Origin of the sequence: Paenibacillus sp. FSL M7-0802 (genome assembly GCF_038004945.1) — a bacterium.
Taxonomy (GTDB): domain Bacteria; phylum Bacillota; class Bacilli; order Paenibacillales; family Paenibacillaceae; genus Paenibacillus; species Paenibacillus polymyxa_B.
Genome location: NZ_JBBOSD010000001.1, coordinates 3,763,014 through 3,878,356, shown reverse-complemented (window position 1 = coordinate 3,878,356; position 115,343 = coordinate 3,763,014). Strand labels below are relative to the sequence as shown.

At 46.1% G+C, this 115,343-nt stretch carries 97 protein-coding genes, 1 pseudogene and 1 riboswitch (1 of these 99 only partly in view); of the genes and pseudogenes, 27 read left to right on the top strand and 71 right to left on the bottom strand.

Annotation, left to right across the window (positions count from 1 at the left end; genetic code table 11):
* Nucleotides 1-51: 51 nt before the first annotated feature.
* Nucleotides 52-921: a cation diffusion facilitator family transporter gene (locus tag MHB54_RS17740; RefSeq protein WP_028541844.1), complete on the bottom strand. Its 870-nt coding sequence runs from the start codon at nucleotides 919-921 to the stop codon at nucleotides 52-54.
* Nucleotides 922-1,331: 410 nt separating this feature from the next.
* On the opposite strand from MHB54_RS17740, the gene MHB54_RS17735 reads away from it, so the two are divergent.
* Nucleotides 1,332-1,517: a hypothetical protein gene (locus MHB54_RS17735; protein WP_013311941.1), complete on the top strand. Its 186-nt coding sequence runs from the start codon at nucleotides 1,332-1,334 to the stop codon at nucleotides 1,515-1,517.
* A gap of 182 nt (nucleotides 1,518-1,699) precedes the next feature.
* On the opposite strand, the gene MHB54_RS17730 is transcribed toward MHB54_RS17735, so the two are convergent.
* The 8 genes from MHB54_RS17730 to isdC all read right to left on the bottom strand — a co-directional run bounded on the left by MHB54_RS17730 (nucleotide 1,700) and on the right by isdC (nucleotide 12,671).
* Nucleotides 1,700-3,328, bottom strand: coding sequence for an ABC-F family ATP-binding cassette domain-containing protein (locus MHB54_RS17730; protein WP_023990284.1), 1,629 nt, complete (start codon nucleotides 3,326-3,328; stop codon nucleotides 1,700-1,702).
* 282 nt (nucleotides 3,329-3,610) lie between these two features.
* On the bottom strand, nucleotides 3,611-4,390 hold the full coding sequence (locus MHB54_RS17725; protein ID WP_023990285.1) for an ABC transporter ATP-binding protein: 780 nt from the start codon (nucleotides 4,388-4,390) through the stop codon (nucleotides 3,611-3,613).
* A complete protein-coding gene (locus MHB54_RS17720) occupies nucleotides 4,380-5,363 on the bottom strand; it encodes a FecCD family ABC transporter permease (protein WP_028541843.1) in 984 nt (327 codons plus the stop codon). Before MHB54_RS17720 ends, MHB54_RS17725 begins: the two co-directional genes overlap by 11 nt.
* 14 nt (nucleotides 5,364-5,377) lie before the next feature.
* Complete coding sequence (isdE, locus tag MHB54_RS17715) at nucleotides 5,378-6,337, bottom strand: heme ABC transporter substrate-binding protein IsdE (protein ID WP_053326090.1); 960 nt, start codon at nucleotides 6,335-6,337, stop codon at nucleotides 5,378-5,380.
* Between the two features lie 282 nt (nucleotides 6,338-6,619).
* Complete coding sequence (locus tag MHB54_RS17710) at nucleotides 6,620-10,987, bottom strand: NEAT domain-containing protein (protein WP_340981755.1); 4,368 nt, start codon at nucleotides 10,985-10,987, stop codon at nucleotides 6,620-6,622.
* Between the two features lie 98 nt (nucleotides 10,988-11,085).
* Nucleotides 11,086-11,583 (bottom strand): NEAT domain-containing protein, encoded by a 498-nt coding sequence (locus MHB54_RS17705; RefSeq protein ID WP_053326092.1) that lies wholly within the window; start codon nucleotides 11,581-11,583, stop codon nucleotides 11,086-11,088.
* A 32-nt stretch (nucleotides 11,584-11,615) separates the two neighbouring features.
* Nucleotides 11,616-12,083: an NEAT domain-containing protein gene (locus MHB54_RS17700; protein WP_029519187.1), complete on the bottom strand. Its 468-nt coding sequence runs from the start codon at nucleotides 12,081-12,083 to the stop codon at nucleotides 11,616-11,618.
* A gap of 72 nt (nucleotides 12,084-12,155) precedes the next feature.
* On the bottom strand, nucleotides 12,156-12,671 hold the full coding sequence (gene isdC / locus MHB54_RS17695; protein ID WP_023990293.1) for a heme uptake protein IsdC: 516 nt from the start codon (nucleotides 12,669-12,671) through the stop codon (nucleotides 12,156-12,158).
* A 399-nt stretch (nucleotides 12,672-13,070) separates the two neighbouring features.
* Between isdC and MHB54_RS17690 the strand changes: the two genes are divergently transcribed.
* Genes MHB54_RS17690 through isdG form a run of 4 tightly spaced genes read left to right on the top strand, consistent with a single transcriptional unit; the run spans nucleotide 13,071 to nucleotide 16,199 of the window.
* Nucleotides 13,071-14,051, top strand: a complete 981-nt coding sequence (locus tag MHB54_RS17690) for an ABC transporter substrate-binding protein (protein ID WP_340981754.1) — start codon at nucleotides 13,071-13,073, stop codon at nucleotides 14,049-14,051.
* 9 nt (nucleotides 14,052-14,060) lie between these two features.
* Nucleotides 14,061-15,059, top strand: coding sequence for a FecCD family ABC transporter permease (locus tag MHB54_RS17685; protein WP_250245294.1), 999 nt, complete (start codon nucleotides 14,061-14,063; stop codon nucleotides 15,057-15,059).
* Nucleotides 15,056-15,847, top strand: coding sequence for an ABC transporter ATP-binding protein (locus tag MHB54_RS17680; protein ID WP_340981752.1), 792 nt, complete (start codon nucleotides 15,056-15,058; stop codon nucleotides 15,845-15,847). The genes MHB54_RS17685 and MHB54_RS17680 overlap by 4 nt, the downstream gene beginning before the upstream one ends.
* A 1-nt stretch (nucleotide 15,848) precedes the next feature.
* Nucleotides 15,849-16,199 carry a heme oxygenase gene (isdG, locus tag MHB54_RS17675; protein WP_023990297.1) on the top strand — a complete coding sequence of 117 codons (351 nt, stop codon included), beginning with the start codon at nucleotides 15,849-15,851 and terminating at the stop codon, nucleotides 16,197-16,199.
* A 95-nt stretch (nucleotides 16,200-16,294) separates the two neighbouring features.
* Here the strand turns inward: isdG and MHB54_RS17670 are convergent, their stop codons facing one another.
* The 4 genes from MHB54_RS17670 to MHB54_RS17660 form a co-directional block, all read right to left on the bottom strand.
* On the bottom strand, nucleotides 16,295-17,305 hold the full coding sequence (locus MHB54_RS17670; protein WP_028541835.1) for an MBL fold metallo-hydrolase: 1,011 nt from the start codon (nucleotides 17,303-17,305) through the stop codon (nucleotides 16,295-16,297).
* Between the two features lie 211 nt (nucleotides 17,306-17,516).
* Nucleotides 17,517-17,627, bottom strand: coding sequence for a cytochrome bd oxidase small subunit CydS (gene cydS / locus MHB54_RS28750; RefSeq protein ID WP_007432143.1), 111 nt, complete (start codon nucleotides 17,625-17,627; stop codon nucleotides 17,517-17,519).
* Nucleotides 17,628-17,633: 6 nt separating this feature from the next.
* Complete coding sequence (locus tag MHB54_RS17665; protein WP_023990300.1) at nucleotides 17,634-18,665, bottom strand: cytochrome d ubiquinol oxidase subunit II; 1,032 nt, start codon at nucleotides 18,663-18,665, stop codon at nucleotides 17,634-17,636.
* Entirely contained in the window at nucleotides 18,662-20,008 is a 1,347-nt protein-coding gene (locus MHB54_RS17660; protein ID WP_258297508.1) for a cytochrome ubiquinol oxidase subunit I, read from the bottom strand. The genes MHB54_RS17665 and MHB54_RS17660 overlap by 4 nt, the downstream gene beginning before the upstream one ends.
* A 351-nt stretch (nucleotides 20,009-20,359) precedes the next feature.
* Here MHB54_RS17660 and MHB54_RS17655 point away from each other — a divergent pair, with 351 nt between their 5' ends.
* The 4 genes from MHB54_RS17655 (at nucleotide 20,360) to MHB54_RS17640 (ending at nucleotide 25,625) form a co-directional block, all read left to right on the top strand.
* Complete coding sequence (locus tag MHB54_RS17655) at nucleotides 20,360-20,914, top strand: MarR family winged helix-turn-helix transcriptional regulator (protein WP_023990302.1); 555 nt, start codon at nucleotides 20,360-20,362, stop codon at nucleotides 20,912-20,914.
* 90 nt (nucleotides 20,915-21,004) lie between these two features.
* The gene (locus MHB54_RS17650; protein WP_340981748.1) at nucleotides 21,005-22,237 is read left to right on the top strand and encodes an MFS transporter; all 1,233 of its coding nucleotides are present in this window, start codon (nucleotides 21,005-21,007) and stop codon (nucleotides 22,235-22,237) included.
* 329 nt (nucleotides 22,238-22,566) lie between these two features.
* A complete protein-coding gene (locus MHB54_RS17645) occupies nucleotides 22,567-23,700 on the top strand; it encodes a virulence factor (protein WP_264454534.1) in 1,134 nt (377 codons plus the stop codon).
* 121 nt (nucleotides 23,701-23,821) lie between these two features.
* Nucleotides 23,822-24,024: riboswitch (Lysine riboswitch) on the top strand.
* A gap of 134 nt (nucleotides 24,025-24,158) precedes the next feature.
* Nucleotides 24,159-25,625 carry an amino acid permease gene (locus MHB54_RS17640; protein ID WP_068938245.1) on the top strand — a complete coding sequence of 489 codons (1,467 nt, stop codon included), beginning with the start codon at nucleotides 24,159-24,161 and terminating at the stop codon, nucleotides 25,623-25,625.
* A 118-nt stretch (nucleotides 25,626-25,743) separates the two neighbouring features.
* Here MHB54_RS17640 and MHB54_RS17635 read toward each other — a convergent pair whose 3' ends face one another.
* Both MHB54_RS17635 and MHB54_RS17630 read right to left on the bottom strand, forming a co-directional pair.
* Nucleotides 25,744-27,120 carry an MFS transporter gene (locus MHB54_RS17635; RefSeq protein ID WP_068938246.1) on the bottom strand — a complete coding sequence of 459 codons (1,377 nt, stop codon included), beginning with the start codon at nucleotides 27,118-27,120 and terminating at the stop codon, nucleotides 25,744-25,746.
* A gap of 47 nt (nucleotides 27,121-27,167) precedes the next feature.
* Entirely contained in the window at nucleotides 27,168-28,295 is a 1,128-nt protein-coding gene (locus MHB54_RS17630; protein WP_053326096.1) for a transglutaminase domain-containing protein, read from the bottom strand.
* Between the two features lie 217 nt (nucleotides 28,296-28,512).
* On the opposite strand from MHB54_RS17630, the gene MHB54_RS17625 reads away from it, so the two are divergent.
* The 3 genes from MHB54_RS17625 to MHB54_RS17615 are packed head-to-tail and all read left to right on the top strand — an operon-like array spanning nucleotide 28,513 to nucleotide 31,034.
* Complete coding sequence (locus tag MHB54_RS17625) at nucleotides 28,513-28,821, top strand: FeoA family protein (protein WP_231887529.1); 309 nt, start codon at nucleotides 28,513-28,515, stop codon at nucleotides 28,819-28,821.
* On the top strand, nucleotides 28,812-30,821 hold the full coding sequence (gene feoB / locus MHB54_RS17620; protein ID WP_068938247.1) for a ferrous iron transport protein B: 2,010 nt from the start codon (nucleotides 28,812-28,814) through the stop codon (nucleotides 30,819-30,821). The genes MHB54_RS17625 and feoB overlap by 10 nt, the downstream gene beginning before the upstream one ends.
* A 36-nt stretch (nucleotides 30,822-30,857) precedes the next feature.
* Nucleotides 30,858-31,034 (top strand): FeoB-associated Cys-rich membrane protein, encoded by a 177-nt coding sequence (locus MHB54_RS17615; protein WP_023990309.1) that lies wholly within the window; start codon nucleotides 30,858-30,860, stop codon nucleotides 31,032-31,034.
* A gap of 90 nt (nucleotides 31,035-31,124) precedes the next feature.
* Here the strand turns inward: MHB54_RS17615 and xylB are convergent, their stop codons facing one another.
* Entirely contained in the window at nucleotides 31,125-32,648 is a 1,524-nt protein-coding gene (gene xylB, locus MHB54_RS17610; RefSeq protein ID WP_264454533.1) for a xylulokinase, read from the bottom strand.
* Between the two features lie 178 nt (nucleotides 32,649-32,826).
* Nucleotides 32,827-34,143, bottom strand: a complete 1,317-nt coding sequence (gene xylA, locus MHB54_RS17605) for a xylose isomerase (RefSeq protein ID WP_068938249.1) — start codon at nucleotides 34,141-34,143, stop codon at nucleotides 32,827-32,829.
* Nucleotides 34,144-34,276: 133 nt separating this feature from the next.
* Between xylA and MHB54_RS17600 the strand changes: the two genes are divergently transcribed.
* Complete coding sequence (locus MHB54_RS17600; protein WP_076264987.1) at nucleotides 34,277-35,449, top strand: ROK family transcriptional regulator; 1,173 nt, start codon at nucleotides 34,277-34,279, stop codon at nucleotides 35,447-35,449.
* Nucleotides 35,450-35,521: 72 nt separating this feature from the next.
* On the opposite strand, the gene MHB54_RS17595 is transcribed toward MHB54_RS17600, so the two are convergent.
* The 5 genes from MHB54_RS17595 to trxB all read right to left on the bottom strand — a co-directional run bounded on the left by MHB54_RS17595 (nucleotide 35,522) and on the right by trxB (nucleotide 41,366).
* A complete protein-coding gene (locus tag MHB54_RS17595) occupies nucleotides 35,522-36,979 on the bottom strand; it encodes a glycoside hydrolase family 1 protein (RefSeq protein WP_053326100.1) in 1,458 nt (485 codons plus the stop codon).
* A gap of 16 nt (nucleotides 36,980-36,995) precedes the next feature.
* Nucleotides 36,996-37,832, bottom strand: a complete 837-nt coding sequence (licT, locus tag MHB54_RS17590) for a BglG family transcription antiterminator LicT (RefSeq protein WP_028541828.1) — start codon at nucleotides 37,830-37,832, stop codon at nucleotides 36,996-36,998.
* A gap of 50 nt (nucleotides 37,833-37,882) precedes the next feature.
* Complete coding sequence (locus MHB54_RS17585) at nucleotides 37,883-39,772, bottom strand: beta-glucoside-specific PTS transporter subunit IIABC (protein WP_264454532.1); 1,890 nt, start codon at nucleotides 39,770-39,772, stop codon at nucleotides 37,883-37,885.
* A 364-nt stretch (nucleotides 39,773-40,136) separates the two neighbouring features.
* Nucleotides 40,137-40,367 carry a glutaredoxin family protein gene (locus MHB54_RS17580; RefSeq protein WP_007432162.1) on the bottom strand — a complete coding sequence of 77 codons (231 nt, stop codon included), beginning with the start codon at nucleotides 40,365-40,367 and terminating at the stop codon, nucleotides 40,137-40,139.
* 57 nt (nucleotides 40,368-40,424) lie between these two features.
* The gene (gene trxB / locus MHB54_RS17575; RefSeq protein WP_023990316.1) at nucleotides 40,425-41,366 is read right to left on the bottom strand and encodes a thioredoxin-disulfide reductase; all 942 of its coding nucleotides are present in this window, start codon (nucleotides 41,364-41,366) and stop codon (nucleotides 40,425-40,427) included.
* A gap of 281 nt (nucleotides 41,367-41,647) precedes the next feature.
* Between trxB and MHB54_RS17570 the strand changes: the two genes are divergently transcribed.
* Nucleotides 41,648-42,379: a ZIP family metal transporter gene (locus MHB54_RS17570; RefSeq protein WP_053326102.1), complete on the top strand. Its 732-nt coding sequence runs from the start codon at nucleotides 41,648-41,650 to the stop codon at nucleotides 42,377-42,379.
* 81 nt (nucleotides 42,380-42,460) lie between these two features.
* Here the strand turns inward: MHB54_RS17570 and MHB54_RS17565 are convergent, their stop codons facing one another.
* Nucleotides 42,461-42,922 carry a hypothetical protein gene (locus tag MHB54_RS17565; RefSeq protein WP_264454531.1) on the bottom strand — a complete coding sequence of 154 codons (462 nt, stop codon included), beginning with the start codon at nucleotides 42,920-42,922 and terminating at the stop codon, nucleotides 42,461-42,463.
* Nucleotides 42,923-42,932: 10 nt separating this feature from the next.
* Nucleotides 42,933-43,487, bottom strand: coding sequence for an NAD(P)H-dependent oxidoreductase (locus tag MHB54_RS17560; protein ID WP_028541824.1), 555 nt, complete (start codon nucleotides 43,485-43,487; stop codon nucleotides 42,933-42,935).
* A 133-nt stretch (nucleotides 43,488-43,620) separates the two neighbouring features.
* Between MHB54_RS17560 and MHB54_RS17555 the strand changes: the two genes are divergently transcribed.
* Nucleotides 43,621-44,256 carry an HlyD family efflux transporter periplasmic adaptor subunit gene (locus MHB54_RS17555; protein WP_028541823.1) on the top strand — a complete coding sequence of 212 codons (636 nt, stop codon included), beginning with the start codon at nucleotides 43,621-43,623 and terminating at the stop codon, nucleotides 44,254-44,256.
* 9 nt (nucleotides 44,257-44,265) lie between these two features.
* Entirely contained in the window at nucleotides 44,266-45,789 is a 1,524-nt protein-coding gene (locus MHB54_RS17550; RefSeq protein WP_023990320.1) for a DHA2 family efflux MFS transporter permease subunit, read from the top strand.
* Between the two features lie 146 nt (nucleotides 45,790-45,935).
* Here the strand turns inward: MHB54_RS17550 and MHB54_RS17545 are convergent, their stop codons facing one another.
* The 25 genes from MHB54_RS17545 to MHB54_RS17425 form a co-directional block, all read right to left on the bottom strand.
* Nucleotides 45,936-47,918 (bottom strand): heavy metal translocating P-type ATPase, encoded by a 1,983-nt coding sequence (locus MHB54_RS17545; protein WP_264454803.1) that lies wholly within the window; start codon nucleotides 47,916-47,918, stop codon nucleotides 45,936-45,938.
* Complete coding sequence (locus MHB54_RS17540) at nucleotides 47,918-48,190, bottom strand: hypothetical protein (protein WP_340981743.1); 273 nt, start codon at nucleotides 48,188-48,190, stop codon at nucleotides 47,918-47,920. Before MHB54_RS17540 ends, MHB54_RS17545 begins: the two co-directional genes overlap by 1 nt.
* A 157-nt stretch (nucleotides 48,191-48,347) precedes the next feature.
* Nucleotides 48,348-49,799 (bottom strand): PEP-utilizing protein, encoded by a 1,452-nt coding sequence (locus MHB54_RS17535; protein WP_264454530.1) that lies wholly within the window; start codon nucleotides 49,797-49,799, stop codon nucleotides 48,348-48,350.
* A gap of 306 nt (nucleotides 49,800-50,105) precedes the next feature.
* Complete coding sequence (locus tag MHB54_RS17530) at nucleotides 50,106-52,547, bottom strand: heavy metal translocating P-type ATPase (protein WP_053326109.1); 2,442 nt, start codon at nucleotides 52,545-52,547, stop codon at nucleotides 50,106-50,108.
* A gap of 190 nt (nucleotides 52,548-52,737) precedes the next feature.
* A complete protein-coding gene (locus tag MHB54_RS17525; protein WP_007432172.1) occupies nucleotides 52,738-53,106 on the bottom strand; it encodes an ArsR/SmtB family transcription factor in 369 nt (122 codons plus the stop codon).
* A gap of 148 nt (nucleotides 53,107-53,254) precedes the next feature.
* Nucleotides 53,255-54,379 carry an NADH:flavin oxidoreductase gene (locus MHB54_RS17520; protein ID WP_023990325.1) on the bottom strand — a complete coding sequence of 375 codons (1,125 nt, stop codon included), beginning with the start codon at nucleotides 54,377-54,379 and terminating at the stop codon, nucleotides 53,255-53,257.
* A gap of 203 nt (nucleotides 54,380-54,582) precedes the next feature.
* A complete protein-coding gene (gene cyoD, locus MHB54_RS17515) occupies nucleotides 54,583-54,918 on the bottom strand; it encodes a cytochrome o ubiquinol oxidase subunit IV (RefSeq protein WP_023990326.1) in 336 nt (111 codons plus the stop codon).
* Entirely contained in the window at nucleotides 54,919-55,527 is a 609-nt protein-coding gene (gene cyoC, locus MHB54_RS17510; protein ID WP_023990327.1) for a cytochrome o ubiquinol oxidase subunit III, read from the bottom strand.
* Nucleotides 55,527-57,503 carry a cbb3-type cytochrome c oxidase subunit I gene (locus MHB54_RS17505; protein ID WP_023990328.1) on the bottom strand — a complete coding sequence of 659 codons (1,977 nt, stop codon included), beginning with the start codon at nucleotides 57,501-57,503 and terminating at the stop codon, nucleotides 55,527-55,529. The genes cyoC and MHB54_RS17505 overlap by 1 nt, the downstream gene beginning before the upstream one ends.
* Nucleotides 57,504-57,528: 25 nt before the next feature.
* Nucleotides 57,529-58,512 carry a ubiquinol oxidase subunit II gene (gene cyoA / locus MHB54_RS17500; RefSeq protein ID WP_023990329.1) on the bottom strand — a complete coding sequence of 328 codons (984 nt, stop codon included), beginning with the start codon at nucleotides 58,510-58,512 and terminating at the stop codon, nucleotides 57,529-57,531.
* A 343-nt stretch (nucleotides 58,513-58,855) separates the two neighbouring features.
* Entirely contained in the window at nucleotides 58,856-59,104 is a 249-nt protein-coding gene (locus tag MHB54_RS17495; RefSeq protein ID WP_013311984.1) for a hypothetical protein, read from the bottom strand.
* Between the two features lie 215 nt (nucleotides 59,105-59,319).
* Nucleotides 59,320-60,666, bottom strand: a complete 1,347-nt coding sequence (locus MHB54_RS17490; RefSeq protein ID WP_053326110.1) for a GH1 family beta-glucosidase — start codon at nucleotides 60,664-60,666, stop codon at nucleotides 59,320-59,322.
* Nucleotides 60,663-63,143: a glycoside hydrolase family 95 protein gene (locus tag MHB54_RS17485; RefSeq protein ID WP_053326111.1), complete on the bottom strand. Its 2,481-nt coding sequence runs from the start codon at nucleotides 63,141-63,143 to the stop codon at nucleotides 60,663-60,665. Before MHB54_RS17485 ends, MHB54_RS17490 begins: the two co-directional genes overlap by 4 nt.
* A gap of 106 nt (nucleotides 63,144-63,249) precedes the next feature.
* The gene (locus MHB54_RS17480) at nucleotides 63,250-64,944 is read right to left on the bottom strand and encodes an ABC transporter substrate-binding protein (protein WP_023990332.1); all 1,695 of its coding nucleotides are present in this window, start codon (nucleotides 64,942-64,944) and stop codon (nucleotides 63,250-63,252) included.
* A gap of 74 nt (nucleotides 64,945-65,018) precedes the next feature.
* Nucleotides 65,019-65,921, bottom strand: coding sequence for a carbohydrate ABC transporter permease (locus tag MHB54_RS17475; RefSeq protein WP_340981741.1), 903 nt, complete (start codon nucleotides 65,919-65,921; stop codon nucleotides 65,019-65,021).
* A gap of 15 nt (nucleotides 65,922-65,936) precedes the next feature.
* Nucleotides 65,937-66,950: an ABC transporter permease gene (locus tag MHB54_RS17470; RefSeq protein WP_023990334.1), complete on the bottom strand. Its 1,014-nt coding sequence runs from the start codon at nucleotides 66,948-66,950 to the stop codon at nucleotides 65,937-65,939.
* A 447-nt stretch (nucleotides 66,951-67,397) separates the two neighbouring features.
* Nucleotides 67,398-67,814: a cupredoxin domain-containing protein gene (locus tag MHB54_RS17465; protein WP_053326112.1), complete on the bottom strand. Its 417-nt coding sequence runs from the start codon at nucleotides 67,812-67,814 to the stop codon at nucleotides 67,398-67,400.
* Nucleotides 67,815-67,904: 90 nt separating this feature from the next.
* Nucleotides 67,905-69,671 (bottom strand): thiol reductant ABC exporter subunit CydC, encoded by a 1,767-nt coding sequence (cydC, locus tag MHB54_RS17460; RefSeq protein ID WP_053326113.1) that lies wholly within the window; start codon nucleotides 69,669-69,671, stop codon nucleotides 67,905-67,907.
* Nucleotides 69,652-71,412: a thiol reductant ABC exporter subunit CydD gene (cydD, locus tag MHB54_RS17455; RefSeq protein ID WP_053326114.1), complete on the bottom strand. Its 1,761-nt coding sequence runs from the start codon at nucleotides 71,410-71,412 to the stop codon at nucleotides 69,652-69,654. The genes cydC and cydD overlap by 20 nt, the downstream gene beginning before the upstream one ends.
* Nucleotides 71,412-72,425 carry a cytochrome d ubiquinol oxidase subunit II gene (gene cydB / locus MHB54_RS17450; protein WP_053326115.1) on the bottom strand — a complete coding sequence of 338 codons (1,014 nt, stop codon included), beginning with the start codon at nucleotides 72,423-72,425 and terminating at the stop codon, nucleotides 71,412-71,414. The genes cydD and cydB overlap by 1 nt, the downstream gene beginning before the upstream one ends.
* Nucleotides 72,412-73,818, bottom strand: coding sequence for a cytochrome ubiquinol oxidase subunit I (locus MHB54_RS17445; protein ID WP_028541817.1), 1,407 nt, complete (start codon nucleotides 73,816-73,818; stop codon nucleotides 72,412-72,414). The genes cydB and MHB54_RS17445 overlap by 14 nt, the downstream gene beginning before the upstream one ends.
* 405 nt (nucleotides 73,819-74,223) lie before the next feature.
* Complete coding sequence (locus tag MHB54_RS17440; RefSeq protein WP_053326116.1) at nucleotides 74,224-75,882, bottom strand: response regulator transcription factor; 1,659 nt, start codon at nucleotides 75,880-75,882, stop codon at nucleotides 74,224-74,226.
* Nucleotides 75,875-77,665: a sensor histidine kinase gene (locus tag MHB54_RS17435; RefSeq protein WP_023990341.1), complete on the bottom strand. Its 1,791-nt coding sequence runs from the start codon at nucleotides 77,663-77,665 to the stop codon at nucleotides 75,875-75,877. Before MHB54_RS17435 ends, MHB54_RS17440 begins: the two co-directional genes overlap by 8 nt.
* Before the next feature lie 165 nt (nucleotides 77,666-77,830).
* Entirely contained in the window at nucleotides 77,831-78,412 is a 582-nt protein-coding gene (def, locus tag MHB54_RS17430) for a peptide deformylase (RefSeq protein ID WP_023990342.1), read from the bottom strand.
* Nucleotides 78,413-78,630: 218 nt separating this feature from the next.
* Nucleotides 78,631-79,686: a YrpD family protein gene (locus MHB54_RS17425; RefSeq protein WP_028541814.1), complete on the bottom strand. Its 1,056-nt coding sequence runs from the start codon at nucleotides 79,684-79,686 to the stop codon at nucleotides 78,631-78,633.
* A gap of 219 nt (nucleotides 79,687-79,905) precedes the next feature.
* On the opposite strand from MHB54_RS17425, the gene MHB54_RS17420 reads away from it, so the two are divergent.
* Nucleotides 79,906-81,315: an RCC1 domain-containing protein gene (locus MHB54_RS17420; protein WP_028541813.1), complete on the top strand. Its 1,410-nt coding sequence runs from the start codon at nucleotides 79,906-79,908 to the stop codon at nucleotides 81,313-81,315.
* Between the two features lie 184 nt (nucleotides 81,316-81,499).
* On the opposite strand, the gene MHB54_RS17415 is transcribed toward MHB54_RS17420, so the two are convergent.
* The 5 genes from MHB54_RS17415 to MHB54_RS17395 form a co-directional block, all read right to left on the bottom strand.
* Nucleotides 81,500-82,474, bottom strand: coding sequence for a polysaccharide pyruvyl transferase family protein (locus MHB54_RS17415; RefSeq protein WP_023990345.1), 975 nt, complete (start codon nucleotides 82,472-82,474; stop codon nucleotides 81,500-81,502).
* Nucleotides 82,449-83,828 carry a lipopolysaccharide biosynthesis protein gene (locus MHB54_RS17410; protein ID WP_069080663.1) on the bottom strand — a complete coding sequence of 460 codons (1,380 nt, stop codon included), beginning with the start codon at nucleotides 83,826-83,828 and terminating at the stop codon, nucleotides 82,449-82,451. The genes MHB54_RS17415 and MHB54_RS17410 overlap by 26 nt, the downstream gene beginning before the upstream one ends.
* A gap of 73 nt (nucleotides 83,829-83,901) precedes the next feature.
* Nucleotides 83,902-84,855 carry a glycosyltransferase family 2 protein gene (locus tag MHB54_RS17405; RefSeq protein ID WP_319640943.1) on the bottom strand — a complete coding sequence of 318 codons (954 nt, stop codon included), beginning with the start codon at nucleotides 84,853-84,855 and terminating at the stop codon, nucleotides 83,902-83,904.
* Nucleotides 84,856-84,896: 41 nt separating this feature from the next.
* A complete protein-coding gene (locus MHB54_RS17400; RefSeq protein ID WP_264454523.1) occupies nucleotides 84,897-85,838 on the bottom strand; it encodes a glycosyltransferase family 2 protein in 942 nt (313 codons plus the stop codon).
* Between the two features lie 204 nt (nucleotides 85,839-86,042).
* Entirely contained in the window at nucleotides 86,043-86,843 is an 801-nt protein-coding gene (locus tag MHB54_RS17395; protein WP_068938264.1) for a DUF1836 domain-containing protein, read from the bottom strand.
* 224 nt (nucleotides 86,844-87,067) lie between these two features.
* On the opposite strand from MHB54_RS17395, the gene MHB54_RS17390 reads away from it, so the two are divergent.
* The gene (locus MHB54_RS17390; protein WP_028541809.1) at nucleotides 87,068-88,438 is read left to right on the top strand and encodes a hemolysin family protein; all 1,371 of its coding nucleotides are present in this window, start codon (nucleotides 87,068-87,070) and stop codon (nucleotides 88,436-88,438) included.
* A 125-nt stretch (nucleotides 88,439-88,563) separates the two neighbouring features.
* Nucleotides 88,564-89,361: an undecaprenyl-diphosphate phosphatase gene (gene bacA / locus MHB54_RS17385; RefSeq protein ID WP_028541808.1), complete on the top strand. Its 798-nt coding sequence runs from the start codon at nucleotides 88,564-88,566 to the stop codon at nucleotides 89,359-89,361.
* 129 nt (nucleotides 89,362-89,490) lie between these two features.
* Here the strand turns inward: bacA and MHB54_RS17380 are convergent, their stop codons facing one another.
* From MHB54_RS17380 to MHB54_RS17350, 7 genes are all read right to left on the bottom strand, one after another.
* A complete protein-coding gene (locus MHB54_RS17380) occupies nucleotides 89,491-89,817 on the bottom strand; it encodes a thioredoxin family protein (protein ID WP_013312008.1) in 327 nt (108 codons plus the stop codon).
* Between the two features lie 148 nt (nucleotides 89,818-89,965).
* The gene (locus MHB54_RS17375) at nucleotides 89,966-90,877 is read right to left on the bottom strand and encodes an aldo/keto reductase (protein WP_071558229.1); all 912 of its coding nucleotides are present in this window, start codon (nucleotides 90,875-90,877) and stop codon (nucleotides 89,966-89,968) included.
* Between the two features lie 280 nt (nucleotides 90,878-91,157).
* Nucleotides 91,158-91,901, bottom strand: a complete 744-nt coding sequence (locus MHB54_RS17370; RefSeq protein ID WP_264454522.1) for an alpha/beta hydrolase — start codon at nucleotides 91,899-91,901, stop codon at nucleotides 91,158-91,160.
* A gap of 33 nt (nucleotides 91,902-91,934) precedes the next feature.
* A complete protein-coding gene (locus tag MHB54_RS17365; RefSeq protein ID WP_068938267.1) occupies nucleotides 91,935-92,915 on the bottom strand; it encodes a siderophore ABC transporter substrate-binding protein in 981 nt (326 codons plus the stop codon).
* A 12-nt stretch (nucleotides 92,916-92,927) separates the two neighbouring features.
* Nucleotides 92,928-93,686, bottom strand: coding sequence for an iron ABC transporter ATP-binding protein (locus MHB54_RS17360; RefSeq protein WP_023990355.1), 759 nt, complete (start codon nucleotides 93,684-93,686; stop codon nucleotides 92,928-92,930).
* Complete coding sequence (locus tag MHB54_RS17355; RefSeq protein ID WP_028541803.1) at nucleotides 93,680-94,630, bottom strand: iron chelate uptake ABC transporter family permease subunit; 951 nt, start codon at nucleotides 94,628-94,630, stop codon at nucleotides 93,680-93,682. Before MHB54_RS17355 ends, MHB54_RS17360 begins: the two co-directional genes overlap by 7 nt.
* Nucleotides 94,620-95,573, bottom strand: a complete 954-nt coding sequence (locus MHB54_RS17350; protein ID WP_023990357.1) for an ABC transporter permease — start codon at nucleotides 95,571-95,573, stop codon at nucleotides 94,620-94,622. The genes MHB54_RS17355 and MHB54_RS17350 overlap by 11 nt, the downstream gene beginning before the upstream one ends.
* Nucleotides 95,574-95,901: 328 nt before the next feature.
* On the opposite strand from MHB54_RS17350, the gene MHB54_RS17345 reads away from it, so the two are divergent.
* The 4 genes from MHB54_RS17345 (at nucleotide 95,902) to MHB54_RS17330 (ending at nucleotide 100,819) form a co-directional block, all read left to right on the top strand.
* The gene (locus MHB54_RS17345; RefSeq protein ID WP_160789156.1) at nucleotides 95,902-96,579 is read left to right on the top strand and encodes a response regulator transcription factor; all 678 of its coding nucleotides are present in this window, start codon (nucleotides 95,902-95,904) and stop codon (nucleotides 96,577-96,579) included.
* Entirely contained in the window at nucleotides 96,576-97,493 is a 918-nt protein-coding gene (locus MHB54_RS17340) for a sensor histidine kinase (protein WP_264454802.1), read from the top strand. The genes MHB54_RS17345 and MHB54_RS17340 overlap by 4 nt, the downstream gene beginning before the upstream one ends.
* A 108-nt stretch (nucleotides 97,494-97,601) precedes the next feature.
* Complete coding sequence (locus MHB54_RS17335) at nucleotides 97,602-98,279, top strand: ABC transporter ATP-binding protein (RefSeq protein ID WP_068938268.1); 678 nt, start codon at nucleotides 97,602-97,604, stop codon at nucleotides 98,277-98,279.
* Entirely contained in the window at nucleotides 98,276-100,819 is a 2,544-nt protein-coding gene (locus tag MHB54_RS17330) for an ABC transporter permease (RefSeq protein ID WP_264454521.1), read from the top strand. Before MHB54_RS17335 ends, MHB54_RS17330 begins: the two co-directional genes overlap by 4 nt.
* A 189-nt stretch (nucleotides 100,820-101,008) precedes the next feature.
* Here MHB54_RS17330 and MHB54_RS17325 read toward each other — a convergent pair.
* Both MHB54_RS17325 and MHB54_RS17320 read right to left on the bottom strand, forming a co-directional pair.
* Nucleotides 101,009-101,324 (bottom strand): annotated as a pseudogene (locus MHB54_RS17325) (transposase); the annotation flags it as partial.
* Nucleotides 101,325-101,614: 290 nt separating this feature from the next.
* A complete protein-coding gene (locus tag MHB54_RS17320) occupies nucleotides 101,615-102,082 on the bottom strand; it encodes an Lrp/AsnC family transcriptional regulator (RefSeq protein ID WP_264454520.1) in 468 nt (155 codons plus the stop codon).
* Between the two features lie 172 nt (nucleotides 102,083-102,254).
* On the opposite strand from MHB54_RS17320, the gene MHB54_RS17315 reads away from it, so the two are divergent.
* Together MHB54_RS17315 and MHB54_RS17310 are read left to right on the top strand one after the other, a co-directional pair.
* A complete protein-coding gene (locus MHB54_RS17315) occupies nucleotides 102,255-102,452 on the top strand; it encodes a hypothetical protein (RefSeq protein ID WP_264454519.1) in 198 nt (65 codons plus the stop codon).
* Nucleotides 102,449-103,969 carry an MFS transporter gene (locus MHB54_RS17310; RefSeq protein ID WP_053326123.1) on the top strand — a complete coding sequence of 507 codons (1,521 nt, stop codon included), beginning with the start codon at nucleotides 102,449-102,451 and terminating at the stop codon, nucleotides 103,967-103,969. The genes MHB54_RS17315 and MHB54_RS17310 overlap by 4 nt, the downstream gene beginning before the upstream one ends.
* Nucleotides 103,970-104,200: 231 nt before the next feature.
* Here the strand turns inward: MHB54_RS17310 and MHB54_RS17305 are convergent, their stop codons facing one another.
* Nucleotides 104,201-104,731: a GNAT family N-acetyltransferase gene (locus MHB54_RS17305; protein WP_264454518.1), complete on the bottom strand. Its 531-nt coding sequence runs from the start codon at nucleotides 104,729-104,731 to the stop codon at nucleotides 104,201-104,203.
* 249 nt (nucleotides 104,732-104,980) lie between these two features.
* On the opposite strand from MHB54_RS17305, the gene MHB54_RS17300 reads away from it, so the two are divergent.
* Nucleotides 104,981-105,952, top strand: a complete 972-nt coding sequence (locus MHB54_RS17300; protein ID WP_264454517.1) for a ring-cleaving dioxygenase — start codon at nucleotides 104,981-104,983, stop codon at nucleotides 105,950-105,952.
* A gap of 261 nt (nucleotides 105,953-106,213) precedes the next feature.
* Here the strand turns inward: MHB54_RS17300 and MHB54_RS17295 are convergent, their stop codons facing one another.
* The 7 genes from MHB54_RS17295 to MHB54_RS17265 form a co-directional block, all read right to left on the bottom strand.
* Nucleotides 106,214-106,891 carry a hypothetical protein gene (locus tag MHB54_RS17295; RefSeq protein WP_028541794.1) on the bottom strand — a complete coding sequence of 226 codons (678 nt, stop codon included), beginning with the start codon at nucleotides 106,889-106,891 and terminating at the stop codon, nucleotides 106,214-106,216.
* Between the two features lie 518 nt (nucleotides 106,892-107,409).
* Nucleotides 107,410-107,544, bottom strand: coding sequence for a hypothetical protein (locus MHB54_RS17290; RefSeq protein WP_256026502.1), 135 nt, complete (start codon nucleotides 107,542-107,544; stop codon nucleotides 107,410-107,412).
* A gap of 21 nt (nucleotides 107,545-107,565) precedes the next feature.
* The gene (locus tag MHB54_RS17285) at nucleotides 107,566-107,907 is read right to left on the bottom strand and encodes a hypothetical protein (protein WP_264454516.1); all 342 of its coding nucleotides are present in this window, start codon (nucleotides 107,905-107,907) and stop codon (nucleotides 107,566-107,568) included.
* Nucleotides 107,908-107,983: 76 nt separating this feature from the next.
* Nucleotides 107,984-109,681, bottom strand: a complete 1,698-nt coding sequence (locus tag MHB54_RS17280) for a M3 family oligoendopeptidase (RefSeq protein ID WP_264454515.1) — start codon at nucleotides 109,679-109,681, stop codon at nucleotides 107,984-107,986.
* A 237-nt stretch (nucleotides 109,682-109,918) separates the two neighbouring features.
* The gene (thiD, locus tag MHB54_RS17275; RefSeq protein ID WP_013312022.1) at nucleotides 109,919-110,728 is read right to left on the bottom strand and encodes a bifunctional hydroxymethylpyrimidine kinase/phosphomethylpyrimidine kinase; all 810 of its coding nucleotides are present in this window, start codon (nucleotides 110,726-110,728) and stop codon (nucleotides 109,919-109,921) included.
* Nucleotides 110,729-110,925: 197 nt separating this feature from the next.
* Nucleotides 110,926-112,332, bottom strand: coding sequence for a hypothetical protein (locus tag MHB54_RS17270; protein WP_023990369.1), 1,407 nt, complete (start codon nucleotides 112,330-112,332; stop codon nucleotides 110,926-110,928).
* Between the two features lie 246 nt (nucleotides 112,333-112,578).
* Entirely contained in the window at nucleotides 112,579-114,489 is a 1,911-nt protein-coding gene (locus MHB54_RS17265) for a bifunctional 2',3'-cyclic-nucleotide 2'-phosphodiesterase/3'-nucleotidase (protein ID WP_264454514.1), read from the bottom strand.
* 252 nt (nucleotides 114,490-114,741) lie between these two features.
* Here MHB54_RS17265 and MHB54_RS17260 point away from each other — a divergent pair, with 252 nt between their 5' ends.
* Nucleotides 114,742-115,343 carry the 5' portion of a phosphate/phosphite/phosphonate ABC transporter substrate-binding protein gene (locus tag MHB54_RS17260; protein WP_025722520.1) on the top strand. 367 nt of this gene lie beyond the right edge of the window, so only the first 602 of its 969 coding nucleotides appear in the window; its start codon is at nucleotides 114,742-114,744; its stop codon lies beyond the right edge, outside the window.

Below are 115,343 nucleotides of genomic sequence, written 5' to 3'. Positions count from 1 at the left end.
TTTTCATATAGGTCTAAAGTCACTTTTAACACTAAATATTCAATAAATAATCTATAATTTGGGTTCTACATGGACATGGACATGCATCGTATTATGAACCTCTTGCAGACGTTCCTCAATCCGGTCGCTGATCCGATGCCCTTCAATCAGGCTGAGTTGCGGATTGACCTCAATGACCACATCCACCAGCGCATGATTGCCGTGTACACGTGCCTTAACGTCCCGAATCCCCTCTACTCCAGGTATACAGGCAATCGTACTCCGTAAGTCAGACAGCTCTTGCTCATCAAATCCATCGGTCAAGCTGTGCGTGGAATCCTTAAAAATATCCCACGCTGTTTTACAAATGATAAATCCTACCGCGATCGCAGCTACAGTATCCAGCCAGGGTAGGCCGAACTGTGCGCCGATAATGCCAACTGCTGCCCCAACACTGACAAGTGCATCCGATAGATTATCCTTGGCCGCTGCCAGCAAAGCCTTATTGTTAATTTGCCGTGCCAGTCTGTTATTGTAAAGGTACACTCCCAGCATAATCACTGCACAAATCACAGCTACACCCGCGGAGGTGATATCCGGTATTTGCTTTCCGCCCTTGAAAATGCTCCCGATCCCATCAATAAGCACCTGCAAACCGACGACAGCCATAATAAAGGACGCCAGCAGCGCCGCGATCGTTTCTGCCCGAAAATGTCCATAGGCATGGTCAGAGTCCGGTGGCTTTTGGGAAATTCTCAGTCCAACCAGTACAGCAACCGACACTACAATATCGGTGACATTATTGAAGCCATCCGCCCGCAACGCGCTAGAAGCAAATATATATCCGCTAATCAGCTTAAAGGCGGACAACAAGAGATAAGCAGCAATGCTCACCCACGCCCCACGCTCACCTTTTCGTATCTCTTCATAGACATTTACCACAACGTAGGACACTCCTTCAAATATATAGTTCCCAGCAGAACGATCTCACCGGGCCCAAAAATAAAAATAGCAGCGTTGCTGCCCTGAATAATATCAATTTTCTTTGGTTAACTGTTATTTTCAGGATAGCAGACGAACTTTGTGTGGGTCTAGAGAAACAGTCTTTCCGCTCTGCATCGCTGTAGTAACAACGAAAAAGTATTGCCAGGCCCCATTCCTGTAGGTTATACAAAACATTTTTTCCTTCACGCAAAAAACAGAGGTTTTCTCTTCCAACCCACCCCAGATGTGTGTTATCATTGTTGCCCTTGTCCCTTCTTTTAAAAACGTATAAAATGAGGACACAGCCGCGTTTTTATTCAATCCAGCATGATTGACATGAATTTGGCGGCAACAGGAGGAATTTATTCATGAGCGATGCTAATGAACCACGTAAAGTTAATCTCGCAGATGCCATTCGGGAAAAGCTGGCACAAAAAAAACAGCAGTCCGGCGCTTCACAGCAGGGCGGCTTTCAAGGCGGTTCCGCCAAAACACTGAAAAGCCAAAATACGAAGAAGCCGAACAACCAACGCCGTCGTACAGGCGGATCATAAGCCACCCCATAGTATATATATTGTACGCAAAATCGGACGAGGTCTATCTTACCTCACTCCGGAACCGAGTAAGCTATGGGCATGACACAAAAACGAAAAAGAGGAGTCCCCCCGCCATCTTAATGGCCTGAAGGAGCTCCTCTTTCGTTTATCTAATTGTTGAAGTTAGCCGGTTTGGATATTTAGCCGATTTCTACCGGATACATACGTTCACGCAATTTTGTGATTTCTTCATTTTCCAAGTATTCATCATAGCTCATCGTACGGTCGATTACGCCGTTTGGTGTAATTTCCACGATGCGGTTCGCGATCGTTTGAATAAACTGGTGGTCATGGGATGTGAACAATATAGTACCGTCAAAATCAATCAGACCATTGTTCAGCGCTGTAATGGATTCCAGATCCAAGTGATTGGTCGGTTCTTCCAGCAACAGCACATTGGCACCGTTCAGCATCATTTTCGCCAGCATACAGCGAACCTTTTCGCCCCCGGACAGCACACTTGCTTTTTTAAGCGCTTCTTCACCAGAGAAAAGCATACGTCCCAAGAAGCCACGCAGGAACGTTTCGTCCTGATCCTTGGAATATTGACGCAGCCACTCCACAAGATTCATATCCACACCTTCAAAATAGGTGGAATTATCTTTCGGGAAATAAGCCTGGCTAGTTGTAATCCCCCAAGAGAATTCTCCGCTATCCGCTTCGATCTCGTTCATCAACACCTGGAAGAGCGTCGATTTAGGCATGCCGTTCGGGCCAACAAACGCGATTTTATCGCCTTTGTTCACAACCAGACTGAACTCATTCAGCACTTGCTCGCCTTCAACAGTTTTACTGAGGCGGTCTACTGTCAGGAGTTGTTTGCCTGCTTCGCGTTCAGGCTTGAAGTTCAGGAAAGGATATTTACGGTTCGATGGACGGATGTCATCCAACGTAATTTTATCCAGTTGTTTTTTACGTGAAGTAGCCTGTTTGGACTTGGAAGCATTCGCGGAAAAGCGCTGAATAAAGGCTTGCAGTTCCTTGATCTTCTCTTCCTTCTTCTTGTTGGCATCACGAGTCAAGGCAAGCGCAAGCTGGCTAGACTCATACCAGAAGTCGTAGTTTCCGACGTACATCTGGATTTTGCCAAAATCAATATCCGCAATATGCGTACATACCTTGTTCAGGAAGTGACGATCATGGGATACAACGATGACGGTGCCTTCATAGTCCATCAAGAAATTTTCCAGCCATTGAATGGATTCGAGGTCCAAATGGTTGGTAGGCTCATCGAGCAGCAAATTGTTCGGACGACCAAACAACGCTTGAGCCAGGAGAACACGTACCTTGTCATTACCACTCAGCTCAGACATGTTCTTGTCATGCAGGTCGCGGGGAATACCAAGACCGATCAGCAAGGAAGCTGCATCTGGCTCGGCATCCCATCCGTTCAGCTCCGCAAATTCACCTTCAAGCTCACCGGCACGTAGACCGTCCGCTTCGGTAAATTCCGTTTTGGCATACAGCGCATCCTTTTCCTTCATGATTTCATACAGACGCGTGTGGCCCATAATAACGGTTTCCAGAACCGGGAATTCATCGTATTCATAATGGTTCTGCTTGAGGACTGCCATCCGTTCACCCGGTGTCATGTGAACCTCGCCAGAATTGGCTTCAATTTCACCGGAAAGAATTTTCAAAAAGGTGGATTTACCCGCGCCATTCGCCCCAATCAGGCCGTAGCAGTTCCCAGGAGTAAATTTGATATTTACGTCTTCAAAAAGTGGGCGTTTACCATAACGAAGCGTTACGCCGCTTGTACTGATCATATAAGCATACCATCCTTATCATTAGTAAAGTGCTAAACACAAAATTACCGACGGCAATAGTATAACACACAAAAGATCGGATTCGAACCGTAGTATAAGTATAACCGCCCCTGAATCTCATCCAATATCTTATAAATAAAATAAAAAATGCTTCTGTCTCCACCATTGTCGCCTGACAAACACATGGACCAGAACCATTTTCATGTTCTAAATTCGTTGAGATGCCGTTAGGACAGACGCGTTATTCAGTCGCGGCATTGATGTTCCATGCGCTTGTAATTGTCAGGAAACCCCGACACCTAACGGAATGAGGTACATGCCGACTTCATCATCCTGTTTGATTACGACCTCCACGTCATAGACCGTCTGGATCAGTTCAGATGTAACGACCTCTGTAGGTGGGCCGTTCGCTATAATACGCCCTTCCTTCATGGCAATCATCACATCGCTATACCGAATAGCCTGATTGATATCATGCAGCACCATCACGATTGTCAGTCCATGTTCCTGGTTTAACTGCCGAATGAGCTCTAAAATTTCAAGCTGGTAGTACATATCCAAATAGGTGGTCGGCTCATCCAAAAATAAAATTGGCGTCCGCTGTGCCAAGGCCATTGCAATCCATACACGCTGCCGTTCTCCTCCTGAGAGCTGATCCAATGTGCGAGTTCTACGTTCGTTCAGGTTAGTGCAGGCTATTGCCCACTCAATCGCCTCCTCATCCTCGTCACGCCTCGCTGTGAACATGTTCTTATGCGGCAACCTGCCGAAGCTTACGAGCTTTTCTACAGTCAAGTCGGAAGGTGCCTCGTTCTGCTGATGGACTACCGCCAGTTGACGGGCCAGCTCCTTGGGCTTGTAGTGGGCTATCTCCTTGCCGTCCAGAATCACCTGGCCCAAGCGGGGAACAGCATTGTTGGACATCACGCTGAGCAGCGTTGATTTGCCGCATCCGTTGGGACCGATAATGGTAGTGATCCGTCCCGACTCAATAACAGCATTAATAGCATGCAGACGATCTGTTTTCCGATCATAAGAGAAGGTTATATCCTTAATGTCCATAGGTGCGATCCGCCTTTCTGATCAGGAATATCAGGAACGGCCCGCCAATGACGGCCATAATAATAGAAGCCGGGATTTCATTGGGAGCAAGCACTGTCCGCCCCAGTGTATCCGCGAGCAGCAGCAGCAAGCCGCCGCATAAGGCGGAAAATGGAATCAACCACTTATGATCCGAGCCAACTAGGTAGCGGGCACAATGCGGAACGAGCAGACCGATAAAGGCAATCACTCCCGCGATGGCTGTAGCCGTTGCTGCAAGCAGCACTGCAATCACAGAAATCAAAAGTCGTGCACGCGTTACATTGAATCCCAGATTTTTAGCTGTTTTATCTTGAAGGGACAAGAAATTGCACCAAGAGAACACGAGCATGGCTAAAATTAGTCCAATCCCGCCATAGGTCACAATAACCTCGACATCTACCCATTTTTTCATAGACAAGGTTGAAGTGGTAACCTGATTAATGCTAGTGACTGCATAACTGCCTCGATAGTTAAACGACTGACCTAGGCCGGAAAAAATGGCGTTCACAGCCACCCCGATCAGAATGAGACGAATCGGATGCAAGCCAGATTTCCATGAAAAACCATAAACCATTAGACAGGCTAACGCACCGCCAATAAATGAAAAGAACGGCATCCAGAAATAAAGCGCAGGAAAGACCGTCACCGCAATCAGCGAGATCAATGCCGCTCCCGAAGAAATGCCGATAACCCCTGCATCCGCCAGTGGGTTTTTCATGACGGCTTGCAGCAAAACACCCGCTACTGCAAGTGCTGCACCTGCCATCACGGACACGAAAATTCTCGGTAGTCTCAGGTCCTTGACCACATTCACCTGATCATCTGTACCTGTCCACAATCCGGTCATCAACTGACTCAAATCCACCTTGAGACTGCCTGTCATCGCTGAATACAGCATGACGCCGACGAGCAAGACAATTACAACAATAAGGCTCCATACTTTTTTGGACATGTCATCAGCTTCCTTTAATTCGAAGGATACAGCATTTTCATCAGCTCATCCAGCGCCGAGTTTGCCGCTAAATTCCCTGTTGTGCCAAACAACGGTTCAGGCAGATCATAGACATGCCCATTTTTCACAGCGTTGAAATGCTTCCAGATATCGTTAGTTTTGAACTCTTCATCGAACATTTTCACTACTTCATCCGGCATCCCGTGTGCAGCGCGCAAAATGATATCGGGGTTGGATTGCTGCAAGGCTTCGGTATTGTGGGCAATGAACTCCACCTTCTCGCCCTGAACCACATTGGTTCCGCCTGCAATTTTAACCAGATCCCCAATATAGGAATGCTCGGTAGCCACCAGATAGCTTCCTGGTACTCCCAGCAAAATCAATACTTTAGGGGATTTCTTCCCTTTGATCTTTTGTTGAATCTGGGCAACTTTCGCATCCAAAGCTCCATTAATCTCTTTGGCCTTATCGGCTTTGCCAAACGTGTCTCCCAGCTTTTGAATTTCTTTTTGCATATTCGCGAGACTTTCAAAATTTAAAAATTCGGCATTGATTTTCAAATCTTTAAATTTAGGCTCCAGATCATATTTCAGTGTCGTCACCGACAGTACGTCCGTCGGCTTCAATGACATCACTTTTTCCATATCAGGACTCATCGGATTACCCACATCAGGCACATCCTTGTAACGGTCAGGCAGCACTTTCGTGCTTGTCGGCTTGCCTGCCAAATCCAGGCCCAGTGCATCCGTGATTTCCGCAATGGCTACCGTAGTCGCCACAATACGAGGAGCTTGAGCTTTACCGTCAGACGACTTTCCGGTTGCATTAGATGTTGCCGCTGATTTCGAACCATCGCTCTGGTTCTGCCCGGCCTGTGCCCCTCCCGAACATCCAGCCAGCAACAAGATCACGATGCCGATTAACATATACAAACAAAACGATCTTCCTTGAGCCAATGCTATATACCGTTTCATGAAAATCCAGTCACCTCAATTCAAAATATAGAACAACATTAGGAACCCCAACTTTTCGGGTATCCGGATTTTGCAAAATTCGATTCCAGTCGCTCCAAAGTGCAATATATAGACGAATTAGACCATTTCGATCTACATATTGTTCATTAGAAGTCGCTTATTGGATTTTTGCAAATTCCTCGGGTATGTAAATGCTGACAAGTCTTGATGCCGGGGCACCAAGACTTGCTCGCATACAAACTTTGCTGTTATTCAGACTACATTGATTATCACAACCTGAGGCTACTTCGCTTTTAGGCTTTCTTCATCAAATTGGAACTGAACTGTATACCAGTGATCATACGGCACTCCGCCAAGAACCAAACCAGGCACAATGACGTGTGTGTAAGCACCAATTTTCTGAGACAAGTCCCCTACCTCGAATTGAACGACACGTGTATCGTCGGATGTCGAGATTACTTCCACATCTTTCAGGGTACCGTTTTGCTCTACTTGGAGAGCTGGCATCCAGGAACTATTTTTCAAAGTAATTTGAATATAGCGCTTGTCTCCCTTTTCAATCAGTGTAGCTGGCTTGTCGAGATAACCGTCCATAACGGAAGCTTCACTCGTTTTGTCTTTAAATACGTTGTAATTAATCGTGTATTGCTTCTCAGGAGCCATTTGAACCGGTTGCTCAACTACTGGTTTTGTTTCAGCCACAGGTGTGGTCGTTTCTGCTGCCTTGTCCGTAGAGGCCGCTGTCGGTTCAGTAGCGGTTGCGGTTGCAGTTGTAGCTGCATTGACTCCCTCACCTTTAAGCGATGCACGGTCAAATTGAATCTGTCCGCCGAATTTCTCATTTAGAATGTATTTCTCAGGCAGATATACCTGTGTGTACACACTCAACTTTTTATCCAGATCAGGCACTTCGAACGCAATAGTGTGCGTATCACCTTTGGTGTCCGAACCCATAATCGTCGGATTGGCATAACGGCCTTCAAAATCCGTTTGGAATAGCTTCAAAGCCTGGTTGTCCGTAACGGTTACATGGGCCTGAACCTTACCATTTTTCACAATCAATTTCGCTAGATTTTGTACAAAAGGAGCCGCTAGAGAATCCTTGTCCGTTCCGTTCGCAAGCACACGGAAGTTCGCACTGTACTCTCCATCCGCTAAGTTGTTTTTCCCTTGCTCTACTTCGTCTGCTTTAGTTTCGTTGTAGTAAGAAACATCACTGGTGTTAAATTTAAATTCAAAATCGTATACCTTCTCTACCCGATCCTCAGTCTTAAAGACCATCGGAGTGGAACTTGCCACTTTAGGGGCTTCATAGACAACCAGTTGGCCTTTTACATTGTTTTTAAAGTCATTCACGCTAAAACGAACGTGCTTCGTATTGCTTGCTGCATCTTCCTGTGTCACTTCTGCGTCTCGGTAGTCCCCGCTTGCGTTGTCCCAAATGCGCAGCGCCTTCACTTCATTACTGTTTTGCAGCTTCAGACCTACAAACCGTTTGTCGCCTTCCACGACCAATTGCGCCGATTCGTCAGTGATGAAGCGTTGAGCCGGAGAATCCACTCCTGTGGAAAAATCAGACAAAACGATACTGAATTTCAAAGCATATTTACCATTGGCAAGCTTGTCGAAATCCAATTTAACAATGGGATCAGCTGCACCCGAAGAGGAAGGCTCGACAAAGCTGCGAATGGTAGCAGGCTCGAATTGAAATTGCACATCATATACGTGGTCATAAGGGATGCCACCCAAATCCAATCCAGGTACGATGACATGCGTATTCACTGTCACTTTATCCGACAGATTGGGTACTTCGAATTGTACTGTTCTTGTATCTGCGGAGCTCGATTGATCGACAACCTGAGCCTCTGCACCATTTACTTTGAACGTTTTAATCCAACTGCTCTTGTCCATTTTGATCTGAATCACATTTTTACCGGACTGTCTTAACAGCGTGGCTGGTTTCTGCATATAGCCATCCATCACAGATATTTCATTGCTTCCATTTTTGAGTACGGAGAAATCAATGCTGTATCTGCCGTTTTCAGTCACGGGAGTTGTGCCGCCGTCTGTTCCTTTTACCGCAATGCTGCTGCGGTCAAATTGAAGACGAAGCTTATGATCCATCTCATAAACCCCACCTGGATAGGTCGTGCTCACATGTACCTGTGCATTCATAATAGCGTCCAAATCGGCCACTTTGAATTTCACAACACGTGTGTCCGCTTTCTTGTCCACGCTTACGATATCTGCATCTGTTAACGTTCCGTTTTGTTCTGTTTTGAACTCCGTCACTGTGGCGCTGTCTTTGATCGTGAAGGAAGCTTCATACTTGCCTTTTGATACCGTCAGTGTTGCCGGAGATAATAAATATTGCGCCATTGCCGATTTTTGATCTTTTGTTGCGTGCAATGCATTGAACTGGATCGAATACGTTCCATCAGCTAAAACTTTTCCAGGCGTACCTGGCGTCCCAGGATCAACCGGGGATGTTGCATTAGTGATGCTACTCTTATCAAATTGCAGACGAAGTTTATGATCCATCTCATAAACCCCACCTGGATAGGTCGTGCTCACATGTACTTGTGCATTCAAAATAGCGTCCAAATCCGCTACTTTGAATTTCACAACACGTGTATTAGCATTCTTGTCCTCACTTACAATATCCGCATCCGTTAACGTTCCGTTTTGTTCTGTTTTGAACTCCGTTACTGTGGTGCTGTCTTTAATGGTGAAGGAAACTTCTTTTTGCCCTTTCGATACCGTCAAAGTCGCTGGAGACAACAGATATTGTGCCATGGCTGACGCTTGATCTTTTGTGGCATGCAGTGCGTTAAAGTTAATCGAGTACGTTCCATCCGCCAAATCTGATGGTGCGGGTACAGAAGCCAGCTGAAGATCTACATTATAAGTATGCACGTAGCCCAGCTCAGGCCAGTTGATGCTTACCCATGCGCTTAACTTAGCAGGTATTTCTTTAACCTCGAATTCAATAACTCGTGTATTCGCAGTTTTGTCTTCACTTACTGTAGCAACATTAGTTAATAGTCCATTTTGTTCTACCTTAAAGCCATCAATTTGCTTACTGTTTTTCAATGTAAAACGTACATACTTCTTGCCATTACGTTCAATCAAAGCGCCTGGTTTCTCTGTATAACCATCCATCATTGACTTTTCACTTGAACCGTCTTTTAACAGCGTGAAGTCCAGATTTGACGTTACTGGAGATGAACCGTTGTCCGTTCCCGAGATACTGTTTTTATCGAACTGAAGACGAAGTTTATGATCCATTTCATAAACCCCACCTGGATAGGTCGTGCTCACATGTACTTGTGCATTTAAAATCGCGTCCAAATCCGCTACTTTGAATTTCACAACACGCGTATTGGCTGTCTTGTCCTCACTTACAATATCCGCATCTGTTAACGTTCCGTTTTGTTCTGTTTTGAACTCCGTTACTGTGGTGCTGTCTTTAATGGTAAAGGAAACTTCTTTTTGCCCCTTCGATACCGTCAAAGTCGCTGGAGACAACAGATATTGTGCCATGGCTGACGATTGATCTTTTGTGGCATGCAGCGCGTTAAAGTTAATCGAGTACGTTCCATCCGCCAAATCTGATGGTACGGGTACAGAGGCCAGCTGAAGATCTACATTATAAGTATTCACGTAACCCAGCTCAGGCCAGTTGATGCTCACCCATGCGTTGAGCTTGGCAGGCAGATCTTTTACTTCAAACTCGATCATTCGTGTATTCGCAGTTTGATCTTCACTTACAACAGAGGTGTCGGTTAACACTCCATTTTGCTCTACCTTGAAACCATCAATCTGCTTACTGTTCTTTAATGTAAATTGGACATATCGTTTACCACCACGCTCAATTAGAGAGCCTGGTTTCTCCGTATACCCATCCATCATTGACTTTTCATTGCTTTCATCTTTCAAAAGGGTAAAGTCCAAATCAGCGAGTTTCTCTCCTGTATTAGGAGGCGTTACCGGTGGTGTTACAGGTGGAACCGTTGGATTCTCCGTTGAGTTTTTAAGTCTCAAACTGGAAGGATCAAACTCAATCCATTCCTTCACTGAACGGTCTGGATCGGTATCTACATACCATGGAGAACTGCTATTAAATCCAAACTCCGTATTTACATTTTGATGAAAATCATAAACATCGAAGCTTACAGTCCCGGAAGTTTTCCCAGAATCCACCTCTATTTTTGCGGGAACTGTTTCCCCGTTTTGTTCAACTAAAAATTTCGAAAGACCTTGAGATTCCACAAACTTAAATGAAAAATGGTATTTTCCATCCTTAATGATCAAATCTCCAGGATAGGTATAGTTTGTTTTGAAGCTTGAATCCCTAGTGCTACCGCTGACTGTCTTTCTTAAAGGTTTGTAATCAATCAGGTATTCTCCATCTGCATAGGTCGCATCAGTAGTGGTCACAGCATTGGTAGGCTCAGCATATGTGCTGGGCACTTCTACCGGAATCTCATAAGTAGCATAAGTAGCACTAGTGACTGTAGTGCTTAAATCGGGCAAATTCGACGAAGTGGACTCATCCTCAGGTGTTGCTCCTACGTACGGTGAAAATAAAGAAAACAACATTAAAACAGCAGCAAATGTCGTTATAAATTTGTTAAATCGGCTTTTCAAGGTGATGTATCCCCCTACTTAAAATATACTCATTTGGAGCTTTGAAACTAAGCTCCAAATGAGTATTCAATTCAAAATTATATTTTCAAAAAGAAGTCTTAGATATCGCTGTCGTCGAATTGGAATTGAACCACATAGTCGTGATCGTACGGAATACCACCAGTGTATTCTGCAGGCACACTTACATGCAGTTTAACGTTCAATTTTTGAGACGGGCTAGTTACAGGGAATTCGACTATTCTTGTATCCCCTGATGTGCTTACTACAGTCGCATTCACATACTGACCGCTTTGTTGAGTTTTGAATTCAGTAACCCAAGCACTTTTGGTAATAGCTACTCTCACTTTATATTGACCATTCGTAACAATCAGTGTGGCTGGTTTTTTCACATAACCATTTGTATCCATGTAGGATGGCTGAGTGGTTCCATCTTTATAAACGGTATAAGGCAATTGATACGTTCCATTAGGCAAAGCCGCATTCGCTTTATTGGCAGAAAATGGAGCTAGTACCACAAAAACAAGCGCTGCCATCAGTACAGTAAGCATTACTTTTTTCAAAGACAATTTTTCCATACGATTCATAATCATGTTCATGTTTTTAATCTCCTTTTACGTTTTATTTTGGATTAGATTTCGTCGAACTGCAGTTGTACATCGTACTTGCCTGTGTAGCCGATTACTGGAATTGTGATCTCAGCGTAAGCATTCACTTTTGCATTCAGATCAGCAACTTCGAATTCCACTACACGAGTGTTGCTAGCAGTATCTGTGCTTACTACAGTCGCATCTTGCAGTACGCCATTTTGCTCTACTTTGAACGTTGTAATCAGATTGCTGCTTTTCACAGTCAGACGAACGACATTTTTGCCATTAGCTACCGTAACCTGAGCAGGCTTCGTCAGGTAGCTATCCAATCGAGAAGTTTCATTGGTTTGATCCTTCAAAACAGTATAGTCTACGTTATACGTGCCGTCGGCTGCTGCCGCTTTAGCTGAGAATGGAGCAACGAGTGCAAAAACAAGCGCTGTCATGATCAATGCTACAAATACCTTCTTAAAAGAAAATTGCTCAAAGCGATTCATTACCATATTCATATCTACACACACTCCTCAATTTTTTATGCTTCAATTTGTGTTGATTTTATGAACGATAAAGATGGCTTGAATTTACTTCTTGGAAGATTTAGTTGATTTTGCTGACTGGACGGCTGCTATTTTTTTGACGCTTTTGGAATCAAAAGCGAAGCGGATCGTATAGTCATGATCGTAGTTATACGCAGGGACAGTAACATGAATTTTAGAGATTAGCGGGCTGTTCACACTCGTAATTGGAAATTGTACGATGCGGGTATCGGTTTTGGCATCCTTATGGATGACCTTTGTATCGATGATTTTGCCTTTGTAATCTACTTTAAACCCAGTTGTCCATTCGCTATGATTCAGCTTAATTTGCATGGTCATTTGACCTTTTTTTACATACAACTTAGCTGGTTTTTCAAAATAATCATTAGCCATGGACACCGAATCATTTTCTGCCTTGAGGATATTGTATTTGAGCGTGTATGTACCATCCGCCAATTTTGGAGAAGCCGCAGCGGCTACTACAGATGACGAAGTTGGCCAAAAGCTCAGCACACTCACCAGCAGAAACACAGCAATAATTGCAGAATACCCCTTCTTCATTATGACAGCAGTCCCTCCCCACGAGAATTTAAGTAATTGATTATCATTCTCAATTGATAATTAAAAAAAATAGCTCTTTTTGAGCCGTGTCTTCCCACCTTTCTATTCCAGAATTTCGCAAAATAAAGTAAACCCATCACCAATATATCTTACACTTTTCGAAAATGTCAATATGTATTTGCATGTACATAACCCCTTGATATATGCTATTTTTTAAGAAAAATTTGTAGTTCCTTCTTCTTTAATTCGTATATATCCCTTTTATTTTTAGTTCAAAATTTATTTAAAAATTTTCTTTTTTCAATTGACATTCCCCAGTGATATTCATTATCATTCTCTTATACATAAATGAAAATGATTATCATTATTGTTTAACTCGAAAATTGCAGGAGGAATAACATGAAATCTTATGTGTTGTGGTCGTCCGCAGCGCTTTTATTGGCAGTTACCGGATGTAGTAATGGTGCCTCGACCGCAGATCACAAACCAACCAGTGCATCCGTATCTGCCACTTCTGGCACGACAAGCAGTGCGGCGATTCAAGTTACTGATTTTTCAAAACGGACGTTAGCGTTTCAAAAGGTCCCTCAACATATCATTGCGCTCAGCAATGGCGATCTGGATATCATATACGCATTGGGTGGAAGTGCCGTGGGCAGGCCCAACTCCAATGGACCTGCCGTCGTACCTGCTGCTGAGAACGTCCAGCAAATAGGCTCCACTCATGAAGTCGATCTGGAGAAAATTACGATGCTCAAACCGGATGTCGTGCTAGGCAATTATCCTATGAATGAAAAAGACATTCCAGCCATTGAAGGAGTCGGTTCACAGCTGCTGCTGACAGGAGCCAATTCAGTTCACGATATTCAGTCGCAAATTACGCTGTTCGGGCAATTACTGCAAAAGCAGGCTCAGGCCGTGAAGCTGAACCAGCGAATTGACCAACAAGTAGCTAAGCTGCAAAAGGAAACCGCTTCTGCCTCCAAACCGAAGGTGTTGCTCGTCTACGGAGCCCCGGCTACGTATATGGCGGCACTGCCGAATTCACTGAGTGGAAACATTCTGGAAGCTGCAGGTGGCTCTAACATCGCCGCTGATTTTCCGGGCCTGCAAAATTTCCCGCAATATGCGCAGCTGAACACAGAACGCATCATACAGGCTGACCCTGACTACATCTTCATCATGACCCATGGCAATACGGAAGATGTTAAAGCCGCATTTATAAAAGAAATGCAGGAAAATGCAGCTTGGAACGGAATCCGAGCAGTCAAAAATAATCAGGTCGAGGTTTTACCTTCAGATCTGTTCGGTACGAATCCGGGCACACGTGTCACTAAAGCGCTGGATTTGATGCATCAAAAGCTGTATCCGGCGAAATAGGCGATGGCGATGAACAAACTACAGCGCGCCAGAAGACGCACCATCGCCTGGATTACCCTTCCGATTCTACTGCTGGCCGTCTCTGTGTACGGTCTGGCCTACGGTTCGGTGTCGATTCCACTTCAAGAAATCAATCATGTTTTGCTACATAATGATGAATCTACATATCGCACGATCCTGATGGATCTCCGGCTACCCAGAGTATTAGTAGGTTTACTGGTAGGAGCTTGTCTCGCAGCTTCTGGAGCACTTCTTCAAGGTGTTATGAAAAATCCATTGGCTGACCCTGGCATTATTGGTGTATCGGCTGGAGGTGGACTTGCCGCCGTCATTACGATGGTGATGCTTCCACAGCTCAGCTACCTTCTTCCGATAACCGCCTTTTTGGGAGCCTTTCTGAGCGCAATCGTCATTTATCTACTGGCTTGGGACCGAGGGGCATCGCCTGTTAAAATTGTGCTCGCTGGCGTTGCGATCAACGCGCTGCTGGGCGCACTCACCAACGGCGTAATGGTCATGTATAGCGACCGCGTACAGGCCGTTCTTCCTTGGCTATCCGGCGGATTAAACGGAAGAAGCTGGCATCATCTAGAGTTCATGGCGCCTTACGCCATCATTGGATTAATCGCCTCTTTCTTTGCGATTAAACCTGCTAATTTACTGCTGCTGGGCGACGATTCAGCACAGCTGCTTGGTCAGCGAGTAGAGCTTCAACGTATGCTCATTATCCTGCTTTCTGCCCTGCTTGCCGGTACAGCGGTCAGTGTAGCCGGGCTAATCGGCTTTGTAGGGCTGGTCGTTCCCCATGTCATACGGCTGCTAATCGGGGAAGATTATCGTTTCCTCCTCCCCCTTTCCATTGTAGGCGGTGGAACGCTAGTTGTTCTCGCAGATACGGTGGCACGATCCTGGTTTGACCCGATTGAACTGCCTGTAGGTATTTTGTTGGCCGTCATCGGGGCACCGTTCTTCTTAATCCTGCTCAAGAAACGGGGGAATTTCGGATGACAGCCATTCAGAGTGAGCATATCTCCTTACAACGTGGGCATTTCCAGCTGGATGATGTGAATATCACCTTGCCCGCTGGTCAGCTCACCGCGATCGTCGGACCGAACGGTTCAGGCAAGTCCACGCTTTTGCGGATTATGACCCGGCTGCTCAAGCAGGATCAGGGTCAGGTTTCCGTCCTCGGCAAGCCCGTGCAGGAATACAAGCGGCGTGATTTTGCCCAGACGATTACAATGCTACCGCAAATGAAGGATATGCTGCCGTTATTGACGGTCCGCGAGCTGGTCGCTTACGGAAGATCTCCTCATGCCAAGGGCTTGAGGGTACGCCATACCGGACAGGACCAGCAAATCGTGGACCATGTCATGAAGATCACGGGCATCCAGCCCTATGCAGATCGGATGTTCCATACTCTATCGGGAGGTGAACAACAAAAAGCACGAATTGCAATGGCCTTGGCCCAACAAACGGATATTCTTTTGCTCGATGAACCGACCACTTTTCTGGATATCGCCCACCAATTTGAAGTTATGGATATGCTGCGGCGTATCAATCACGAGTCCGGCTTGACGATTGTTATGGTACTGCATGATTTGCAGCAAGCTGCGGCCTATTGTCATCATATGATTGCGCTTAAAAAGGGACGAATCGCCGTTGCCGGCGAACCCCGTGAGATTTTGACGTCTGCTTTTCTTCGCGACATTTATGAAATGAACGCTACCATCAAATTTGAGAATGGCTATCCGGTTATTATACCGACCATACCACATCATTCAGGAGGAATTTAATATGGTTATCGTTACAAATACATCTAAAATCACACCGGGCAATGCACATCTACTCATCGAAAGATTTAACAAAGAAGGAAAAGTTGAAAAAATGGAAGGTTTTCTCGGTCTGGAAGTGCTGCTGACTGAAAACACGAAGGATTATGAGGAAGTAACGATCAGTACACGCTGGAAAGAAAAGGAGAACTTCCAAGGCTGGACGAAAAGCGAAGCATTCCGCGAATCCCATAGCCACCGTCAAATTCCGGACTATATTATTGAAAATAAAATCACGTTCTATGAAGTTAAAATCGTTCGTCATCCCATCGCCAACAGCGATTCCTCTTTGGCGAGTGATACGGAAGCAGTTTAATCCTGCATCACAGCCTAAAAACAAAAAAAGCGACTCCGCAGACAATATCAATTGTCCGCAGAGTCGCTTTTTCTATAAGGATTATGTCGAATTCCTCAGATTGTAGTTGAGCAGCGACGTCCAATTTTCAGCGTCTCTCCGTGCCCCAGAACATGAATGCGTTCCTTCGCAATACCCCTACGCTCACGCTCCGCTTCGAGCCGATCCAGCGCCTCTCTTGGCGTATCATCCGCTAGCTTGAAGGCTCCGTAGTGCATCGGAATCATCTGATCTGCGCCGCAATCTACAAACCCTTGCAATGCCTCCTCCGGTGTCACATGCTGCGAGGTCATGAACCATTCCGGTTCATACGCACCAATCGGCATAAAGGTCAGGTCAATGGCAAAGCGCTCGCCAATCTCCTTAAACCCACGAAAATATCCAGTGTCTCCCACAAAATACAACGTCGGTGTATGCTCTGAATCTGTATTCGAATGAGGATGAGGTTCCGTGACGGACGTGGCAGAGCCAATCACCTGCTGCTCATTTTGCAGAACGTATCCCCCCCAATGCGAAGTGTTCGTATCAAACGGCGTGCGTCGTGTCCAATGCTGGGCTGGAACAAACGTAAATCGTACCCCTCCTACCGTAAAATGCTCCCACCATTGCAGCTCATGACAGTTACGAAAACCTTTGCGGATCATTTTCGCCTTTAACCCCGTGGGTACGAGCATCAGCGTATCTGCACGATATAATTTCCGCAACGATTCTAAATGTAAATGATCATAATGTGAATGAGACAGCAGAATGATGTCCAGTGGTGGTACATCCTGAATACGAATGCCGGGCGGAGCCAACCTTTTATCAAGAGCCATACGCTCTGCCCATACCGGATCGGTGACGATATTCAGCCCAAGATACTGGATGAAAAAGGTGGAATGTCCCACCCAGGTGGCTGTCGCCATCTCCCGATTGCTATGCAGGAACTCCAGCTCCGGGGGATGGTTTGGCACAACGAACGTATAATCCTTTATTTTGCTGCGTCGCTCCTGCCGCCATTGTCTGAATTGCTTAATTGTTTTATCGGTATTTACATGATCCATATTGTTAAAACGAACTTTGGGCATGATGCAGCTCCCTCCCTGATGAACCCGTTCTCCAAAAAACGCAGCGGTTCAATTTAACTATATATTGTCACTCGAGTGTGAACATAAAATGATGCAATGTCCTGATATATGTAAAGTATAATTCAATCACGTCTGTAAAGGAAATTCTGCGATAATACAGCAAAAACAGACCTCCCGAATCAATCAGGAAGGCCTGTTCCACCTGTTGTTGTCAGTCTTGTGGATTTTTAAAGCGTGCCGAATAAATAAACAAAAACACAATCGCCACGACAATAATGATAGGTGACTCGTACATAATCGTAAAATGCTCGAAAGCAGCCACTCTAACTCACCCTTTCTTCCCTTCATGTCCGCGCACATATTTTGCATCGAACAGAAACAATCTTAATATCAGGATCAGCGAAGGGATCAGCACCAGCAGACCCGCAACAAACGCCGTAATCAATGCATACGCCATCGTAGAATTTGTAAAGCTGTCGTAGACATTAATGTAGGGATACAGAACATACGGGAGATGCGAGCGGCCGTAGCCATACCAGGCAAATGCAAATTGCAGCATCACCAATATGAATGAAACCCCTAGATGCCGCCGCTGCCATACCAGATAAACTGCTCCTGCAAAGCATATGAAGGATGCAACAAACATCCAGGCTATGTTCAGCATATTGGTAAAATGATCTGGATTTTGTTTGTTAATCTGAAAAAATGCGAGCAGACTCGCCAAAATCGTAGGAGCACTCCAGAGCAAGGCGTACCCTCGTACGATTTCGAAAGCAACCTTGTCCCCTGCCCTTTTGGCATAAAAGGACAAAAACATCGCCGAGATATACAATACACTCACCAGCGCCAGAATAATAACCGCCCACGTGTAGGGGTTGCTTAATAGCTGGCCCCATTGCAGATGAACACCTGTGCTGTTTTCTACAATAATGCCGCCTTCCGAAATGGCGAGAACCGTGGATAGCGCCGCCGGAATCAGCAACCCTGTCGCACCGTATAACGCCATGTAGACGATATTATTTTTACCGGAATGCCCATACGTATTGTATGCATAATACACTCCTCGGATGGCAAGAAGCACAATCGCAATACTGCCGGGAACGAGTAACGCCGTACCATAGTAATATGCCGCATCCGGGAAGAACCCGTTTAATCCCACCACAAAAAAGATGAGAAATACGTTTGTTACCTCCCACACCGGGGACAGATACCGTTGAATGATATTGTGGATTTTGTTCTGGTGGCCTGTTAACACACTGTAAAAGCTGAAAAACCCTGCACCAAAATCAATGGATGCCACAAGCAAATATCCGAACAGGAACGTCCACAAAATGGCGATACCTACAATCTCATAGCTCACTTGCCTTCAGCCCCTTCCAGGCCCAGCTGCCTTATCTCTTCTACCGCATCCTTATTGCGGAATAGCTTGCTGAGTACCTTAATGGCCGAGAAACACAACACCAGATACAAAATAACAAACAGCACCAGCATCCACCCGACACTCGTAGAAGTGGTCGCTGCTTCGGAGACTTTCATATATCCGCGTAAAATCCACGGCTGTCTACCGACCTCCGCAAACATCCATCCGAGCTCAATAGCTACCATCGCCATCGGCCCCACCAGAATGAGCGCCAACAGCAGCCATCTGGGGTATGGTTTGCGACCTGGCAAACGCTTGCGGATCAGATATAGCAGCGGAATGACGAGAATCAGCACCCCTGTGGTGATTTTGAGGTCAAACATATAATGGATAGACAGTGGCGGACGCTGATCTACGGGATAATCATTTAAGCCCTTGACCTCCGTACTGGGCAGGTTCCCGGCCAACACACTAAGTGCATAAGGCACTTTCAGCGCATACTTGATTTCACCGTTCTTATCCATATATCCGCCATATACGAAGGGCGCGTGCGTCATCGTATCAAAATGCCATTCGGCGGCGGCCAGCTTCTCTGGCTGATATTTGGCCAGAAATTTACCGGATGCATCTCCAATCATCACGGTACTGATGGCAAACACAATGGTACAGGTGGCAGTCAGCTTCAGCGCCTTTTTGAAATAAGGGTGATTACGTCCCCTCAGCATGCTGTAAGCCGCCAGTCCCATCAGCACCCCAGCGCTCAATGTATACGAAGAAGCCAGTACATGAGAAACTTTAGTCGGGGTAGCCGGATTTAGCATGGCCTGGATGGGATGAATATCAGTCATGACTCCATTTTTGAGTGTAAAGCCTTGAGGTTGGTTCATGAACGAGTTCACAGTCGTAATAAAAACCGCTGATGCAGATGAGGCAATCGCTACCGGGATGAGCAGCATCAGGTGAAAATATTTGCTTTTAAACCGATCCCAGGTATACAAGTAGATGCCCAGGAATATAGCTTCGATGAAAAAAGCAAACGTCTCCAAAAACAGAGGTAGCGCAATCGCTTGTCCAGCCACCCGCATAAAGGTGGGCCAAAGCAAGCTGAGCTGTAGACCAATGGAGGTGCCTGTAACGACACCCACGGCAACGGTAATGACAAACCCTCGCGCCCACCGTCGGGCCAGCAGTGTATAATGCGGATCACCGGTTCGCAGCCCACGCCATTCTGCTAGTGCAATCATTAAGGGTACGCCAACGCCGATGGATGCAAATACGATATGAACAAACAGGGTAATTCCGGTCAGCATCCGGCTTAGCAATACAGGGTCCAGTGAAGACAAATGGGTTTCACTCCTTTATTTCACATTTTAAACATCGCGGATCACTCTGGATTACCAACTAAGGAGTCAAGCGAGCTATGCTTTTAATTACGGCATATAGCATAATGGCCGCAATTACTATACATACAATAATGAGCGTTCTTTCCTGCTTGCGGAACATAGGAACGCCTCCTTCACTTATCTATTGGCGCATTTTGGTAACCTATTCACAGTTTGGTTCATTCTTCCGAGTTTTAACCCTGCTTCTGTATTGAAAGTAGCCGTATTTCTTTTCAGATATTGTCTTATGCATTTCAATACGTTATATTGATATATAGTTAGATAACCTAATTATATGAAAAGGGTGAACTTATGCCACCAAAACAAAGTAAGCGGGACACCGTCCAGCAACCCCTTCCCCGTCTGGGTCCAGAACCTTATCTGGAGTTAATGGATCAAACTGCCCTTGCAGGAACGGACCGACAACTTGCCCGCATTGGTCTCTTCTTGCTGTGGACGGGTGATAACGTGCTGGACGCGATCGATCTAGATCTATCTGCCTACGGCCTCACAGAGAGTAAGCTAGATCTGTTGTTGCTGTTGACACTACACCAATCTCAGGCTCAGATGAGCCCCTCTATGATTGCCGACCGTCTGGGAATCCGTCGTGCATCTGTTACATCAATCTTGGACTGGACAGAGCAACGAGGATGGATTATCAGAGAACATAATTCTACAGATCGACGCAAAATTCATGTACGCATTACAGAAGCGGGGACTCATCTTGTACAGCAGGTGCTCCCTGTATTTTGGTCTTCCTGTGCTTCTCTAGCGAGTATTTTGGAGCCAGAGGAGCAGGTCGTTTTTTCGCGGATTATAGAAAAAATCCATCATCATATGGAAGGCAGATTGGGGGTGGGTAGATAAATTTTTTTAAACATATAATTAGGTTGTCTAATATATTTAATTGCGCGTATCAACAAGCTGCTTATTTTATGATCAAGGAGTGTTCAATTGATGAGTAAATTACGAACCAATCATACCGTTATACAGAAAGAAAATGTGGCTCTCCCTTATGCATGGATGACTGTAATCCTATGCTGGTCAGCGGTTGCCGTTATGTCCAGCCTGTATGTGACGATCCCTTTGGTCCCTCTTTTTGCTAAAGTGTTTGGAAAAACGCTTGCTGAAGCAGCCCTGCCGGGCAGTATCTTTTCCTTAGGCTTTGCGGCGGGATGTCTTGTTTATGGTGGATTGTCTGACCGCTTTGGACGAAAGCAGGTTATCGTCACCGGACTGCTCGCATTAACGATTATTTCGTTATCCATCAGCTTAACCAGTCAATATTCTGTATTAGTTACACTGCGCTTGCTTCAGGGTTTAGCTGCGGCCACCTTTTCTCCCGTTGCTCTTGCATACGCTGTCGATATGTTCCCGACCGAAAAACGGGTAACGGCTATCGGCTTTATCAGCACCGGTTTTCTAGTAGCAGGTATCGCTGGTCAGGTATTTAGTATTGTCATTAGCGAGCAAATGGGGTGGAATCCGGTATTTCGGATGCTAGGCATTTTATATGCAATTACCTTCCTAATCGTCCTTTTTTTCCTGCCTAAAACCCCCTCCCCTCAACGAGGTGTTCGCATTTGGTCAGCTTTCAGTCAGTTGGGGGCCGTTCTGCGCTCGTATCCTTTATGGTTAAGCTATACGGTTGCTTTTGTTCTCCTGATGTCCTTTGTGAGCATGTATACGGTTTTGGGTAGCTATCTTGGCGGCCCTGAATTTGGCCTGAATAGCCGACAGATGCTTTATGTCAGATCCGCTGGTATCATCGGCATGCTCCTTTCACCATTCGCCGGAAAGCTAGCCCAGAAATATGGTGTGCACCTTATATTACGTACAGCTCTTATTCTTTCCATTCTGAGTTTGGCGCTGATGGGAATGACACACTCTCTTATGACTATCGTGGTATTGAGTGTATGCTTTGTCAGCGGCATTGCCCTGAGTGTTCCTTCACTCATAGCAATCGTCGGTCAGCTCGGCGGTGCAGCGAGGGCTATAGCTGTCTCACTATATACCTTCATCCTGTTTGCCGGTACAAGTCTAGCTCCTGTGCTTTCCATTCGCTTGATGGATAATGGCGGTAATCAGACAACTACATTTATGCTGCTGGCAGCTGTTCTGTCTCTAGGCTTTATCGCCTCCCTGCTCATTCGCAGCCACCAGAACGATCCGCTGAAGCGGAATGCATAGACAGCATCAAACTATAAACCGAACTTAAAAGCTACCTATAGCGCCACTGCGCAGTCGGATGGTGCTTTTCATCGCGACCGCTACGCTTGTACAGCACCATTCCGCCTACCCCGTTTTCATGTTAATTTTTCGAGTTCGGCTTATATAGCATCCTGTTTTTATTAAAAAAACCTCCATATTTATCAGCCATGTTTACATGAGTTAGTGTGAGATATGTCATTGTTTTTTCCTCAGAAACACGAACTTCTCTTTGGAGACATTCGTAGAATGAGTTACAATACAGATAAGCTATATATGGAGAACTTTTGAACAGGAGGCTGTACTGAGCTATGAAAATAACATCTATCGAGCCAACTCCCAGTCCGAACACCATGATGCTGCATCTGGATGAGCGACTGGAAGCGGGTATCCGCAGAACATATACACGGGACAATGAGCGTTCCGCTCCTCCATTTATCCGGCGCATGCTGGGCATTGAAGGGGTCAAAAGCGTGTTTCACACGACCGACTTTGTAGCCCTTGACCGCAAAGGGAATGCAGACTGGTCCACCATTCTGGGTCAAGTCCGGGATCGGCTAGGCGAGGAAGGCGCTGACGCCAATTGGGATTTGCCAGAGGAAACCTCTGGAGAAGCATTTGGCGAGGCACAGGTCTTTGTGCAATTTTTTCGCGGCATTCCTATGCAAATTCGAGTCAAGACGGGGCAGCAGGAGGAACGAATTTCCTTGTCCGACCGCTTTGTGCAAGCCGTTACCCGTGTAGCGAGTGCAACGCTGATTAAGGAACGCAAGCTGAGTGATTACGGCGTCCGCTATGGTGAACTGCCGGACATTGCACGCGAGGTCGAGCAGGAACTGGAAGCTGCCTTTCCGCAAGAGCGGCTGGAGCAGATTATCCAACAGGCGATTGCCCACGGCGCAAACAACAGCGAATTCGTGGAGGAACGCCGCGAGTGGAGCGATGCCGAGTTGGGGCAGGCCCTGCAGCACGAGGATTGGCGCACACGCTACGCTGCGCTGGATCGGCTGGAACCGACGCCCGAGCATTTGCCGCTTATCCGGCAAGCGCTGCATGACGACAAAATGCAGCTGCGGCGGCTGGGCGTCGTCTATCTGGGCGATATTCGCTCACCGGAGGCGATGGATCTGCTAGCCGAGGCACTGCGCGATCCTTCAGCGGCAGTACGCCGCACCGCAGGCGACACGTTGTCGGACATCGGCGACCCGGTCGCTACCAGCGCAATGATCGGAGCCCTGTCGGATAGCAGCAAGTTGGTGCGCTGGCGGGCGGCACGTTTTTTATACGAGGTTGGAACTGAGGATGCGCGTGATGCGCTGGAGAAGGCCGTCGATGATCCCGAATTCGAGGTTAGTCTACAGGCTAAAATGGCGCTGGAGCGCATCGAATCAGGCGAACAAGCCGCGGGAACAGTTTGGCAGCAGATGGCCAAGCGGAACTCTTAATTTAAGATTCTACGAGTGATTTTCAAAAAATTGTCGATTGTCAGAAGATGTACAGGTACGATATACTGTAGTTCGCTATACAATAAAATATCATGTCATACACCTCATCAACCCTGTTTTATGATGAGGTAGAGGTCGCGGATGTAATCAGTACACCGGAGGAGACGATAAGAGCCGTCTGAGATTCCAGTGGAAAGGTACACCCGCCGAAGTATGCGGAGCTGACTCTTTGTAAATACTCCGAATGCTGGGGCTGCTAACCGAAAGGAGCAGAACTGTCACACGCTGTCCTAACACAGACACGTGTGTTGAGCTATCTTGTTATAGAAGAAGGTATGGTGCGGAATGCATAGACAAGACCGCAGGCGTATTCCCTGCGGTTTTTTGATTTATATACTCCCCCTCCTTCTGGCTCTTGCCCTGACATGAAATACAATTTCATGAAGGAGTGTTTGAACGTGCAACACAAAGCAACACCTGACGCAACCTTGCGTAAAAGTCTCAAAGCCCGCCATATGACGATGATCGCCCTCGGTGGCTCTATCGGAACAGGCCTGTTCCTCGCCAGTGGAGGCGCGGTTGCCGAAGCTGGACCCGGTGGTGCCCTGCTGGCTTATGCAGCAGTTGGTCTCATGGTCTACTTCCTTATGACCAGCCTCGGTGAGTTGGCTACATTTATGCCTGAATCTGGCTCTTTTAACACCTATGCAGGTCGCTTCGTCGATCCGGCTTTTGGTTTCGCCATGGGCTGGAACTTCTGGTACAACTGGGCAGTGACGATTGCTGCCGAATTGGCAGCAGCGACCGTGCTCATCAAATACTGGTTCCCGGAAAGCCACTCTGCCTGGTGGAGCCTGTTATTCCTAGCCGTAATCTTCGCGCTCAACGCGTTGACCGTCAAAGGCTACGGTGAGTCTGAATACTGGTTCGCCATGATTAAAATTGTGACCGTCGTCATCTTTTTGACTGTAGGTGTGCTGATGATCTTTGGCATTATGGGTGGCCCTGCGATCGGCTTTGCCAACTTCACGGTAGGAGACGCCCCGTTCCATGGCGGATTCTTTGCTGTATTGGGCGTATTCATGGCAGCGGGCTTTTCCTTTCAGGGAACGGAGCTGATTGGGGTAGCCGCTGGAGAGAGCGAAAATCCGCGTGAAAATGTGCCGAGCGCCATCCGTCAAATCTTTTGGCGCATCCTGTTCTTTTATATTCTCGCGATTCTCGTGATTGGATTGATCATTCCGTACACTAATCCGAATCTGCTGCGGGGAGACATCAGTGACATCGGGGTCAGCCCGTTCACGCTCGTATTTGAAAAAGCAGGGCTTGCGATTGCTGCTTCTGTTATGAACGCCGTTATTTTGACTTCCGTATTGTCGGCAGGTAACTCGGGTATGTACGCGGCAACTCGGGTACTGTACGCTTTGGCACGGGAAGGTAAAGCCCCGCGTTTCCTCGGACATATCAATAGACGCGGCATTCCTATGAACGCGCTTCTGATCACGACCGCTGTCGGTATGCTGGCCTTTCTCGCCTCTCTGTATGGAGACGGTGTAGTCTATAACTGGCTGCTGAATGCCTCCGGAATGTGTGGATTTATTACGTGGGTCGGGATTGCGGTCAGCCATTATCGTTTCCGTCGTGCCTTTACTGCACAGGGTCACAGTCTAAGTGAGCTGCCATACAAAGCCCGCTGGTTCCCGTTTGGGCCGTTGTTCGCCTTCGCTCTGTGTATCATTGTCATTATCGGGCAAGGGGCGGATGCCTTCACCGGACAGGAGATTGACTGGAAAACGATGATCGCTACGTATATGAGTGTGCCGCTGTTCCTTCTGCTGTGGCTCGGCTACAAATGGATCAAACGTACTAAAATCGTTCCGTTAAAAGAATGTGATTTGAGTCCAGATGCTTCTTCGGATAAATAATAGAAAACAGTAAAAAAAGCCCGTCTCCACATATCAGGGAAAACACGCTGGTAAACCTGGTCCAAGACCGTTTATCCGCATTTTCACCTGTATATGCCCGGAGACGGGCTTTTTCTGTTTATTTGGAGGAAGGTTCCAATGAAGCTGACAAAGACATGGATAAGGCACGACGACTAAAAATACCGTATATAACAGCAATCAGCGTCAGCACTGCAGAAAACAAGTACAAATTAACGATGCCCAGATGATCTGCAATCCAGCCCATTAACAGCAGCGATATACAAAAGGTCAAACTTATCAGTGTGGCCTGGGCAGACAGCACCTTGGGCAAATCATGTACGGACACACTCATTTGCATCATCGTGCGGCGGGATACGACGGACATTTCCGCAGGTAGTCCCATCAACAACACGATAAGCAGTGTCAGCGGCGGTAATGTGTTCAGTGCATACCACGCTGTCAGCAGCCCGTAGCCTACCATCCCCGCCAGCATGGCGGGCAGCAGTCTACGCTGCAAATGCTTGACGCAGGCGAGGACAACGATGCCGCCGCCAATCGCTCCTGCAAAATACGCTGCATTGATGTATCCCCACCATGCCTCGCTCTTGTGCAAAACCTGCTGAGCGAAAGCAAGCGTGAACGCGCCTACCCAAACCGAACCCCCTAGAAGGTCAATCATATCCATAAAAATAAGAGCTTTCAGTCTGCGACTGGCTCCGATGAGGCTCCAGCCTTCACGGAGTATTTCCTTTTTACGTTTGGGAGGTAGTGCGGTGCTCTCTGATTCCGGGCCATACAGTGTATCTTCCAACCGTGCAGGAGGCAAGTCATGATGCCCTTGCCCGGACTCAGTTACAGCTTCGGAAACTGAGACATCTCCACCTCGCACCCTTGTTCCAGGTTGCAGCAAATAATGGGCTTTGCCCTCTAGTGGATCTCGAATCAGGCTGGTGAAGATCATTGCTACCATATACAGCCCGCCAGCCACCAGTAGTGTTTTTTCCGAGCCTAGCATGGCTACGAGCACACCACTAAGCCCCCATCCCGCTAATTGCACCGTCTGGTCGCTGACCGATACCAGACTGTTTGCCCGCATGAGTCCTTCCCCAGACGCAAGGCGGGGAATCAGCGCATTACGCGCAGGCGTGGTCCATCCGTCCAGAAAGGACATGGCTGCCACCAACGTAAACACCATCACCCATATCGGCTCCGTACCCGCTGACCACAAGTGGCCCAGCAGAACAGCAAAGAAAGCCAATTGCCCGAACTGAGAAACGAATAAAATAAAAGGAAGCTGGAATCGGACCAAAATGAGCGGTGCTAAAAAGCCGCTGATCATCTGTGCCCCCATTCGCAGCAACGGGACGAGTACCGAAGAGAAGATCGAGTCCGTTTCATGAAAAACCAGAGACACAAGTGCCATAATGTAAAGAATGTCGGCCGCATTGGACATAGTCTGCGTGCCAAGCAAGTAGGTAAAGGAACGCTTGTGCATATAAATAGAATACTCCTTTGTTAATGTAGCTTTTTACAGCAAGATGATTAGGTCCATTTCAGGGTTACACGAAGATTGCCGGTACTTCCTAGATCCGTAATCTGATAGGAAATGGATTTTAAACCGAGTTGATATAAGGATTGTAAATCCTCCTTGAGACTTCGCTCCGTTCCCTGATAGGCAAAGGTAAGTGTCGTCCCTCCCTTATTTACAATCTTACGCACCTGTTCCTTAATGTCGGCGGATGTTTTAACCAGACCCTTGCCGTCTTGCAGCGGATATTCGAGGGTATTGTACAGTTTTTGATACACAGCAGCCTTTGATCCTCCGGTAGCTACCAGTGCTGATAAGGTTTCCCGATACGATGTATTCGCCTGAGGATACGGCTTAACCCATGAGTGATCCCGTCGCATTTCGGTATCCGTCAACAGATAATATGAAGTGCTTACCTCGTTCGCGCGATCCGGGGTTGGATCATCCCATGTCGTATCCATGTGATACCATCGACCATCTAATAAAACAAGATTCCAGGCATGCAGCTGGCCCCCTGCTCTTCCTTCCACAATCCGGTTCGTAATGCCTGCACGTTCCAGCATTTTATAGGCCAGCAGTGAATAACCCTGACAGACCGTGCTTCCCGTTTTCAGGCCATCATAGGCTGTGTACTTTTGTTGTGCTTCATCATACTTCAGGCGAACGACGATCCAATCATGAATGGCCTTTACCTTCTCATGATCCGTCATTCCCTTCGTAATAATATCCCCCAGCACTGCTTTAACTGTGCTATCCACATATGCTGTCTGTTCCTTCGTCTCCCGGTAGCTTAAACGAATCGTAACCTGAGCGGAGGTCGTTGTGCCTGTATAGCTGAATGCGTAGCTTTTGATCGTATAATTCACATACGGATCACTCTCCATGGCCTGTTGGATGGCCGTCTGTAATTGTTGCTTGAGACCGTTCACTCGCCCTTGATATGTAAAGGTCAGCGTTTCACTCCGCGTAGCCATTGCCTGTAAAAGCTTGTTCTGAAGCTGCTGCGATGATACGGATGGAGCCGGCTTGGTCGATGCCGCATACACATTGCTGCCCCACTCCACAGCCTGCGGCAGCAACACAGCCAGCGCTGCACCCGCAACCAGACATTTTACAAGCCTAACCCCGATTTTTCTGTTCATACAGAGCGTTCCTGCCCTTCTTAGCATAGTTGTAAACAGCTATATCTTACCATAAAAACAGTTGCCCCAAACGCTCTAGTTTTGTCGGTTGCAGACGAGTAAGGGAGCAGTTCAAGACAGGGTGTGACATTATACTCGCCTATATAACAGATGGGACAATGAGCAGACTTGTCGTTCGCAGAGAGTTTTATCACAGCAATCTAGGTTTCCTCATGATATGGTACTGGCATCGGAAGTAAATGATATTGATTCTCATTCTAGATCAGAAAGGCTGAGCACCATGCCAGAATGTATCTCACTCCTTCGTACGCCACTGGGTCAGACTGTGCGTTTGCAATCTCTTGCCCCTCTTCATCCCTCATTGCGCCGCCGCTTAACAGATATGGGTATCAACGAAGGTTCCATCATACGATTAAAGAAAATCAGTTTATTGGGCGGTCCTATCGTCATTGAATGCAACGGCCAGCTGGTTGGCCTCCGTCAAAATCAAGTGAAGCAACTGGAGGTTGTTCCAACATGGACATGATCGCTCTATTCGGTAATCCCAACACAGGAAAAACCTCATTATTCAACAAGCTGACTCGTACGTATGCAGAAGTAGGAAACTGGTCCGGCGTCACAGTGGAAAAGAAAACAGGAATCCTGCGTGACAAGTCCGCCGTATTGGTGGATTTGCCGGGCGCCTATTCTTTACTCCCTCTTTCGCTGGATGAAGGTGTCGCAACCCGATATTTGCTGGAAGAACCACCTACGGCCCTGATCAACATTGTGGATGCCTCCCAGCTCCAGCGTAATCTCTATCTAACCGTACAACTACTGGAGTATGGCCGTCCGCTTGTACTTGGCTTAAACATGACTGACGTAGCCGATGCCACGGGTCTTCGTGTAAACAAGGAATTGTTAGCCGATCAGTTGAACGTTCCCATCATTCCTATGGTGGCGCGTACAGGCAGTGGAAGTAAGCAAATGCTCGCTTCTCTTCGGGAGGTAAGACGTACATCCAATGCTTTTCAATTGGACTACGGCCCTGCCGTTGAAGCTGCTATTACCGATATTTGCGACTTGCTGCCAAATGCACCTGTGCCGCAACTGCGGTGGGCCGCACTGCAATGTCTGGAAGGTAATCCTGTCGTCATGGAATGGATGACGAATGAGGTACAGCGTGAACAAGTAACTGTGCGCATCCACCGTTGCGAGGAAGAACTTCTCGGTGAAGGCCATGCCATCACCCCTGCTCAGCATATTCGTTCTGTACGAACAGCATGGATTGCTGATCTGTGCACCAAGGCACTCGACACCTCCAAACTCAGACCGCACAGCCTGACGGATAGGCTGGATGCACTATTAACTCACCGGTATCTGGGGATTCCGATCTTTTTGCTGCTGATGTACGCTACCTTCAAGTTCACCTTCGATTGGGCGGGTACGATCCTTTCAGATATGCTGGATGGATTTTTTTCAGGGACACTCAGCACTTGGATTTCTGAGTTACTCGTTCACTTGAACGCGTCCGCTTTTACGCAAAGCCTAGTCGTGGACGGCATCGTGGCTGGAGTCGGGGGTGTGCTTGTTTTTCTGCCTCAAATTGCTATTTTATTTCTGATAATTTCAGTGATCGAAGACTCCGGGTATATGGCACGGGTCACGATACTAATGGATCGCCTGATGCAATCCGTTGGCTTGAACGGGAAAAGCTTCATTCCCTTCATCATCGGATTTGGCTGCAATGTCCCTGCGATTATGGCAGCACGCACCATTGAACAGCCCAGAGAACGTCTCATTACAACATTGTTGGTGCCCTTTATGTCATGTTCGGCCCGCCTGCCGGTATATGCGTTGTTTGCGGGTGTGTTTTTCCCAACACATGCGGCAAGCATCATCATGCTGATGTATGTGTTAGGAATCATCGTTTCACTTATACTTGCCAAAATTTTTTCCAAAGTATCCATTTTGTCGGGTGAGCCCTCCCTCTTCATCGTGGAACTTCCTCCCTATCGAGTGCCGCAGGCTCTTACACTATTCCGCAGCACATGGGAGAAGGTCAAAGGCTTCGTCCGTAAAGCCGGAACCATTATCCTTGCAGGTTCCGTTGGCATCTGGCTCTTGTCCAATTTCGGTCCGCAGGGCTTCGGGGCAGACATGGATGACAGCCTGCTTGCCACCGTTGGAGGTTGGTTCGCTCCATTACTGGCCCCTCTCGGTTTTGGCACCTGGCAAGCAGGTGCTTCTCTGCTCACGGGCTTTATGGCCAAGGAAGTTGTCGTATCAACGATGAATATTATTTACCACGTTCCTGATATGCAGGGACTTGAACTACAAGTCAGACAGGCCTTTACACCGCTTGCCTCTTTTAGCTTTATGGTGTTCATTCTGTTGTATGTTCCGTGTCTGGCTACGGTAGCGGTCATTCGTAAAGAAACCCTTTCGTGGCGTTGGACCGCATTTTCTGTGATCTATCCTTTGACCGTCGCATATATCATCGCCGTCTTGATCTATCAATGTGGCAGATTATTAGGTTGGGGTTAAGTCAGGCCCTACAGTAAATAAAAGGAAGTGGATTCCATGATCAATATCATCATTTTATTGGCGATCCTCGGTTATAGTGCGTGGGTGCTGGTACGATTTTTGCGAAAAAGCCGTCAAGGCGCCTGTGCGGGGTGTTCGTCGAGCAAGTCATGTCCTGGCTGTGCCGGGAGTTCTATGAATGAAGATCATGCGAAAATCGAGAAAAGTATTTAATTCAAACTCATCATCACATGAAAAAAAAGCGGCTCCGGGGGTTTCTTACACCCGAAGCCGCTTTTCATTTACGCTCAAAACTCACCGTATTCAGCGATATACTGCCAAATGCTCACTTAGCTCTCGCGTATGCAGGTAAACTTCACGGTACAGTTCGTATAGGCCTTCATACCGTGCCACATGTTCCGGGTTTGGCGAATATCTCGCTGCTTCACGCAAAAAAGCTTCAGCACACGCTTGCAGAGATTCAAACCAGCCACTACCATAAGCAGCCAGCATGGCCGCCCCCAAGGCAGGTCCCTGCTCGCTTTCCAGCTTGATGATATCCGCGTTAAAAATATCTGCCTGCATTTGCAGCCATGCTTCATTACGTGCACCGCCACCGATGGAAATGACTTCGTTCACCGTTTTGCCCGTTCCTCTGAGAATATCAATGGATTCCTTGAGCGAAAACGTAATTCCCTCCAGTACCGCCCGTGTAAAATGCGCAAGCTTATGCCCCGCATCCATCCCGATAAAGCTGCCTCGAATGGTTGCATCTGGATGAGGTGTACGTTCGCCGACGATATAAGGCGTGAACAGCAGCCCTTGGCTGCCCGGCTCAATAGAGTTCACATCTGTCAACAGTGCATCAAAAGAATGCTCTGGTGCAAAGGTATCCTTAAACCAAGTCAAGCTGTATCCGGCCGCGAGCGTAACCCCCATAATATAATAAGCATCCTGCTCACTATGATTAAAAAAATGCGCCCTCCCCTGCACATCAATATCCTTGCGTTCCTCATAAGAAAGTACAACCCCTGAGGTGCCGATACTGCACAGGGTGCGGCCTTCGCTCAAAATGCCGGCGCCAATCGCGCCACATGCGTTGTCCGCACCACCTGCAAAGACCTTCGTTTCAGGCGAAAGCCCGCTCTGCTCCGCAATCTCCGGCAGTAGCGTACCCGTCTGATCAAAGGATTCCACTAGCGGCGGGAACAGCGACAACGGTAGGTCAAACGCGGCAGCGATCTCTTCGCTCCACTGCTTGTTCGCAATATCCAGCAGCAGCGTGCCCGCCGCATCCGAATACTCCGTCGCCAGCTCTCCTGTCAGACAGTAGCGCACATAATCCTTGGGCAGCATAAAATGTGCCGCACGGGCCAGCACGTCTGGCTCATGCTCCTGCACCCACAGCAGCTTGGGCAGCGTGAAGCCTTCCAGCGCGCGATTACGTGCGATGTTCAGCAGCTCCGATCCGAGCTTTTCTTCAATACGACGGCATTGTGCTGTTGTACGCGTGTCATTCCACAGAATAGCCGGACGAAGCACTTGGCCTTCCTTGTCAGTCAGCACAAGCCCGTGCATCTGTCCCGAAAAGCTAATACCGTCCACGGCATCTGTGCCGCCGATTCCGGCCTTCTCCACAAGCTGTTTCAGTGATGCTAACGTGCCACTGACCCAGTCCTCAGGGTGCTGTTCGCTATACCCCGCCTTCGGCTGATGGAGCGGATAAGACTGGGAGGTTTCATAAGACACCTGCCCCTTGCGGTTAACCAGCACCGTTTTGACCGCGCTGGTACCCAAATCTACGCCAATGACATAGCGTTCCTGCTCCTGATTTAGCTTCTCCTGCATTGGAGTCCCTCCTTCCTTGTTATCGTACAGCCGTTGTTTCATCAGGATTTTGCAAAATTCGATACAAGTCGCTCCGAAGTGCAAGATATAGACGAACTAAACCATTTCGATCTATATCTTGTTCATTGAAGTCGCTTATGGGATTTTTGCAAAATCCTAACATATATAAGTTCTGGTATTAGTCAGCTAAAATGTATTGATTTAATGTTGCTTTCAGATATTCCTGACGACCGGATACGTTTTTGCGTGGTGTTTCGTTCGCCAAAGCATATTCAGCAAGAGAAGCAAGCGTTGCTTTTCCGGATACGATGTCTGCTCCAATACCTTCTTTAAAGCTGCTGTAGCGCTTCTCAATAAAGTTTTCAAACACACGATCTTCGATCAGTTTGGCGGCTACCTTCAGTCCCTTCGCATACGTATCCATACCTGCGATGTGCGCAAGGAACAAGTCTTCTGGCTCAAATGATGCTCTGCGCACCTTGGCATCAAAGTTGATACCGCCACGGCCCAAGCCTTCATTTTGCAGCACTTCATACATGGTCAGTGTGGCATCATACAGATCAACCGGGAATTCGTCCGTATCCCAGCCCAGCAGCAAATCTCCCTGATTTGCATCCAGTGATCCCAGCATGCCGTTAATCCGTGCTACACGTACTTCATGATCAAAAGTATGCCCCGCCAAAGTTGCATGATTAGCTTCCAGATTAAGCTTGAAATGCTGATCCAGATCATATTTTTGCAGGAAGGCAATCGTCGTCGCCGCATCAAAATCATACTGATGCTTCGTTGGCTCCTTCGGTTTTGGCTCAATCAGGAACTGAGCGTCAAAGCCGATTTCACGCGCATAGTCTACGGCCATATGGAACATACGTCCCAAATTGTCCTGCTCCAGCTTCAAATCCGTGTTCAGCAGTGTTTCGTAGCCTTCACGGCCTCCCCAGAAAACATAGTTATCCGCGCCCAGACGTTTGCCCACTTCCAACCCTTTTTTAATCTGAGCAGCTGCGTGTGCGTATACATCTGCATTGCAAGTCGACGCAGCTCCATGCAAATAACGTGGATGGCTAAACATATTCGCCGTATTCCACAGCAGTTTTTTCCCCGTAGCTTTCATATGTTCCTCAATCAGATCCACGATGGTATCCAGATTGCTGTAAAATTCCTTCAATGACGCGCCTTCTGGTGCAATATCCACATCGTGGAAAGCAAAATAAGGTAAATTCAGCTTATCCAGCAGCTCAAAGGCAGCTTCCACACGTGCCTTCGCCAAATCCAGCCCGGTAAACTTGGACCATGGACGTTCCGCTGTTTCTACACCAAAAGGATCAGAGCCGCCTGCAACCAGTGTATGCCAATAGGCCATGCTAAAACGCAAATGCTCCTCCATCGTTTTTCCCGCTACAATTTCCTGTGGATTATAAAATTTGAACGCAAAAGGATTGTCGGATTGCTTGCCCTCAAAGTTAATTTTAGATACCTGTTCGAAATAAGCCATTATAAGTTCCTCCTTTATAGTAAACGTTTACAAAAACGATTCTAGCACAGCTAAAAGACTTTGTCTATTGCTTAAACTAAGTTTGTTTTTATGATATAATATCAGGAATTACACCAACAGGAAGTGAATTAACATGAATGTCACTGGCGATCAGGCGCTTGTCAAAAAGCTGAATAAATCCATTGTGCTGGAGCGTATTCGCCTTCATGCTCCGCTATCCCGGGCACAGTTATCCAGTCAAACTGGATTAAACAAGGCCACCGTTTCCAATCTGGTGGCAGAGCTCATCACCGATGGACTTGTGTATGAGACGGGATTAGGGGAATCCAGCGGCGGGCGTAAGCCTTTGATGCTACTGTTCAACAGCCGTGCAGGCTTTGTACTCGGTATTGAGGTGAGTGTACAGTACATCAAGGGCGCTCTGACCGATCTGGCAGGTACCATTGAAACCGAGCTTACCTTTTCCCTAACTCAGCATGACCCCGCCTTTGTTATGGAACAGATTCGAAAGCTCGTTCAGGAGCTCATGCAGGTCACTCCTCCCTCCCCTCATGGTATCGTCGGCATTGGGCTGGGGGTACCGGGTATGGTGGATGAAACCGGAACCGTTTTGTTCGCACCCAATCTGGGCTGGGAAGAGGTTCCGCTGCGGCGGCAGCTTGAGGCCGAGCTAGGTCTGCCCGTCGTAGTGGATAACGAAGCCAACGTCGGCGCGCAGGGCGAATTGTACTATGGTATGGACGGTGATCACCGACAGCTGGTGCGGGATCTGGTCTACATCAGTGCAGGGTCCGGGATCGGAGCCGGGATTATCATTGACGGCAAACCGTATCAAGGAGCTTGGGGGTACGCCGGAGAGACGGGTCATATGACCATTGATTGGAACGGACGGCTCTGCTCCTGCGGTAGTCGCGGCTGCTGGGAGCTCTATGCTTCGGAGAAGGCGTATGCAGCATCCACATTGAAACTGCCTGCACATAATACAGCGGAATTACTGCCGTTTGCTCAGCAAGGTGAAGCGAGTACATTAAGCGTCCTTAGTGATATTGGGCGATATTTGGGTGTGGGTATTACCAACATTGTGAACAGCCTCAACCCCGGAATGCTTATCATCGGCGGTCCACTGGCGGAAGCCAGACCTTGGTTGGAGCAAAGTATGCGTGAAGTGATTGACGAACGTGCTCTGCCCTATCACCGTCGGCAACTACAGATTCGTTTCTCCACGCTTGGCAGCCGTTCGACGATGCTAGGTGCCGCCTATGCAGCAACCGCTCCTTTTCTTGGGCGTGTGCGCGTATCTTTATAAGAAAAAAAGCGTACGGGAACACTCAGGTTCCTGTACGCCCCATTTTTCTTGGAATTTTGCAAAATCCTCTTCTTACAACCCGTTATTGGAGATAACATTCTTATACCAGTAGAAGCTCTTTTTTCGTTTTCTTTCAAGTGTCCCGTTACCGTCATTGTCTTTGTCCACATATATAAATCCGTATCTTTTTTCCATTTCAGATGAGGAATAACTGACCAAGTCGATCGCTCCCCAGCTGGTGTAACCCATGAGTTCAACCCCGTCTAGAATCGCTTCATGCATTTGTTCAAAATGTGCACGGAAGTAATCAATACGGTAATCATCCTGAATACTACCATCTTCCTCTACCTTGTCATATGCTCCCAAACCATTTTCTACAATGAACAATGGTACTTCATAGCGGCTGTACAGCTCACTCAGAGAAAGTCTCAAGCCGACCGGGTCAACCTGCCAGCCCCAATCACTCGTTTCCAGATAAGGATTTTTAACGCCGCCAATCGTATTCCCACTGACTTTTTCCATGCCTTCACTATCCGCACTAGCAACCAACGACATATAGTAACTAAAGGAAATGAAATCCACCGGATGCGTCTTCAAAATTTCATCGTCACCCTCGAGCTTTTCAATCACGATTTCCTTTTCACGGAAGAAGCGTTTCATATAATGGGGATACGCTCCACGAACCTGTACATCCGTGAAAAAATAGTTGAACTGATTATCTTTAAACGCTGCCAGAATATCCTGTGGATTACAGGTGTGCGGATACGTCGTTAGCCGGGTTAACATACAGCCGATTTTAGAATCTGGAATGATTTCGTGACAGTATTTTACGGCTAGAGCACTAGCTATAAATTGATGATGCAGACCCTGATAAACCGCTAGCTCTACATTTTCAAAGCGCTCCGGTAAAATACCACCGCTCGTAAACGGATGGCGCACGATACTATCTATTTCATTAAAAGTGATCCAGTGCTTTACTTTATTTTGGTATCTTTTAAATACAGTCTTACAAAAATGGATAAAGAAATCTACAACTTTCCGTTGGGTCCAGCCCCCGTAATGGTTTACAAGATACATCGGCATTTCGTAATGGGACAGGGTGACAAGTGGCTCTATCCCGTTTTTATGCATTTCATCAAACAGCCGATCATAAAATTGCAGTCCAGCCTCGTTGGGCTTGTCCTCATCTCCGTTGGGGAAAATACGCGTCCAAGCAATAGAAACTCGCAACGTTTTAAATCCCATTTCACCAAACAATGCTAAATCTTCGGGATAGCGGTGATAAAAATCAATTCCCTGACGTTTGGGATAATCATGATCTGACGTGTCCTGCATCGCCTTTTGGATATGCTCCTCAGTCATTGAATTGTGTTTTTTATAATCAGCTTTGCTCACATTCTTTTTGTAAATAGCCATATCTGCTGTAGATATCCCTTTACCATCGACATTCCAGGCGCCCTCCACCTGATTTGCGGCTACCGCACCTCCCCATAAAAAACCTTTCGGAAATGTTCTTTTTATTTCTGTCATCTCTAGCTCCTCCTCTTTAATTTCTACTTATGACTCGTTTTAAGTGAATGATCAGATACATGAGTTCTTCATCCGGGATCAAAAGTTCGAATTTGGCTTCAATATATTGTTGAATCGATAACGCACACTTCTCTTCTTCAGGGTACTTGTTCACAATTTGGCTCATTAATTCTGGATCTTGAGAATCCAACATTTTATGCTCAAGTAATCTCTGAACAAAAAATTGAAGGTGCGTTAGAAAACGCGAATAGTTGATGCTGTGGGTATCCAGTTCGATTTGGTAATGCAGTTTAATGATGTTCAAAATGTCTTTGACCGTATTGGTCATCAATAAAACCTGGTTCATATTGTTATCGGTTTGTTGAGCATTAACCAAATGAAAGGCGATATTCGCCGCTTCCTCTTCAGGCAGTTCTAGACCGATACGCTTTTCAATCAAGGAGAGCGCATACAAGCCAATACCGAACTCTTCCGGATAAAACTTTTTGACCTCCCACAGCATCCGATTCTGAATCTTCATATTTTCTTTAAATCGTTTGGTTGCCATGTACAGATGGTCTGTCAGGGATACATATAAATGCTCATTCAAGTGACTGGATAGTGTATTTTTGGCATAAGATATGATTTCGTCTGCCAGAATCAAATACTCTTTGGGGGTTTCCTTCATTAGCGCCGTCAGATCAGAAGACATGCTTTCATTTTCAAGAACATATATCTTTTCAATCTCGTTCTCATCGACGAAGTCACCAGGTTTGCTTTTAAAGCCGATCCCTTTCCCCATCACGATAATTTCTTTGTGATCCTCACGTTTGGCAAGAACAATACTCGTATTGAGAACTTTAATTACTTTCATATCCAACGACATCTCACTTTCCAGGCTTGATTCCCCCAACAAACACACTGTTAAAGTACAGTAATTAGAGGCTTCTCCGGCCCTGTCTTTTCTGAACTTTCATGACCCATGATTTCCAGATAGTCCGCCGTGTTGGTCACAATAATCGGAGTTATCGTATCATACCCCGCCCTTTGTATAGCTTCAAGTTCAAATTCAATTAGAAGTTGTCCATGCTTAATTTCGTCCCCTTCCTGTACATGCACAGTAAAATGCTGGCCTTTCAGCTTAACGGTATCCAAACCGATGTGAATGAGCAGTTCTACGCCTTCAACTGATTTTAAGGCTATGGAATGCTTGGTGCGGAATACATTTGCTACGATGCCGTCAAAAGGTGCGACCACTTTTCCGCTACTTGGTTGAATAGCCATCCCTTTACCCATTGCTTCCTGAGAGAATGCTTCATCTTTGACCTGCTGTAAGGGAATTACGGTGCCCTCCATAGGTGCGAAAATAACGGTTTTAGATTTGAAGCTTTTACTTATACTTTGTGCTTTAGCAGGCTCGGGACGAGCTTCTTTTTTAGCCGGTTCGGTAACCGTATCTTGAAAGCCGATCATATAAACTGCAATAAACGTCACAATGATCGAAATGGCCATCGTAATAAGCGCATATACCAGGTTAGAGTGATCTTCACTGATAAACATCGGCAGTGATGCAAAACCTGGACCCACAGCTGCATAAGCTTTTAAATTCATAAGACCTGCAAACAATCCGGCAACCCCGGCTCCAATCATACAGGCGAACAGTGTTTTTTTCAGGCGTAAATGTACGCCATACAAAGCGGGTTCCGTAATGCCGAATACCCCTGAAATACCTGCGGACAAAGCAATTTGTTTGAACTTGGGATCTTTCGTTTTCAGCGCGACGGCAAATGCACCCGCGCCTTGGGCCATATTGGAAGCCAACATGGCAACCAGTACCAATGTTTCATATCCTGGTGAAGCCAGCGCAGCAAAAATAATAGGATAGAATACTTTGTGCATGCCGAACATGACGATTAGCGGCATCACGATAGACATCAATACGACTGTAAGCCAGCCGATTCGTTCCTGAATCCAGAATACACCGTTGGACATACCTAAGCCCAAATACGTACCTAGAGGTCCTAAGGCAATGAGAGAAACAGATGCGACAATCAGAATGACGATTAATGGTTTTAGAAATATTTTCACAGGTCCGGGAGAGATTTTATCAGCAAATTTCTCAATATATGACATGAGCCATATGGTCAAAATAATAGGAATAACGGAGGTAGCGTATTGTACCGATGCTACGGGCAGGCCCGCAAATGTGACAGCTTTCTCACCTCCTAGCAAACTGATTAAGTTCGGATGAAGTAGCACACCCCCTAGGAGTACGGAAACGAATGGATTAGTCTTGAATTTCTGCGCGCTGGAGAAAGCCAGCAGCATAGGCAGAAAATAAAATGCCGCATCCGAGATTACACTTAGGATCATATACGTTTGGCTTTCTTTGCTCATGATTCCGGTTACTGTGCATAGCAAGAGCAGTGCTTTTAACATCCCTGATGCAGCAATGGCCGGAATAATGGGCTGGAAAATACCTGCAATCATGCTCGCAAAACTATTGAACAATCCCTTAAAGCTTCGATCCATCTTCACTTTTTCGGCTTCATCGGAAGACGATTGATTCGGGTCCAGCAATTTGACTAGCTCATTGTAGACATAGCCTACATCATTTCCTATAATGACCTGATATTGTCCACCGCTATTCACGGCTCCCATAACTCCGTCCAAAGCTTTAATTTCATCTGTTTGTGCCAATTCCGGCTTACGAAGCGTCATCCGTAATCGAGTAGAGCAATGAATGACACTGTTAATATTATCGTTCCCACCCACTTTGTTAAAAATGGCTTGTGCGATATCTTTGTAATTCATGAGTTACACCTACCTTCTTAAAATAAGGAACAAAAAAAGACCTAAAAAGGGTAGGGAAAAATATCCTACCCAATCTAGGTCTTGCCTGCCGAACAGTAACACGCCTTTATTGGATATTGTGCTATTTAGTTAATTAGAAGTCATAATTGATGGTGCATTGATGAATTGTTACATAGAAGCAACCCGGGTTTTAAGCGCTTACAATTAAAATATAGCACCGATTATCTACAGATGCAATACTTTTCGACAAAATTCTCTCTTTTTAAAAAGAAGTAAAAAGACCTCCATCGCAGCATGTAACTGCAATGAGGGTCTTATTAAACCATATAACGATCATAGGACCGTCATCTGCTGTTAGGTTGGATTAAGCGTTCAACACTTTTTCAAACTTGGTTTTGTTCATACCGGAAATACGTTCTTCCCCGATCAAAGTCAATGGAACGGCACGAATGCCCATATCCCAAACCTCTTGAGCAAAAGCTTCATTGGTTTCAATGTTGCGTTCTTCGTACTCCACGCCTTTTTCACTCAAGTAGCTTTTTACTTGACGGCAATGCGGGCAGTTTGTCGATGTGTATACAATTGCTTTTTCCATGAATATCACCTCATCATTTATTTTGTTAATCATATTTATTCATACTTAAACGGAATATTACAGGGCCAAAGCGCTGTGCTCCAGGCTTTCGATGTATTTCTCGCTGTCCATAGCAGCCATGCAGCCACTACCTGCTGCGGTAATTGCTTGTCTGTAGCGTGTATCCTGTACGTCGCCACAAGCGAATACGCCTGGCACGTTTGTTTCGGAAGTACCCGGATTTACGACGATATAACCGTTCGCATCCGTTGTAATTTGCCCCTCGAGGAAGCCTGTATTCGGATGATGACCAATCGCCACGAATACGCCGCTAACTGTAATGATCTCCTCTTCGCCTGTTGCATTATTCAGCACTTTCAAGCCAGTGACTCCGTTCTCGTCAGCGATCACTTCTACAGGAGTACGATTAAGCGCCCATTCAATTTTGTTGTTCGCACGAGCACGATCCTGCATAATTTTGGAGGCGCGCATTTCTTCACGACGATGCACCAACGTTACTTTGGAAGCAAAACGAGTCAGGAAATTGGCTTCTTCCAATGCAGAGTCTCCACCGCCGATGACAACAATTTCTTTGCCACGGAAAAAGAAGCCGTCGCATGTTGCGCAAGTGCTTACGCCACGTCCGATATTATCCTGTTCACCGGGAATACCCAGATATTTGGCAGTCGCCCCTGTGGAAATAATCAGTGTATCGGTAACCAGTTCACCCAAACCTTCTACATCCAATGTAAATGGACGAGCAGTTGTGTCTACCTTGTTTACCCAACCTGTGCGGAATTCAGCGCCAAAACGCTCCGCTTGCTTACGCATATTATCCATCAAATCGGGCCCCATGATTCCTTCAGGAAAACCTGGGAAATTTTCGACTTCCGTAGTCGTGGTTAATTGTCCGCCTGGCTGTGGTCCTTCGATCACCAGTGGGCTCATGTTAGCGCGTGCCAGATAAATTGCAGCGGTCAAACCGGCAGGGCCGGTACCTATAATAATGGACTTGTACATATCTTGGTTCCTCCTAAAATATCATAAGTATTATATAACGAGTTTTCGACACCGGGCGCTGGGCAGCTGCATATACTCTAAAAGTAATTCCACCAGAAGCTTATCCCAAAATGTGGACACCCGGATATTGCAAAAACGAATCACTTGTTTTGTAGGTTCTTATGACTTAGACTGATTCTAAATCCTAATTTCATTATGCGGAAATAGCTGTAAACAGTCAAATGAAGTTTTCATGAAGCGAAGCTTAAAGATAAATCAGGTATGGAGGGATTATCCCGATTATGAATGACGTTTTTGTAGGTAGCTTTATTTCTGCCCTGTCCACTGGACTCGGCGCCGTGCCCATACTATTTATGCGTAATATCACGCATCGGCTTCGCGATGTTTTGTTGGCTTATGCCGCAGGAATTATGACCTCTGCATCCGTGTATAACCTCATTCCCGAAGCGATCGAGCATTCCAATTGGTTCGTGCTGACTGCGGGAATCCTGCTCGGCTGTCTCGTATTACTGGTGATGGAAATGTACATTCCCCATGCGGATTTGGAGGACCCAGACTCCAAGACCTTTCATCTGGAGTCCAAATCTTTTCTCATTATCGCAGCTATTACATTGCACAATTTGCCAGAAGGGCTTTCCGTGGGAGTCAGCTATGCAAGTGAGACTCACAATCTCGGCAATCTGATCGCCTTCTCTATCGGCCTGCAAAATGCCCCGGAAGGCTTTATCGTAGCATTATTCCTTGTGAATCAAAACATTGGCCGTTTCAAGGCATTGGGCATTGCTACCCTCACCGGAGCCGTGGAAATCATAACGAGTCTAATCGGCTTTTATTTGAGTAGCTGGGTGAACGGACTGGTACCTTACGGGCTTGCTTTTGCCGCCGGAGCCATGATGTTTATCGTCTACAAGGAACTGATTCCCGAGAGTCACGGGGATGGCAACCAGCGGATCGCCACATTCTCTTTTATTCTCGGCTTAATTACGATGATTGGGCTAACCGAATGGCTATAGCCGAGCAACACAAAAAGGCTGCCTTCTGCCTGTAATCCAGACAGATAAGCAGCCTTTTTGGCATGTTCAAATAGAGATACCTCATTTTTTTTGGTTCATGGAGCGCAGTGCTTCACGGTACTGCTCGTCCTCACTTTTGTGAGTCTCCTTCTCTCCATTGGATATTTGGGAACGTCCATCCTTTTCTTCGTCTTTTCCAGCAAAACCACGTAAAGCCGCACGATAATCCTGATCTCCGTAAGCATCTTTGATGTTCTCGCGATCCTTTTCTACCTTCTTATCCGTCTGGATATCCGGCATATTGTGATGCTCCTCGGCATGATGTTCTTCGACGTCGAGATTTTTATGCTGCATCTCTCGCGTATGATCTGTCAATTCACGCACCTCGGGTTCCACCTGCACAGGATAAGGACGTTTGCTTCTTTGCCGTGTATCCTCTTCGGTGGGGTGAGTCTTGGGAGAGGACTTGCGCGTCATCTTCGTATTAAATACCAGCAAAAAAATAAAGGCAACCGCAGCTACTACGATAAAAGCAATGGTCATCGGCGGCCTCCTATTCTCTTTCAGCGCTACGGTACCGTCTCGCTATCTCAGCGACCCGTTTGCCCAAAGAGCGACCTAGTGCAAGATCATCACCCGTTGGAAGATTAGGCGGTCCATTGGGGTCTGTCTCCACCGGACATGTTATCCCTACGCCGTAATAGGAGCCGTATAACGCATTTTCCGTAATATTAGCTGGCAGTCCTACAACAATCATGCCTTGATGAAGCATCGGAGTAATCAAATTCAGAAGTGTGGATTCTAATCCACCATGAACAGTAGCGGTTGTGCAAAACACAGCGCCGATTTTATCCACCAGCTTGCCCTGTGCCCACAGATACCCCAGCTTATCAATCCAGCTTTTCAGACCGCTACTAATGGTACCAAAATGGCCCGGGCAACCCCATATGATCGCGTCCACATTCACTAGCTCGTTCACATCGGCCTCGTTCACATGCTTTAGCAACACTTCCGTGTGCTCAAGGCGCGCGCCTTCTGCGATGGAGCGAGCGAGACGTTCGGTATGCTCATTTTCACTGTCATATACAATCATGATTCTGGTCGTCATTATGCGCATCATCCTTTGTCAGCAAAATCATCCTTTTCGCATGCGCTCTTAACCTTGCCCAAAATCCATCTGAATATTATGAATCGTTTGACGCATACTTTGAAAATCCAAGAACTAGGGAGGCATGTTACACATGAATTCACGCGCCATATTAGTCAACTTGCTAGTTATTATCATTATTCTGGCAGGAGGTGGAGCCGCCGCCTATTACTATAATCAATCCGCCAACTACATAAAAACCGATAATGCCCAAGTGAGCGGACAAGCGGTTACCGTTGCCTCTCCAAGCGCGGGCAAGCTCACAGGCTGGAATGCTGAAGTTGGTAAAACCTACACCGCTGGAAGCACGCTTGGGAATGTAGAAGGAGGCGGAAGTCGAATTAGCGTTACGATTCCAACCGATGGTACCATCGTGCAGCAATCTGCGGTCAATAACTCGATTGTTGGGGCAGGCACGCCTTTAGCGAAGGCTTTTGATCTAAACAATTTATGGATTACCGCCAATATAGACGAAACGGCTGTACAGGATCTTCAAGTAGGACAGACCGTAGATGTATATATTGATGCTTACCCGGATACGTCCCTGAGCGGTAAACTCGAAAAGATCGGCCTGGCGACCGCATCGACTTTTTCACTACTGCCCACTTCCAATACCACTGCCAACTATACCAAGGTAACACAGGTCGTGCCTGTCAACATTTCCATTCAAGGTTATAAAGGGCTGGGTATTATCCCGGGAATGAGTGCGACCATCAGAGTTCACAAGTAGGAGGCTGTCATGGATCAAAAAATGTCCGTCGGACGTATTCTGTCCGTGCTGCTGCTAGGCGCCTTCATTTCGATTTTGAATCAAACGCTGCTTAACGTGGCCATTCCACACTTGATGAATGATTTCAATGTATCTGCAACGACCGTTCAATGGCTATCCACCGGATATATGCTAACCAACGGGATTTTGATTCCAATCACCGCTTTTCTGATTGAGTCATTCGGAACACGTGCGCTGTTCATATCCGCGATGGGGTTATTTACTGCCGGGTCTGTCGTCTGTGCTGCCAGTACCGGCTTTGCGCCTATGCTGGTTGGACGCGTTATCCAGGCCAGCGGAGCGGGCATCATCATGCCTGTGGTCATGAACGTGTTCCTGACTGTGTTTCCTCCGGAAAAACGGGGCGCTGCCATGGGTACCATGGGGATCGCCATGATGTTTGCCCCGGCGATTGGACCGACTTTATCCGGCTGGATTGTGGAGCATTACAGCTGGCGGCTGCTATTTTTGCTGGTTATTCCGCTGGCGATCATTGATATTCTGTTCGCCATACGCTGGCTCAAAAATGTATCCAAGCTAACAAAACCGAACTTTGACCTGTTGGGAACCATCTTTTCCACCCTTGGTTTTGGCTTTCTGCTGTATGGCTTTAGTTCAGCTGGAGACAAAGGCTGGAGTAGCAATACGGTAATACTTACACTCGCTGCCGGGATTGTGTTTATTGTAATGTTTATCGTACGTGAGCTGAACATGATACAACCGATGCTGGAGTTCCGTGTGTTTAAATATGATATTTTCACTGTATCGACCTTAGTCGGGGCTACCGTGAACATGACAATGTTCGGCGGGATGCTGCTGCTGCCGATCTATTTGCAAAATATACGCGGCTTTACACCGCTGCAATCCGGTCTGCTGCTGTTGCCGGGTGCACTGCTGATGGGTGTGATGTCACCGATATCAGGGGCAGTATTTGACCGTATCGGCGCGAGGCCGTTGGCGATCATTGGACTGATCATTACGGCAGTCACGACATGGGAATTCAGTCTGCTGACCGATGCCACCACCTACGGACATATTATGATCATCTATACGATTCGCAGCTTCGGAATGTCATTGCTGATGATGTCCGTCCAGACGGAAGGGCTAAACCAGCTACCTGCCCATCTCGGTAGCCACGGTACAGCCATGTCCAACACAGTACGGCAAATCGCTGGGTCTATCGGTACCGCTTGGCTCATTACTGTAATGAGCAGCCGGACCACGATTCATGTAGCGGATTATGCGAATGTCGCTACCACCGCCAATGTTCCTTTAACCGAAGGAGTAGCACAGTTGGGACAAACCCTCGCGCAAACAGCGGGCGTTTCAACAGAAAGTGGTTCAGCGTTAGCGCTACAACAGGTGTACCGCAGTGCTGTTACGGAATCGACGATCCATGGCATTAATGATGCCTTCATCATTGCTACAGGGATTGCGCTTGCAGGGCTATTGTTTTCCTTGTTCTTGCGACGGTCTACACCGCGACGAAGATAGACGTACAGCGTTAGCGAACTAGAGGTATGAGATGAACTTGCCTTTCAGACAGATAGGCTGGCACTGCAAAAGAAGGAGCATTCATCCCCCTGGATTTTAAGAGGTATGAATGCTCCTTCCTGTTTGTCATCTTGTAATTATTAGTCCTATGACCGCAATAAGCGCAGGCCATTCAAAATGACAAGTAATGTGCTGCCTTCATGCCCAATAACCCCAAATGGCAGGGCTATATCTTGCACAAAGTTGCTGATCACAAGCAGCAAAATGACACTTACCGCGAAGATCATATTTTGTTTGACCACCCGCTGCGCCTTGCGCGCCAGTGCTATCGTCGGAGCAATCTCCTCGATTCCATCGTTCATCAGTACCACGTCAGCGACCTCTAGCGCTGCTCCGCTGCCATGCATCCCCATGCCTAGTCCAACGGTTGCTGCAGTCAACGCTGGAGCGTCATTCACACCGTCGCCGACCATGACGACATGCCCGTACTGCTCCCGCAGCATGCGAATATGGCTGACTTTGTCCTCCGGCATTAAGCCAGCATATACGGCGTCGACTCCGGCCTGCTCCGCGATCACAGCAGCCGTTTCTGGGCGGTCTCCGGTCAGCATGACGACCCAGATCCCCTGCGCTTGCAGGCGTTTCACGGACTCTTGGGCCTGCGGACGCAGCTCGTCGCGTAGTGCCAGCATCCCGGCAATCCGATCATCCGCGAGGATAATGGATACGGTTTTGCCCTCAGCTTCCAGCCGGACCCGACTCTCCATCCACTGTGGCTCTGCCAGAGGACTAGGTCCATCCAGTACATTTGTACGACCGATTTTCCACTTCACCCCGCCTATGATGCCTTCCATCCCCCATCCGGTGAGTGCCTGCACTTGCTCGGTTGGGAGCAGCTCTCTCTGTCCCAATTCAGCTTCGGCTTTGGCTACAATCGCTCGCGCCAGCGGATGCAAAGAATAACTTTCGATTGTAGCGACAATGTGCAATAGCTCATCGGCATCGTATTCTGCGGCGGTAATCCAATCCGTGACGACAGGTGACCCCATCGTTAACGTGCCTGTTTTGTCAAAAGCAACAACAGAAGTCAATGCCATATTCTCCACATGTGCGCCACCTTTGAACAGGATGCCCCGCCGGGCACGGTTGGAAATGGCCGATAGCATCACTGGCATAATGGATGACACGAGCGCACAGGGTGAGGCCACGACGAGGAACACCATAGCCTTGTAGAACGCTGCTGCCCACGTCCAGCCTAATGCTATGGGTGCACCGGCAATGACGATCAGCGTGACAGCAACAACAATTCGAGCGTACACCGATTCGAACGTTTTAATAAACCGCTGGGAATCAGGAACTTCGGTCTGAGCCTCTTCCACCATACGAATGATTTTTGAAAATAAAGTGTCCTCCGAGGACTGACTAACCTCTACATATAGCACGCCTTCTCCATTAATGGTGCCGGCATATACTTCGTCACCTTCCACCTTATTTACCGGAACAGATTCACCGGTAATAGATGCCTGATTCACTGCCGAAACGCCCTTGGAGATTCGCCCGTCCGCCGGAATCAGTTCGCCCGGCTTCACCAGCAGCAGGTCGCCTGGCAACAGCTGCTCAATGCCGACCGTTTCCGTCCCCTCGCGAGACAAGCGCAAAGCCGTTTCCGGCTTCAACGCCATGAGCTCAGAAATATCCTTACTACTACGCTCGGTGGTATAGCTCTCCAGCGCACCACTGAGTGCAAAAATAAAGATCAGCATGGCTCCTTCATTCCAATAGCCAATGGCCGCAGCTCCTAGGGAGGCAGCGATCATGAGCAGATTAACATCCAGATCATGTTCTCGGATCAGTGTTTCGATCCCTTCTCTGGCTTTGGACCAGCCCCCAAGGGCGTAAGACACCACATACAGAATGACCGATAGCCATTGCCACCAATGTGAAATCCCCCATGCCATTAGCATCAGCAATCCACTACCTAGAGCAGCTTGCATCTCCTTGTTTTTCAGCATGCTTTTAAGCTGAAATTGCGGCTTGCGATTCGGACCGGGTCGTCCGCTGCCACTGTTTTTTGAAAGGGTTCGGTTAGAGGAAGACAATGTATCTTGTAATCGTTGAGCAGCTTGCATCATGTCACGTTCCTTTCATATTTTGTTCCTTGTACTAGCATCTCATTGAGAATGATATCCATTGTTAAGTGCCCTAAAATAGCACATGCTGCTTCGGGAAGCCCGAAGCAGCATGTTTGGCAATGAGAATGATAATCATTTTTTGCATATATACAATTATTTTGGTTTAGTGAAACTTTTGTTTTATTATATACCTTTTCTTTTCCACTTGTAAACCAGTAATAGCCTAAATAAAAAAAGATACCCGCGCAAACACCGCAGGTATCCTCCATATTTAAAGTATCCTATTCAGGATTTGCAAAATTCGATTCCAGTCGCTCCAAAGTGCAATATATAGACGAACTAGACCATTTCGATCTATATATTGTTCATTGAAAGTCGCTTATTGGATTTTTGCAAAATCCTCTATTACATGAATTCGGGTTATCTTCAGGCTAAAGGAAACTTCCACGCATGGTTGTGTGCAGTTCCTGAAGTGTGCTGACGATCTGCGGGCTGTTGCAGTTCCAAACGCGCAGCCGCAAGGCGTGCAGCGGGAACTGCTGTGTCCGGGCAAATGACCCCCGTCAGCTCATTCTCCCAGATCGAAATCCCTTCCAGAGACTGGTTAATTTCATCTATTGCTACCCATAAAGGAAGCTCGGGCTTTACACGCCGAACAGCCTCCATTATGCATTTTATCGTATCACTAGTATTCACATGACCATCGACACCGGATGGAATCAACTGATTCTCAGCCCTAATGTCATCGGATGGAGTTGGTATGACTTCTAAAATGATCGTATCGGCAAAGCGTGCCAGATCTGCAGCTTGAGCCACCTGCTTGATCTGTCGTGCGCCCACTTCGGACATGTTATTGGGGTTGGCTGACTCCCCCGACCGTGCGGCTGGCCTGTTCCCTGTTTGGCTTACGTTAGGCACCAAAGACGGATCAACTGTCAAAAGTACGCCTACCCGATATGGAATGCACCGAAGACGTTCGCATAAGGTCTGCTCCGCAACGCCGTCAATCCAGTCTCGGGTTGCCCGGAATTCGTCCACGTCAGCCGGATTGCGCACCATAATCTCCAGCTTGGGTTCCCCCCCCTGCCGCACGCTCCGTAACGCCGCACGCAGTAATGCCTCCAGCTGCATATCTTGCAGGCTTCCAAGACCCACTGCATTGTTTTGCTCAATTAGAGCTATAGTGAGTGGTGATCCGTTCAAAGACTCGAATAAGCCTTCATATTCTGTTTCCAGCAAACTGATAATTCGGCGGGACAAATGCTCACACAATCCAGGCAGGCCAGATGCCTGGTTAAAGGTTTTGTACGTGTCAGATGCACGAGAACCGGGAATAAGGATGGGATCGGGCTCCCCGTCAGGGGCATGAATCATCTGTCCAGACTCAGCTACGTCCAGATAGGCATAGCATAATTCCCCCACGCGGCCAGATGCCTGTGACAAGGGACCATGCAGAAGACTATAACCGTCAAAACTGCCTATTTCTGATGCTGTCTCTGTACTGATGCGACTCAAACTTGCAGGAGCATCGACATAAATCCGTATGGAGGTACGCCTGTATTCATCGCTCCATTTTAGGAGTGTGCCCATTGCTTGCCCAATATCGTTGCTGTTATTCAGCATCGTTTCCCCAAGTAATTCCGGATTCGCAGCCATCAAAGCCTCCGCTCGACTGATTACGCCCTGCTCAGCTAAACCAACCAGCCAGCCCAACGGATCTTCCTCCTGCGTAGCAGATACTTCATGGCTGCCTGCCCTTAGCGTCTCCATAGCCAACCTCTGTGCAGCAGCCTCCGTACCCGACTCTGGAACTTTGAGATCCCGGCTGTTTTTGCCACCCAACAGCTCTGCGAATACATGCATCAGTTTAGCCTCCATGCTATTAATCCATCCTTTCTTCCGTCAGCAAGTTGGCACACACGAATTCGAGTACCCCTCCAAACAAAGAAAACGCTTACTCATTATGGAGCAACCGAATCTTACATGGGCCTTACCTGTAAAGCCCCTACCTTAACGTATTAGGCACGCCACACATTTATACATCTGGGCACAACCACCCTACATCCCAAAATAAATCTCTATACTGCTGGCACAAGACCACTCGAAAAAGGAAGCTATAAAATAAACACCCCCGGTCTTCACAGGATGCCTATACATCCAATGCTAACCCAGGGGTGTTTATTTTTATTCGTAAGAACGAACCTTCAATACACGCATCACATTCAATACGGCTAGCAATGTTACACCTACATCGGAAAATACAGCCTCCCACATAGTAGCAATACCGAATGCTCCCAGCGTAAGAAACACAGCTTTGACGCCTAGCGCAAATATAATGTTTTGCCATACGATACGACGTGTGCGCTTAGCGATATGGATCGCCGTAACTAGCCTTGAAGGCTCGTCGTTCATGATTACGATATCTGCCGCCTCAATCGCAGCATCCGATCCCAAACCGCCCATTGCTACACCGACATCTGCCAGTGCCAGTACGGGTGTATCATTAATCCCATCGCCTACGAACAAAATTTTGTCGCTCGTTTTTTTACTTGCAGACAACTGCTCGATGGCTTCAGCTTTGTGCTGAGGTAACAGCTCTGCCCGTACTTCATCCAAACCCAGCTGTCGTCCTACAGCCTCGGCAACTGTCCGATTGTCACCCGTCAGCATGATGGTTTTCACCACACCCAACTTTTTCAGTGAAGCAACCGTTTGGGCTGCGTCTTCCTTAACCTCATCTGAAATCAGAATGCACCCAGCATACGTTCCGTCTACAGCCACATGTACGACCGTTCCTTCATCCAGCGTCCCTGCTTGCTGCGCCGCGTTAAAAGCCACATGCTCCCGCTCCATGAGCTTGGCGTTCCCGGCCGATACCAGACGACCATCTATTTGTGCCTGAATCCCGTGACCGGATATTTCACTATATTGCTGAACCCGGTCTGCTCTGAGCTCTTTACCGTAGGATTCACGCAAAGACGCAGCAATAGGGTGTGTGGAATGCAGCTCCGCCAAAGCGGCGGTTTCGAGCAAGCTTTCGTTTGTAAAATCTCCGGCAGGATAAATCCCTGTTACACGGAAAACACCTTTGGTGAGTGTGCCCGTTTTATCGAAAACAGCGTATTTCACATGATTCAGAGCTTCAAGATAGTTCCCGCCCTTGATCAGAATACCTGAACGGGAGGCTGCCCCGATTCCCCCAAAGAAGCCCAGTGGAATGGATACTACCAGCGCACAAGGACAAGAAATAACGAGGAAAACAAGCGCACGGTATACCCAATCTGCAAATTGTGCACCTGGCACAACAAGCGGTGGAACAACCGCCAACAACAGCGCTACAATAACCACTACTGGAGTATAGTATCTGGAAAATTTCGTGATAAACTTTTCAGTCGGCGCTTTTTTGGCACTCGCATTTTGCACTAATTCCAAAATTTTAGAGACCGCGGATTCACTAAATTCTTTGCTAACCTCTACCGTTAGAAGTCCGTTCGTATTGATAAATCCACTCAACACACTGCTTCCCGGCTCTACAGTACGAGGCACCGATTCACCAGTCAACGCAGAGGTATCCACATGCGATTTACCATCTATAACTTTACCATCCAGCGGGATCTTCTCGCCCGGCTTAATTACAATCAAATCCCCTATGCGAACGTCTTCTGGGGACACTCTCCGTACGGACTCAGCCGTCTTCAGGTTGGCATAGTCCGGTCTAATATCCATCAGATCACTGATGGACTTACGTGAACGGTTAACTGCAATGCCTTGAAACAGCTCTCCGATTTGATAAAAGAACATGACAGCTACGCCTTCCGGGTATTCCCCAATCGCAAATGCACCCACAGTAGCCAGCGTCATTAGGAAGTATTCGTCAAAGGCCATTCCACGCACCAGGCTGCGCGCAGCCTGCAAGACAACATCACCGCCAACGATGATATATGCCAGTAAAAATAGGGCCAGCTTGCCTACACCTTCGACAGGTAACCACCAGGCAACAGCCGCAACGACCGCACCAATAGCCAAACGCGCAATCATGCGGCGCATACCGTCCGTACCGTGATCATGCGTATGTCCAGCGTGGCCATCATCTCCATGCGAATGTGAATGAGCGTGGGTGGCTTCACCATGTTCGTGCTCTGCATGGTGGTTGTGATGCTCGTGTCCATGATCGCCGTGGTTGTGTCCATCGTGCGTATGGGCTTGCTTGCCATGTGCTCCATGATGATGACCAGCGTGGCTGTGAGCCGCATGTTGCCCGACCTCGTGTGTATGCCCTTCACCTTCACCATCATGCTCATGACCGCATGCACAATCCTCTGTGCTGTCTGACTGTACTGCACCAGCATTGCTTCGGCTGTCTTCACGCAGGCGTCCACGAGCATTTTTTACAACCATTCGAACATGCGGCTCGAGTCTGTGAACCTTCCGTTCAGTCTGGCGAAAAACCTCTTCTTTTTGATCCGAACTTGTGGTCATCGTCAACGTTTTCGTAACAAAATTGACCGAGCAATCCAGGACCCCTTCTATTTTACTGACTCCATTTTCAATCTTTAGAGCACAGTTGGCGCAATCCAAACCTTCCAAAATCCATTCATGCCGTTCCGTTCTTTTTAGAGCATCCATAATCCATCGGCCTCCAATTAACTATATATGAGCAACTGTTCATATATTATTTGTTAAGGCCATTATATTCAGGATCAGGGTCAAAAGTCAATGACTCTAGCCCCTTTTTAACAAAAAAATCGACTTCAACGGACAAACGCCAAAAGAGCGCCAATCACTTGGCGCCCTACTGTTGTTTTATTCCAAAAAATCATTGATGTGATATGTGCTGATGGGTTTGCAAAAAGATCTGCTCCACATGATTATCATCCAGTGAATAAAACACCGTCTTGCCTTCCTTGCGTCGTTTGACAATACGCAGGTTGCGCAAATAGCGAAGCTGGTGGGATACCGCAGATTGTCCCATGTTCAACACCTGGGTCAGATCATGAACACACAATTCTTTTTGTGCCAGGGCATAAATCAGCTTAATCCGTGTCGGGTCACCCAGTGCTTTAAACAGCTCCGACATTTTGTATGCGATGGAATCCTCGACAAGGGAAGATTTTATGCGCTCGATTTCCTGATCTGAACCGTGACAAGCCGGCTCGCAATCCAAAGCTTCCGTTTCAGAATTCATCCTTTTCACCCCGTGTATTTCGACTTGATGCTTCTATTATAGCAAATTCGTAGAGTTTACGAATAGCTTATATTACAGCTTGCCCTGTAACAGAAAACTTCCAAGTTTCAATGCTTGCCTAACGCTATAGCTTTACACGACATAAAGCTTAATTCAACGTCTTTAATACTTCATCACTGTAAGGAATAATTTCTTCTATTTGTTGATCACGTAACTTCACCGCAAACGCTGGATCAACCAACAAAGCACGCCCAACCGCAACCAGATCAGCTTCCTCTCGTTCTACTTGCCCCACGAGTTGTTCTAATCTTGCCTCTACACTACTGGATTGATCGGTTTGACGATTATTATTTTTTTCCAAATCACTCAAAAAGGCCTTCTCCAAACCAATCGAGCCCACAGTAATCACTGGCTTGCCTGTTATCTTTTTGGTCCAAGCTGCCAAATTTAGATCAGACCCTTCAAATTCCGGTTCCCAAAAACGGCGGCTTGAGCAATGGAATATATCCACCCCGGCCTTCACTAATGGAGTGAGAAACTGTTCAAGTTCCTGTGGTGTCTGTGCCAGCTTTTCTTCATAGTGATACATCTTCCACTGGGAGAATCGCAGTACAATTGGGAAGTTCGGCCCCACTGCACGACGGCAAGCCTCAATGACCTCCACCGCAAACCGAGTACGCTGGACCAAATTGCCTCCGTATTGATCGGTACGCTTATTCGTTTTGTCCCAGAAAAATTGATCGATTAAATAGCCGTGTGCTCCATGAAGCTCAATACCGTCAAACCCCACTCGCTGGGCATCGGCAGCGGCCTGAGCATAAGCGGAGATAATATCCGCAATCTCAGCCTCCGTCAATGGCTCGACTACCTTTTCACCAGCGGGAGAAATACCGGACGGACCGACAGGCAATGCCTCGGGATTCGGTTGATTATCTGCACCTATTTTACGGGCCGTACCCACATGCCAGAGCTGCGGTATAATCTTGCCACCTACCGCATGAACCTCCTCAACTACCTTGGCCCATCCCTCTAATCCCTCTCCATAAAAATTAGGAATGCTTGTGTGCTCCACAGCTGCAGGATGATTAATAGCAGTGCCCTCCGTAATAATCAATCCAACTGCATTTTCCGCACGGCGACGATAATACGCGGCCACTTCAGGCCCTGGAATACCTTGAGGAGAAAAATTCCGTGTCATAGGCGCCATAACAATCCGATTGGGAAGAGATAAATTACCTGCCTTAAAAGGTTTAAACAGTAATTCTGTGTTCATTAATTTTTCCTCCGCTCTCCACTAGTATTATCGTTTTCACTCTACTGTTATACAATTCCATTTTACACATATGTAAACTTGAGTTCAAGAAGCCACAGTTTTATTTTTAATAAGCTACACAAAAAAAGAAGAAGCGGCTCTAAGTCCGCTTCTTCTTTCCTAATTCGTTTTTACTTGAGTGATTTTGCAAAAATCCTGACTTATTAGTGTGCTACCATGTTGTATTCCATAATCCATACAGAACCACCAACAATGGTCAACAGGATAACTACCCCGAAAATCAAAGTCATGACATTCCAGCGTGGTCCATTGCTTTCACGAATGTGCATGAAGAAGAAAAGCTGAACCAGAAATTGCAGCACTGCCGCGGCTAGAATAACAACCATGGTCGAAGTGCGGCTCAACATATGATTCATAACCACACCGAGAGGAATGATGGTCAGTACGATGGACAGAATAAACCCGATAACATAGGATTTCACTGAACCGTGAGAATCATCATGACCATGCGAACCCGCTCCTGTTTGATGCTGTGCCATCTACATCACCCCCATCAAATAGACGACTGTCAGCAAGAAGATCCAGACAGCGTCCAAAAAGTGCCAGTACAAGCTCAATGCCGAAACTTTGCCCTTCGTCTCTGGTGTAAGCCCGCGTTTCTTCAACTGGAACATGAGTCCAATCATCCAAACCAGACCTAACGAAACGTGAAGTCCATGCGTTCCGACTAAAGTGAAGAATGCCGACAAGAACGCGCTGGTTCCAAAATTGGCTCCTTCGTGTACCAACTCAACAAACTCGTAAACCTCAAAACCGATAAAACCAAGACCCAGGATCGCCGTCACGATTAACCAGTTAATTAATCCCTTCATGCTTCCTTTGTTCATGGCCAACACAGCCAGACCACTTGTGAAGCTGCTCGTGAGCAAGAGGAACGTTTCAATAATAACGCCCGTCATGTTAAACAGCTCTGCGCCACCCGGTCCTCCGGCTGTGTTGTTCCGAAGGACGACGAAGGTTGCGAACAAGGTACTGAACAGGATTACGTCCGTTACGAGGAAGATCCAAAAACCAAGCATCTTCAATTCTTGCGGATCGTGATGCCCGTGGTCATGATCATGGCTTTGGTGTGCTGCTGCTTGTGCCATTATACAGACCCCCTTATTGCCGCTTCCGTGCGTTTTACTTCATCCGCAGGGATATAGTAGTCGCCATCATAGGAGAAGAACGAACGGCAAATCATACAAATTGCCACACCGATCAACCCTGGAATATAGAAGAACGACCATCCGAATACGAACCCGAAACCTGCAATGAAAAAGAATACCGACATAATGAATGGAATCGCCGAGTTCTTCGGCATATGAATCGCTTCAATTGGCGGTTGCTTTCTGAAAATACCTTTTGCACGTTTATCTTTTTCTGCCCACCAGTCATCACGTTCTTCTACTTGTGGAATGGTAGCAAAATTGTACTCCGGTGCAGGTGAAGGAATCGACCATTCCAACGTATGGCCACCCCAAGGGTCGCCTGTTGTATCCTTCAGCTTACGATAATTCTTGATGCCCAGAAGAATTTGAAGAACCTGGAACAAGAAACCAATACCCATCAGGAATGCCCCAACGGTCGAAACGAGGTTAAGCGGCTGCCAGCCGGTATCCCAGCCATAAGTGCTCAGACGACGCGTCATACCCATCAGACCGAGAGAATATTGCGGAATAAAACATACATAGAAACCGATGTTCCAGAACCAGAAAGCCCATTTACCAGGCGTTTCAGGCAATGTGAAACCGAACATTTTAGGCCACCAATAGTACAGACCTGCCAAGTAACCGAACACTACACCACCAATCAGAGCGGAGTGAAAGTGAGCGATCAGGAAGTAACTGTTATGGAACTGGAAGTCAGCAGGCGCTACAGACAACATGACGCCCGTCAAACCAGCAATCAAGAAGTTAGGAATAAAAGCAATTGACCACATCATAGGGGTCTTGAATGTAATCTTACCCCGATACATGGTGAACAGCCAGTTAAATACTTTAACCCCTGTTGGTATTGCGATAACCATCGTCGAAATCGCAAAGAATGCATTAACATCTGCGCCTGATCCCATCGTGAAGAAGTGATGCGCCCAGGTGAAGAAGGACAAGATCGCAATAATGAACATGGCGTAAACCATGGACTTGTATCCAAACAATTTCTTTTTGGAGAATACACTGATGACCTCGGAATAAATACCGAAGGCAGGCAAAACTACAATGTATACCTCAGGGTGACCCCACATCCAGATCAAGTTGATATACATCATCGGGTTACCGCCGAAATCAAGCGTAAAGAAGTGTCCTCCTCCAAAGCGGTCAAGGAATAGCAAGGCTAAAGTAACCGTCAGAATTGGAAACGCGAAAATGATAATAACACATGATGAAAATACGGACCACGTAAAGACAGGAATCTTCATCCAAGTCATACCAGGTGCACGCATTTTAATGATAGTAACAATAAAGTTGATCCCTGTAGCCAATGAACCTATACCCGAAATCTGAATACCCCAGATATAGAAGTTCTGACCAACGCCGGGACTAAATTGCATTTCTGAAAGCGGTGGATAACTCAACCAACCTGCATCTGGCGAACCGCCGATAACGAAGGACAGGTTGAACAACATCGCTCCCATAAAGAAAAGCCAGAAGCTCAATGCGTTCAGGAAAGGGAACGCAACGTCGCGCGCACCAATTTGAAGTGGTACGGCAATGTTAAACAAACCAAACATCAACGGCATCGCCATAAACAAGATCATGATCGTGCCATGTGTTGTAAAAATCTGGTTGTAATGCTCAGGATGCAGTAGTGTAACATCCGGTGTAGCAAGTTGAACACGCATCAATAATGCATCCACGCCTCCGCGGAATAACATCAAGATGGCCGCAAGAATATACATAATACCGACTTTTTTATGGTCAACGGTAGTCAACCAGTTTTTCCAAAGCCAGCCCCATTTTTTGAAATAAGTGAGCACAAACACGATCCCGATCGTTGCTAGTGCGATGGAAACGTCCGCTCCATAGATCATCGGGTCTCCAGTAACGAAGAAAGTGGATGCAAACTCTTTTATTTTGTCAAGCATTGGGGGCCTCCTTCCCTGTAATCATTTAATGGTGTCCGCTCATATTCATATGACTCATGTCCATTGCAGCTTCATCTTCTGTATCGGACTTGGAAGAACCTTCTGTGGATGTGTGTCCGCCATGTCCAGCATGCGGGTTAGAAGCACCATCCACTACATACTTGCTTACAATGTCTTGGAACAAGCCATCTGGAATTGAAGAATACTCATCAGGTTGGGACAAACCTGGTTTTGCAAGCGCCAAATAGCCGTCTTTCGTCAGCGGCTTAGACTGCTTCTTGATGTTAGCGACCCAGTTTTTGTACTCTTCATCCGACTGAACCTCTACATCAAAACGCATTTGTCCAAAATGCTCACCGCTAAAGTTTGCACCCGAACCAAAGTATGTTCCTTCGTGGTCGGCCTGCAAATGCAGTTTCATTGCCATGCCTGACATGGTGTAGATCTGACCGCCCAATTGCGGAATCCAGAACGAGTTCATCGGGGCGTCGGCAGTCAGTTCAAAACGGACTGGAACACCTTTAGGAATGTGAATTTCATTGACTGTAGCAATACCTTCTTCAGGGTACATAAAGAGCCATTTCCAGTCCAGTGAAGTCACTTGAATGGTTACTGGCTTTTGTGTACTTGCCAACGGCTTGGAAGGCTCCAGCAAGTAGGTATATCTCGCAGTTATAACCGCAAGAATGCAGATAACGATGATTGGAATAGCCCACCATACGGTCTCCAGCTTTTTGCTGTCATCCCAATGAGGTTGGTACTTGGCTTTGTTATCCGGTGCGTCGCGATATCGCCAAATGATGAAAAAAGTCAAAATCATGACCGGTACAATCAGCAGTGCAGCCATAGACGTTGAAAGAATGATCAGCTCTTTTTGTGCTTGCCCAATAGGTCCTTTTGGATCGAAAACAACGTATTTTCCGCCAGCATAAAAACACGTCCAAATGAGCAATGCTACCGTGAGCACGGTCAAAACCAACGCAATAATCGCTTTTGGTTTTTTGTTCATGTTGTTCCCCTCTCCTTAAATAATAAATTACTCAAAACTTACGAACTCCTGTAATGTTGCCCTTATATAAGATAGCAGAAAAGCGGCCACTTTTTTTATTGTTAACAGAATTGTCGATTATTTGTCCGTTTTTTGTGAAAAACATCTCTAAAAATAAAATTTCTCTTGCAAATTCAAAATTTCTTATTAATACAAAGATGACATAATAAAAACGTTATTTGTGTATCTTAAAGAAGTTATATTAAAGAAAAAAGGGGACTCCTTACAGTTATCATCCTACACTGCTCGAAGCCCCACATTGTTGTTTTCGGTATATATTGCTTTAAATCATTTTTAAATTGTATTAACTGCGGCCGTTTTCCTGGTCTTCCTTCTTGCGTGCAATGACAAATGATTTCCCAACTAGAAAAATAAAAATCCCGGCAACAACGCAGCCAATACCTGTCATTAAATATATATTTCGATCAGTTAAATTACCTATATCAAGCAAAATAAGGATAATTCCTGCAATACAGGCGATCCAAGCGATAACAGATACCGTGCGGCTCATTTGGTTATCATTTGATCCTGATTTCCTAACATTCGAAGCCATACCCTCCACTCCCTCTGGTTTAAAATGGTTTAAAACGCCCTCGTCAGGTATTTTTTTCAGTATGCACACTTCTTATTTTTTTATTCCTGCTGTCTCTACATACTTGAAACAACCTGCATTCATCTTGGTTATTATTACCCCAGAGGGCCTCCTATTCAAACAAAAGGGAGCAGAGACAGGCGTAAATCTGCTTTATTTTCAAAACATCTCTTCGTTTAACGTCGGGTCTCCAACCAGTTATTACTTACTACATTTCGATACCAATAGTAACTTTCCTTCGGGGTGCGGACCTGTGTGCGGAAATCGACATGAATCATGCCAAATCTCATATTATATCCCTCTGCCCACTCAAAATTGTCCATAAGTGACCATGCCATATATCCTTTGACATGAAGGCCGTCATGAATAGCCCGGTGTACCTGCACCAAATGCTGCTGCATATACGAAATACGACGGTCATCCTGAACCTTGCCATTCACGACATCATCGTTGATGCAAGCCCCATTCTCTGTGATATAAATATCGAGGTTACCGTATTTTTGCAAATAATGCAGTACCTCGTACAGCCCACGCGACTCCACTGGCCAACCGATATCCGTTACAGGTAGCCCCATATTGATTTCTTCAGATTGAAGAAACCCGGCTTCAGGATTAAAACGATTAACTGACATAGCATAGTAATTGATACCGATCATATCAATAGGCTCGCCGATAATATCCATATCCCCATCCTGAATAGGCACGGTGGCTCCCTGCTCCGCAAACCAGTCTACCAAAAACTGAGGATACGAGCCTTGATAAATAGGTTGAAGAAACCAGTCACTGTGCAGGGAAATGGTGCGCGCACAAGCGGCTTTATCTTCCTCAGATGTGCTGTAAGGAACAGCCCAGGAGACATTGGGAGCGATACCGATCTGGCCACTGGTGCCCAGCTCGCGGAAGCGGCGCACAGAAAGACCATGCGCAACTAGCAAATGATGTCCTACATCAATGGCTGTCTGAAGATTGGTCAGACCCGGGGCATGAACACCCAGCATATTGGATAAAAAGGCGATGCACCACGGTTCATTGAATGTTAGCCAATGGTGTATTTTACCGTGAAATTCGCGGAACATCGTTTCTGCAAACTGGACAAATGCTTGAATCGTGCGACGATTCTCCCAGCCTCCAGTATCCTGAAGCGCTTGAGGCAGATCCCAATGGTACAGTGTACAAAACGGTTCAATCCCATTTTCGTTCAACAAATCGACTACGCGATGATAATAGTCCAATCCTTCTTGATTGACTTCACCGTCACCATTGGGAAATATACGCGGCCAGGACACTGAAAAACGGTATGTACGAATGCCCAGCTCCTTCATTAGGCGGATATCTTCCTCGTAGCGATGATAGCTGTCACAAGCTACATTGCCGTTATCACCGTTGAATACTTTGCCAGGCGTATGGGCAAAGGTATCCCAGATCGACAAACCTCTCCCATCCTCCTCATAAGCTCCCTCGATTTGATAGGCTGCCGTCGCGGTCCCCCACATGAAGTCCTGCGGAAATTGAAAAATGGTCATAATGTCTCTTCCTCTCCTTTAATTATAATCGTATGTCCGTTCGTTATTTCCTGCTCTTTGGTAAAAATCCATGACAAAATGAATCCTCCATGCTCAGGATCAGGCAGAGCCTGACGGGCATCAGCGCTAAACGGATGTGCACTGCGAATCGTGCAGCTTCCTGCTGAGATGGATGTGGCCAGTTCAGCACGGACAAGCCGGGAACCGGACCATTCCATACCGACCGTCATCCCGCCATGTCCCTTCAATCCACTGACCCGTCCCTTGGACCAGGCCGTTGGTAGGGCAGGCAGTAACGTCAGTTCTCCCGGACGGCTTTGTAGCAGCATTTCTGCGATCCCCGCCGTCGCACCAAAATTACCGTCGATCTGAAAAGGCGGGTGTGCGTCGAATAAATTAGGATAGGTCGATCGCGACAGCAACGTGCGAACATACCTGTGTGCGGCATCGCCATCTTCCAGCCGAGCGTACAGGTTAATCAACCAGGCACAGCTCCATCCAGTATGCCCACCACCGTGATCAAGCCGTCGACGCAGCGATATACGGGCCGCCTCAGCCAGCTCCGGGGTATCACGGATGTGAATTTGTCGACCGGGATATAACCCATATAGATGCGAAACATGTCGATGCCCATGCTCCGCTTCCTCAAAATCGACAAACCATTCTTGTAACTGACCGTGACGGCCAATTTGATAGGGCATTAACCTGTCCCGTGTCTCCTCGCAGCGGTTGCGGAACTCATCGTCTAATTCCAGCAGGTCCGCAGCTTGAATGCAGTTACCCAACAGCTCCCGAATTAGCGTCATATCCATGGTGGAGCCCATAGATATACTGCATTCCTCGCCGTCCGGCGTTTTGAATTTATTTTCAGGTGATGTGGATGGGGATGTCACAAGCCAACCCTCCGGGCCTTCCACGAGCCAGTCCATGCAAAAGGCTGCCGCCCCCTTCATGAGTGGATAAGCTTGTTCTGCCAAATAGGCTGTATCCAGGGTAAACAGATAGCGCTCCCATAGATGGGCGGTCAGCCATACACCCCCAAGCGGCCAAAACGCCCAACTGGCATGGCCCCCTGAAGGTCCAGCGTATCTCCACACATCTACATTGTGATGAGCTGCCCACCCTTGAGCACCATAATGGATGGAGGCTACCCTCCGTCCCGTGCGAGCAACTTCTCCAATCATGTGCAGCAATGGTTCATGGCACTCGGCAAGATTGCATACCTCTGCGGGCCAATAGTTCATCTGAGTATTAATATTGGTTGTATAATTACTGTTCCATGGCGGCTGCACCCGGTCATTCCAGATGCCCTGAAGATTGGCAGGCTGACTCCCCGGACGCGAGCTGCCCATGAGCAAATAGCGGCCATACTGAAATAACAGCACCTCCAGCCCCGGGTCGTCCTGACCTTTCTGATAACGCTCTAATCGCAGATCGGTCGGTAGAACGGAGTCGTCGGTTAGAGTATCGCCTCCCAGTTCTAATGCAACGCGGTCAAACAGCTTTCGATGATCCTGTTCATGGCGTTGCCACACCTGCTCACTTCCCAGCGAAATTGCTTCGTCTAAAATGACTTGACATGCTTCTGCTGATTCCGTTGCATCACTATTCGGCATAGCGTGAAATCCCTGAAATCCGGTAGCTGCTGCCAAATACACCGTGATTTTATCCGCGCCCGAGATGATCAGTGCTCCATCAGCACCCTTCGTCAAGGTTCCTCCCTCGGGAATAACCCTCGCCTGAACTGCAAAAGGCATCCCCAAATCATTTTCATAAACAACAGACTGTGGATGATCGCCGTGATAATTAGATTCCACATGACTGGGCGCTCGTCCAGTCAACGTAATAAAGTCCCCGGACGGCTCCTCGGATGGAGCGTCCTCCTTATCGCTATCCCATTTGGATGAATCACCAAAATGTATATCCTCTCCAACCTCGTCTTCACAAGGATGGAGGGAAGTGATGCGCACGGATGCATGGATCTTCCCAAGCTTATTCGCAGTCAGTGACACCATAATGACTCCATCTGGCGCACTGGCGATAACTTCACGGGTATAGCAGACTCCAGCACTCTGAAAAGTGACCGCTGCCGTTCCGGTCAGCAAATCCAGTTCCCGTTCATAATGTGCAATTTCCCCTAGGCCCTCCTGCGTAATCCACAAATCTCCCAAAGGCTGATAGGCTTCCGTATCGCGACCTAGCATATTCGCATTAATCAGTTGTTCCGCTTCCTTGTATTTTCCATCTGCAATCAGCTTTCTGACAGGCTGCAAATATCGCAATGCATCATACTGAACGCCGTCTCTGGGAAATCCGGACCAGAGCGTATCCTCGTTTAATTGCAAATGCTCCTCTCTTATTCCGCCAAATACCATAGCTCCCAGCCTTCCGTTACCGACTGGCAATGCTTCCTCCCATACCTCAGCAGGCTGGCGATACCATAAAAGCAGGGACTGTCGTCTTTCGCTTTTCGTCACATCAAACCCTCCCCTATCAAGATCAAACAGAGCGCTAATCCCGTATGGACCACAAGGACAAGCGCTCTGTCATTCCGGCATTCAAAATTTCGTTAAAAGCAGTCAGCTATTTAGAAGCCTTGCCACTCCATAACTCCACTCTGTCCTTCACCAGTTGCGTGTATTGCTGTTCCATTTGGACAGCTCCGGCGGCATCCAGTTCTTTAATCATGTTGTCGTATACCGTATCAAAATTGGAAGCCGGTGCTAAAATAGCTTCCGGTATACGTTTGCGGATAATGTCTGTCGTTTTTTTGAATGTAACGTTATAGCTGGATTCATTGTCTGTTGTCAGGTTATAGGCTGCGCCCCAAGGCTTTACATCAAATTCTTTCTTGTCCGGGAACAGATCTTTCCACGTTTTTACGCCATACGCTTTAAGTGATTCTTTCTCCGGCTTCGAATAAGCCGCGATAATTTGTTCCGGGAATTTGGCAGTATAGTAGTTACCTGTAGGGTCCTTCACGCCGTCACCATAGTGTCCGCTGATGAGCGTGTACAAATCTATACCCGTAGATTTATTGAAGTTGGTTGTATTGTTCGTTTTTTGTTCCAGTACATCAGCAGGAATGACACGTTTGCCGTCTTTAATTTCATAATGCTTGCCTTCGATCCCCCAGTTCACTAGCACCTGTCCTTCATCGGAAGCTAAATAATCAAGGAATTTAATAGCCCGCACCGGGTCCTTGCAATTCTCTGTAATACCTACTCCATAACCGGACGTGAAGCCCGTATCCTGAAAGGAACGATCCTTGTATTCCTCCGAAAGTGTAACTGGAAAATGCGCGTAGCTGGATTCGGATTTACCTGACGCTTTTAACGCATTTTCGGCATCCTGATAACCCCACTCCTGGTCGATCAGACCGAGGACACGGCCGCTGGCAATTTTGGATTTGTATTGATCACTTTTTTGCACAAACGAATCTTTATCGAGCAGTCCTTCATTGTACATGTGGTTCAACCAACGGAAATATTCCTTTTCTTCCGGACGTTTGTAATGAAGCTTCGCTTCAAATGTTTTGGGATCAATAAAATATTCACCATCATCCGGCGCTCCAGTCGTCTGGAAGGCAGGATTCGTTACGGTAATCATAATTCTCCAGTCGTCTGCATCCAGCGTGAGTGGGATCGTTTTTTTGCCATTGATCGTCGGATGCTTGGCTGCATAAGTTTTGAGTACGTTTTCATAATCCTGTAGCGTTCTTACCTTTGGATATCCTAACTCCTTGAGCACCTTATGCTGAATTTCAAATCCCCCCGTCGCGTCAAAACTCTCCTGTCCCACCCCTGCATACGTAGGAAGGACATAGATGGATTGATCTTTATTACTGTATTTCAAACGATCCATATAGGGTCCATATAGCTTTTTGAGATTGGGTGCATGATCGTTGATCAGATCTGTCAGATCAATCATAGCCCCCGCATCCACAAGCTTGTTAATATTCGCTTTAGGAGAAACCAAGTCCGGGTATTCTCCACTTGCTGCCATCAAAGCAATTCGGTCATCTCCACCTCCACCGCTGACATCAAATTCCGCATTCAAGGTTACACCTGTTTTTTTGGTGATTTCCTTGCCTATTTCATCCTTCATTCCGTTCCATTGTGGGCTTGTATCTGCTCCGAAGAAGCTAAACGTAATCGGGTCTGTGCCGCTGGATGTGCCTTCCTTCGCTGCTTTATCGCTTCCTCCACAACCTGCGAGTGCGGTAAGGGACACCGCGAGCAAGGGAATCAGTGCAAATCTGGACCAGTGTTTTTTCATGTATAAATCCTCCTATATTCCTATGATGACTTCTCCTGCAAATAACTGCTATTTTACTACCGAAATCCTGTCTTTTATGATTTCACTGCCCCCAGTGTCATCCCGCCTACAAAATATTTTTGCAGGAACGGATATACCATCAGGATGGGGAGCGTAACCGTAATCGTGATTGCCATTTTAATCGACTCTGGTGAAATTTGAGCCATTTGCTTAGCCATATCGTTACTATTCGTCATACTGGAGCCGCCTTGCTGCGTACTTTGCAGTATCTTCATCAGCTCATACTGTAGCGTCGTCCATTGCGGCGCCCCACCATTATACAAATACGTATCAAACCAAGCATTCCACTGACCTACTGCCAGAAAAAGAGCAATCGTTGCCAATACTGGTTTGCACAGCGGCAAAATAATTCTCCAGTAAATCGCAAAATCATTCGCCCCATCGAGTTTGGCAGACTCCTGTAGCGCATATGGCAAACCGTCCATAAAGGAACGAATGACAAACACGTTAAAAGCGCTAATTAAGCCTGGAAAAATGTACACCCAAAACGAACCCAGCAGATGCAGATCACGCATCAAAATAAACACGGGCACCATCCCGCCAGAAAAATACATCGTCAACGCCAAAAACGTAGAAATAAACTTACGAGCGCGAAACTCGACCCGACTCAATGTAAAAGCAAGCATAGACGCGCAAATCAATCCGAGTACTGTTCCGACCAAAGTACGAAGAATAGATATTTGCAGTCCCTGAAGAAGGCCATCGTACTGGAAAATCGTTTTGTAATTTTCGAGCGTAAATTGGCGGGGCCATATATAAATTCCACCGCGAACCGTGTCCGTTGAATTGTTCAGGGAAATCGCAAGTACGTTCAGAAACGGGTACAGCGTCAACACCACGATCAGAGCCATGAGGATATAATTGAACAGGTCAAACAGCTTCTCAGACCGGGTAGCATTAAATGCCTTATTCGTCATTTCGCTTCTCCCTCCCTACATGATGCTTTCTTTGGTCAGTTTTTTGAATATACCGTTCGCCGTAAACAACAGCAAAATGCTAACCAGTGAGTTGAAAATACCAATTGCCGTCCCATAAGAGAAGCGACCCAAATTAATCCCGTAATTGAGCGCGTACAGATCCAACACCTCGGAATAATCCGTCACGAGACTATTGCCAAGCAAGAACTGCTTTTCAAAACCATTGCTCACCAGATGCCCAATCGCCATAATGAACAGAACGGCAATCGTCGAGCGGATACCCGGCAGTGTAATATGCCACATCTGTCTCCAGCGGCTCGCTCCATCCACGCGCGATGCTTCATACTGTTCTTGATCAATTCCGGTGATTGCAGCTAAATAAATAATCGTATTCCAACCTGTCTCTTTCCATATGTCGGAAGCGGTTACAATGTACCAGAACCAGCTCCCCTTTGCCATGAACTGAATCGGCTCATCCACAATATGAAGCGCTACCAATATATCGTTGACAATGCCTCCGTCAATGGACAGCATTTTCGTGACCAATCCAGCCACAACTACCCAGGATACAAAATGCGGGAGGTAGGATATCGTCTGCACAAACCGTTTGAACAGCATTCCCCGCAACTCGTTTAACAGAATTGCAAAAAAGATCGGTACGACAAAACCAAATATAATCCCCATCAGGCTCATCGCCAGTGTATTACGTAATACTAGATAAAATCGTTCGTCCTGAAATAACTCAATAAAGTTATTCAGCCCTACCCATTTCTGGTCCGTAAAGGATTTGGCTGGCTTATAATTTTGAAACGCCATCGTCCAGCCCCAAAGCGGAAGATAGCTGAAAACAAACACCCATATGACGAAAGGAATGGACATAAAATAAAGATACTTTTGCTGCTTCACACTGTCCCACAAGCCTTTTCTACCACGTTCAGGCTTCGGGCCGCGAGCCTTGCGTGGTCTTCCCCGATTGGATTCAGGAATCACAGCACCATTGTTGGAAGCGGTTTCAGTTGAAGATTCCATAACAAGCTCCTCCTCATCTCTAGATACTATTATCATACTTTGCTGGCTTGGAAGCGGGTACCCGACGAATTAGGAGAAAAATCAGTTCAAAATTAGATATATGGGATGAAAAAAATTACATTCGTGCCACTACGCATGCGGATGGTGCTTCCCATCGCTGTTGTCCCCGGATTTCTTGAATAAGCACACAAAGGTAGAAATCCGGGGACAAAGGCGACCGCTTCGCTTGTCCAGCACCATTCCGCCTGCTCCGTTTTCATTTAATTTTTCTGAGAGAAGTCTTGTAAAAAACAAAAGATCAGCAATGTAAGCTGATCAGAGGTAAAGGATAGCGCATTGCACCACAGGTGGATGATGATATATATACACATACTGTCGCAATTAACCTAATTGATTAAAGGAAAAAAATAGCTTTCTAGCATCAATGTGCTAGAAAGCTATTTCGATTTATTTTACCGTGATCGTCCCGTAGTACATGTACATGCCACAATTATACTCATATACCCCCGGCTTCAAGTCCATGACGGTAAAATAATTATTTTCGTGATCCAGGTAAACGTCCATTCCGATCTTCAACGACTGCACTTCATCAATGCAAGTAAAGGATGTCATTTTCTTGAAATTGATTTTGGTTGGAACGCCGGCTTTCACTTCAATATTTTTAGGATAGAAACCGTCCCCTTGTACACCCACTGTAACAATCTCATATTTGGTCTTGTCCGGCTCTTCCTGAGCTTGTTTAGGTTGAGTGGCCGGAAACGACGACACGCTCCCCTGAAAATAAAATAAGACAAACCCGCCCATGCTCAGGACTACAAAACCAATCAGCATCAAATGCCAATGCTTAGAGATAAGTGTTTTCATTCATATCAGCCCCTCCAGTTGAATGTCTACATGTGACGCATCAACTCTAACCAGTATATAAAAGTTAATCAAAATTTTAAATACCTCGTTTCACAGGCTCGGATGATCCAGCTCATACAGGTTGCGGTATCGGGGCTGCTCCTGCCAAAGCTGTTCATGACTGCCCCGCATGGAAATGGTGCCCTGTTCCATAAAAATCACCTCGTCCATATGCTCCATTCCTGTCAGATGATGCGTGATCCAGATCAATGTTTTGCCTTTCAGCACACGAAACATCGTCTGCATGAGTTCATGCTCTGTCAGTGGGTCAAGTCCCACTGTTGGCTCATCCAGCAAAACAATCGGGTGATTTTGCAGCAAAATCCGCGCCAGTGCAATTCGCTGTTTTTCTCCACCGGAAAAACGAAGCCCCGTCTCCTGCATTCGGGTATCGTAGCCCTCCGGCAAAGAATCAATTAGAGTTCCAAGCCCTACCTGCTCTGTTACTGCACGAACCTCATCCAGCGTAGCATCGGGTCGTCCCAGCCGAATATTGTTCGCTACCGTTGTATCGAATAAATACGGCTGCTGGTTTAGCACCGCAAATAAACTGGAGTATGCTCCACCTGTATATACGGGAATCCCTGCGACAGTGACGCTCCCTTCATCAGGCTGCAATGCACCCTGAATCAGGTTCAGCAGCGTAGACTTGCCCGCACCACTGCGGCCAAGCAATGCAACCTTGCCCCCCTGCGGAACGTGCAAGGAGATATTACGCACGCTCCATTCCTGCGTTGCCGCATAGCGGTAGCTTACGTTGTTCAGCAGCAGGTCTCCTCCGTGGCCCAATCGCATAGCGGTAGCCTGTTCCTCTAGAATGTCTGCTGTTCCGCCTGCTCCAGGTGTAGGTGTGTCTTTCTCCGAATCCTTTAACCGTCGAAGTGAATCCTGATACTCCGGCGCATGAACCACCGCTTCTCCAGCGCGAACGAAGGCATCCAGCAATGGAAAAGCCACAAGGGCAAAGGATGCCAGCCATGTGGCTTCTATACGATTCTGTGCTACCAGTCCCCCGGCCCACACAGTCATAATCACAATCCCGCCGCCTACAACGTATTGTGCGATCCAATGAGAACGCCACTCGCTCCGGCGAAGTGAATTCTCCATCACGGCAGCCCTATTGTGCCGTTGTGTAAAGGTACTCAGGAAATGCCCAGTCCGTCCGCTCAGCACCAGGTCACTCATGCCGAACAGAGCATCCGTCAGCTCCTGATAGGCTTTACTCCGTTCCTGCTTGAACATTCGCCGTTTGGCGAGTGAGGTCCATAGTGAGATAGCTGGGGCAATAAAAAGCAAAAATCCGCCATATAGCGCCATGAGCAAGGCAAAGGTTCCGTCCATCCGTCCGAGCGCCAAGATGCCTGCTGCATAAATCAGCAAAGCCGATAGCGCAGGCAGAACTAGCTTCAGATAGATGTTTTGAAGCTGCTCAATATCCTCTGCCAGCAATCCCAATAGATCCCCTGTACGGAATTTGCTGCGAATCATCAGCGCCTGCGGTTCTACTGCCCGATATAAGCGTACCCGCATACGGGACACCAGACGCAGTGCGGCATCATGCCCTACCAAGCGCTCCAGGTACTGAATAACCGCTTTACTAAAGCCAAATGTTCGCACAAGCACAATTGGAACGTACACCATTAATATATTTTCCGGTTTTAAGGCCGAACGGGTAATCAGATGACCGGACGTAAAGAGCAACGCGCCCGCACATCCAATGGCCAATGCGCCCAAAAGAGCAGCTACCAGAAAGGCCCAAAAATATTGTCTCAGATACGTCACAAACCAGCCTTGTCTGCTATTGTCCGTTACTCTCATATCGTCCGTTCCCTCCTTCCGATATCCCCGTCAGCAATCGGTAATATGCTCCCTTACGGGCAATCAATTGCTGATGGGAGCCTACTTCTTCCAGACGACCTTGATCCATCATCCAGACACAGTCCATTTCTGGCATCCAATGAAGCCGGTGGGTGGCAAGAAACACTCTTTTGTGTTTCAAAACCGATAAAATCGTCTGTTTTAGCTCCCATTCTGTCTCAATATCCAGATGGGCCGTAGGCTCATCCAATAAAACGACCGGACGATTACTGAGCAATGCCCGCGCCAATGCAATCCGTTGCGCCTGCCCTCCGCTCAGTGTCCGACCTGCTTCACCAATGGGCTCATTCAATCCACCCGGAAGACCGTCTACCAGTTCACGCAGTCCAACCGCGTCAATCGCCCACTCTATCTGCTGGTTGGATGCCTCCGGTTCATAAAAGCTTATATTATCTGCCAGAGAAGCGCTAAACAGGTATGGATGCTGTGGAATATAGGCAATATGCCGTTGCCATTCAGCTTTGGCATCCCCAGCCAATCCGCATCCATTCAGGAGCAGCTCGCCTGAAGTCGGATCAGCAAAGCCGCCAAGCAGACTAAGCAGCGTCGTTTTACCTGCACCGCTAGCCCCAACGATGCCGATCATGTTCATGTGCGGTTCAACATGTGCAGACACATGTTCAAGCCGGGCGGAACCGTCTTCATTAAGGAGGCACACATCAGACAGCTCGAGACTATCCTGTCCCGTGATGTCCAATCCTTTATCGTTAGCTGCTTGTTTATTCGGCTTGGTCGCATCATCTTCTGTACTGAGAATGGAGCGTATTGCTCCCCAAGCCTCCTTACCATCCAGTGAAGCATGATAGTCTGATCCCAATTGGCGTATGGGCATAAAATATTCTGGTGCCAGAATAAGCACCGCAAGCGCTGCCTCCAGACCCACCGAGCCACTAATCAGGCGCAGCCCCAAGCCTACCGCGACAAAAGCGACCGATAGCATACTAAAAAAATCGAGGGCAAATGAGGAAAGAAACGCTACCCGCAGCGTGCGCATCGTTGCTGTGCGGTATTGGTCGCTGACCTTCCCAACCGTTTCCCCATGCTCTTGGCTACGACCCAAAAACCTTAGTGTCTGAAGTCCACGTAGCGAATCCGTGAAATGGTGAGATAACAAACGATAGGAACGCCATTGCTTGTCTGCCTGCTTCCGCGCTGCCAAGCCGAGCAAAATAAAGAAGCCCACCAGAATCGGCATCGTAGTCGTCAAAATTACACCTGAAATGACATCCAATGTGAAAACATACACAAGCACAAGTATAGTTACAGCCATCATGTCAATCATTCGAGGAATGGACAGTTCCAAATACGTGCGAAAACGATCCATTCCGTCCAGCGCTAGCGTCACCAACTTGCCGCTGCCTTCCTGCGCTGCAAAACCCGGCCCCCGTTCGAACAAACGTGCAAGCAGACGCTCCCGTAAGGAAGCGCCTGAAGCTTCGGCAAAACGGCCGGCTGTCCGTCGTTGCAGCCAGATCATCGTATGCCTCATTGCAAAAGCAGCGAAAAACAACGCCAGTGACGGCCAAGCCATCACCAGCGGATTTTTATCAAATAAAATCGTAACAGCCTTTGCCAAGAAGACTGCTTGTGCAATCACAGCAGCCCCCTGGAGCAGGGAAAGGGCAGCCAGTAGCAGCATTACTGGCCGAATGCCCTTTAATTCTAACCATGCCTTATCCATTAGTATTCCAAATGATCCTTCTCACTGAGACGCTTATGGAAAACAAAATAGCTCCACGCCTGATAAGCCAGCACAAAGGGTAAAAGCGTTGCTGCAACAATCGTCATGGCTTTCAGTGTGTAATGACTGGAGCTTGCATTATAAATCGTCAAATCAAAAGCACTGTTAATCGAGCTCACCATAAATCTTGGGAACAAACCAACGAATAACGAAACGAAGGTCAGCAAAATCAATGCACCTGTCATCCCGAAGGCCCATCCTTCGCGGCCCTGCTTCAGGAAGTACCACGTCAGCACATAGGCGACAATTCCCACTGCTACCGCAGCATACATAAAGGGACCGCGACGTGCAAATAAATCCGTTGCAAAATAAGTCCATACCACCATGCCAGCGAGTAAAATGCCCAATACCGGAAGAAATTTGGACGCAATCACGCGAGCACGATCCCGTACTTCTCCAATCGTCCGCAGGGAAATGAACGTCAGCCCATGCATTAGGCACATTCCGACCACTGTCAGTCCAATCCATACGGTGTATCCATTGAACACATCGGAAAATCCAGCTTTCAAATCCATGTTTTGCTGAATAGGTACACCTTTCACCAAAGCCGCAAAAGCCATACCGAACAGCATCGGCGGTAGAAAGCTACCAATCAGAATGCAGGCATCCCACGTTCCTGTCCACCATTTCCCTTCAGCCTTGCCGCGGAACTCAAAAGAAACTCCACGCAAAATCAAACCTAGCAAAATAAAGACAAATACCAGATAATATCCGCTGAACATAGTTGCATAAAAATGCGGGAAAGCGGCAAACATCGCACCTGCTGCTGTAATCAGCCACACTTCGTTGGCATCCCAAAATGGACCAATCGTATTGATCATCAAACGTTTTTGTTGGTCATTGCGCGGTACCAATCCCGTGGCCATCCCCACGCCAAAATCAAAGCCCTCCAGAAAAAAGAAACCGGTAAACAACACTGCGATCAATAAGAACCATAAATCATTTAGCGTCATTATTGTCACCCCCTTGGGCAAATGGATCATGAATTACCGTTTGCTGATGTGGCTCGATATCTGGACCTTTGCGAGCCGTACGGTAAAACAGAAATGCCAGCACACCTGTTAAAATTAAATACAATGTGGTAAATGAGATGAACGAGAACAGCACTTCTCCTGCCACAACCGTGGGCGAAACAGAATCTTTTGTTTGAAGCAAACCAAATACAGTCCACGGTTGGCGACCTATTTCGGTCATGATCCAACCAGCAGTATTCCCAATGAATGGAAGGGATATCCCCCATATCATAAGACGGAAGAACCAGCGATGTGAACCTTCCAGCTTTTTACGGAACGTCAGGTAAGTACCGTATAAAGCGAGTGCAATCATGCCACATCCCGCCGCAATCATAATACGGAAGCTCCAGAACGTGGTACGTACTGGCGGGATATAATCGCCCGGACCATAGGTTTTTTCATATTCTGCTTGAAGCTCATTCATACCAGGCACAGAGCCGGAAAATTTACTATAAGATAGAAAACTCAGAGCAAAAGGAACTTTAATTTCAAAGGTATTTTCCTTCTTTTCAGGATCAATACCCGCGATAACTGTCCAAGGAGCGGGGTCACCGCTGTTCTCCCATAAGCCCTCACTGGCAGCCATCTTCATCGGTTGTGTTTTCACTAAATATTGAGCCTGACCATGACCAAACAAAGGAATAGCAATGGCACTGATTAAGGCAACAATAATGCTCAATTTAAAAGAAGGTTTAAAAAAGTCCATATTCTTTTTGTGCATCAGCTTCCATGCACTGATACCCGCGATAAGAAATGCCCCCGTTGCAAAAGCAGCAAACAACGTATGCGGAAATTCCCATAACAGTTGTTCATTCGTTAACAGAGCAGCAAAATCTTTCATTTCTGCACGTCCATTTTGAATCTCATATCCTACTGGACGCTGCATGAATGAATTAGCAGCTAGAATCCACAACGCCGATAACATCGTACCGATAGATACCAGCCACATACAGATTAAATGGACCGTTTTGGACAATCTTTCCCAACCGAATACCCATAATCCGATAAAGGTCGATTCCAGGAAAAATGCAAGTAGCGCTTCAATCGCCAGCGGCGTACCGAATACATCACCCACAAAACGGGAAAAGTCCGACCAGTTCATCCCGAACTGGAATTCTTGCAAAATCCCGGTGACTACGCCCAATGCAAAGTTAATCAGCAGAAACGTTCCCCAGAATTGAGCCATTTTTTTGTACAAGTCATTTTTTTTGATAACATACATAGTCTCCATAATTGCCACCAATAACGACAATCCAATGGAGATCGGCACATAAACAAAGTGAAGAATCGTTGTGGTTGCAAACTGCAACCGTGCCAAATCCAATACGTCCATGATGTTGCTCCTCCCCCTGCACTTCTCTTAACATTGATTTATAGTGTCTGTAATCTGAAGTCTTCTACATTTGTGATAGTATTCACATTCTTACATATGCAGCGGTCACTTTTTAGAAAATGACTCACTCAACTACCTTCACCATGGTTGTCATGATCCGGCTTCAGATTATCCCCATTATATAGAATAAATTTAAATGAAATAGAATCGAAAATGTGAACATCGTGTCAAATATGTGTCATAACGATGGCGATTTGATGAAAACGGCCTAAACTACATAATAAATGTGACATTTTCGATTGATCTATCCATTTATCCGCCATAAAAAAGAGCCTCTCTTCGTTCGGAGGTCGTACCTCCGACATCTGTAAGAGAGACTTCATAGCGTTAAACCTAGGGATTCTATCAACAGCCATCTGTTCCTCCGTTCTTTTGAACCCGATTACGGTAGGAGGAAGGTGACATTCCAACATACTTTTTAAATTTACTATGAAAATAATCTGCATTCGCATATCCTACGCGTTCCGCCACCTGGTGCACCTTAATTCCTTGAGCAAGCAATTCTCTTGCTCGCTCAATCCTCACCTTATCCAGGTAGGCATTAAAGGCCTCGCCAGTATGACTTTTGAACAGTTTGCCCAAATAGCCACTATTGTAATTGAACATATCTGCCAGTAACTCCAGTCGCAAATTTTCATCATAATGACTATGTATAAAGTCAATCATTTGTTTCATGATGATGCCCTTGCCACCAGATTCAGTCTGGCCAATCCATTGCAACACATGCTCCAGCGAGTGATCCACCAGCTCGCCCAATGTGGAATAAGCATATACATCGATTATAAAGCTGGAGTGCTCCTCTAGCACGGTTCGGCTGTGATCCTGTCCGGCTGCATACTTGTTCAACGCCAGTGTGAATGTTTGGGCGAACGCCGCCTTGATTGCAGATTCTGTGCGATAAATCCGTGGAAATTGGCCTTCCATTTCCTTAATGACACGGGTTGCAGCTTCACTATTAGCCATATCTAGCGCATAATACAGCTTTTCTGCATAACGTAGGGGATCATCTGTGGCACTATCAGACGCTCCACTCCTTTCAGTCTCGACTGTCTCCAATTCGTGTAGGTCTCCGGAAAGCATGGCTCTTTCTGCCCGGAACAAAAACGTACGTTCTAACAATCGTAGTGCCTGCTCAAAAGACCTGGGAATGTCGTTAAGAATGGCTACAGGATCACCGGCAGCCACATAAATTTCCTTTGCCCACGGCTTTAGCTCCTGTCGCCAAGCAGCCAGTAACTGAACAGCATCTTTCTCCGTTTTTAACGTGGCGGGAAGCAAAAGACCCATATATATTCCAGCCTCAAACACGATACCTCTGCCCTGCTCATGGCACAATTCTGTTAGCCGCTGCTTTGCTGCCGCCAGCCGAGCTTGCCGATCCCAGTCAGGAATACGTAAATCGAGCAGAATAACCTGATAGCTACTCCAGTCCAACGCTGGTAACACGGGCTGTTGTCCATGTTTTCCGTTACCGCTTTGATGTTCAGCTTGCTTGGATGCTCTGTGAAGAGAATCGCTGCTTTCCACAGCATTACGAGCATGCTCTTGATGAACCGGAAACAATAGTGCTTCGATCCAATTACGCTCATGGGAAGGCGGACTTCCCCATTTGCCATCTTCTTTCTCGTCCTCAATGTTTTGCCGTACCCGTTTCAACTCTGTCGTCATTTCTTCCTCATCAACTGGCTTCAGTAGGTAGCCATCCACCCCGAAGCCCATGGCTTGCCGTGCATAATCAAAGTCTGCATATCCGCTTAATATGAGAAAGTGAAACGGCTCTCCGTTCTTTTCACGTATGCTTCGTATGACCTCCAGCCCACTCATCCCGGGCATACGAATATCTACAATGACCAGCTCCGGTCGATGCTCTCCGAACTTATCCAGAGCCTCGCGTCCGTTCCCTGCCGTATCGACAATACGGAAGCCACAATTCCCCCAGTCAATAATGGAGGACAATCCTTCACGAATCGCAGGCTCATCATCTACAATCATTGCTTTATACATTCGACTCTTCCCCCCTTGGTATGGAAAAGTATACGGTTGTTCCTTCTTGTAATGCGCTTTCAATATGCAGTCCATAACGTTCGCCGTACATCAATGTTAGACGTTGATGTACATTACGCAGGCCAATACTGCTTCCTTCCGGCTCTTCCGTCCCCCTGATCCGAGCTAGCAGACGGGTCAGTTGCCCAGCTTCCATGCCAATCCCATCATCTTCTACTTTAATTTTTAGCTCTCTTCGTTCTATTGCAATATCTACCTTCACGGTAACTGGCTCTTCCTTATTTTCCAGGCCATGAATGACTGCATTTTCCACCAGCGGTTGTATGATTAAGGGAGGAATCGACAGGTCCGTCGCGCTTTCTTCCAAATTCACTTCATAAATCAAACGATTTCCAAATCTGAACTGCTGAATTTGTAAATAGGATCGCACCATATCCAGCTCCTGTAGTACCGTCGTTTTACCACTGCCAATCTCCAGATTCCGGCGCATCAGCCTGCCAAGCAAACGCACCGTCGTTGCAATTTCCGCTTCCCCATTCAGATGTGCTTTCATTCGAATGGATTCTAACGCATTAAACAGAAAATGCGGATTAATTTGGCTAGCCATCATTTTTAGCTTGATATCCTTTTGTGCCAATTCCAGTCTGTTGTTATGCTCACTCGTCTCATAGACCTGCGCCATGAGTTGGCGAATACTGTTCACCATATAGTTGAAACGGCGGGATAAATCCCCGATCTCGTCCCTTCCCTCCACACTCGATACCACATGAAAATCGCCCGCGGCTACCTTACCCAGTTCATAGCTCAACCGCTGTAGGCGTTTGGTAATCAGCCAGGAAATGATGGTGATCAGAATCAGTGCCATAACCAGCACCGCAAGAACACATAGAGCACCAATCAAGCTAATTCGGTTGGCTCCCTGTACAATATGCTCCGTCGAAAACACTGAAATAATCGTAAATCCGCTCACACTGGAGGCGGGCAGCAGCTCATCCACGATGATGTTGGAGGACTTTCCGTTGATTTTCGCTTCATATATTCCCTTACCCGCACGCTGAACATCAAAGCCCAAATGTAAATCTCCCAACGTCTGACCCACCGACTGCGGACGAGTAGCTGCGACCACAATACCATTACGATCTGCAATCAATGTTTCAAAGGGCTCCTTGCTCAGCATATCATTCAACTCGGTCTGACTCAGCGATATCATCAGAACTCCCTTGGTATTGTATTCGGGAAATGGAATTTGCCGTACCAGGCTCAGGCGATTAACCGGGTTATCTTCCTTATCCTGAATGTAAAACCAGTTAATCGCCGTCCCCTTCAAAGCCGTTTGGAACCACTGCTGCCGCTCAATGTTAGAGTCCACTGGAATAAACTCCAGATTATTGACAAGCGTCGGATTGTACGAATAGAACCGGATGGTAGCAACCTCTCTATATTGCTGAGTATACTCATTAAAATCCTTGTATTGATGATACGCATTCATCAGCTCTACCATACCCGGATACCGTCTGTTCGCCATCTCCCTCAGCCTCTTATCGAACATGAGCCCATTTGAAATATCCGTTGGCACACGCAGTAAATTTGCCGTCTGGCTCTTGATCTTTTCCACATTGTTTACTGTCTGGGCAATTGCACTATTCAATGCCTGCTCTCGCAAATAAAAAGTAACGCAGCCGCCTACCACCAGCACCGGGATCATGACAATCAGTACATAGGAGAACAGCAGCTTATTCCGCATACGCATATTATTCATCAGAAGCCGTACTCCACGATTCATGTCATCCCTCCCATAAGATAAGCGCTTACATTTTTGTGTATTTTCACATCCTCTATCACGAGCTACATGTTTCCAGTTTAAAGCTTCGTAACCTCTGTATCCATATTTTTTTGCAAAATTAAAAAAATGTGGCGAACGGAGTCACCACACTTTACGGATCATGAGCTATTTACGTACAAAAGGTTCGATATGCACTCCCTGCGGCAGCTTGTGCGGATCTTCCGGATTGATACGGTCATAGAACATAATACCGTCCAAATGGTCCATTTCATGCTGTACTACAATCGCTGCATAACCTTTGAAAGTCAATAGCTCCTGTGTTCCGTCTGGTAAAGTGGCCTTAATACGAATTTTTTCATAACGAGGTACATATCCGGCTACGTACCGATCTACAGACAAGCACCCCTCACCTTGTTCCAAATAAATCATGGACGTGGAGTGGCTGACCAGCTTCGGATTAAACAACGCATACTCTACCGTTTTGTCCCCATCTTCATAATAAATAGCGCACATTCTTTTGTTCAAACCTACCTGGTTCGCAGATAATCCCACACCCGGGCGCAGTTCATAGCGGGTAGCCAGCTCTTCATTTTGGCTATTTTTCAGATAATCCAGCATCCATTGCATCTGTTGAAGATCCTCTTCAGACAGTGGCAAGCATACCGGATCCACCTTCGTACGCAAAATAGACTCCCCTTCACGCACGATATCCTTCGTGAGAAGCATGTCCATCGATTGATTACTCATTCGTCAGCCTCGATTCATTAAAATAAATATACTTTCATGTTATTCTGCAAAAGTTAGGGGAGTTCCCAATATTCCTACAAGTTTTATCCCATAAATTATATCTATTCATGAAATGAATTGTCAAAATGAAGCGGTAGTGGAGTGTAAGCAAACAATATGGCTTTTAATAAAAAAATAAAACCGCTCCTTAGAACGGTTTTATAAACTATATTAATATACTATTTTGAAAGCTTAAAAGATGTACTATTTCCACTAATTGTGACTTGAGTATTGGCTACTTCATCTTTAACTGGTGTTTTGGCTATCCCGTCAATTGATATTTCACTTAGAGTAGAATTCATCTGCCCGCTTGCTCCGGAACCAGCAATAGTTGCTAACAACTTATAATTAACTACACTGTTCACTCCAATATTTGATTTAGAAAAGATAGTGGTCAGCTTAGTATCACCATGTCTTGAACATCCAAGATCCGCACATATAGCAGTTCCCGCAAGTTTTAATCTTACAGCGTTATGTTCAACACCACTAGTATAGTTCCTCCATAAGTCCATCTGAACTGGCTGTCCAGTAATATACCCATTTTTATATTGTACCTGATTATAACCATCAAGTAGATATGAAGTTGACAGTGGATCGTCCCCACCTATTTTAAGATAAGGCTGCCAAACTCCCGGAGCATCTCCTTTACTATAAGCCAATCCTGCATCAACTTCCAATCCCCTTGCTGTAAACCCTGTATACATATACGGGGTTCCATTTGTAGCCAGCAAAGTAGAGTTACTTGATGTAGTAATGGCCCTAGTCTCAATGTAGTTACCTGTCGTACTATTGACCAATACCCTTCCTCCAAATCCTCCTTGTATTGCTTGTGGTTTAATAACGTGTGTTTCCTCTCTACCATTTTCAACTGGTAAAATAATCAACTCTGGATCTTTAATTGAAGAATCCTCATAAAAAAAGAGGTTAGTATCGTCCAAATAACAGTAGTCAACAGTTTCATATGTAGAAGATTCAATAGATGCATTCAATGATTGACTATTTGCTTTTTCTTCTCTAACAACTTTTTTGGCTTGAATAATAAAGTTGTTTATCTTTTCCTGGCTAACCTCAGCATCATTTTTTACTGTAACATTTTTAGAATGTTCTAATCCATAAGTTGATTGCGTTACTGAATCGCTAACTTTTTCCGTAATATCTTCGTTATTAGCCGAAGCAGTAACACCAATTGAAGAGAATAACAGAAAGATAATTATTGAGAACTTTACCTTTTTCATTCACTCTCACCTCATCCTAATTTTTGAGAAAAATTTTTGCTATTCCCCTTCCCTAATATTGTAAAAATTTTCACCCAAAACATATAATAGTATTTCATTATTCATTTGTCTACATTTTTTATGGAAATAAATACATATTAGCTGGATTTATTTGCAATTTCTTTCTTGTTTATGGTTATATGATATTAGAAGTTATTTCAAAAAAGGAGAGAGCATATCTTGAAAAATCAAAATTTAAAGCAATGTTTCATAGCTTTATCAGTTATTTTATTAATTTTCTCCTCTTGCTTAGTTTCAAAAGAAGCATATTCAAACGAATATGTAAAACCATCTCCAGATATAGTTCAATTTTCAAGCAGTGGTGAACATACTTACGCTATTGACAATCAAGGAAAGCTACTTGCATGGGGGCGTAATGAAGATGGGGAATTAGGCTCAGAAGACGGCATAAATCGTTCCGTACCCTCTCCTGTGGTTTCTATGTCATCTGATACTTTTAAACAGGTCACCACGGGTCGCTTTGGTTCTCTAGCCATAAAAACAGATGGTACCGTTGTTAGTTGGCAAAGTAAAAAAAATCAAGGTCGTAGTGTTGCCCCTAAAACCTTCTCAAGCCTAAAAAATGTTGTAAAAATTGCCGCCGGAGGAGATCACTTTTTAGCATTAGATCAAAGCGGGCAGGTTTGGGGCTGGGGTGATAATTCTCGGGGACAATTAGCCAACTTTAAGTCATCTTTCATCAATGAACCAACTTTAATAAAAGATCTACCCATGAATATTGTGGGTATAGCAGCTACGAATCAGGGTTCCTTTGCACTTTCCAAGGATGGAACATTGCTCTATTGGGGCGGCGACAATGAAGATGCGAATATTAAAGAACCACAGCTGCTTAAACAACTTAAAAAAATTAAAATGATTAAAAGTGGAGATTTTGCTATAAGTGCAATTGATATGAATGGCAACGGGTGGACATATAATCCGCTAGAGAGCAAAACTAAACAGTTTAAAATTCCACAGAAGTTAAAAGATATCTCTGCTCAATTCGACCACACTGTTTCATTTGTAACAACTACTGGCGATGTCTGGATTTCTGCTGGTAATTCCAATCCAGAGAAAGTAAAGGGGCTTGCTAATATATCGGAAGTAAACTCTGGAAACGACTTTACAATCGTAAGAACGGAAAACAATAAATTATGGAGTTGGGGGAGCAACGTTAACGGTCAACTTGGAATTGACTCGACATTGAAAAATGTAAAGCAACCGACTATTGTAGTGAAGCCTATTCAATTGACCGTAGATGGCTCTATCATGGATCTGACTACCACTCCCAAATTACTGAACGGCTCAGTCTATGTTCCTTTCAGAGGAATATTTGAAAAATCAGGAGCTAAAGTCATTTGGAATAGTAGCCAAAGGGATCATGTCACCATCACAAAAGGTAAACTGACTATAGAACTAGTTGTAAACCAAAAATTCGCATTGGTTAATGGAAAAAAAGTAAGTCTCGCTGCTCCTCCAAAATATATAAACGGGAGTATTTTGGTACCGATCAGATTCATTTCTCAAACCTTGGGTGCAAAGGTAAACTGGAACGCATCAAAATATGAGGTAACTGTCAATAATCAATAGAAGCCAAGAAAGAACGAGCGATCATCCCATTAAATATGAATAGCCTTAATAGTTCACAAGCTTAACTCTTAACTATCCTTATTAATTTAACACAAGCAAAAATCTCCTATACCAATGAAATGGTCAGGAGATTTTTTGCCGTTATCATACCTTTGAAATTAATCATACGTATCTTTTCTTACTATTAAGATGGCTGCTCCAACGCACTTGGAGCTTCACTAAACAGCTGCGCCTTTGGATTCGGCTGTGTCCAGGTATTATAATATTGCGAGTTCTTGCCGTAGGAATTGTCAATGACAACATGAGGCATATCAAGCAGACAGGCCAGAATGTGACCGTGCAGCCGTGAAGTGCGAACCTCGCGGTAAGAGCTGAACAGCGTAACCGCTTTGTTCATGAGATGGTCTGTGTACTTGTACCAGAATGTACGTGTAGGCAACGGGCCGCCGATTTTCTTATCCAGTCGATAAAACTTCTGGAAATAGACAATTCCCTTCACTTCCAGCGGAGTGAACAAAGTATCCCAGTCCAGCCGGTGAGCGGCATCTGCCTCGTCATCGAACTTCTTTTGTCCACCCACCGTTTCAATATCAGTCCGCAGGAAATACAATACATCCTTCACTGTTTCCGTAGTCGGCTTCAATGGCCAGAGCTGGTGCGCCATATCAGGGCATAGTGTGATACTGCACTGGTTCAGCTTGTCCTTAGCCCACTGATAAGAGCGTGTATCCCGCACAAACATATGTAGATCCGGATGAGCATTGAACAAGGCAGCGACTTCATTAGCCTTCTGTTCAGATTGAAAGTGGATCGTCTGCGGCATAATTACAATTCGGTGGTTAGGGAAATCGCGAACGATGCGTTCTCGCAAATTTTGGTGATTTGAATAGAGATCGCCGAAGTTGCCGCCGCCGTGGCACACGATAATCCAGTCACCCGGAATTTGAAGCCGATCGGGAATATCCATAGCGCTATAACGGGCACGGACACGGATGCCATTATCCTTGAAGAACGCTTCGGTGCCTTTCATGATGAGTACATCCCCACCGTTATTATAGACGGGATAATCGACATAAATGATATTCGAACCTTGGGGGACTACGTCGAGAATGACGCTCAGCTTATTTTTCAGTTTAGCCATGGGATGCAAATTCGGCATCTTTCAGTTCTCCCTTCCTGCGCTTCTTTTGTATAGTCTGAATGACAAATGTAATGTCACTTTTATCAAAAATGATCCGTGATAGCGGAACATTGAAAAACATCGGGAATGAGAACAGTGAGAACGCCAATCGTACACAAGCGCCTACAAGCAAAGCAATCGCAATGCCGTCCAGACCAAAGATCGGTGTACAAATAAAAAATAGACCGACGGTGATCGCATAGGCTACAATTTGCCGGAACAATACCAGTCCCGGACGTCCCAGCGCGTTAAAGGCCGAAGCCAGAATCCATGAGCCGCCACCAATGATACATTCCAGTGACAGCAGGTAGAACGTTAGCGATGCTTCCAGAAAAGCGGGGCCGTACAGCAAACCCAGCATGTATCGTCCAATGAAGAGAGCAGGCACAATGACGATTAGCATCGCAGCCATAGAGATGCGAAAAGCACGACCTACTGTTTCGACAATCTTGCTGTGCTCCATCCCCGTCACCTTAGGAAAAGTAACGTTAGTGACGGCATTTTGCACCACATTGAACACACGAGACAAGGCGTAGACAACAGAGTACAGACCGAACGCTTTGGGTGATAGCAGCGCCACAATAACGATTTTGTCCGTTTGTGTGGACAGCGTCCCCATCAGCTCCATCCCGTAAACCCTCGCTCCATAGCTATAATAAGGACGAAGCACTTGACGGCTGGTAAATGGGCGGAAAGCACGCATATTCATATACTTGCGCAAACGGAGGAACGCCCATACTAGCGCAAGGAAACTCGCGGCAAAATTCACTGCTCCTGCCAGCTGCACATTGAGCAGGCCCATCAGCCACAGTGTCACCAGACCGATGAAATTCAGTAACGGGTAGTAAAACAACAGACCGTTATATACGCTAAATCGATCCAGCCCTTGCGACAATGCTGTCGTCAGCGCTGTAAGCACTGCCAACGGTATGGCTGCCGCACAATAAAGCTGGGACAGCTGGATGATATCCGCACCATAACCATTCAGCCACAGCGGCATGCATATCCAGGCCACCGCTCCCGCCAACAAGCTGGCAGGCAACTGAATCCAGAGTGACAACGTCAGTAGTTCTTCCGTCGTGCCTGTTTTCTTCTTGATGTTATAAATTAACGACGTTGGTAATCCGAAGCTCAACACACTGCCGATCAGCGTAGGCCAGAACAGAACTGCCGCCAGTTCTCCTTTCCCCTCTACTCCGAGCATACGTGCGGTCAGGATGGAAGTCAGGGTCGTGACGATTAGCACAAAAAAATTGTTAAAGCTCGTGCGCATGATCGTTTTGGCGAGACTGTCACCCGTGAATACTTTCCTTGCTGCTGTCCATGTGCTCATGTTACGTCCAACTCCTGTTCCTTATTAAGCCTCTCGTCTCTATGCTCACATTGCGTCTTTTGACGCACCTCCATCAGCCTACCGTTTTTTTGGAATTGCGTTCAGGCAACTGTCCCCCGCCAACAGGCTCCTTCGGACTTGAAAAGATCGCTTTCAACGCTCTTCTATAGCCTTGAATGGCAGTATGATTTTTCTTGGGCTTTTCTCTCAAAATCTGATACAACGTCGTCCAGTATAGTGCTGCATAACCAATCGGCCCAGATCCCTCTTCACGCAGGAGATGAATATGATTCATCACCCGCATATAAGTAACCTGCTCCATATTGTCGCGCGAGGACGGCGATTCGTGATGAAGCAGCGTAAGCGCCGGGTTAATGTATAATGGGCCGCTTTTCATTGCGATGCGTGAAAGTAATAAATCCTCGCCTACGCTATAGCTTTGCAACCAAGATACCGGCTCCAGACTGCGAATCGCTTCACGACGAAATGACATATTACAGCCATGGAAAAACTGGGTTCTAAACGTCTTCTTGGCCTTATGCCAGTTATACATCGAGCCGGACTGACCGCTGAGGGACAGCCTTCCTTTGGACAAAGACTGCTGGAATGACAGCAAGCATCGAATTGTTCCCATGAAGCTGTTACTCATTCCCTGTGCGATACCGCCGACACCAGCGGCCTGCGGGTAAGCCTCATAGGTACGCATCAACTCATTCAAATAGTTGCTCGGCAGCTCAACGTCATCGTCAAGGAACAAAATGATGTCACCCTGCGCAAGTTCAGCTGTCTTTACACGAGATAACCATAATCCCGGCTGCTCCTTGCGATGATATCGGTAGGTAATTCCCGCTCTACCCAACTGACGCTCATAACGTTCCAGCACATGCTTTGGCAGTTCTCCGTCGTCAATAATCCATAGCTCGGTTTCACATGCCTCCGGTGCTCCCCCAATGGCAATTGAATTAATGCATCGGGTCAGATCATCAACCCGATTTCGGGTGCACAGAGCAATGGACAAGCTTAACATCATACTCCCCCTTTATCCTGTCAGTGTGTAAAGAAAACAGTTTACTGAACCGCCGGGCCTAAATATTCGTTATATTTTTGCTTGCGCGGGTTCAGAATGAACAACACCCCCTGCTTGTATCCATCTGCGGCATTAAAATTGCGACGCAGCGTTTCTTTGAGCATCAAGTAGGATAAGGTCCATAAAAGGGCTCCATACTGAATCACTCCAGCCTTTTTCAAGGCAAGAAAATAATAGTGGTTAATTGCTGTAGCCTTGGCTACTTTGCCCGCCTTATCGCGCGAGCTTGGAGATTCATGATGAATGATGGTTAAGTCAGGATTGATAACCAATTTGCCGTAACGGCTCGCCAACTGGCACATGTACAAATCGTCAGCCACGGCATAACTGGTCATCCACGGATACGGCTTCATGTCCCGAAGCGCATCCCTCCGAAATGACATATTGCAGCCATGGAAAAATTCTGTATCGAAAACCTCAGTCGCTTCGCCCCAACGTAGCAAAGAACCTGCCAGACTACTAGGCGAGAGCTTGCCGAGGGATGAAGACATCTGAAATGTCAAAACGCCCAGCAGCTTTCCTGCCCGGCTCGAATGTAATCCCTTTGCAATCCCTCCAACACCCACAATCGTTTCATCCTGATCATAGGTATCGAGCAAGCGCCGGATATAGAGTTTATCGTCCAGTTCTGCATCATCGTCAAAATACAGCACAATATCATACCGCACAAGAGACAAGGCCTCATAGCGGGACAACCAAACGCCGGGACGACTTTTTTTATAATATTTCAAAACGCCTTGAGGCAATCCGGATACCATGTGACGGTACTGCTCGATCTGTTGGTCGGAAATATCGCCGTCATCAACAATCAGCAGTTCTACAGCCGTATGCTCCAATTGCTGCTGTACTGCAATAGATTGTATACAGCGTGTCAGGTCTTCGATCCGGTTGCGGGTACAAATGATGATGGAGACATCGGACATGCCATTACCTCCTGTGTGTGTATCCAGATGCTTTGGAAGAGATATTCTAAGTTTTTCCAATTGCTGGATTATATATGTTTATTGTATCTTTGACAGCGTTTTAGTGTATATACCTCTTTTGTATACTTTTTCAGTCTCCAAAAGGGTAGACAATCCTCTAAAAAGAGCAAAAAAATAGGATTGGCTTCTAGTGCCAATCCTGATTTACCCCTGGAAGTCCAGAAACAACGTCGCATTCACATACCGACGTGCCATGGACAAAAAATAACTATTTTGCACCGCTACCGCTGCCACCAGCAAAGTATTACGCACTGCTTCACACTGGTTAGGGGTCAAATGCTGTAAACGGCTGGTGTATTGATCGGCCGCCTGAACCAGCAGCTCCTCTGTCGCAGCTTCCTGGCGCTGCTGTCCTGTAACGGAATTTCCGTTGTCCTTTGCATAGCCTGCTCCAGCAACATCGAGCAGTTGGTCTCCGTTCGCATCCAGCTCCTCAAACAAAGTTGAATAGGCGGCGTACAAATCGACCGGCTGAATCAGATCGTCCGTATCATCTTCGGGTTGTTGGAACAGGATATGAAATAGCTGACGAATGGATTCAAAATCAAGACATGATTTTAAATCTTCCACAATGAGCAATATAGCTGCCTGGTTGACCGAGTATTTTTTGCCGATCTTCGGAGCGCCGAGAAATTCCTTGAAGTCGCGTTTGACCCAATTTTGCATAGATGCCAGTGAGACATGACTGTATTCGACCAGTTGACCCAGGGAAACGATCTCCTGCAGCGAAAAGGCTGCGCTGTGCTTACCCTTGATGATTTTATCTAGCACAGGTGTCACGTCGGTGTATAAAAATGTCGGCATCGTGCTCCCGGAACGGGCGAGATGGCTATGAGTGCGCCTCCAGGCGTCCTGTAGAACGGCCAAAGGCTGCAATTCGCGGCGACCTTCCATGGCCAGCAGCAAATGGGCCATATCACGACGAGTAAGGGTAAAAGACTCCATCTGCTTTCCTCCCTTTATTACATTTCAAGTTCATTTGAACTCATCATACGCCCTCAAACTAGGCTTGTAAAGTGAAGCAATGAGCCGTGCGGGTTCTATTATGCCTTATTTTCCGTGTAAATTGGAGGTAGGTGACCTGCTATGATTCCATATGAACCTTGTATATTTCCTTTTAAGTTCTTAAAATAAGTTCAAGTGAACTTAAAATGGGGTTCCTTAAAAAATTGAACGAAAAAGGGATGAGTGAAAATTATATGGGTATAGGTGTCAGTCTATTTTTGTTTGCGGTGTTGATTTTATTTAGTGCTTTCTTCGTGGCTACCGAGTTTGCGATTATTAAAATCCGTTCCAGCCGGGTCGATCAGCTGGTCGTGGAGAACCGTAAAAACGCACTGGCGCTACAAAAAGTCGTCAATAATCTGGACGGCTACCTGTCCGCCTGTCAGCTTGGTATTACGATTACAGCGTTGGGACTCGGCTGGCTCGGTGAACCGACCGTAGTCAAATTGCTGGAGCCTCTCTTTCAACAGCTCAACATCAATGGGGATTTTTCACATATCCTGGCCTTTATTATTTCATTCGTCATTGTAACTTACCTGCACGTGGTGATCGGCGAACTGGCTCCCAAAACATTGGCGATCCGCAAAGCGGAAGCTGTCAGTCTGTTAACCTCCCCAGTCATCGTGTGGTTTAATCGGATTATGTATCCGTTTATTTGGCTCCTTAACGGCTCGGCCAATCGTCTGGTTCGTCTGTTTGGTCTTCAACCGGCTAGTGAGCATGAAGAAGCGCACTCTCAGGAAGAAATTCAGATCATTTTGTCCGAAAGCGTGGAAAGTGGTAAGATCAATAACACCGAATATGGCTACGTAAATCGTATCTTTGCTTTTGACGAGACCGTTGCCAAAGAAATTATGGTACCACGTACAGATATGGTATGCTTGTTTACGAATCGCTCGCTACAAGAAAACATGCTGACTATTCACGAAGAGCAGTATACCCGTTTTCCGGTGGCGACAGACAGCAAGGATCAGATCATTGGTATGATTAATACCAAACAGCTATTCCTTGAGTATGATCGCAATCCAGAGCTTGTTTTCGACAGTCTGATTCAACCGATCTTGACCGTTCCGGAAGTTATCCCCGTCAACACACTGCTGAAACGTATGCAGAAGGAGCAGGTTCATATCGCTCTCCTGGTCGATGAATACGGTGGAACCTCCGGCCTCATTACCATTGAGGACATTTTGGAGGAGATTGTTGGCGAAATTCGGGACGAATTTGATAAGGATGAACGGAAGGAAATCGAGAAACTGACGGAGAACAGTTATTTGATGGATGGTAAAGTGATGCTTTCCGATCTGAGTGATCTGACGGGCTTGACATTGGACGATGAAGACGTGGATACTGTCGGAGGGTGGGTGTATAGCCGGGTTCCGGAACCTAGACAGGGCAAGGAATTCATAGAAGAGAATGTGAAATTTATCATTCGTGAAATGGGTAAAAATCGTATTCGTCGGGTGGAGATTATTTTACACCACACATCCCCCGCATCTGAATTGGAAGCAGAATCGGACACTTCTTCCCGGGAGTGAACCGTGTGACCTGAGCGTTTATCTTTGCACTTGACACTTGTGTTCACTCCTACTGAAATGACATATTCCCAGGGCAAACGGCTTAGGTCGTTTGCCCTGCACGCGTGTAAGGAGGAGCTAGTAAAGTGGATATTTTATCTTCTATTATTATGGGAATTATTGAAGGACTGACAGAGTTTTTGCCGGTCTCTTCGACGGGTCACATGATCCTTACGGCTAATCTTCTAGGATTAAACACAGAGAATGATACGGTCAAAACGTTTGAGGTTATCGTACAATTAGGTGCTGTGCTGGCAGTCGTTGTATTATACTGGCGCAGATTCCTGAGCCTGTTTGATTTCAGACGCAAAATCTCGAGTCAGCCACGTCTAAACCTGTTACATATTATTTTAGCCATGATCCCTGCAGGCTTGATTGGCGTACTGTTCCGTGATGTAATCAAGCAATACCTGTTTGGTCCTGAAACGGTTTTATACAGTTTGGTGATCGGGGGCCTGCTCATGATCGCGGCTGAAAAATTTCATCCGCCTATTAGATCACATACGCTGGATGAGATCACGTACAAACAAGCATTTACCATCGGTGTGTTCCAAGTCCTAGCTCTGTGGCCAGGCTTCTCCCGTTCAGGATCAACCATGTCTGGGGGCCTATTCGCACGTGTAAGCCATACGGCAGCCGCGGAATTTACATTCCTCGTATCTGTTCCGGTCATGCTGGGTGCATCGGGTATTGATATGATCAAAAGTATGGATCATCTGTCTATGAGTGATTTCCCAGTGTTCGCGGCCGGCTTTATTACTGCCTTTATCGTCGGGATGCTGGCGATCAAAACATTCCTCGGTCTGCTCAAACGCTTGAGCCTGACTACGTTCGCCATTTACCGCTTCGTGCTGGCGGCTGTGTTCTTTTTCATTATTTTATAAGCCATCGTTTGGTACCAATAAATAGTAAAAGGGATATCCATAGGATCTGAATGATCAGCCTTGGATATCCCTTTTACTATTTTGCTGAAAGGAAAGATAGTCTGGAACTATCCCTATCATGCGTTCTGATTATTGTTTGGATTCCAGCGTAGTCAAATATTCCGAGATTTGAGCTGGCGTTTTAGCGTATTTGCTGTGCAAATGAGCAATTTTTTCGCCATTACGGAACACGAGCAGACTCGGAATGCCGCGCACTTGATTTTCTTCTGCAATCGGCTGGAATTTCTCCGCATCAAGCGCAAAGAAACGCTTATCTGCGTTTTCCTCAATAATGCCGTCCATAAATTTATCCAGTGTCTTGCAATCCGGACACCAGGTTGTATCAAATTTCACGACAGTCAGACCGTCACCATTAATTAAATCCTGATATTGCTGCTGAGATTCGATGCGTTCCATTCGTTGGTCCCTCCTAGAGTGTATTTATAACGTCTCCATATTCACATATGAATTATAAACCGAGGCTTATTCCTATATTGTAATGATTCTTTTATAAATTGCAACTGGGACGGGTACATGTTTGACACTTGTCCTATACTTGCTCGGATTAGCGGTATTGCGCATCATACCGATTGGCTCGGCTGATTTGCTGTAGCGTCTGCCGCTCTTGCCTGGTTAGCGGTGCAATATCCGCAGCAGAAATATTATGCTCCAATTGTCCCAAAGAGCTTGCACCCGGAATAACAGCAGCCACAGTCGGATGAGACAGGCTATAACGGATCGCTGTCTGACCCATACTCCGGTCCGCACCTGCAAATGCCTTTAATTGCTTACGCACGTCCAGCAGCTCTGCTTCATTGTAGTCCAGATATCCCTTGGCTATCTTCCCTTCCCCTTGGTCAGCCAATACACCACTGGCCACTGGCCCACGTGCAATCACGCTAATTCCCCGTTCCTGAAGCAAAGACAGTACCTCTTCCTCTGCACGCCGATCCAGTAAACTATACTGATTCATAACACTAACGATATTCGAGCGTTTGACATATTCACGGATGACATGAGGGCGAATGGAGGAAATACCATAATAACGGATGACGCCCTCCCGCTGTAGTTGCTCAAAAGCCTCTATCGTTTCGTCTATCGGATCGTCAATTGTCCCTCCGTGCAGCTGATACAGGTCGATGTAGTCCGTTCCAAGGCGTCGCAGGCTCTCTTTAACAGCAGACAGGATATATTCCTTGGACGGATCCCATCCCCAGCCCTCCTGCCCCGGTATACGCCGGTTGCCGACCTTGGTCGCCAGGATGACCTCCTGCCGTCGTCCACGGATTGCTGTCCCCACAATTTCTTCATTGCGCCCGTGCTGGTACAAATCGGCCGTATCCAACAGGTTTACGCCCCTGTCTAGCGCTTCATGAATCAAGTAAACACCTTGCTGCTCATCCGTACCGACCGACATACATCCCAAGCCAATCTCACCTACCAGTAAATCTGAAGATCCCAAGCGGTTTTTTTTCATTTATGCTCCCCTCACTTCCAATAACGTATAACTTTAAATTTTTAATATTCCTCTATTGAATCAATTTCATAAATGATTAAACTAACGAAATGTAAACCTCATATAGACAAATTAAACCATTTTGATCTATATGTACTCTTTATTAAAGCTACTCAAGGTATTATGAAATTGATTCTATTATACGAAAAAAAATATACAAAAAAAACAACCCCAAAGGCATAGAGACTCCACGCTCTCCAATCCTTTGAGGTTGTTGTATGAAATTCGTATTCCATTCATGCTATCCGAACAGCCATCGGACGGCCTTAGGAAATTGACGCTGAAAACAATCCACACGATGCACCGCATCCTGATCCAACTCAAGGAGCATATCTTTTGCATCCAGTCCCTGTGTCCGCAGCACCTCGTGTGCCTGGAGGGTCAGCGGAACCATATCTTTTTGTACATTCGTCTTCCCTTCACCTTCACGGGTCCCGACAGATATATAAAAGCGATGTATCCCATCCCTCACAGTTGCACAAGATGCAGATTGCATATAACCAATCATACCCGGATACCAATACGAGCCTGAGACGGAACCGACGCGTCCGAATATGTCCTTATACTTGAAGACGGCATACATGGAAATTAATCCGCCCAATGAGGCGCCGATGATTCCCGTATGCTCCGGTCCGGTTTTTACCGGATATCTCCCCTCGACGTACGGCATTACTTTTGTAACCACAAACGCCAGATAGGCATCTCCGTCACCGCTAAAAGCAGGTCTTCCTTCTACTAAAGCAGCTGCCTTCCAAGGCGTATAATCATTCAGCCGATTTACGGGCTGAATACCTACCAGCACGACACGGGGCAACTCTCCCGTAGAAAAACCTCTTTCCAGCTCATCCAACCCGCTTAGAAATAAAGAGCTGCCATCCTGCACATACAGCACAGGATACAGCTCATTATGACTCACGGAGACGGGAGGTGTATAGACGTGCACAAGATACCCATCTAATGGAATTTCATCTACATGACCTTTCATCCTACACAGTCCTCCATGATGTGAATGTATTCATTACAGTGCAGCATCCATTTCCTTGATCATTTCAGACACAGATTCCAGACCATTACCTGACAGGTACCAGTAGTTAGGATCAAGGTATACAATATGACCGTTTTTAAATGCATTGGTTTTCTTCACCAGTTCATTCTCAATGGTTTGTTTACCTGTAACCTGTTCCTTGCCTTCTTCGACCACCACAGCCCCACGGTCAACGACAAAAATATAATCCGGATTTTTTTGCTGTACATATTCAAAAGAAACCTTTTGTCCATGCGTGGATACTTTAATGCCCGGATCTACAGGGGTTACGCCAAAAGCATCATGAATGATACCGAAACGGGATTGTGAGCCATATGCGCTCAGGCTTCCTTCATTCGTCAGCACGATCAGTCCTTTAGCTTTGCTCGCTACAGCCTTGTCATGTACGGCCTTGATGGAGCTATCAATCGCAGCCAGTTCCTGCTTGGCAACATCCTCTTTGTCGAAGATTTGACCCAATGTTTCAACGTTTTTCTTAAAGGAATTGATATAATCCTTGGTGTCTACAGCCATCGAAATGGTCGGTGCAATTTTGCTCAACTCTTTATATGCATCAGCTTGTCTGCCGCCGATGATGATGAGTTCAGGAGACAGATCACTGATTTTCTCGTAATCCGGTTCAAACAGCGTGCCCGCACTTGCATATTTGGAATCTTTATATTTGCTCAAATACGTAGGAAGATCCTGCTGCGCTACTGCCGCAACGTCAACACCCAGCTTATCCAGCGTATCCAATGAACCGAAATCAAAGACAACGACATTTTTTGGATTAACTTTGACTTGGACCGGGTTTTCATCCAGTGCGTGTTTGACCGAGATAGTTTTGGATTCCGTTGTTGCAGCAGAGGAGTCGTTTCCAGTCGCTTCCGGTGTTGCCGGAGCTGCTTTGCCACAGGCTGACACGATCAGTACCAATGCAAGCATCAGCGTTAAAAACATCATATTTTTCTTCATTTAACATTCCCCCTAAGTGAAATAAACGCAAATTTTATGGTCACCAATCTGTTGAATCGGAATATCCATATCGTACAAATCCTTTAATACCTGACTATCAATCATCTCGTCAGCCGTTCCTTGTTTTAGCAACCTGCCATCCTTCATCCCTACAATATAGTCTGAATAGCAGGAGGCGAAATTAATGTCATGCAACACGACCAGAATCGTTTTGCCCAGATCATCCACCAAACCGCGCAGCGTCTTCATAATCTGAACCGAATGCTTCATATCCAGATTGTTCAGCGGCTCATCCAGCAGGATGTATTCTGTGTCCTGAGCCAGAATCATGGCAATAAAAGCCCGCTGTCGCTGTCCCCCACTAAGCAAATCAATATGCTTATCCTTCATATCCTCCAGTCCCATGTAGGCCATAGACTGCTCCACCATTTTGCGATCCTCGCTGTTCAATCTGCCCTTGGAATACGGAAAACGGCCGAAGCTAACCAGCTCCTTCACGGTTAAGCGAATATTGACATCGTTGGTCTGTTTTAAAATAGATATCTTTCGGGCTAGCTCCTCACTTTTCGTCAGACTCACGGCCTGCCCGTCAATGAGGATTTCTCCCTCATCACTGTCAGTCAGGCGACTGATCATCGACAACAAGGTGCTTTTTCCAGCGCCGTTAGGTCCAATAAAGGAGGTAATCGTACCTTTAGGTACAGTGACGGATACCTGATCCACCACATTTTTATTCCCATAGCGTTTGAATACGTTTTTGACTTCTACCATGATTTATTCTCCCGTAGCAAAAGGTACAGGAAGTACACCCCCCCGATAAAGTTAATAATGACGCTGACCGTTGTTGATAAGTCGAATACTCTTTCTGCCAGCAGTTGGCATCCTGCCAACGCAATAACACTGACACAGATAGAGGCCGGAATAATATAACGATGCTGATAGGTTTTCATCACCTGATAAGCCACATTGGCCACAATTAATCCTAGAAACGTAATCGGTCCGACCAGTGCCGTGGATATGGAGATAAGAATCGCTACGATAATTAGCAGCCTTTTGATAATAAAACTATAAGGGAGCCCTAAATTAATCGCATGCTCTCGTCCGAGCGACAGCACGTCCAGATACTTGATGAACCTCCACGCATAAGCGAATACGAGAACAAGAATGAATACAGAAAGCCACAATAGCTCGGTATTTACATTACTGAAGCTAGCAAAGCTCTTGTCCTGGATTTTCGCAAATTCGTTCGGATCAATCAGTACCTCCATAAAGGTAGATAAACTGTTGAATAGTGTGCCGAACACCAGACCAATCAGCAAGAGTACATAAATCCCGCGTCCATCTTTGCGGAAAATTAATTTGTATAGCAGTCCTGCGAACAGCACCATCAGCCCCACCGACAGCAAAAAATTCAATTCTTTGCTGGTCGAAATGAAAGGTACGGAACCAAATGCAAAAATAATCGTCGTCTGAATCAGCATATAGAGTGAATCCAGTCCGATAATACCCGGAGTCAAAATTTTATTATTCGTAACCGTCTGGAAAATAACTGTTGCAAAAGCAATGGAGCCACCTGTCAGAATGAAGGCTGCGATCTTTTTTAATCGTCGTGGCAGCGCGTAATGCCAGGTATGCGGAAGATCTATAAACACGAAAGCAGCAATCAACACAAGCGCGGCAGCGGCTAATATTCCGATTTTTAATTTAGGATTCATAAGCCCTTCTCCTCAGCAGCAAATACAAAAACAACGCGCTCCCGATCACACCAACCGTAAGCCCTACAGAAATTTCATACGGATAAATGATCACCCGTCCCAAAATATCGCAAAACAGCACAAAGACGGCGCCCAAGATCGCTGTATGGGCCAGGCTTTTTTTCAGATTATCCCCCATATACATGCTGACCAGATTGGGTACAACCAGCCCCAAAAAGGGAATCGTTCCGACCGTTAAGATGACAACAGAAGAAACCAAAGCCACGATCACCAAACCGACATTGACGGTGCGCTTGTAATGTACACCCAAGTTGGCCGCAAAATCCTCACCCATGCCTGCAATTGTAAAACGATTCGCATATATGTACGCCAACGCAACCAAAGGAATACTAAGATATAGCATCTCGTAGCGACCACTCATGATTAGAGAAAAGTCTCCCTGCATCCACGAAGAAATGCCCTGGATCAGATTGTATTTGTAAGCAAAAAAGGTCGTTACCGAATTTAAAATGCCTCCAAACATCAAACCGACAAGCGGGATAAATACCGGGTCCTTGAAACGGATTTTATCCAGTATTTTCATGAAAATCAGTGTTCCCCCTAGAGCAAATCCGAAAGCCGTCAGCATCTTTGTCCAAAATCCTGCTGCTCCAAACACCATAATAGCCATCAGCACACCCAATCGTGCCGCATCCATCGTCCCTGCAGTGGTGGGAGATACAAATCGGTTCCGGGTAAGCTGCTGCATAATGAGCCCACAGATACTCATACTCGCCCCTGCGATAATGATACTGATCAATCGTGGGAATCTGCTAATCAGGAGTACCTGCGCCTGATCGTTGGTTAAGTGGAACACATCAAGTGGAGTTACATCATGAACACCGATAAAAACCGAGGCGAAGGCCAGTACCAGAAAAGCCAGTATTAAATAACGCAATTTCATGTTCTAACCAAGGGAGCCTGTTCTCCAACAACCTGTACCAAGCTTCGGCCCTCTCCTCCCCTCCAATAATGATAATGATTATCAAAATCAACTAGCATAAATTATATCAGTCATACCGTATCTGTCAATGTGATGAGGTTTTAAAACAGGACAAAAAAGCTGCAGAGAACTTTCTCGACACCCCACCTGGACAACCCAAGGAGCAAATAAGAGTAAAATCCGGTAAACTGGAAATAGAGAGTTTGGGAGCCCTTTTTTATGTTTATGGTGAGCAGTTCTGGAAACCGAGTTCATTAACTTTGGTTAGTAAAAAAATAGGAGGAGAATGATGAATCACATATTAATCATCGAGGACGATATCGCCTTGAGTAACGGTATTGTTCTTGCCCTTAAAGAACCTAACAACGTATTTACGCAAATGTATGACATAGCTACTGCAAAAGAACAATTGAACGTTACCGCCTTTGACCTAGTGATTCTTGATGTAAATTTGCCGGATGGAAGTGGACTCGATCTGTTAACCCATATACGAAAAAGAACAACTTTACCAGTCATCGTTCTGACTGCGAATGATATGGAAACAGATGTCGTCACTGGTTTTGAGCTGGGTGCTGACGATTATATAACCAAGCCTTTCAGTCTTATGGTACTGAGAGCAAGAGTTGGCGTTCAGCTAAAGAAATCCAGATACTCGCTTGCAGACTCCATTCAGCTAGACAATTTTTCTTTTTCATTCGAGAGAATGGAATTTATTAAGAATGGTACACCTATTGAACTAAGTAAAACGGAGCAAAAATTGTTGCGCATCCTAATCAACAATCGAGGAAATACTGTTTCGCGTGATCATTTGATAGATAGCATCTGGACTGATGGAGCTGAGTATGTAGGTGAAAATGCCTTGTCAGTTACGATAAAAAGGCTACGTGACAAGCTCGAGGATCATCCTTCTTCCCCACAATATATTAAAACGGTTTACGGGCTGGGCTACACATGGGCGTTGAAATGACAACACTCCTCTATATATGTATTGGAATTGCCGTTGTTGCTGTATGCACCGCTGTGGGTGCTATTATGCTTTATCGCAGGAGTATCCATAAAACAATGAAAACCATTGAGAACATGCTGGATGCCGCGATAAATGGCAGCTTCTCAGAGGATGTCTTTGATGAATCCGTTCTCTCTGCAATAGAAGCTAAATTCGCGAAGTTTCTTTCCATTTGTTCCGTGTCCTCCAAAAATCTGCTTGCCGAAAAGAATAAAATAAATGAGCTGATTTCCGATATTTCACACCAAACGAAAACACCATTGGCTAACATCCTGCTTTATTCCCAACTACTTAGCGAATACGAACTATCGCAGGATACCTCCACTTGTGTGAAAGCTCTATCTGCACAGGCCGAAAAGCTTAACTTTCTTATCCAGGCATTGTTGAAAACATCGCGGCTTGAAACGGGGATTATCACGGTATCGCCAAGACGAGAATCTGTTCAAAAGCTCCTTGATGCTGCACTGGAGCAAATGATGCCAAAAGCAGACGCCAAAGGGATTTCAGTTGTTATGGAGGACACAGTTACCCATGCTTATTTTGACCTAAAGTGGACGAGTGAAGCTGTCTATAACATTATGGATAACGCCATAAAATATACAGAGACAGGCGGAAGCATGAATATAAAAGTAATGGCATACGATTTGTTTTGCCGAATTGATATTACCGACAACGGCATAGGGATTGCAGAAGATGAACAAGGGAATATCTTTACCCGCTTCTATCGCTCCCCTACTGTAAACACGCAGGAAGGTGTCGGTATTGGACTGTTTTTAGCTAGAGAAATCATCGCTGCGGAGGGTGGTTACATCAAGGTACGGTCACGCTACGGCAGTGGCTCCACCTTTTCTATTTTCCTTTCTATGGATACTTAATTCTTTCAATACCGTTAGATTTCAGAAAGATTGTAGAAAGATTAGTGTGTTAATGTCTGTACTGTAGATGACTACGATCCAGACATTTTTTTGTGGAGGAGAACGTATATGGCTCTATTAAAAACTCAGGCACTAAAAAAGCATTATGGTAATGGGGATACTGCTGTTCATGCCTTAGACGGCGTGAATCTGGAGGTGGAAAGCGGTGAATTTGTCGCCATTGTCGGTACGTCCGGGAGCGGCAAATCTACTCTTCTTCATATGCTGGGTGGACTTGATCGTCCGACAAGCGGAAGCGTTACGATTGACGGCAAAGATATTTTTTCATTGAAAGACGAAGAATTGACCATTTTTCGCAGACGAAAGATTGGCTTCGTGTTTCAAAATTACAACCTGGTGCCTGTCTTGAATGTCTACGAAAATATTGTACTGCCCATTGAATTGGACGGTAAAGAACCGGACGAAACTTACATAGATAAAATTGTACATACCTTGGGCCTTGACCACAAAATGAATAATCTGCCAAACAATCTTTCCGGTGGACAACAGCAACGTGTAGCCATTGCCAGAGCACTGGCAGCCAAGCCCGCAATTGTCTTAGCAGATGAACCCACCGGAAACCTGGACAGTAAAACCAGTCTGGATGTGATGGGGTTGATCAAAGTATCCAGCCAGCAGTTCCGCCAAACGATAGTGATGATTACCCACAACGAGGAAATTGCGCAAATGGCAGACCGGATCATCCGAATTGAAGACGGTAAAATAGTTGGCGGTGAAGGTAAATGATCAAGGTAAAGAACAAAAAAGTAATCCGCAATCTGGCTGATAAGAGTTTCAAAGTGAACAAAACCCGTAACATTATTGCCATTGTTGCCATTGCACTAACCTCATTGCTATTTACAACACTGTTCACTATGGGGATTGGCGCTGTGGAAAACTTACAACGGGCGACCATGCGACAGGTCGGTGGAGATGGACATGCCGTACTTAAGTATATAACGGATGACGAATTTAATCATGTCAAGAATCATCCATTGATCAAGGAAATAGCTTATAACCGTATATTAAGCGATCGAGTTATGAACGATAAATTTCTAAAACGCCATACGGAGTTCTGGTATTACGACGATGTAGGGATGAAGCTTGGTTTTATTGAGCTTAAAGAGGGGCGTAAGCCTGCGGTGGAAAATGAAGTAATCGCAGACTCCAAGACGTTGCAGCTATTGGGTGTTCCACTGGAGGTTGGAGCACCTTTGAGACTAAAGCTTGACATACGAGGTAAAGAAGTACAGCGTAATTTTATCCTATCCGGCTGGTGGAAAAGCGATCCTGTGGTTAACGTAGGACAAATATTCGCTTCTAAAGCCTATGTCGATGCTCATGCTCAGGAATTACAAAGCAACTATAAAAAGGATCACTTCTATACAGGAACCATTAGTGCATATATGATGTTCGACAATAGCCTTGATTTGCGGGGAAAGCTCAGTAAAGTGATTACCGAAAGCGGGTATTCGCTTGACGAAGATGCACCGAACTATATCGCGAATAATGTAAATTGGTCATACATCTCGACCAATTTCAGTATGGATACAGAGACAATCATAGCGTTAACTTCTGCCTTGTTACTGATCATGTTTACCGGTTATTTGATCATCTATAACATTTTTCAAATATCGGTAATGCGAGATATTCGTTTTTATGGTCTTTTAAAGACGATCGGCACAAGCGGCAAGCAGATCCGCCGGATTATTCGCAGACAAGCGCTGATTCTATCAGTGTTAGGAACCCCGGTAGGATTAATAGCAGGTTTTTTTATCGGTAAATCGCTCGTGCCTTTTATCATAAATATGAGTGTGTTTAACGGTACCGAGATATCGGTATCCCCTAACCCATGGATTTTTGTCGGATCTGCTCTGTTCGCTCTCATTACTGTAATGATTAGCACTTTCAAACCCGGCAGAGTTGCGTCATCCGTATCGCCGGTAGAAGCAGTCAGATATACAGGTGGAGTAAATAAGAGCAATGGTAAGCTGAAAAAATCAACCGGAGGTGCAAAAATCCACCTCATGGCTCGTTCCAATTTGGGACGCAATAAAAAACGCACCGTTTTAGTGGTTATGAGTCTTTCTTTAAGTTTGGTTCTTCTGAATACAGTATTCACACTATCTCAGAGCTTTGATATGGATAAATTTTTATCCAAATTTAATGATACCGATTTTCTCATTGCTCATGCTGAATATTTCCAGGTTCCCAGTAGTTTCAGCGGCCATGAAAATGAGACCACTGAAAGTTTTATTAAGGCTGTACAGGCACAACCGGGCTATGAAGAAGGCGGCCGATTGTACGGTGATCTAACAGCTCTCACTGCTGAGAATACAAAAGGAATCATAGATGATACCCAAAACACTGACGCTCGCGGCAACTTCCTTGTAGAAGTGTATGGACTGGAAGATTTACCACTACATCGGCTGCAATTGATTGATGGTGAGCTTGATCTTAAGAAACTGGCTTCTGGTAAGTATATCCTGGAGGGAGTCGAACTGAACGACAACGACAAGCCTTACATGGAAAGCATTCATCATAAAGTGGGAGAAAACGTTACTCTGCATAGTTATGTGGGAACAGCAGATGCTCCACTGGATAGAGAGTATATAACGCATAATTTTACAGTGCTTGGCCATGTGGGTATCAAATCTACCAATTCGAATCGCCTTTATACTGGCTATAACTTCTACCTCCCTGCGGATATATACAAGTCACTTGTAAAACAGCCCGTTGTAATGAGTTATGCCTTTAATGTATCCTCATCTCAGGAAGCGTCCATGCAGAACTTTTTGAAGCGCTACACTGAAACCATCGAACCGATGATGAACTACGAATCCAAAATCACATCAAGGGACGCTTTATCAGGTATGCAAACTACTATTATAATGATCGGCGGCCTGCTTAGCTTGATTATTGGCCTAATTGGTATTTTAAATTTTATAAATGCGATTTTAACCAGCATACTGACCCGACGCAATGAATTTGCTATGCTGCAGAGCATAGGCATGACTAAAAAACAACTGCGGGGAATGCTGATTTATGAAGGGTTATATTATGTTTGGGCTACTAGCCTAACCTCTACTCTATTGGCAGTACTATTTTCTATTTTGATTGTGAAACCTTTTTGCAACTTGCTATGGCTTTTGAGCTATCACTTTATAATCTGGCCACTTCTAGCCTTATTGCCTTTACTGTTATTGCTTGGGATACTTATTCCAGTAGCGGTCTATTCTATGAACGACAAACAAAGTATTGTGGAGCGGCTTCGAGAATCAGAGTAGATTTACCGAGAAAGTCCATAATACCAGTGTGAATAATAAAAAGATGACTCCTGATCAATTCGAGGCCACCGAAAAACCAGCCTTTCGTGAAAAAAACAAGAACACGAATCAAAAAGACGACGGTTTATTCTGAATTCACAGAATGAACCGTCGTCTTTTCTCTTGCTCTCCGCCTCATGTGGCCCTTGCTTACTCCATCAGTTTCAATATTCGTTTTAAATTGACAGTGAATATCGCCATAGCCCCCTGGATTTCCATACCTATCAGACCCGAGGAGGACGCTACATCGTACCCGTGTCTGTGCTTCAGTTCACTATTCTTCGCCTCAATTTTGTATCGTTCTTTGGCCTTGGCTTTAAAGCTTTCGCTTTCTTGAAACGTAACTTCTTCAAATGCTCATGGCTTTTTATACTTTTTTGCCTTCACGCGCTCTGCGGATCGCCAGATGTCCAGCTTTGCATACGTACATTCCCGCATCTTTGTTAAACTCGAACTCGTCTTGTCGTGACAATAGGTTTCGTTCAGTTCCTCATAAATAAAGCTAAAGTCCACCAATTCGTCCATTCTTCCGTAACAGATGGTCTTTGGGAATCAACAGATTGTATAGTTCAATATATGGACTTAGGACCATGCTTTGCTGTTTCGGAAGCACCGGAACCACCCGCCTTTATTTGGATATTTTAATTATACCGAAAAAGCGAGACAGTAACCTCTGTTATGGAGGAACTGTCTCGCTTTAGAGTTTAGGACTTTTTCAGTGGCCTCGGGATATCCGGGGTTGTCTTTTTTTCATCCTTAATCTTTTTCTGAATGAGCAGCTCCACTTGCTTCTTCCAGAGAATGAATGAGAAGTCTATGATCGATCGGTGACGACATGACAAGCAGGCTCGTGTAGGTTCCATACTTATCGCACTGGTTGCTAAACTCTTCGAGGGTGCGCGTCGAGCTGGTCACTACTTTTAATAAATAACTGTGTTCTCCGCTTATACGATGGCACTCGGCAACATGTGGAGATGTATGAACAAAATCAAGAAATGCATGGCAATCTCTAGTCCGAAACAATATATAGGCTGCCGTATCCTTTCCTATTTTTTCAGGAGAGATGATAGTGCGATACCCCTTGATAACCCCTTTTTCTTCCATTCTTTTAACTCGTTCTGTTACAGCAGGTTGGGATAAACCCACGCATTTCCCTAGCTCTGTCATTGAAATTCTCGCCTGACTTTGAAGATAAAAGAGGATTTGTTTGTCTACATGATCCACTTTGAATTCCCTCCTTTAAATTTAACGTTTTTATGAGAAATTCATTTAATTACTTTGTATAATTATCATAATGGATTGATTGCGTTATGTAAAATGAATGATTTAGATTATATAATAAAACTCATATCGATAAGGTGAACCAAACATGAAAAGATAGAGAGGATGGCTGCCCTTGAGCAAATACGTTTTTAATAAGGTAGGAACAGTAGCAGATTTAGAAGTACATATTGAAGAGGCTATTGATCGTACAATTGTCGAAAAAAGGCTGGTTGGTGCTGGTATACGAGTTACGCTTAATGAGGCGCAATATTATAGTTACGCTGCCGGATGTCCAGACCGTGAACAAAAGTCTGGGGGGACCTCTCAGTGAGCCTCTCCCTCTCCCGCAAAAATATAATTGCATTGGCTGCTATATGTTTGTCCGCATTGATGTTCGGCCTCGAAATTTCCAGTGTGCCAGTGATACTGCCAACTCTGGAGAAAGTATTGCATGGCGATCTTAAGGATATGCAATGGATTATGAACGCTTATACCATTGCATGTGCCACAGTTCTGATGGCTGTTGGAACGCTGGCTGACCGGTATGGAAGGAGGCGTATTTTTATTATCAGCCTCGTCTTGTTCGGTGTTACATCCTTGATTTGTGGCTTGGCGCAAAGCACATCGGTTCTGATCATCAGTCGGTTTCTTCAAGGGGTGGGTGCTGGTGCGATGCAGATTTGCCAGATAGCAATTCTTTCACATCGGTTTCAGGAAGGACAAGAACGCAGCAAAGCCTTTGGCATATGGGGGATCGTGTTCGGTATCGGCCTCGGTTTTGGACCTATCATCGGCGGCATAATCGTGGCCGTGTTGAACTGGCACTGGGTTTTCCTGGTCCACGTTCCGTTGACCATCCTCACTTTGATTCTTGTTTTTGGTGGCATAGAAGAGTCCAGAGATCCGCAGGTGAAAAAGCTGGACATTATCGGCATCGTCACGCTTTCATTGACAGTTTTTGGCCTTGCATACTTTATCACGCAAGGGCCGGAACTCGGCTTTACCAGCAGAGCATCCATCAGCATCCTTGTTGCAGTAGCAATAAGTTTCATTATTTTTCTATTTGCGGAAAAGCTCAGCGCCCATCCGATGTTTGACTTTTCCGTATTCAAGATACGTAATTTCTCCGGCGCTCTCCTTGGCTCCATCGGCATGAACTTCAGTTTCTGGCCGTTCATGATCTATCTGCCGATCTATTTCCAGAGTGGCCTGGGTTACGGCATCGTAGCCGCCGGGCTGTCTCTCTTGGCTTATGCGCTGCCCACCTTGGTAATTCCACCTCTGGCAGAGCGTTTTTCGCTCCGCTACCAGCCGCGCATAGTCATTCCATCAGGTCTGTTCATCCTCGGTATGGGCTTCATTTTGATGAAATATGGCAGCGGCAGCGATCACGCCAGTTGGTTGACCATGCTCCCTGGCTCCTTGTTGGCTGGTATTGGGCTTGGCTTAACGAACACGCCTGTGACCAACACGACCACCGGCTCTGTTCCAAGTGCCCGTGCAGGCATGGCTTCCGGTATAGATATGAGTGCTAGATTGATCAGTCTAGCCATCAATATCGCTGTGATGGGATTCATCTTGCAGGCAGGTATTTTGTCTTATTTGAAGAGTGCCCTTTCCGGGACTCTCAGTGCAGTGCAATTGCGGTCTGTAGCCGAAAAAGTAGCCGCCGGAAATACTGTATCTCTCAGGCAGAGTTTGCCAGAACTCTCCTCTCTGGATGCGTCTGGAGCCGTCGTCCATGCGGCGCTTATGCACGGCTTTGGCTTGATAATGCTCTACGGCGGTATTGGTGTCTGGGTTCTAGCCGCGATCAGTTTTATGATTTTTGGACCTAAGAGAGCATAAAGACAATCCCGGGGATATCGAGGTACTGAAAAAGTCCCCCATTGTTGATAGTAAGAGAATATCCAAAGAAAAACGAGCCTCTAGAATCGCTTCTAAGGCTCGTTTCGCGTTCAGGGAGACATATTTGTACCCCTAAAATCTTTGTATTTTCGGAAATCAACAGTTTTTCAGTGGCCTTGATCAATTCAGAGGTCATCTTTTTATGCTTAGAAAGGTACTTTGTATGAACAACTACAGTTCCCACTCTTCCCGTAAAAGCCCCATTCGGATCGAATCATAATACTCTCCATTATAATATCTGCACTTGCGAAGCCTGGCTTCGAGGGTCATGCCTAGCTTCTCCCCCACCTTCATCATCCGATGGTTTCCTGACCATGTTGTAAAACCTACTCTCACTAGAGGTAATGTATTAAACAAATGTGTGATCCATAGTCGAAGCGCCCTCGTACCATACCCACCGCTCCAATACTGCGAATCAAAAATACCAATTCCCATTTCAATCCATTGGGAAGGCTTATGCTCCCAATAATAGCTCACTGATCCAATGACCTTGCCTTCCACTTCAATGATCCAAAAGTCATCTTGTCCGATTCGCTTTTCCTTATCTTTTAAATAATCATCCAAAGAAAGTGTCTTATGTTCATAATAAGGCGCATCCCATTGTTTCCATTCCGGTGCTTCTTCTTTATAAGTTAACGTCCAAAGAGCCCGTAAGTCTTCTTCTGTAACGGGCCTAATGGTTAAATCCTTATCCGTATACAACGAACACACTCCTTTTATAATAAAATTCATTCTATCTATATTGGGCTATATCGGGCTTTATTGTATCTGCTTTTGCATTATTTCAAATTTCTATATTCGTCCGTCTTTGGAGCCAGTGCAAATTCAAGTTGACAAACAATCAGAAATAATATATCTTAATATCAAGATAATAAATATAAAGAAAAGTTTTCCGACTGATTATTTTGTTTAGAAAAACCTAATCATATAAAAACCAAGGAGGATAATGACATGAAACTATTAGGATTGCATCACGTTTCGGCGATTACAGCAGCGGCGGCTAAAAATGTTGATTTTTACACTCAGGTAATGGGACTTCGGTTGATTAAGAAAACGGTGAACCAGGACGATGTTAGTGTGTATCACCTTTTCTACGGAGATGAGCGCGGAACTGCGGGTACGGAAGTCACTTTCTTTGAAATTCCACATGCGGGACAAACTCGTACAGGCAATAACAGCATTTCAGCGCTCTCCCTACGGGTACCGAATGACAAGGCACTGGATTACTGGAAAAACCGCTTCGAGCAACTAGATGTAAAGCATGGTGAAATTACGGATCAAGCAGGACGCTTGGCGCTTTCGTTCGAGGATTTTGAAGGACAACGCTTCTTCCTCGTTTCAGATGAGCATGATAATGGAATGCGCGGCGGCACCCCGTGGGAGAAAAGCCCTGTCCCTGCCGAGTACGGCATTGTAGGACTTGGACCGGTTCATCTGACCATTCCCAAAGCGGAGAATACCATTCTTATTCTTGAACAGGTTATGGGCTTCCGCAAAAAAGGCTCCTACCCTTCCCCTATTGCTGGACAACCGGATGTGGTCATTTATGAAACGGGTGAAGGCGGTACGGGAACTGAAGTTCATCTGGAAGAGCGCAACGATCTGCCACAAGAGCGACCAGGACGCGGCAGTGTACATCACGTAGCTTTCCGTGTTGAAACCGAGGAAGAGCTCAAACAGTGGGTAGAGCGTATTGGCCAGCTGCAAATTTCCAACTCTGGTTTTGTAGATCGCTTTTACTTCCGTTCCTTGTACTTCCGTGAGCCGAACGGCATTCTGTTTGAATTGGCTACCGATGGGCCGGGGTTTGATACGGATGAAGAACTGGAGTTTCTGGGTGAATCGCTGGCGTTACCGCCATTTTTGGAATCGCGCCGTGCCTCTATTGAAGCCAATCTCAAACCGCTTAATACCAAACAATAATTGAAGTTTAAAGATACGATCAGGTATGGTCAATTCGCCCCATAAATATTTTTATTTCATGTTATTTATCTCATGAATTGTGACCGTTTATTGTGCATAGAACGACCAGAATGACAGAGCAGATCGAACACATTCTACCATCTCCCGGATCTCCTGGACTATCTGGCCTCAAATTTCAAAATGAGCCGATAAATGAAACAAAGAAAGCTTCAGACCGATGAAGGCCTGAAGCTTTCTTTGTTTATCGCGCTTTACTTAACATCAAGCACCATACACTTTAGCTGTAACGAAGTTTACTGCTTGGCTAGCAGGGTCACCAGCCCAAAATGCATCAAAATAAACCCCTCTGCCATTATCCGCATAAACAATGCTTGCACCTTTAACTAAAAATATCCCTACAACAATACCTCCAATCCAGCCTGGTAGACCCAAAGACGAAAGAATACCGGTAAGGGTTGATCCGGATATTGCACCAATTCCCCCAGCGTAAAGGGCTTTTGATTTGATATCATTTATTAATTGATGAGAAAAATAGATACGGTATCCCCACCAAAGTAATTCATAATCCCAATAAGAGGAAGTATTAATCGAGGCTGTAGAGAATTTATTAGTAGGTACTACTTTTAAACTGTTATTATCCGTTGTAGTAACTGTTACATCACCTGAGATATTTTTCGCTTGATTATTTGCTGAATCTAAAGCTTTATTAACGAGTCCAAGTTCATCTTCAGTTAAATTTTTTGAAGCCTCTTCACTTAAAGTGAATGTTTGTGACTGTAGTTTTATGTAGGGATTTGCTTTGTTAATCAATTCTTGGCTGAGTTCAGAGGTTGATTCTCTCTGTACTGCATTTGGCGTTGTTGCTGCCATTGCTGCTGTACTGCCGATAACAAGCATTAACATAACTGATGCCATCAAAGTCGATACAAATTTCTTCATTTTACCACTTTCCTCCTAATAATATGATATAATTGTAATAACAATATATAGAGTACCATATATAAGCTATTTTGGGTACATATTTTTTAGAAGGAGTTGTCAATTTTGAAAAACTTTTCAAAAATCTTATTCATTGGATTTTTCACTGGAATCTTGACTATATTTATACTTACTGGAAAAGTAGAACTAAATGGTTTACTAGTTTGCTTTTTAAGCGCAGGAATAATAGCAGTAGGATATCTGGCTATATATTTAATAAAGAAAAGGCGTAAATGATTTAACACGGGATTGGAGACCTCGAGTGTTCCAACTCGCTTGGACTGATTTATATAATTACATCACCTAATACAGTGCTATCACATTACCTAGATGGCATATGTATAAAATCCAGCATTTTTTACATATGTCTAGCCTTCCGTGGAACAATGCAAAAAAGCAGAGATTTGGCCATCCAGCTGATCTCTGCTTTTCTCCCGGTTCCTTTGATTTTCGCCTATGCCCATTTCCGAAAAAACTCCTTATTCTGGCTTACCCTTCGGTGGAACATGGCCGTTCACTTCATCCAAAAGCTTCAGCACGTTGCCCCAATTTCTCGGCAACCGGTTTTTTACCTGTTCTGCCGGCATTTCTTCGTCGCCAAAATGACTCCCCACGGATAAACTTTCCCTTCTGCATCAATTCATGGTTAATTTAGAATAACCCAAAAAATCGTTTGTGCTTGCCGTGCAGCTCCAGCCGCGAAACAGCCCCGCAATTTCCGTGAGTTGCTGATCTGCACGTTCTTGAGCTTGGCGCACTTCCTCCAGCACACCATTTACCTGGTCACCAACCCCGGAATACGCCCACTGCTCCACAACAGCATTTATGGCGCTCTGATGCTCAATGCCACGATTCAGGAAGTCCAGCAGCGCACAAAAGGCTACTTTGTCGTGATTTACAAAGGCTCGATGCTCTTTTTCATCCTTAGCAAACGCATAGCCAGCTTCTTCAAGAGTTCTCGCATACTTATTGACCATTTACACAAAGAGGCATTCCGCTATCTGTAAGCTTTTCAGCTTTGACAGGTAAGCGAAATGCCCTTTTTAATTATGCTTACAGCTTTCTATCATCCACACTGTTCAGCCATGCTTCGATTTCTCCGATTACAGAGGCGATACAGCCATCTTGGAACGGCGAGATTAGTCCAGCCAACTCAACCAATCCGGTAAAAGATCGACTTCCCCCGGCACGGCATAGCTTCAAATAATCTTCCCACGCAGCTGTCCGGTCGATACTCATGCGTTTCCAGAATTGGAACGCGCACAGTTGCGCGAGTGTATAGTCAATATAGTAGAACGGGGATTGAAAAATATGACCCTGTTTGTGCCAAAACCCGCCCTGCTCCAGATACTCGTTGCCTTCATAATCCAGATGCGGTTTATACTTACGTTCAATGGAGCGCCATGCGCTTTTACGTTCGGCTGGGGTCCAGTCTGGATGTTCGTATACGGCATGCTGGAATTCGTCCACGGCTACGCCGTAAGGCACGAACAGCAACGATGAAGATAGATGTTCAAAGTGATATTTGTCCGTATCTTCTTCGAAGAACAGATTCATCCAAGGCCATGCGAAAAACTCCATGCTCATAGAGTGGATCTCAGCCGCCTCCATAGTTGGCCAATGGTACTCAGGAATTTCAAAATGTCGGCTTTCATAGACCTGGAAGGCATGACCTGCTTCATGCGTCAATACGTCGATATCCCCGGATGTACCATTGAAATTGGAGAAAATAAACGGCGTGCCATATTCGCTCAAAAATGTACAATAGCCTCCGCTTTGCTTGCCTTTTTTGCTGATCAAATCCATCAATCCACGTTCAATCATAAAGCTGAAAAATTCATGTGTTTCCGCTGAAAGTTCCTCATACATACGTGCTCCATTGCGAATGATCCACTCCGGGTCACCTTTAGGCGTAGGATTGCCTGACAGGAAGTTGAAGCCCTCGTCATAATAGCGAAGCTGATCTACTCCGATCCGTTCGCGCTGGCGTTCCTTCAGCTTGGTTGCCAGAGGAACGATGTGCTTCAGCACCTGCTCGCGGAAATTGGCTACCATTTTGGCATTGTAATCTGTACGTCCCAAGCGAGCATAGCCCAATTCTACGAAGTTGTCATAGCCCAGCTTGTGTGCCATGCGCGTGCGCACCTTCACCAGTTCATCATAAATCCGGTCCAGCTCGTCCTCATGCTCACTCATAAATTGATATTTAGCCTCGGAGGCTTGTTTGCGCGTCTCCCGGTTGGTAGCCATTTCAAAAGGCAGGAGCTGCGACAATGTGCGTTCTTCTCCCTCGAACGGGATCTTCGCTGAAGCAATCAATTGAGCATATTCCGAGGTCAGCTTATTTTCCTGCTGTAAATCCTCAATAATATCTGGGTGGAACGACTTGAGTGCTACCTCGGCAATACTGAAAAGCTGGCTGCCCCATTGGCTCTCCAACTCGGTTCGGAATGGAGAATCCACCAATGCCCGGTAGTAATCGGTTACATACTCCTGAATAACCGGCATGAAATCATCAGCGTACTCTTGCTCCGCTTTGTAAAAGGCGTCCTCCGTATTAATGGAGTGCCGAACTTCCACCAATTGCAATTGCGTTTCCACGTTACTGCGCAGCTTGTTAATCGCATGAATCACTTCATTTTGACGTTCTACGCTGGCCGCTTCACGAAACTGCTGCAACAGCGTTTTAAACCGCTGTTCAATTTCAGGTTGCTCTGGTCGGCTGTAAGCCATTTGGCTGAATAAGGTCATTGCTTCGGTTCCTCCTTAAATGTAATAAATCTGATGCCTATTATACAGTACGATTAGACCAAACTGGAAGCTATAATTCCAAAAAAATACAACCTCAAGAGCCGCAATACCATGTATTGCGGCTCTTGAGCCTCATCTAACTCTATATATCAAAAAAGTCATGGTCTAAAACAATCTAATATATATTCAGCCTGATGGAGATTTATAAGTCTTTCTAAGATCGCAGACCTTTATGCTTTATTGATTTTGCAAACGATGTGCCGCATGCAGGGTTGGACCGACGAATTCATTCAGCTTGAAGCTACCTTCAATGGCCTGTGTAATGAATCTCTTGGCCTGATCCACTGCTTCACGTACAGTCAGCCCTTGAGCCAAACCAGCCGTTACCGCTGCCGAAGTGGTGCAGCCTGCACCGTGGGTAAAGTTTGTTTTTACAACATCGGCTTCAAACCAGTCAAAAGTGATTCCGTCATATAGCAGATCCATCGCTTTACCTGCGCGAATTTTGCCACGGTCCTTGATCAGTACATGCTTAGCTCCACGCTCATGGATAATCGCAGCTGCTTCCTGCATCTGCTCCAGTGTCGTGATCGGTCCATTCTTCGCCAGTTGCGAAGCCTCGAACAAGTTCGGTGTTACCAGGTCAGCGCCAGGAATCAACAATTCCAGCATCGCCTCTGTATTTTCCGGCTGGAGCACTTCATCCGTGCCTTTGCAGACCATGACCGGGTCAATTACGATCCGCTTCAGATCATGCTTTTTCAAATGACTGGCTACCAGCTCGATAATTTCAACGGAACCAAGCATACCTGTTTTCATCGCATCAAAACCGATACCTTCCAATACAGTACGCAGCTGCGCTTCTACCACATCCAACGCAACAGGATATACAAGATGATCCCAGGTTTTAGGACCCATCGCTACTACGGTTGTCAATACGGTCATGCCATATACGCCAAGCTCCTGAAAGGTTTTCAGGTCTGCCTGAATACCCGCTCCACCGCTTGTGTCGGAGCCGGCTATCGTTAATGTTTTGGGAATCGTCATTTGTACATGCTCTCCTTCACTTTCTGTGCTGCATTTATCCTAATCCCGCTCGCGAAACTTGTCAACGCGCAAAACGGTCCTCTCTATGCTAAAAGTCACAGGCGACGACAGTAGCTAAAAAACGAGAACATCCCCTTTTGAAACAGGAACATCCTCGCAATAACGTGTTATATGAAGAATTCGAATGAAATTTAGAATTATAAATACCCACCGGTACTATGATCATAGGCATGATTCTTTTCATTTGCACGTACGCCTAAGCACAGACTCTGATACAACTGCTGCTGTTCCAGTGTAGCAAAATTCCGATGCTGCTCAAATAAAGCCATACAACCAATGATATGTTCTGTATAGCTATTATCGACAGACAGTTGCAAGCAATGCAGTGTTTGTCCCACTCCCTCGGGGTAATCGCCTTTTCGGAAATAGTATTCCGCATACACCTTACAAAAGGATGCAAAGCGAAATGCGTTAAAGTGCTTGCGATAATGAGTGTCCCATCGTTCCGGTGCAAGCTGCCAAAAGCTTTTGAGTTGCTGACTAAATAGTCCCAGTTCGGCATCCACGAAATAACCAAACCGGTTCGCTGATTCGAGCAAGGTGTTCAAGCCCTCCAGTGTCTCATCCGGATGCTCACGCAGGTAAGTAATATAATCATAGATTGCAGAAGTGTTGCCCATTTTAATTTCAATACAAAGTCGGTTGCCCTGTGCATATACACGATGTAGGTTGACCACTTTCCAGCCTTCCTCGTCTAAACCCTCAAACCAGCTCAAATCTGCATAACCTTCAATCCATTGCTTGGATTCCTCATATCTACCCTGAAACTCATAGCAACTGGCCTTGAGCAGATGCCCCTGAGCATAGTAATAAACGAGCGGCTTAAGCAGCTCCAGGTGCTCATCTCCAAAACGGTTCCGATTGCGATACAATGCCTGCGCCAGCTCTCTTAGCTCGTCCGCATACATTTCCATCTCGGACCATTGCATTTTTAAAGCAAACACTTGAGATAGCATATGTAAGCCTTCCAGTGCGTAAATTTCCGGTAGACGACTACGGTACAAATGGAATTGTACAGCAGCCTTCAAGTTCCGTTGGTTATCCTTAATCTGAATCTGGAATATACGGAAATAGCTGATCGCCAATCGTTCAGAGTGGGTATACTTTTCACTCTCGATGACACAATCATACAGAAGCATGGAAGCTTCATGTCTGCCATCCTCAAACATCGCTTCTGCGGTCTCAAAAATAGCAGGAACGTTCGATAAATCGTCCATCAAATAGCCAAGTACACTGCGTATACACTCCAGCTTGTTCAACTCTGAGCAACGCAGGAGAAACGGACGCAACCTTCTCCAGTGTGGTAAGGAATGAATAAAACATTCATCAACATACATCTCGAACAAAGATCCTTCTTCCAATCCCATGGCCTCGGTAATCAAATCCAGCTGATTGACTGAGATCGGCCGTGGTGGGTTCCGGTTAAGTATACCGCTAAGTGTACCCGGATTTACCTTGGAAGCATCTGCAAAACATTGCATTGAAATGCCTTCACTTTGAATATACTTTTCTATTTCTGCGCGGATCGTGGTGTTTTTTTCCAAAGGGACACCCCCTCAAACGAATGATGGTGACTTTTTCATTACCTTTTAAACCAAAATTTGTTTAATCAAAGTATATGTCTATTTATACGAGAGGTCAATAACTTTAAATACGACTCAGGACATATAAAATCACGAATTTTGTACGATTTTAAAACTGTTTTATGAAAAAAGACCGTCCTCTGTGGGACAGTCTTTTTCTATTATTTTGATGCTGTGGACTTATAGGACAAAAACAAGTTAGCAGTTTTACCGTGAACGTCCGAAATCGAGGGCAAACTTAGCGTATCCCTCTACCGTTAAGCCTTCATAAAGCAACTCCGAATAGGCATTAGCGGCATCCGTTGCTTGCGGTGAGGTCAGGAAGGTCACATGCGGACGCCCTGACCATGGGGCGAGGGACCAATGGCCATCAGCTTTTGGCGTCAACGTCTTCATATGCCGCACGTATTCAGTCAGCACATGACGGTTCTCATCCGGTGAAGCAAGTATGATTCGCTCTCCACCCGGATTGACCAGCGCAGAGGAAAACGCGCGATAGTTATTCGTAACAACCAGATAATTTCGCTGCATATCCATCGGTTCGTCATCAAAAGACATCTGATTGATTCTGTGTGCATCTGGGTCCTTTAGGCCCCCGTCAGCATCATATCTGGCTGGCTGTGTTACATCAATCTGATACCTGATGCCGTCGATGATATCGAAATTAAAGCTTGGAAAATCAGAATTAATCAGCTCTTGCTCTTGTTCTGCTGAAGGATCAATTTGCCGGAATTGTCCAGCAGACCACTCCAGCCATTCCCGGATTTCCGTTCCGCTCAGCCGAACGACATGCAACGTATTCGGAAAATTGTACAGATCGGCGATATGCTTGATCGCCAACGTCCCCGCCGGAATATGGGTATAGTACGATGGGCCATATCTGCCACCTGTTTTAAAAGGAGCTGCTGCCGACAGAACGGGCAATCCTTCGTGCTCGCTCCCTTGCATCTGCTGCTTCACATACCACATTTGCGCATCATTCACGAGCTGAACCGAAGCATCATCCATCACCTGAGCAAAAAAGCTGTTCACCGCCACCGTCGTCTGACCTACAGGTGCACGAATATACTCCAGTGTTCCGGCGTGCTCTTCTGCTACCGCCAGCTGAATGGCAGTATCCGGTTGTACCAGCGCTTCCTTGCGTATCGGATCATACACCGGGCGTACCTCGGCAGCAGATGCAGCCACTTGCCACTTCTCTCCACTAAAGGTCAGCTCCAGATCAATGATACCCAGATGATCCCCCCAAAAGCCCGGCTCCACTGCTGGGATATCGTGGATGGTACCTCGCTCTACATCAACACCTGTTTTCCCCATAAACGAAGGTCCGGGAAATACTTTATGTGCATGACCAAACACAATGGCATCGATCCCTTCCACCCTGCTCAGATGCAGCACCCCATTTTCCATATCAAGCGTTTCGGGAATATCCTCAAAGCCTGCATGGGGCATAGCAATGATGAGATCGGCTCCCGCCGCCTTCATTTGTGGAATAAACCGTCTTGCCGTTTCCAGCATATCTTTGACGATGATTTTCCCCTCCAGCCACGCCTTGTCCCATTGCATAATTTGCGGAGGGACAAAGCCGATGACTCCCACCTTCAACAGATGCTTACCACCTGCTTCATCCTCTACCGTCTTATCCAGCAATAGATAAGGTGTAAAGTAATTTCGTTCTTGTTCTCCCGCTATATAAATGTTGGCATTCACATAAGGAAATTGCGCTCCTCGAAGGCAAGTCTGCAAGTATTCCAGTCCATAGTTAAATTCATGATTCCCGATATTGCCTGCCTCATACCCAAGCAGATTCATAGCTTTATAGGCGGGATGCACCGCGCTTGGGTCCTGTTGGATTCGCTGTACAGCATAATCTCCCATCGGATTCCCCTGAATCACATCTCCGTTATCCAGCAGCAGGTGATTGGGTACCTCCGCCCGGGCTATTTGAATCAAGCTGGCTGTTTGCGCCAGACCGTAATGCAGCGTCTCCTGATCCGTATAATAATCGTAATTCCACAAGCTGACATGCAAATCGGTTGTAACCATAATGCGGAATTTCACTCTCACAAGGCTTACATTGTCCTGATCTGCCTTTTCGTTAATATCCAAAATATCCAATCTTGTTCTCTCCCTCAGCTTCGGTCATAGAGCTTGAACAAGTCTAACAGAGCACTGTTAAGAGAATGTTAAAACAAGCATTTTGCATAAATCCAGAAAATGGTTTTAAACATACGATAAATTTTACATCATTTTTACCAAAGTCAGGAGTGGTTTTTACCCTAGCTACGGGACTAGCTGTTAAGATTTGGTTTGTCACAGCATTTACAGGTTTTTTATTATCGTTATCACTATGTTTAGGGGGAAATTATTTTGTTCAAAAAAGCACTGACCTTGTGCATGACTTTCACACTGGCAGCGGGTCTAGCCGCTTGTGGCTCCAATGCAAGCAATAACAACAGCGCGTCCACTCCGGGTACAGATGGCTCTAAAAACGAAAGCACAGCCTATGTTCCTAAGGAGTTAAAGGTACAGTTCGTTCCTTCTCAAAATGCAGATACGCTCGAAGCCAAAGCCAAACCGCTCGAAAATCTACTGGGTGACAAGCTTGGAATCCCGGTGAAAGTAACTGTATCTCCTGACTACAATACGATTGTGGAAGCCATGTCTTCCAAACAGGTAGATGTAGGATTCCTTCCGCCGAATGCTTATGTACTGGCCCACGATAACCGTAAAGCAGCCGACTTGCTGTTGCAAGCTCAACGCTACGGAATTGAAGATGCTACAGGTAAGGACACGACTGAAAAAGTAAACTTTTATAAAGCAATGATCGTGGTGAAAAAGGATTCTCCGATTCAAAGTCTAGCTGATCTGAAAGGCAAGAAGGTTGGCTGGCAAAATGTAACCTCCTCCGCAGGCTACGTGTACCCTGCAGCAGAGCTGAAAAAAGCTGGCGTGGACCCGGATACGGATGT

Coding starts and splice junctions, on each gene's coding strand:
- MHB54_RS17570 (WP_053326102.1), top strand. CDS start 41,648: ATGAATGACGTTTTTGTAGGTAGCTTTATTTCTGCCCTGTCCACTGGA.
- MHB54_RS17410 (WP_069080663.1), bottom strand. CDS start 83,828: ATGAGCACATGGACAGCAGCAAGGAAAGTATTCACGGGTGACAGTCTC.
- isdC (WP_023990293.1), bottom strand. CDS start 12,671: ATGAAGAAGGGGTATTCTGCAATTATTGCTGTGTTTCTGCTGGTGAGT.
- MHB54_RS17690 (WP_340981754.1), top strand. CDS start 13,071: ATGAAATCTTATGTGTTGTGGTCGTCCGCAGCGCTTTTATTGGCAGTT.
- MHB54_RS17680 (WP_340981752.1), top strand. CDS start 15,056: ATGACAGCCATTCAGAGTGAGCATATCTCCTTACAACGTGGGCATTTC.
- MHB54_RS17330 (WP_264454521.1), top strand. CDS start 98,276: ATGATCAAGGTAAAGAACAAAAAAGTAATCCGCAATCTGGCTGATAAG.
- MHB54_RS17700 (WP_029519187.1), bottom strand. CDS start 12,083: ATGAATATGGTAATGAATCGCTTTGAGCAATTTTCTTTTAAGAAGGTA.
- cydC (WP_053326113.1), bottom strand. CDS start 69,671: ATGAGAGTAACGGACAATAGCAGACAAGGCTGGTTTGTGACGTATCTG.
- cyoD (WP_023990326.1), bottom strand. CDS start 54,918: ATGGCACAGCATCAAACAGGAGCGGGTTCGCATGGTCATGATGATTCT.
- MHB54_RS17495 (WP_013311984.1), bottom strand. CDS start 59,104: ATGGCTTCGAATGTTAGGAAATCAGGATCAAATGATAACCAAATGAGC.
- MHB54_RS17465 (WP_053326112.1), bottom strand. CDS start 67,814: ATGAAAACACTTATCTCTAAGCATTGGCATTTGATGCTGATTGGTTTT.
- MHB54_RS17545 (WP_264454803.1), bottom strand. CDS start 47,918: ATGCAAGCTGCTCAACGATTACAAGATACATTGTCTTCCTCTAACCGA.
- MHB54_RS17625 (WP_231887529.1), top strand. CDS start 28,513: ATGGTACTGGCATCGGAAGTAAATGATATTGATTCTCATTCTAGATCA.
- MHB54_RS17425 (WP_028541814.1), bottom strand. CDS start 79,686: ATGAAAAAGGTAAAGTTCTCAATAATTATCTTTCTGTTATTCTCTTCA.
- MHB54_RS17380 (WP_013312008.1), bottom strand. CDS start 89,817: ATGGAACGCATCGAATCTCAGCAGCAATATCAGGATTTAATTAATGGT.
- licT (WP_028541828.1), bottom strand. CDS start 37,832: ATGAAAGTAATTAAAGTTCTCAATACGAGTATTGTTCTTGCCAAACGT.
- MHB54_RS17475 (WP_340981741.1), bottom strand. CDS start 65,921: ATGACGAATAAGGCATTTAATGCTACCCGGTCTGAGAAGCTGTTTGAC.
- MHB54_RS17725 (WP_023990285.1), bottom strand. CDS start 4,390: ATGGACATTAAGGATATAACCTTCTCTTATGATCGGAAAACAGATCGT.
- cydD (WP_053326114.1), bottom strand. CDS start 71,412: ATGGATAAGGCATGGTTAGAATTAAAGGGCATTCGGCCAGTAATGCTG.
- MHB54_RS17630 (WP_053326096.1), bottom strand. CDS start 28,295: ATGAACAGAAAAATCGGGGTTAGGCTTGTAAAATGTCTGGTTGCGGGT.
- MHB54_RS17440 (WP_053326116.1), bottom strand. CDS start 75,882: ATGTATAAAGCAATGATTGTAGATGATGAGCCTGCGATTCGTGAAGGA.
- MHB54_RS17350 (WP_023990357.1), bottom strand. CDS start 95,573: ATGAAATTGCGTTATTTAATACTGGCTTTTCTGGTACTGGCCTTCGCC.
- MHB54_RS17445 (WP_028541817.1), bottom strand. CDS start 73,818: ATGGACGTATTGGATTTGGCACGGTTGCAGTTTGCAACCACAACGATT.
- MHB54_RS17405 (WP_319640943.1), bottom strand. CDS start 84,855: ATGTTAAGCTTGTCCATTGCTCTGTGCACCCGAAATCGGGTTGATGAT.
- MHB54_RS17490 (WP_053326110.1), bottom strand. CDS start 60,666: ATGACCATTTTTCAATTTCCGCAGGACTTCATGTGGGGGACCGCGACG.
- MHB54_RS17335 (WP_068938268.1), top strand. CDS start 97,602: ATGGCTCTATTAAAAACTCAGGCACTAAAAAAGCATTATGGTAATGGG.
- MHB54_RS17615 (WP_023990309.1), top strand. CDS start 30,858: ATGATCAATATCATCATTTTATTGGCGATCCTCGGTTATAGTGCGTGG.
- MHB54_RS17670 (WP_028541835.1), bottom strand. CDS start 17,305: ATGCCCAAAGTTCGTTTTAACAATATGGATCATGTAAATACCGATAAA.
- MHB54_RS17400 (WP_264454523.1), bottom strand. CDS start 85,838: ATGTCCGATGTCTCCATCATCATTTGTACCCGCAACCGGATCGAAGAC.
- MHB54_RS17530 (WP_053326109.1), bottom strand. CDS start 52,547: ATGGATGCTCTAAAAAGAACGGAACGGCATGAATGGATTTTGGAAGGT.
- MHB54_RS17470 (WP_023990334.1), bottom strand. CDS start 66,950: ATGGAATCTTCAACTGAAACCGCTTCCAACAATGGTGCTGTGATTCCT.
- trxB (WP_023990316.1), bottom strand. CDS start 41,366: ATGTACAAGTCCATTATTATAGGTACCGGCCCTGCCGGTTTGACCGCT.
- MHB54_RS17565 (WP_264454531.1), bottom strand. CDS start 42,922: ATGACCATTGCTTTTATCGTAGTAGCTGCGGTTGCCTTTATTTTTTTG.
- def (WP_023990342.1), bottom strand. CDS start 78,412: ATGAGTAATCAATCGATGGACATGCTTCTCACGAAGGATATCGTGCGT.
- MHB54_RS17285 (WP_264454516.1), bottom strand. CDS start 107,907: ATGGTCAATAAGTATGCGAGAACTCTTGAAGAAGCTGGCTATGCGTTT.
- xylB (WP_264454533.1), bottom strand. CDS start 32,648: ATGCAGGAGAAGCTAAATCAGGAGCAGGAACGCTATGTCATTGGCGTA.
- MHB54_RS17550 (WP_023990320.1), top strand. CDS start 44,266: ATGGATCAAAAAATGTCCGTCGGACGTATTCTGTCCGTGCTGCTGCTA.
- MHB54_RS17360 (WP_023990355.1), bottom strand. CDS start 93,686: ATGGTAGAAGTCAAAAACGTATTCAAACGCTATGGGAATAAAAATGTG.
- MHB54_RS17395 (WP_068938264.1), bottom strand. CDS start 86,843: ATGGAGTCTTTTACCCTTACTCGTCGTGATATGGCCCATTTGCTGCTG.
- MHB54_RS17560 (WP_028541824.1), bottom strand. CDS start 43,487: ATGACGACCAGAATCATGATTGTATATGACAGTGAAAATGAGCATACC.
- thiD (WP_013312022.1), bottom strand. CDS start 110,728: ATGACGATTCCCAAAACATTAACGATAGCCGGCTCCGACACAAGCGGT.
- cyoC (WP_023990327.1), bottom strand. CDS start 55,527: ATGGCACAAGCAGCAGCACACCAAAGCCATGATCATGACCACGGGCAT.
- MHB54_RS17525 (WP_007432172.1), bottom strand. CDS start 53,106: ATGAATTCTGAAACGGAAGCTTTGGATTGCGAGCCGGCTTGTCACGGT.
- MHB54_RS17650 (WP_340981748.1), top strand. CDS start 21,005: ATGAGTAAATTACGAACCAATCATACCGTTATACAGAAAGAAAATGTG.
- MHB54_RS17705 (WP_053326092.1), bottom strand. CDS start 11,583: ATGAACATGATTATGAATCGTATGGAAAAATTGTCTTTGAAAAAAGTA.
- MHB54_RS17345 (WP_160789156.1), top strand. CDS start 95,902: ATGAATCACATATTAATCATCGAGGACGATATCGCCTTGAGTAACGGT.
- MHB54_RS17370 (WP_264454522.1), bottom strand. CDS start 91,901: ATGAAAGGTCATGTAGATGAAATTCCATTAGATGGGTATCTTGTGCAC.
- xylA (WP_068938249.1), bottom strand. CDS start 34,143: ATGGCTTATTTCGAACAGGTATCTAAAATTAACTTTGAGGGCAAGCAA.
- MHB54_RS17295 (WP_028541794.1), bottom strand. CDS start 106,891: ATGAAGAAATTTGTATCGACTTTGATGGCATCAGTTATGTTAATGCTT.
- MHB54_RS17595 (WP_053326100.1), bottom strand. CDS start 36,979: ATGACAGAAATAAAAAGAACATTTCCGAAAGGTTTTTTATGGGGAGGT.
- MHB54_RS17355 (WP_028541803.1), bottom strand. CDS start 94,630: ATGAATCCTAAATTAAAAATCGGAATATTAGCCGCTGCCGCGCTTGTG.
- MHB54_RS17580 (WP_007432162.1), bottom strand. CDS start 40,367: ATGGAAAAAGCAATTGTATACACATCGACAAACTGCCCGCATTGCCGT.
- MHB54_RS17280 (WP_264454515.1), bottom strand. CDS start 109,681: ATGACCTTATTCAGCCAAATGGCTTACAGCCGACCAGAGCAACCTGAA.
- MHB54_RS17685 (WP_250245294.1), top strand. CDS start 14,061: ATGAACAAACTACAGCGCGCCAGAAGACGCACCATCGCCTGGATTACC.
- MHB54_RS17505 (WP_023990328.1), bottom strand. CDS start 57,503: ATGCTTGACAAAATAAAAGAGTTTGCATCCACTTTCTTCGTTACTGGA.
- isdG (WP_023990297.1), top strand. CDS start 15,849: ATGGTTATCGTTACAAATACATCTAAAATCACACCGGGCAATGCACAT.
- MHB54_RS17555 (WP_028541823.1), top strand. CDS start 43,621: ATGAATTCACGCGCCATATTAGTCAACTTGCTAGTTATTATCATTATT.
- MHB54_RS17480 (WP_023990332.1), bottom strand. CDS start 64,944: ATGAAAAAACACTGGTCCAGATTTGCACTGATTCCCTTGCTCGCGGTG.
- MHB54_RS17540 (WP_340981743.1), bottom strand. CDS start 48,190: ATGGAGGATACCTGCGGTGTTTGCGCGGGTATCTTTTTTTATTTAGGC.
- MHB54_RS17635 (WP_068938246.1), bottom strand. CDS start 27,120: ATGCACAAGCGTTCCTTTACCTACTTGCTTGGCACGCAGACTATGTCC.
- MHB54_RS17730 (WP_023990284.1), bottom strand. CDS start 3,328: ATGATCAGTACAAGCGGCGTAACGCTTCGTTATGGTAAACGCCCACTT.
- MHB54_RS17365 (WP_068938267.1), bottom strand. CDS start 92,915: ATGAAGAAAAATATGATGTTTTTAACGCTGATGCTTGCATTGGTACTG.
- isdE (WP_053326090.1), bottom strand. CDS start 6,337: ATGAAACGGTATATAGCATTGGCTCAAGGAAGATCGTTTTGTTTGTAT.
- MHB54_RS17435 (WP_023990341.1), bottom strand. CDS start 77,665: ATGAATCGTGGAGTACGGCTTCTGATGAATAATATGCGTATGCGGAAT.
- MHB54_RS17375 (WP_071558229.1), bottom strand. CDS start 90,877: ATGAAAAAAAACCGCTTGGGATCTTCAGATTTACTGGTAGGTGAGATT.
- MHB54_RS17520 (WP_023990325.1), bottom strand. CDS start 54,379: ATGAACACAGAATTACTGTTTAAACCTTTTAAGGCAGGTAATTTATCT.
- MHB54_RS17720 (WP_028541843.1), bottom strand. CDS start 5,363: ATGTCCAAAAAAGTATGGAGCCTTATTGTTGTAATTGTCTTGCTCGTC.
- MHB54_RS17340 (WP_264454802.1), top strand. CDS start 96,576: ATGACAACACTCCTCTATATATGTATTGGAATTGCCGTTGTTGCTGTA.
- MHB54_RS17585 (WP_264454532.1), bottom strand. CDS start 39,772: ATGAATTACAAAGATATCGCACAAGCCATTTTTAACAAAGTGGGTGGG.
- MHB54_RS17600 (WP_076264987.1), top strand. CDS start 34,277: ATGAATGTCACTGGCGATCAGGCGCTTGTCAAAAAGCTGAATAAATCC.
- feoB (WP_068938247.1), top strand. CDS start 28,812: ATGGACATGATCGCTCTATTCGGTAATCCCAACACAGGAAAAACCTCA.
- cyoA (WP_023990329.1), bottom strand. CDS start 58,512: ATGAACAAAAAACCAAAAGCGATTATTGCGTTGGTTTTGACCGTGCTC.
- MHB54_RS17735 (WP_013311941.1), top strand. CDS start 1,332: ATGAGCGATGCTAATGAACCACGTAAAGTTAATCTCGCAGATGCCATT.
- MHB54_RS17535 (WP_264454530.1), bottom strand. CDS start 49,799: ATGGAGGCTAAACTGATGCATGTATTCGCAGAGCTGTTGGGTGGCAAA.
- cydB (WP_053326115.1), bottom strand. CDS start 72,425: ATGACGCTAAATGATTTATGGTTCTTATTGATCGCAGTGTTGTTTACC.
- MHB54_RS17415 (WP_023990345.1), bottom strand. CDS start 82,474: ATGCCGAATTTGCATCCCATGGCTAAACTGAAAAATAAGCTGAGCGTC.
- MHB54_RS17655 (WP_023990302.1), top strand. CDS start 20,360: ATGCCACCAAAACAAAGTAAGCGGGACACCGTCCAGCAACCCCTTCCC.
- MHB54_RS17300 (WP_264454517.1), top strand. CDS start 104,981: ATGAAACTATTAGGATTGCATCACGTTTCGGCGATTACAGCAGCGGCG.
- MHB54_RS17645 (WP_264454534.1), top strand. CDS start 22,567: ATGAAAATAACATCTATCGAGCCAACTCCCAGTCCGAACACCATGATG.